104 protein-coding genes and 1 riboswitch (1 of these 105 cut by a window edge) are annotated in these 113804 nt (G+C 72.2%); of the genes, 40 read left to right on the forward strand and 64 right to left on the reverse strand.

Annotated elements, in window-relative coordinates; translation table 11 throughout:
* Window positions 1–698 precede the first annotated feature (698 nt).
* A complete protein-coding gene (locus tag ACGFZ2_RS14385; protein ID WP_393453408.1) occupies window positions 699–2054 on the forward strand; it encodes a hypothetical protein in 1356 nt (451 codons plus the stop codon).
* Between the two features lie 280 nt (window positions 2055–2334).
* On the opposite strand, the gene ACGFZ2_RS14390 is transcribed toward ACGFZ2_RS14385, so the two are convergent.
* A complete protein-coding gene (locus ACGFZ2_RS14390; RefSeq protein ID WP_393453411.1) occupies window positions 2335–3192 on the reverse strand; it encodes a hypothetical protein in 858 nt (285 codons plus the stop codon).
* Window positions 3193–3363: 171 nt separating this feature from the next.
* Between ACGFZ2_RS14390 and ACGFZ2_RS14395 the strand changes: the two genes are divergently transcribed.
* Window positions 3364–3981 carry a hypothetical protein gene (locus ACGFZ2_RS14395; RefSeq protein WP_393453414.1) on the forward strand — a complete coding sequence of 206 codons (618 nt, stop codon included), beginning with the start codon at window positions 3364–3366 and terminating at the stop codon, window positions 3979–3981.
* Between the two features lie 124 nt (window positions 3982–4105).
* On the opposite strand, the gene ACGFZ2_RS14400 is transcribed toward ACGFZ2_RS14395, so the two are convergent.
* Window positions 4106–4573: an NUDIX domain-containing protein gene (locus tag ACGFZ2_RS14400; RefSeq protein ID WP_393453417.1), complete on the reverse strand. Its 468-nt coding sequence runs from the start codon at window positions 4571–4573 to the stop codon at window positions 4106–4108.
* A 24-nt stretch (window positions 4574–4597) separates the two neighbouring features.
* Window positions 4598–5821 carry a helix-turn-helix domain-containing protein gene (locus ACGFZ2_RS14405; protein ID WP_393453420.1) on the reverse strand — a complete coding sequence of 408 codons (1224 nt, stop codon included), beginning with the start codon at window positions 5819–5821 and terminating at the stop codon, window positions 4598–4600.
* 362 nt (window positions 5822–6183) lie between these two features.
* On the opposite strand from ACGFZ2_RS14405, the gene ACGFZ2_RS14410 reads away from it, so the two are divergent.
* The 3 genes from ACGFZ2_RS14410 (at window position 6184) to ACGFZ2_RS14420 (ending at window position 7771) form a co-directional block, all read left to right on the forward strand.
* Window positions 6184–6462 carry a hypothetical protein gene (locus tag ACGFZ2_RS14410; protein ID WP_393453423.1) on the forward strand — a complete coding sequence of 93 codons (279 nt, stop codon included), beginning with the start codon at window positions 6184–6186 and terminating at the stop codon, window positions 6460–6462.
* Window positions 6455–6697 carry a hypothetical protein gene (locus tag ACGFZ2_RS14415; RefSeq protein ID WP_393453426.1) on the forward strand — a complete coding sequence of 81 codons (243 nt, stop codon included), beginning with the start codon at window positions 6455–6457 and terminating at the stop codon, window positions 6695–6697. Before ACGFZ2_RS14410 ends, ACGFZ2_RS14415 begins: the two co-directional genes overlap by 8 nt.
* Window positions 6698–7045: 348 nt before the next feature.
* The gene (locus ACGFZ2_RS14420; protein WP_393453429.1) at window positions 7046–7771 is read left to right on the forward strand and encodes a GntR family transcriptional regulator; all 726 of its coding nucleotides are present in this window, start codon (window positions 7046–7048) and stop codon (window positions 7769–7771) included.
* A gap of 26 nt (window positions 7772–7797) precedes the next feature.
* Here ACGFZ2_RS14420 and ACGFZ2_RS14425 read toward each other — a convergent pair whose 3' ends face one another.
* Window positions 7798–7977 carry a hypothetical protein gene (locus ACGFZ2_RS14425; protein WP_393453432.1) on the reverse strand — a complete coding sequence of 60 codons (180 nt, stop codon included), beginning with the start codon at window positions 7975–7977 and terminating at the stop codon, window positions 7798–7800.
* 162 nt (window positions 7978–8139) lie between these two features.
* Here ACGFZ2_RS14425 and ACGFZ2_RS14430 point away from each other — a divergent pair, with 162 nt between their 5' ends.
* The 8 genes from ACGFZ2_RS14430 to ACGFZ2_RS14465 all read left to right on the forward strand — a co-directional run bounded on the left by ACGFZ2_RS14430 (window position 8140) and on the right by ACGFZ2_RS14465 (window position 15537).
* Window positions 8140–8568, forward strand: a complete 429-nt coding sequence (locus tag ACGFZ2_RS14430) for a hypothetical protein (RefSeq protein WP_350683664.1) — start codon at window positions 8140–8142, stop codon at window positions 8566–8568.
* A 165-nt stretch (window positions 8569–8733) separates the two neighbouring features.
* On the forward strand, window positions 8734–8961 hold the full coding sequence (locus ACGFZ2_RS14435) for a hypothetical protein (RefSeq protein ID WP_393453435.1): 228 nt from the start codon (window positions 8734–8736) through the stop codon (window positions 8959–8961).
* A complete protein-coding gene (locus tag ACGFZ2_RS14440) occupies window positions 8952–10379 on the forward strand; it encodes an FtsK/SpoIIIE domain-containing protein (protein ID WP_393453438.1) in 1428 nt (475 codons plus the stop codon). Before ACGFZ2_RS14435 ends, ACGFZ2_RS14440 begins: the two co-directional genes overlap by 10 nt.
* A complete protein-coding gene (locus tag ACGFZ2_RS14445; protein WP_393453441.1) occupies window positions 10376–11038 on the forward strand; it encodes a DUF2637 domain-containing protein in 663 nt (220 codons plus the stop codon). The genes ACGFZ2_RS14440 and ACGFZ2_RS14445 overlap by 4 nt, the downstream gene beginning before the upstream one ends.
* Before the next feature lie 65 nt (window positions 11039–11103).
* Window positions 11104–12816 carry a replication initiator gene (locus ACGFZ2_RS14450; RefSeq protein ID WP_393453444.1) on the forward strand — a complete coding sequence of 571 codons (1713 nt, stop codon included), beginning with the start codon at window positions 11104–11106 and terminating at the stop codon, window positions 12814–12816.
* A gap of 18 nt (window positions 12817–12834) precedes the next feature.
* Window positions 12835–13128 (forward strand): helix-turn-helix domain-containing protein, encoded by a 294-nt coding sequence (locus ACGFZ2_RS14455; protein ID WP_393453447.1) that lies wholly within the window; start codon window positions 12835–12837, stop codon window positions 13126–13128.
* Window positions 13129–13139: 11 nt separating this feature from the next.
* Window positions 13140–14624, forward strand: a complete 1485-nt coding sequence (locus ACGFZ2_RS14460; RefSeq protein ID WP_393453450.1) for a tyrosine-type recombinase/integrase — start codon at window positions 13140–13142, stop codon at window positions 14622–14624.
* A gap of 97 nt (window positions 14625–14721) precedes the next feature.
* Entirely contained in the window at window positions 14722–15537 is an 816-nt protein-coding gene (locus ACGFZ2_RS14465; protein WP_357452503.1) for an HAD-IB family hydrolase, read from the forward strand.
* A gap of 169 nt (window positions 15538–15706) precedes the next feature.
* Here ACGFZ2_RS14465 and ACGFZ2_RS14470 read toward each other — a convergent pair whose 3' ends face one another.
* The gene (locus ACGFZ2_RS14470; protein WP_393257537.1) at window positions 15707–16453 is read right to left on the reverse strand and encodes an oxidoreductase; all 747 of its coding nucleotides are present in this window, start codon (window positions 16451–16453) and stop codon (window positions 15707–15709) included.
* Window positions 16454–16716: 263 nt separating this feature from the next.
* On the opposite strand from ACGFZ2_RS14470, the gene acs reads away from it, so the two are divergent.
* The 5 genes from acs to ACGFZ2_RS14495 all read left to right on the forward strand — a co-directional run bounded on the left by acs (window position 16717) and on the right by ACGFZ2_RS14495 (window position 28304).
* A complete protein-coding gene (gene acs, locus ACGFZ2_RS14475; protein ID WP_393453453.1) occupies window positions 16717–18681 on the forward strand; it encodes an acetate--CoA ligase in 1965 nt (654 codons plus the stop codon).
* A gap of 269 nt (window positions 18682–18950) precedes the next feature.
* Window positions 18951–21743 (forward strand): immune inhibitor A domain-containing protein, encoded by a 2793-nt coding sequence (locus tag ACGFZ2_RS14480; RefSeq protein ID WP_393453456.1) that lies wholly within the window; start codon window positions 18951–18953, stop codon window positions 21741–21743.
* Between the two features lie 381 nt (window positions 21744–22124).
* Entirely contained in the window at window positions 22125–24431 is a 2307-nt protein-coding gene (locus ACGFZ2_RS14485) for an immune inhibitor A domain-containing protein (protein ID WP_393453459.1), read from the forward strand.
* Between the two features lie 323 nt (window positions 24432–24754).
* Complete coding sequence (locus tag ACGFZ2_RS14490) at window positions 24755–27151, forward strand: immune inhibitor A domain-containing protein (protein ID WP_393453700.1); 2397 nt, start codon at window positions 24755–24757, stop codon at window positions 27149–27151.
* Between the two features lie 220 nt (window positions 27152–27371).
* Complete coding sequence (locus tag ACGFZ2_RS14495) at window positions 27372–28304, forward strand: alpha/beta hydrolase (RefSeq protein ID WP_357699030.1); 933 nt, start codon at window positions 27372–27374, stop codon at window positions 28302–28304.
* A 25-nt stretch (window positions 28305–28329) separates the two neighbouring features.
* Here ACGFZ2_RS14495 and ACGFZ2_RS14500 read toward each other — a convergent pair whose 3' ends face one another.
* Together ACGFZ2_RS14500 and ACGFZ2_RS14505 are read right to left on the reverse strand one after the other, a co-directional pair.
* The gene (locus ACGFZ2_RS14500; protein ID WP_393257528.1) at window positions 28330–28695 is read right to left on the reverse strand and encodes a hypothetical protein; all 366 of its coding nucleotides are present in this window, start codon (window positions 28693–28695) and stop codon (window positions 28330–28332) included.
* Window positions 28692–31604, reverse strand: coding sequence for an SseB family protein (locus tag ACGFZ2_RS14505; protein WP_393453462.1), 2913 nt, complete (start codon window positions 31602–31604; stop codon window positions 28692–28694). Before ACGFZ2_RS14505 ends, ACGFZ2_RS14500 begins: the two co-directional genes overlap by 4 nt.
* 152 nt (window positions 31605–31756) lie before the next feature.
* On the opposite strand from ACGFZ2_RS14505, the gene mycP reads away from it, so the two are divergent.
* Window positions 31757–33037 carry a type VII secretion-associated serine protease mycosin gene (mycP, locus tag ACGFZ2_RS14510; protein WP_393453465.1) on the forward strand — a complete coding sequence of 427 codons (1281 nt, stop codon included), beginning with the start codon at window positions 31757–31759 and terminating at the stop codon, window positions 33035–33037.
* A 107-nt stretch (window positions 33038–33144) separates the two neighbouring features.
* On the opposite strand, the gene ACGFZ2_RS14515 is transcribed toward mycP, so the two are convergent.
* Window positions 33145–33438 (reverse strand): WXG100 family type VII secretion target, encoded by a 294-nt coding sequence (locus ACGFZ2_RS14515; protein ID WP_350701842.1) that lies wholly within the window; start codon window positions 33436–33438, stop codon window positions 33145–33147.
* A 27-nt stretch (window positions 33439–33465) separates the two neighbouring features.
* Window positions 33466–33786: a WXG100 family type VII secretion target gene (locus ACGFZ2_RS14520; RefSeq protein WP_393257522.1), complete on the reverse strand. Its 321-nt coding sequence runs from the start codon at window positions 33784–33786 to the stop codon at window positions 33466–33468.
* A 225-nt stretch (window positions 33787–34011) separates the two neighbouring features.
* Here ACGFZ2_RS14520 and eccE point away from each other — a divergent pair, with 225 nt between their 5' ends.
* From eccE to rarD, 4 genes are all read left to right on the forward strand, one after another.
* A complete protein-coding gene (eccE, locus tag ACGFZ2_RS14525; protein WP_393453468.1) occupies window positions 34012–35937 on the forward strand; it encodes a type VII secretion protein EccE in 1926 nt (641 codons plus the stop codon).
* A gap of 149 nt (window positions 35938–36086) precedes the next feature.
* Window positions 36087–36473 (forward strand): phage holin family protein, encoded by a 387-nt coding sequence (locus ACGFZ2_RS14530; RefSeq protein WP_393257518.1) that lies wholly within the window; start codon window positions 36087–36089, stop codon window positions 36471–36473.
* A gap of 70 nt (window positions 36474–36543) precedes the next feature.
* Window positions 36544–37044: a GNAT family N-acetyltransferase gene (locus tag ACGFZ2_RS14535; protein ID WP_393257516.1), complete on the forward strand. Its 501-nt coding sequence runs from the start codon at window positions 36544–36546 to the stop codon at window positions 37042–37044.
* The gene (rarD, locus tag ACGFZ2_RS14540; RefSeq protein ID WP_393453471.1) at window positions 37041–37973 is read left to right on the forward strand and encodes an EamA family transporter RarD; all 933 of its coding nucleotides are present in this window, start codon (window positions 37041–37043) and stop codon (window positions 37971–37973) included. Before ACGFZ2_RS14535 ends, rarD begins: the two co-directional genes overlap by 4 nt.
* Window positions 37974–37983: 10 nt before the next feature.
* Here rarD and ACGFZ2_RS14545 read toward each other — a convergent pair whose 3' ends face one another.
* The gene (locus tag ACGFZ2_RS14545; RefSeq protein ID WP_393453474.1) at window positions 37984–38676 is read right to left on the reverse strand and encodes an anti-sigma factor family protein; all 693 of its coding nucleotides are present in this window, start codon (window positions 38674–38676) and stop codon (window positions 37984–37986) included.
* Window positions 38673–39167: a sigma-70 family RNA polymerase sigma factor gene (locus tag ACGFZ2_RS14550; protein ID WP_350702681.1), complete on the reverse strand. Its 495-nt coding sequence runs from the start codon at window positions 39165–39167 to the stop codon at window positions 38673–38675. The genes ACGFZ2_RS14545 and ACGFZ2_RS14550 overlap by 4 nt, the downstream gene beginning before the upstream one ends.
* Before the next feature lie 250 nt (window positions 39168–39417).
* On the opposite strand from ACGFZ2_RS14550, the gene ACGFZ2_RS14555 reads away from it, so the two are divergent.
* The gene (locus ACGFZ2_RS14555; RefSeq protein WP_393453477.1) at window positions 39418–41544 is read left to right on the forward strand and encodes a PhoX family protein; all 2127 of its coding nucleotides are present in this window, start codon (window positions 39418–39420) and stop codon (window positions 41542–41544) included.
* A 146-nt stretch (window positions 41545–41690) separates the two neighbouring features.
* Here the strand turns inward: ACGFZ2_RS14555 and ACGFZ2_RS14560 are convergent, their stop codons facing one another.
* The gene (locus ACGFZ2_RS14560) at window positions 41691–42473 is read right to left on the reverse strand and encodes an IclR family transcriptional regulator (RefSeq protein WP_393453480.1); all 783 of its coding nucleotides are present in this window, start codon (window positions 42471–42473) and stop codon (window positions 41691–41693) included.
* Between the two features lie 154 nt (window positions 42474–42627).
* On the opposite strand from ACGFZ2_RS14560, the gene ACGFZ2_RS14565 reads away from it, so the two are divergent.
* The 3 genes from ACGFZ2_RS14565 to ACGFZ2_RS14575 are packed head-to-tail and all read left to right on the forward strand — an operon-like array spanning window position 42628 to window position 44685.
* A complete protein-coding gene (locus tag ACGFZ2_RS14565; protein ID WP_393453483.1) occupies window positions 42628–43809 on the forward strand; it encodes an MFS transporter in 1182 nt (393 codons plus the stop codon).
* A gap of 43 nt (window positions 43810–43852) precedes the next feature.
* Window positions 43853–44212, forward strand: a complete 360-nt coding sequence (locus tag ACGFZ2_RS14570) for a DUF6915 family protein (protein WP_393453486.1) — start codon at window positions 43853–43855, stop codon at window positions 44210–44212.
* Window positions 44209–44685 (forward strand): hypothetical protein, encoded by a 477-nt coding sequence (locus tag ACGFZ2_RS14575; RefSeq protein ID WP_393453489.1) that lies wholly within the window; start codon window positions 44209–44211, stop codon window positions 44683–44685. The genes ACGFZ2_RS14570 and ACGFZ2_RS14575 overlap by 4 nt, the downstream gene beginning before the upstream one ends.
* A gap of 46 nt (window positions 44686–44731) precedes the next feature.
* Here ACGFZ2_RS14575 and ACGFZ2_RS14580 read toward each other — a convergent pair whose 3' ends face one another.
* The 27 genes from ACGFZ2_RS14580 to paaA form a co-directional block, all read right to left on the reverse strand.
* Window positions 44732–45817: a polyprenyl synthetase family protein gene (locus ACGFZ2_RS14580; RefSeq protein WP_393453492.1), complete on the reverse strand. Its 1086-nt coding sequence runs from the start codon at window positions 45815–45817 to the stop codon at window positions 44732–44734.
* Between the two features lie 90 nt (window positions 45818–45907).
* Window positions 45908–47461, reverse strand: coding sequence for an NADH-quinone oxidoreductase subunit NuoN (gene nuoN, locus ACGFZ2_RS14585; protein ID WP_393257500.1), 1554 nt, complete (start codon window positions 47459–47461; stop codon window positions 45908–45910).
* Entirely contained in the window at window positions 47458–48993 is a 1536-nt protein-coding gene (locus ACGFZ2_RS14590) for an NADH-quinone oxidoreductase subunit M (RefSeq protein WP_357702044.1), read from the reverse strand. The genes nuoN and ACGFZ2_RS14590 overlap by 4 nt, the downstream gene beginning before the upstream one ends.
* A 64-nt stretch (window positions 48994–49057) precedes the next feature.
* Window positions 49058–51016 (reverse strand): NADH-quinone oxidoreductase subunit L, encoded by a 1959-nt coding sequence (gene nuoL, locus ACGFZ2_RS14595; protein ID WP_393257497.1) that lies wholly within the window; start codon window positions 51014–51016, stop codon window positions 49058–49060.
* 11 nt (window positions 51017–51027) lie between these two features.
* Complete coding sequence (gene nuoK / locus ACGFZ2_RS14600; protein WP_393257495.1) at window positions 51028–51327, reverse strand: NADH-quinone oxidoreductase subunit NuoK; 300 nt, start codon at window positions 51325–51327, stop codon at window positions 51028–51030.
* Window positions 51328–51382: 55 nt separating this feature from the next.
* Entirely contained in the window at window positions 51383–52153 is a 771-nt protein-coding gene (locus ACGFZ2_RS14605) for an NADH-quinone oxidoreductase subunit J (protein WP_393257493.1), read from the reverse strand.
* Window positions 52150–52791 carry an NADH-quinone oxidoreductase subunit NuoI gene (gene nuoI, locus ACGFZ2_RS14610; RefSeq protein WP_393257491.1) on the reverse strand — a complete coding sequence of 214 codons (642 nt, stop codon included), beginning with the start codon at window positions 52789–52791 and terminating at the stop codon, window positions 52150–52152. Before nuoI ends, ACGFZ2_RS14605 begins: the two co-directional genes overlap by 4 nt.
* 1 nt (window position 52792) lies before the next feature.
* Entirely contained in the window at window positions 52793–54148 is a 1356-nt protein-coding gene (nuoH, locus tag ACGFZ2_RS14615) for an NADH-quinone oxidoreductase subunit NuoH (protein ID WP_393257489.1), read from the reverse strand.
* Window positions 54145–56655 carry an NADH-quinone oxidoreductase subunit G gene (locus ACGFZ2_RS14620; RefSeq protein ID WP_393257486.1) on the reverse strand — a complete coding sequence of 837 codons (2511 nt, stop codon included), beginning with the start codon at window positions 56653–56655 and terminating at the stop codon, window positions 54145–54147. Before ACGFZ2_RS14620 ends, nuoH begins: the two co-directional genes overlap by 4 nt.
* Window positions 56655–57971, reverse strand: a complete 1317-nt coding sequence (nuoF, locus tag ACGFZ2_RS14625; protein WP_393453495.1) for an NADH-quinone oxidoreductase subunit NuoF — start codon at window positions 57969–57971, stop codon at window positions 56655–56657. Before nuoF ends, ACGFZ2_RS14620 begins: the two co-directional genes overlap by 1 nt.
* Complete coding sequence (nuoE, locus tag ACGFZ2_RS14630) at window positions 57968–58981, reverse strand: NADH-quinone oxidoreductase subunit NuoE (protein WP_393257482.1); 1014 nt, start codon at window positions 58979–58981, stop codon at window positions 57968–57970. Before nuoE ends, nuoF begins: the two co-directional genes overlap by 4 nt.
* A 52-nt stretch (window positions 58982–59033) precedes the next feature.
* On the reverse strand, window positions 59034–60359 hold the full coding sequence (locus ACGFZ2_RS14635; protein WP_393257480.1) for an NADH-quinone oxidoreductase subunit D: 1326 nt from the start codon (window positions 60357–60359) through the stop codon (window positions 59034–59036).
* Window positions 60356–61093: an NADH-quinone oxidoreductase subunit C gene (locus ACGFZ2_RS14640; RefSeq protein ID WP_350701878.1), complete on the reverse strand. Its 738-nt coding sequence runs from the start codon at window positions 61091–61093 to the stop codon at window positions 60356–60358. Before ACGFZ2_RS14640 ends, ACGFZ2_RS14635 begins: the two co-directional genes overlap by 4 nt.
* Complete coding sequence (locus tag ACGFZ2_RS14645) at window positions 61090–61764, reverse strand: NADH-quinone oxidoreductase subunit B family protein (protein WP_350701880.1); 675 nt, start codon at window positions 61762–61764, stop codon at window positions 61090–61092. Before ACGFZ2_RS14645 ends, ACGFZ2_RS14640 begins: the two co-directional genes overlap by 4 nt.
* A gap of 14 nt (window positions 61765–61778) precedes the next feature.
* The gene (locus ACGFZ2_RS14650; protein ID WP_393257474.1) at window positions 61779–62144 is read right to left on the reverse strand and encodes an NADH-quinone oxidoreductase subunit A; all 366 of its coding nucleotides are present in this window, start codon (window positions 62142–62144) and stop codon (window positions 61779–61781) included.
* A gap of 190 nt (window positions 62145–62334) precedes the next feature.
* The gene (locus tag ACGFZ2_RS14655) at window positions 62335–63612 is read right to left on the reverse strand and encodes a geranylgeranyl reductase family protein (RefSeq protein WP_357452418.1); all 1278 of its coding nucleotides are present in this window, start codon (window positions 63610–63612) and stop codon (window positions 62335–62337) included.
* Window positions 63613–63792: 180 nt separating this feature from the next.
* Complete coding sequence (locus ACGFZ2_RS14660; RefSeq protein WP_393257472.1) at window positions 63793–64023, reverse strand: hypothetical protein; 231 nt, start codon at window positions 64021–64023, stop codon at window positions 63793–63795.
* A gap of 178 nt (window positions 64024–64201) precedes the next feature.
* Window positions 64202–64912 (reverse strand): demethylmenaquinone methyltransferase, encoded by a 711-nt coding sequence (locus ACGFZ2_RS14665; protein ID WP_357702014.1) that lies wholly within the window; start codon window positions 64910–64912, stop codon window positions 64202–64204.
* A 91-nt stretch (window positions 64913–65003) separates the two neighbouring features.
* The gene (locus ACGFZ2_RS14670; RefSeq protein WP_393453500.1) at window positions 65004–66257 is read right to left on the reverse strand and encodes a cell wall anchor protein; all 1254 of its coding nucleotides are present in this window, start codon (window positions 66255–66257) and stop codon (window positions 65004–65006) included.
* 206 nt (window positions 66258–66463) lie between these two features.
* Window positions 66464–67705: an LPXTG cell wall anchor domain-containing protein gene (locus ACGFZ2_RS14675; RefSeq protein WP_393453503.1), complete on the reverse strand. Its 1242-nt coding sequence runs from the start codon at window positions 67703–67705 to the stop codon at window positions 66464–66466.
* Between the two features lie 225 nt (window positions 67706–67930).
* Complete coding sequence (locus ACGFZ2_RS14680) at window positions 67931–69103, reverse strand: LPXTG cell wall anchor domain-containing protein (RefSeq protein ID WP_393257465.1); 1173 nt, start codon at window positions 69101–69103, stop codon at window positions 67931–67933.
* Between the two features lie 342 nt (window positions 69104–69445).
* Complete coding sequence (gene mqnC, locus ACGFZ2_RS14685; protein WP_350701893.1) at window positions 69446–70636, reverse strand: cyclic dehypoxanthinyl futalosine synthase; 1191 nt, start codon at window positions 70634–70636, stop codon at window positions 69446–69448.
* A 145-nt stretch (window positions 70637–70781) separates the two neighbouring features.
* Window positions 70782–71891 (reverse strand): 1,2-phenylacetyl-CoA epoxidase subunit PaaE, encoded by a 1110-nt coding sequence (gene paaE / locus ACGFZ2_RS14690; protein WP_393453506.1) that lies wholly within the window; start codon window positions 71889–71891, stop codon window positions 70782–70784.
* Window positions 71888–72364, reverse strand: coding sequence for a 1,2-phenylacetyl-CoA epoxidase subunit PaaD (gene paaD / locus ACGFZ2_RS14695; protein WP_393453509.1), 477 nt, complete (start codon window positions 72362–72364; stop codon window positions 71888–71890). Before paaD ends, paaE begins: the two co-directional genes overlap by 4 nt.
* A 10-nt stretch (window positions 72365–72374) precedes the next feature.
* Window positions 72375–73100, reverse strand: a complete 726-nt coding sequence (gene paaC, locus ACGFZ2_RS14700) for a 1,2-phenylacetyl-CoA epoxidase subunit PaaC (protein WP_393257454.1) — start codon at window positions 73098–73100, stop codon at window positions 72375–72377.
* A 76-nt stretch (window positions 73101–73176) separates the two neighbouring features.
* Complete coding sequence (gene paaB, locus ACGFZ2_RS14705) at window positions 73177–73497, reverse strand: 1,2-phenylacetyl-CoA epoxidase subunit PaaB (RefSeq protein ID WP_350701900.1); 321 nt, start codon at window positions 73495–73497, stop codon at window positions 73177–73179.
* The gene (gene paaA / locus ACGFZ2_RS14710) at window positions 73494–74561 is read right to left on the reverse strand and encodes a 1,2-phenylacetyl-CoA epoxidase subunit PaaA (protein ID WP_393453512.1); all 1068 of its coding nucleotides are present in this window, start codon (window positions 74559–74561) and stop codon (window positions 73494–73496) included. Before paaA ends, paaB begins: the two co-directional genes overlap by 4 nt.
* A 360-nt stretch (window positions 74562–74921) precedes the next feature.
* Between paaA and ACGFZ2_RS14715 the strand changes: the two genes are divergently transcribed.
* A complete protein-coding gene (locus ACGFZ2_RS14715; RefSeq protein WP_393257449.1) occupies window positions 74922–75878 on the forward strand; it encodes a hypothetical protein in 957 nt (318 codons plus the stop codon).
* Window positions 75878–76831 (forward strand): hypothetical protein, encoded by a 954-nt coding sequence (locus ACGFZ2_RS14720; RefSeq protein ID WP_393257447.1) that lies wholly within the window; start codon window positions 75878–75880, stop codon window positions 76829–76831. The genes ACGFZ2_RS14715 and ACGFZ2_RS14720 overlap by 1 nt, the downstream gene beginning before the upstream one ends.
* A gap of 39 nt (window positions 76832–76870) precedes the next feature.
* On the opposite strand, the gene ACGFZ2_RS14725 is transcribed toward ACGFZ2_RS14720, so the two are convergent.
* The 3 genes from ACGFZ2_RS14725 to ACGFZ2_RS14735 are packed head-to-tail and all read right to left on the reverse strand — an operon-like array spanning window position 76871 to window position 79736.
* Complete coding sequence (locus tag ACGFZ2_RS14725; protein WP_350701906.1) at window positions 76871–77722, reverse strand: menaquinone biosynthesis protein; 852 nt, start codon at window positions 77720–77722, stop codon at window positions 76871–76873.
* Window positions 77723–77755: 33 nt separating this feature from the next.
* Complete coding sequence (locus tag ACGFZ2_RS14730; RefSeq protein ID WP_393453515.1) at window positions 77756–79111, reverse strand: MFS transporter; 1356 nt, start codon at window positions 79109–79111, stop codon at window positions 77756–77758.
* 43 nt (window positions 79112–79154) lie between these two features.
* Window positions 79155–79736 carry an ArsR/SmtB family transcription factor gene (locus ACGFZ2_RS14735; RefSeq protein ID WP_393257441.1) on the reverse strand — a complete coding sequence of 194 codons (582 nt, stop codon included), beginning with the start codon at window positions 79734–79736 and terminating at the stop codon, window positions 79155–79157.
* 256 nt (window positions 79737–79992) lie between these two features.
* On the opposite strand from ACGFZ2_RS14735, the gene ACGFZ2_RS14740 reads away from it, so the two are divergent.
* Window positions 79993–82230, forward strand: coding sequence for a HelD family protein (locus tag ACGFZ2_RS14740; RefSeq protein ID WP_393453518.1), 2238 nt, complete (start codon window positions 79993–79995; stop codon window positions 82228–82230).
* Between the two features lie 132 nt (window positions 82231–82362).
* Here ACGFZ2_RS14740 and ACGFZ2_RS14745 read toward each other — a convergent pair whose 3' ends face one another.
* Together ACGFZ2_RS14745 and ACGFZ2_RS14750 are read right to left on the reverse strand one after the other, a co-directional pair.
* Entirely contained in the window at window positions 82363–83088 is a 726-nt protein-coding gene (locus ACGFZ2_RS14745) for a hypothetical protein (protein ID WP_393453521.1), read from the reverse strand.
* Window positions 83081–83563 (reverse strand): sigma-70 family RNA polymerase sigma factor, encoded by a 483-nt coding sequence (locus ACGFZ2_RS14750; RefSeq protein WP_393453523.1) that lies wholly within the window; start codon window positions 83561–83563, stop codon window positions 83081–83083. Before ACGFZ2_RS14750 ends, ACGFZ2_RS14745 begins: the two co-directional genes overlap by 8 nt.
* Before the next feature lie 338 nt (window positions 83564–83901).
* On the opposite strand from ACGFZ2_RS14750, the gene ACGFZ2_RS14755 reads away from it, so the two are divergent.
* Entirely contained in the window at window positions 83902–84663 is a 762-nt protein-coding gene (locus tag ACGFZ2_RS14755) for a VOC family protein (RefSeq protein WP_357699207.1), read from the forward strand.
* A gap of 135 nt (window positions 84664–84798) precedes the next feature.
* Here the strand turns inward: ACGFZ2_RS14755 and ACGFZ2_RS14760 are convergent, their stop codons facing one another.
* From ACGFZ2_RS14760 to ACGFZ2_RS14775, 4 genes are all read right to left on the reverse strand, one after another.
* Complete coding sequence (locus ACGFZ2_RS14760; RefSeq protein WP_393453526.1) at window positions 84799–85767, reverse strand: ATP-binding cassette domain-containing protein; 969 nt, start codon at window positions 85765–85767, stop codon at window positions 84799–84801.
* Entirely contained in the window at window positions 85764–86867 is a 1104-nt protein-coding gene (locus ACGFZ2_RS14765) for a FecCD family ABC transporter permease (protein ID WP_393257432.1), read from the reverse strand. Before ACGFZ2_RS14765 ends, ACGFZ2_RS14760 begins: the two co-directional genes overlap by 4 nt.
* Window positions 86868–86880: 13 nt before the next feature.
* Window positions 86881–87816, reverse strand: a complete 936-nt coding sequence (locus ACGFZ2_RS14770; RefSeq protein ID WP_393453529.1) for an ABC transporter substrate-binding protein — start codon at window positions 87814–87816, stop codon at window positions 86881–86883.
* A gap of 110 nt (window positions 87817–87926) precedes the next feature.
* A riboswitch (cobalamin riboswitch) is annotated at window positions 87927–88009 on the reverse strand.
* A gap of 166 nt (window positions 88010–88175) precedes the next feature.
* Window positions 88176–90053 carry a M14 family metallopeptidase gene (locus ACGFZ2_RS14775; protein ID WP_393453532.1) on the reverse strand — a complete coding sequence of 626 codons (1878 nt, stop codon included), beginning with the start codon at window positions 90051–90053 and terminating at the stop codon, window positions 88176–88178.
* Window positions 90054–90265: 212 nt separating this feature from the next.
* On the opposite strand from ACGFZ2_RS14775, the gene ACGFZ2_RS14780 reads away from it, so the two are divergent.
* On the forward strand, window positions 90266–91621 hold the full coding sequence (locus ACGFZ2_RS14780; RefSeq protein ID WP_393453535.1) for a C39 family peptidase: 1356 nt from the start codon (window positions 90266–90268) through the stop codon (window positions 91619–91621).
* Window positions 91622–91691: 70 nt separating this feature from the next.
* Here ACGFZ2_RS14780 and ACGFZ2_RS14785 read toward each other — a convergent pair whose 3' ends face one another.
* From ACGFZ2_RS14785 to mqnE, 3 genes are read right to left on the reverse strand one after another with little or no spacing between them, the layout of a single operon-like run.
* Complete coding sequence (locus ACGFZ2_RS14785; protein ID WP_393259160.1) at window positions 91692–91967, reverse strand: DUF4229 domain-containing protein; 276 nt, start codon at window positions 91965–91967, stop codon at window positions 91692–91694.
* Between the two features lie 46 nt (window positions 91968–92013).
* Window positions 92014–92436, reverse strand: a complete 423-nt coding sequence (locus ACGFZ2_RS14790) for a hypothetical protein (RefSeq protein WP_393257424.1) — start codon at window positions 92434–92436, stop codon at window positions 92014–92016.
* Window positions 92437–92459: 23 nt separating this feature from the next.
* The gene (gene mqnE / locus ACGFZ2_RS14795; protein WP_393257422.1) at window positions 92460–93629 is read right to left on the reverse strand and encodes an aminofutalosine synthase MqnE; all 1170 of its coding nucleotides are present in this window, start codon (window positions 93627–93629) and stop codon (window positions 92460–92462) included.
* A 243-nt stretch (window positions 93630–93872) separates the two neighbouring features.
* Between mqnE and ACGFZ2_RS14800 the strand changes: the two genes are divergently transcribed.
* From ACGFZ2_RS14800 to ACGFZ2_RS14815, 4 genes are all read left to right on the forward strand, one after another.
* Entirely contained in the window at window positions 93873–95432 is a 1560-nt protein-coding gene (locus tag ACGFZ2_RS14800) for a C40 family peptidase (protein WP_393453538.1), read from the forward strand.
* 166 nt (window positions 95433–95598) lie between these two features.
* Entirely contained in the window at window positions 95599–97041 is a 1443-nt protein-coding gene (locus ACGFZ2_RS14805; protein ID WP_393453541.1) for a hypothetical protein, read from the forward strand.
* A 199-nt stretch (window positions 97042–97240) separates the two neighbouring features.
* A complete protein-coding gene (locus ACGFZ2_RS14810; RefSeq protein ID WP_393453544.1) occupies window positions 97241–99184 on the forward strand; it encodes a DEAD/DEAH box helicase in 1944 nt (647 codons plus the stop codon).
* Window positions 99185–99292: 108 nt separating this feature from the next.
* A complete protein-coding gene (locus ACGFZ2_RS14815; RefSeq protein ID WP_393453704.1) occupies window positions 99293–99913 on the forward strand; it encodes a putative glycolipid-binding domain-containing protein in 621 nt (206 codons plus the stop codon).
* A 48-nt stretch (window positions 99914–99961) separates the two neighbouring features.
* Here the strand turns inward: ACGFZ2_RS14815 and ACGFZ2_RS14820 are convergent, their stop codons facing one another.
* The 3 genes from ACGFZ2_RS14820 to ACGFZ2_RS14830 form a co-directional block, all read right to left on the reverse strand.
* Window positions 99962–101053, reverse strand: coding sequence for a PLP-dependent cysteine synthase family protein (locus tag ACGFZ2_RS14820; RefSeq protein ID WP_393257414.1), 1092 nt, complete (start codon window positions 101051–101053; stop codon window positions 99962–99964).
* Between the two features lie 22 nt (window positions 101054–101075).
* Window positions 101076–101903 (reverse strand): SDR family oxidoreductase, encoded by an 828-nt coding sequence (locus ACGFZ2_RS14825; RefSeq protein WP_393257412.1) that lies wholly within the window; start codon window positions 101901–101903, stop codon window positions 101076–101078.
* 84 nt (window positions 101904–101987) lie between these two features.
* Window positions 101988–102446 (reverse strand): Lrp/AsnC family transcriptional regulator, encoded by a 459-nt coding sequence (locus ACGFZ2_RS14830; protein WP_393257410.1) that lies wholly within the window; start codon window positions 102444–102446, stop codon window positions 101988–101990.
* Between the two features lie 269 nt (window positions 102447–102715).
* Between ACGFZ2_RS14830 and ACGFZ2_RS14835 the strand changes: the two genes are divergently transcribed.
* Window positions 102716–102982 (forward strand): BldC family transcriptional regulator, encoded by a 267-nt coding sequence (locus tag ACGFZ2_RS14835; protein WP_089002465.1) that lies wholly within the window; start codon window positions 102716–102718, stop codon window positions 102980–102982.
* Between the two features lie 66 nt (window positions 102983–103048).
* On the opposite strand, the gene ACGFZ2_RS14840 is transcribed toward ACGFZ2_RS14835, so the two are convergent.
* The gene (locus ACGFZ2_RS14840) at window positions 103049–103678 is read right to left on the reverse strand and encodes a UbiX family flavin prenyltransferase (RefSeq protein ID WP_393257408.1); all 630 of its coding nucleotides are present in this window, start codon (window positions 103676–103678) and stop codon (window positions 103049–103051) included.
* Between the two features lie 194 nt (window positions 103679–103872).
* Between ACGFZ2_RS14840 and ACGFZ2_RS14845 the strand changes: the two genes are divergently transcribed.
* Window positions 103873–104856 carry a terpene synthase gene (locus ACGFZ2_RS14845; protein WP_393453547.1) on the forward strand — a complete coding sequence of 328 codons (984 nt, stop codon included), beginning with the start codon at window positions 103873–103875 and terminating at the stop codon, window positions 104854–104856.
* Between the two features lie 67 nt (window positions 104857–104923).
* Here the strand turns inward: ACGFZ2_RS14845 and mqnP are convergent, their stop codons facing one another.
* From mqnP to ACGFZ2_RS14860, 3 genes are all read right to left on the reverse strand, one after another.
* Window positions 104924–105838 (reverse strand): menaquinone biosynthesis prenyltransferase MqnP, encoded by a 915-nt coding sequence (gene mqnP / locus ACGFZ2_RS14850; protein ID WP_393453550.1) that lies wholly within the window; start codon window positions 105836–105838, stop codon window positions 104924–104926.
* Window positions 105838–107298 carry a menaquinone biosynthesis decarboxylase gene (locus ACGFZ2_RS14855; protein ID WP_393453553.1) on the reverse strand — a complete coding sequence of 487 codons (1461 nt, stop codon included), beginning with the start codon at window positions 107296–107298 and terminating at the stop codon, window positions 105838–105840. Before ACGFZ2_RS14855 ends, mqnP begins: the two co-directional genes overlap by 1 nt.
* A gap of 154 nt (window positions 107299–107452) precedes the next feature.
* Window positions 107453–108007 carry a carboxymuconolactone decarboxylase family protein gene (locus tag ACGFZ2_RS14860; RefSeq protein WP_393453556.1) on the reverse strand — a complete coding sequence of 185 codons (555 nt, stop codon included), beginning with the start codon at window positions 108005–108007 and terminating at the stop codon, window positions 107453–107455.
* Window positions 108008–108124: 117 nt separating this feature from the next.
* Between ACGFZ2_RS14860 and ACGFZ2_RS14865 the strand changes: the two genes are divergently transcribed.
* The gene (locus tag ACGFZ2_RS14865; RefSeq protein ID WP_393453559.1) at window positions 108125–108598 is read left to right on the forward strand and encodes a MarR family winged helix-turn-helix transcriptional regulator; all 474 of its coding nucleotides are present in this window, start codon (window positions 108125–108127) and stop codon (window positions 108596–108598) included.
* A 71-nt stretch (window positions 108599–108669) separates the two neighbouring features.
* Complete coding sequence (locus ACGFZ2_RS14870) at window positions 108670–108894, forward strand: hypothetical protein (RefSeq protein WP_393453562.1); 225 nt, start codon at window positions 108670–108672, stop codon at window positions 108892–108894.
* Between the two features lie 86 nt (window positions 108895–108980).
* Here the strand turns inward: ACGFZ2_RS14870 and ccsB are convergent, their stop codons facing one another.
* The 6 genes from ccsB to hemL all read right to left on the reverse strand — a co-directional run.
* Window positions 108981–109955 (reverse strand): c-type cytochrome biogenesis protein CcsB, encoded by a 975-nt coding sequence (gene ccsB, locus ACGFZ2_RS14875; protein WP_393453565.1) that lies wholly within the window; start codon window positions 109953–109955, stop codon window positions 108981–108983.
* Complete coding sequence (locus tag ACGFZ2_RS14880) at window positions 109955–111595, reverse strand: cytochrome c biogenesis protein ResB (RefSeq protein WP_393453568.1); 1641 nt, start codon at window positions 111593–111595, stop codon at window positions 109955–109957. The genes ccsB and ACGFZ2_RS14880 overlap by 1 nt, the downstream gene beginning before the upstream one ends.
* Entirely contained in the window at window positions 111595–112452 is an 858-nt protein-coding gene (locus ACGFZ2_RS14885; protein WP_393453570.1) for a cytochrome c biogenesis CcdA family protein, read from the reverse strand. Before ACGFZ2_RS14885 ends, ACGFZ2_RS14880 begins: the two co-directional genes overlap by 1 nt.
* Window positions 112452–113030, reverse strand: coding sequence for a TlpA family protein disulfide reductase (locus tag ACGFZ2_RS14890; RefSeq protein WP_393453573.1), 579 nt, complete (start codon window positions 113028–113030; stop codon window positions 112452–112454). Before ACGFZ2_RS14890 ends, ACGFZ2_RS14885 begins: the two co-directional genes overlap by 1 nt.
* The gene (locus ACGFZ2_RS14895; protein WP_393257388.1) at window positions 113030–113677 is read right to left on the reverse strand and encodes a histidine phosphatase family protein; all 648 of its coding nucleotides are present in this window, start codon (window positions 113675–113677) and stop codon (window positions 113030–113032) included. Before ACGFZ2_RS14895 ends, ACGFZ2_RS14890 begins: the two co-directional genes overlap by 1 nt.
* Window positions 113678–113801: 124 nt before the next feature.
* On the reverse strand, window positions 113802–113804 hold the end of the coding sequence (gene hemL / locus ACGFZ2_RS14900; protein ID WP_393257386.1) for a glutamate-1-semialdehyde 2,1-aminomutase. The gene runs 1335 nt beyond the window's last position; the window shows 3 of its 1338 coding nt (coding positions 1336–1338); the start codon falls outside the window, past its right edge; its stop codon occupies window positions 113802–113804.

Below are 113804 nucleotides of genomic sequence, written 5' to 3' on the forward strand. Positions count from 1 at the left end.
CTGTTAGAGGCAACCCTGGCCGCGCGTGAGCAGGTCCTGGGCGAGGAGCACCCGGACACGCTGATGTCGCGGAAAAATCTCGCCGCCGCCCGCCACCTTGGAGACGAGAATCGGTAGCGCTGCGGGCGCCCGAGGACGGCCGAAGGCCGCCCGCAGGGCAGTCGCAGCGCGCCGCGCTCGCGCGGCGCCTTGATCCATAAGAGAGTGTTTCGGCAGTGGTGGAGCTGAAGCGGATCCTCGACCGGCTCCCGCGCGACCTGTGGCGACTTGGTCGACACGCTGGTCGCGCCCCCTTTGGGATGCCGTCAATGCTGGCTGGTTGCCGACGCTCCACGCTGTTCTGTAAGCGAATCCAGGGGAGCCTAGCGGCCATGCGGAGGGATAGCTGTATCCGGGCGCGCGGAGCCAGTCGTCCGTCGCCCACCAGTCAGCCGTTCTCACCTGGCGGCGCCGGCCTGGTGTTTCTTCGGGCGCTGCTGATCATCGTTGACTGCCGCTGGCCGGGGCTTGCCAGCGCGACGGCGACCCGGACGGCCCAAACCGGCCTCTCGCCTGTAAACTCTGCCCACCCATCCACGCTCGGCTAACGTTAGGTTCCGCCAGCGGGGATGTGTGCAGGTAAGGCACAGGGTGCAGCCGTAAGGCAGGGGCGGGCCGTGGGACAATCAGTCTTGGAACCGGGAGACAAGCGGACTGGCGTGTTCATCCATGCCGAGAATGAGGACGCGCCGTGCGTTGTTGGCGTGCTCTGGATTGATCCCAAGCTCGGCGTCCTTGCCGAGATCCCTTATATCGGCTTCGGCACCGATCAGTTCGCTGTCCCATCCCAGTGGTTCCGTCAGGAACAAGCACCGAAAAACCTACTGTTCAGATCGGAAGACCTTCAGGTTTCACTATTTGGGTGCAGGATCACCAGAAGCGTCCAGGGCGCTTACATCGACATCGGTCGACTGCGGGTCCAAGAGGCTGTGTTCGCGGAACGATCCGGCAGCATCGATGACGAGCTGCGAGTAACGACGCTCGTTTCTCACCTAGATGGCTTAGCTAAATGGTCCGGGCTGTCGTCGGTCAGATGGGACAGCGAGCCTATCGGGATCCCTTCGCAACGTCGTGGGCATCGAATTAAATACACTGTCCAGTCGAGCCATGGCTTCGACTGGATGCAGGGTGCTGCCCGAATGAGGCTAAAGACGCACTGGAGACACGATGGCAAGACCTCTCCAGGAATCCACTTGACGGATGACACGGTTCTTGAAAGCCGGTTCCGAGAACCGCGCTCGGTGTCCGATCACCTCGTGGAGCATCGCAAGTTCCGCGACCTGATGTCGCTGGTTCTAGGAACTGGAGCACGGTTTCTCGGTCATTCGATTCGCGACCGACGGTTCGGCATGCGAACCCTCGACGGGAAAACCCATGGTGCGGATTATGAGCGACTGGTAACTGCCCGCACGGCGGTTGATCACTACAGGAAAGAATCAGTTCCGGGAGCGGCGGACTGGCCGATCCTCGCCCCTAAGGATCTTTCGCCAGGAGATTTGGCATGGTGGGCCCGGCAGTACGAAGACTCGCGGCGGTTCGTCTTACCTACCGCCTCAACGCTACAGAGATCAAATATATTTGCCGAGGATAACGTGGTCAACGCCTCAATGAGCATCGAGGCCCTGGGAGCCGCATTGGGCCCAGTTGTGGGCGAGGATCCCACCCTGGCTGGCACGAAGAAGACCACATCGACCTACTTTTACCGCATTATCGAGACCGTTGGCATCGAATCTTCGTCGATTGCAGCTGGCAGCGTCGAACTCGCTAGGGCGCTAGCAAACACATACAACACGATTAAACACGCCGACCGCGGCGATTTCCCAGACGGACTCCACACAATCTATGCCGGCCGCCTATCACTTATTCTGATCAGAATGGCGATCATCCAGAGGCTGCCTGGCGCCCGAGCAGCAGTGGCGAGATACGCTGAAAGTTGGCCGGTTCGACGGATAATCGAAGGCATGAAGGCTGACGGGGTCACGGTGGATTCGGGACGGTTCTGCACATCGCCGTAAGGTCGCCATCGCCTTGCCTGCCGGTCCATAGGCCGGCCAGAAACAATGACATTCGGCGGGTGCTTTCCTCCTTCGTCGCGCCAACTGGCCACCCGTTCCGAGTGCCGGAGATGAAAGCGGAACTTAGTCTTCTCTTGCCTGGCTTGTGGGAGCCTGCTCGGCGTGCTGGTCACGGCCGGTTCTAAGCTTTACATCATTGGTGGCCGCTTGTCGATGTTTCACGCTGTCTTGTGCCTCGGCTCGCGCCCCCGCATCTCCCACCGTCGCGTGCCTTTATGGCCTAAGAACCGATAGCGGGGCCAGCGTTCGGCGATGCGGCCTGAGTGCCGCCATCATACGGGCCCTCGGGTACAACTCCGGAGGATGCAGCACTAGGCGCAGGCAGTTGACGATCATCGGTTCCGCCCGACTGGGCGGGCGACAGGCGGGAGCGCATAGCCACTAGGCGGCTCTTTTGCTCTTGACGGGTTCTCTTAGTACGCCGGTCTTTTTCGTGGCCGCTACGGACGAAGACCGACAAGCCACCGCTGCGACCCTCAGCCCAACTCTTAAAAACGTCTCTCATATCGCGCAGCGCTTTGGCCGTGTCATGAGCGCCGTACACCTGAACCCAAAGCCGGCTTTTATACACTCCCCAGTCAAGGACTGCCTTTGTGTCGTCCAGCTTATTGCCTCGCGAATCTTTGTACGAGACCGTCACCTCGTACTCGTCGGGAAGATGAGTGTCTTTCCGACTGAGGCCAGAGTCCCAGAATATGCGCCACTCTTGCTGAGGGACAAGGACAGGCAGGCAATCGAAAAGCTTTACGTTCTCGACTTCGCCACTACTGCCACCACTTCTCATCAGGCCGGGGCTCGCCTGGATTCTGACGTCGGTAGCGGCCGTTGTGCCGAAATTCTTAACAACCAAATCAATGATCTGCTGATCAGCCTGGCTTGGCTCCATATAAGCGACCACGTAAGGCTGCGCTTGTTCCTGGCGGAGCCTTTTAGCTTCCTTCACTTGATGATAGGCAATGAAACCGGCCACTGTTGCGATGCCTGCCGTTGTCCATCCCGCAACAGCTGCCCATGCATCCGGGTTCGACCGCAATAGCCAATCCCAGAGGCGTACAAGCTGGTTCCACAAGTCCCACATGAGGCCATTCCCCGATCAATAGGTGAACACCCGATGCTAGCCGATCACAATCTGACAGGGGCCTGAGCACCAGCAGCCTTGGCTTCAGGCGATAGTCGCTCATCCGACAGTTCGACTACCCTCCGCTTATGTGTCGTTACACTAAGCCCCCCTCGACCAAAAGGATGCGCAATGCCGGCATTGATGCTTAAGCGTGATGCAGCCCTCCTGCTGCTCATCATTGAGGCTGCGGCAATCGTTGGGGTGGTCTATTTTTTAGTCATTTTAGACTTCATGAGCCTTGCCTGGTCGCTGTCTTTGGCGATAGCCATACCGGCATGGGTCTTGGCAGTCAAAGCGCCGACGGTCTGTGGGGTTACGACACAAAAGGGTGGAAAGTGCAGCAGAAACGTCAACGGCGTCATCTTCGGCTGCGGCACATCAAATCATACGTGGGCGAAATTTTTCTCGCGCTTTGGTTGGCGGCGCCAACCAGACCCAAACTCCATTCCCTCGAAAGCAGGTGCATCGACTCGAGTTCGGAGGCCAGGAAGCAGCGCTTCCAATGACGGCGTTGAGGTCATGACCGTGAAAATCGCCGAGGACACCAAAAGTAAGGTGGCCTTCTGGCTGGCGCTGACTGCTACGACCTGCGCCCTCGTGAGTGCTACTGTCGATGCAACAAACTTCGTCAAAGCACAGAAGCAACCAGCTAAGGCGTCGGCCGTCAGCATCGATATCGCGTCAACCGTTGATTTGTTAATGGAAGATCGGTCCGCCGCCCTTCCGCAGCCCACCTTGCCGCAGTAGCGACTACGGCACATTCCGGCCGTCTACCCACCGGCCGCCACCTCCTACCGTGAACGATGAAACAGCCTGCCCAGAGAGCCCTCAGCGTCGACGGATTACACGATCAAGCTTCAAAGACGAGGCACTATATGACGCTGCCGTGTTCGGCGTACGCGGAGATGCCATTACTATGCGCTGCAATCGCCGAACGGATCCTGCGGGCGAGCCGGGCCGGGCCGTACTGGTCCAAGGACTCTGCGCCCACGTAGCGCCATTCGGTAATTTCACCGTCAGCGAAGCGGATGTCACGCTCTTGCTTGGCGCCGAGTGAACCGCCGTCGAAGATGAACAGGAGCTTGTCGCCCTCGTGTTCGGCGGGCGCCCAGTCAACGACCAGCATCGGTCCGAGCGCGGGCGTGATGCCAAGTTCCTCTTCGACTTCACGTGCGCACGCGGCGCGGGGCGACTCGCCGGGTTCGACGTAGCCGCCGGGGATGTCCCAGTGTTTCTTGTAGCTGGGGCGTACGAGGAGCACGCGGCCTTCGTCGTCGAAGAAGAGGGCGCCTGCGGCGACGCGTGGGGTTGCCATGGGTGGCATCTCGTTGGCCGTCACCAGGGCAGCCTAGATGGGCTGGGTTCAGTCGAGCACCTTGAGCCGCCGGGCCAGTCCGACCAGTTGAGGCGAGGGCTTACCGCGCTGCCGGCGCACCCAGGTCAGGGCGAGTTGGCGGCTGAGGAAGTGGTGTCGAACTTGTTCGGGCGCCATCTGTTCCGCGTCGAGCAGGACAGCTTGGGCGTCGTCGATGCGGTTCCAGGAGCTGTAGGCGCGGGCGACTTCGAGGGAGTGCCGTACGCGGCGTTCCATCGGCAGGCCGGCGGTGTCTACGCGAGGCCCAAGGTCGATGGCGACTTGCAGGTCGCCCAGCTCGGCGGCGGTGGCAACGCGGTGGATCGCGACGTTAGTCGGGCCGAACGCGGTCCAGAGGTGGTTGGCGTCGGCTCCGAGCTGGCCGGCGGCGCGGTCGGCCGCGGCGAGAAAGGCGCGGGTGGTGCCGCTGTCGTTGGAGCGGGCGGCGGCCATCGAGCCGGACAGGAACAGGGTTCCATAGACGGAGAGCAGTGCTGGTGTGGCGTGCTTGAGGTGGGGCTCAAGGTAGCCGGCTGCGTCCTCGGTGAGGCGTACTGCTTCGGCGTAGCGGCCGGTGGCGTGCAGGGCGTGGCCGACGGAGCGGAACAGGGAGCCGGTGATGAGGAGGTCGCCCGTGGGGCGGACGGCGGCCAGTCCGCGGTCGGCGGCGATCCAGGCGAGGTCGCTTTCCGCGAGCTTGGTGAGCTGGGTAGCTGCGAGCTGGTACGCCAGACCGAGCAGGCGGCGGGCCTGGTCCTGGTCGTCGCCGTCGTGGTGGTCGGCGGCGGCCTGGGCGCGGTGGAGCAGGTCGGGCAGGCGGCCGGTGACGTATCCGAATCGGGAGTCCTGGTAGGCGTCCCAGAGGGCGCCTACCTCCTTCTTGAGCACGGCGACGCTCGACGGCTCCGCGTCCGTGCCGCCGCCGAACGGGGCGATGGCGCGGTAGTTCATCAGGGCGGCGCGCAAGGCGGGCACGGTTTCGGTGCCGCTATCCCCGGTCCAGTCGAGCAGCGAGGGTTCGCCGAGCAGGTCGCCTAGAGAGATGTCCAGGACTTCGGCGAGGGACTTGATGACGGAGAGCCGGTCCAGTTCGATCCGGTTGTTCTCGATCTTGCCCAGCCAGTCGGCGGTACGGCCGATGAGCCCGGCTAGGACCTCTTGGGACAGGCCGCGTCGCCGGCGGTACCAGGCGACGCGCTCGCCGATGGTCAGGGTGTTGGTCGTCCCGCGCACCGGTTCACTGTCTCCCCTCGGTCGGCTGCGACCCCGGAAGGATTTTCCGGGTCGCTGGGCGGTTTGTGCCACAACCTGTCTGCATGACGGGGCTGAACGTATCGAGCAACTGCCAATCCTGCTCGGGTGCGGGCTGGAAGTACACCCTCGCCCGCACCGCCATCCGGGGGATGGGGCGTGGGTCGGAGCGGACTCGTTCCCTGGCCCGGCGATCCTGCCTGGACTGCGCGGGTTCCGGTCGCTCGGCGACCTGCTGAGGCTGGCCCGGGGTGGGTGCTGGTGTGGGGCCGCGACCCGAACGACGGCCCGTGAATGGCCCGCCCACCCCGGCGCCTCGCAAACCAGCGTCGCCCCGGCCGGGCGTGCCGGCGCCGGGCGACCTGCTGCTGATCGACGGCCGTGCGTCGGTGCAGTTCGGCGGCGACCGAGCGCTGTGGCTGCGGGTTACCTCGGTCTGCGACAAACCGACGTACCACGGCTGGGTGTGGCTCACCGGCTACTCCGTCGACCCGGCGAGCGGCGAGGCGCTGGCGCGGCGCGAGGTCTTCGTACAGATCGCCGGTCTTCAGATCCGGCCACGCACGACCGACAGCGCGCCGCCCCGCAACGTGGCGCCGTTGATGAGGAGGCGCGGTGTTTGACGTTCGGGTACGACTCGGCGCGGTGCTGCGGATCGACGCTGCCGACCGCTACCGGCCCCCGGACGGGCCGGTGACGCTGTGGGTGACCGGGGTCCGGTTGGTGGTCAACCGCCCAGCGCATGAGCCGTGGATCTGGGTCGAGGGGATGAGGCTGAGCCCGTCCGGCGGCCGGGGGCCGCAGGCGCAGATTTTGGTACGCGCCAGCGTGCTACCGCCGAATGGACCGGCCCGGTGACCACGTACCTGTCCGGTGCCGTGCGCGACCAGCTCCGTGCGGCACAGGCGCAGCTCGACCGGCACACGCCATCGAGCGCGGACGGGCGCTGCTCTGGCTGCGGAGAGGAAGGCCCGTGCGCACAACGGCGGGCGGCGCTGCGGGTATTCGGCCGGTACGGGTGCCTGCCGCGCCGGTGGCCGGGCGCGTCCCGGCCGGAACTGGTGGACGCGCCGTCGTCCTGGTCGGGGTGGCTCGTCCAAGCGGTGGAGCGTACGAGGCCGGATCGCTGAGTCGGCTTGTTCTGTCATGCAAACAACTCATAAGCTGCTGAGATTCATGCAGCGTTCCTAGGTGGGGTGGCCCGCGATGGCGTACGAGATTCCGACGCCGAAATACCTGCGCGTGTTGAACACGCTGCGGAAGCGCATCGAGGACGGCGACTACGCCCCCGGTGCGGCACTGCCGTCGGAAAGCCAGCTCTGCACGGAGTTCGGGGTGTCCCGCCCCACGGTGCTCAAGGCGCTCGGCATCCTCAAGCAGGACGGCTGGATCGAGTCGCAGCAGGGCAAGGGCAGCTTCGTCCGTGGCCGGCCCGCTGCCGGCCGCACCTCGCCTGAGTACGCCCGTGACGCAGTCGAGCTGGACGAGACCGGGGAAGCGGAGATCCTGCACGTCGGTCCCGTGCTCGCCTCACCGCGGATCGCGGCCGAGCTGAAGATCCCGGAGGGCACGCCGGTCTACGAGCGGCGCCGCCGGACCGTCTCGGAGGCGGGGCCGGTGGACCTGGTCGCCACATTCGTGCCGGTGGACATCGCGGCCGGTACCGACATCACCAAGCCGAGCCCGATCCCGGGCGGCCTGCTCGACCTCATCGCGCGTCAGAAGGGCCTACGGGCCGACTACGCCACCGAGCGGATGACGGCGCGCCGGGTGGGCGAGGTCGAGGCTGAGGCGTTGGACGTGCCGGCCGACGAGTCGGTGATGAGCGTCGTCATCACCGTGCATCAGGCATCCGGCGACCCGATCATGACTTCCGTGCTGGTGATGCCGGGAAGTCGACACGAGATCGAAGACACCTACGCGCTGTCCTGACTGCTCGGCGTGTCAGCAGACGATGCTCAACGGCACATCCAGCCAGCGGCCCGGGTGATTCGGCCGTCTCCCCGATCGATGCACAGCTCGCTGGTCTTGCGATCGATCCAGTAGGACTGTCCACGTTCGATCAGCACCGGCCGATCCAGATGGAACCATCGGTCAACGACAGTCACCAGCGTTAGGCGCTCGGCTGTCTCTCGCACTCGTGCTCCTCGTCCTCTGGGTGCCATACATGGCTGGGCTCCACATTGTGCAAGAGACTCACCTTCGGCCTTGCTTGTGTTTACAAGCTGACGTAGCTTGTTAGCTCAACCGGTTGTCAGCTAGACGACTGGTAAGGCTAGGAGGCTGTCCACGTGGTTCCGATGACGTTGAAGGTGCCGGTCCCGTCCGAGTACGTGTTCCCCGCCGGGGCGTTGTGCCTTGGTGTGTCGCCGCAGATCGATTTTGAGCGGCGGGGTGAGGCGGACAACCAGGCGCGGGACAAGGAGACCGGGGAGCGGGTCTGGGTGGTGCGGGTGATGGACCTGGACCCGGAGGCCGGGAAGTTCGGTCGGTCGACCGAGGTGAAGGTCAAGGTCGTGGCGGCGCAGCAGCCGGTGCCGCCGCCGTCGACGGTGCCGGGTTACCCGCCAGCGGTGGAGTTCGAGGGCCTGACCCTGACCCCGTATGTGGATTCGCAGCGGTGCAAGCCGGGCCGCTCGTCGGGTGACTGCCGTTCCCGCATGGCGTACTCGCTGCGCGCCACCGCGATCCGCCCGGCGTCGGCGGTGCCCGGTTCGGTGGCGGCCTGACCGGTTGTCGTTTGGCGCGCGGGGCGGGTCGTTTCCCCGCCAAGAGTCCCGGCCCGTCCCGCGCTTCTTCCATCCCTCACGTGTGAAGGAGGGCGTGATGCCCACCGTAGTTCCCCCTGCCCCGAACTGCTCTGAGGGCCGCTGCTCGTCGGGGTGGTGGTCCTGATGTCCCGTACCCGTCTGGTCGGCCTTCGGCACGCCTACCGGGAGGTGGAGGCGGCCCTCCGGTCGGCGCTGCGGTTGCCGCCGGCATCGGCGCGAGTGTGCGCGATCCGCTGCCCCCGCTGCGAGGCGTGGGTGAAGCCGCGCCGGTTCGACCTGCGCCGTATGTCGTGCCGCTCGTGCATCGCCACCCTGGCCCGCCCGAATCGGGGTGGTGACCTGTGCCTCTGATCAACATCATTCCGGGGGAAAAGATCCCCGTGGCGCCGATGAACGTGCGCCTTCCGGCGTGGCGAGTTCCGGGCTGGCTGCTGGTGTTCTGGTGGCTGGCCCGAGGCCTGTTCCGCCTCACCATGCTGGCGGTGCGGTACTGGTGGCTCACCACCCCCGCCCTGCTCGGCCTGTGGGTGCGCGCGGAGTACGGCGGTCTGGTCCTGGTCGGCGTCGTCCTGGCCGTGGTCACCGGGTGTGTGGGGTGGTGGCGGTGGCACCGGTCGTCATGGCTGCGGTTCGGCTGGTACCCGATCGTCAATCGCGTCCGGGCTCTGACGGTGTATCGGCGTCGGTGGGCGTCGGTTATGGCGACGTGTGGGCTGGCGACGACCTTCGCCGGTGACCGGTACGTGCCGCAACTGCTGCGGGTGCGCTGTGACCGGTACGGCGATGAGGTGACGGTGCGAATGCTGCCCGGTCAGATCCCGGACGATTGGGGGCAGGCAGCGGAACGCCTCGCCTACGCCTTCCGCCTTCGCCAGGGTCAGGCCCGGTCGACGGACAGGGCGGATCAGGTCGTGCTGCGGTTCATCCGTCGTGACCCTCTCGCCGCTGTCGTTGGTCCGCTGCCGGTGCCGGTGGTGCCGGACCTGGCCGGGCTGCCGCTCGGTATGCGGGAGGACGGACAGCCATATGAGCTGCGCTTGGCCGGCTCGCATGTGCTGATCGCGGGGGCGACGGGGTCGGGCAAGGGGTCGGTGCTGTGGTCGCTGATCCGCTCCCTCGCCAGCGGTGTCCGGTCGGGGCTGGTGGAGCTGTGGGCGTTCGATCCCAAGGGCGGCATGGAGCTGGCGGCCGGCGTGCCACTGTTCGCCCGGTTCTCCTACGACGACCCCGACGGCATGGCCGGCGTCCTCGAAGAAGCCGTCAAGCGCATGCGGCTGCGAGCGGCCCGCCTGCGCGGCGTCGCCCGCCAGCACGTCCCAACGGTCGACGAGCCGCTGATCGTCCTGGTGGTCGACGAGCTGGCCGCGCTGACGGCGTACATCACCGATCGGAAAGTCCGCGACCGGATCAAGGAAGCCCTCGGCCTCCTCCTCAGCCAGGGGCGGGCGGTCGGGGTGCACGTGGTCGCCGCACTTCAAGATCCGCGTAAGGACGTGCTGCCGTTTAGGGACCTGTTCCCCACCCGGATCGGGCTGCGGCTGACCGAGCCGGAGCAGGTGGACATGGTCCTCGGGGACGGCGCTCGGGACCGGGGAGCGCTGTGCGACCGCATCCCCGAGTCGGCACCCGGTGTGGGGTTCGTCGTGCTCGACGGCGTCCGCGAACCCGTCCGGGTCCGCTTCGCCTACCTCACCGACGACGACATCCGCCAACTCGGCCGCACCTACCGGCGGCTGGACGACACCGACGAGCAGGAGGTGACCAAGTGAAGGCCAACGCGAGCGCAGACCGGGTGGAGGGCGTGGTCCTGGTCCTCATCGTCCTGACCGTCGGCGGGCTGGCCGGGGCGGCGTCGTTCACCCACGTACACGACTGGACCATGGCCAACTCCCCGGCCGGTACGGGTGACTGGTTCGGCTGGGCCAACGCGGCGATCTCCGAACTGCTGCCCTTGGCGGCGCTGCTGACCATCCGGCGGCGCCGCCGCACCGGCGGCCCGATCGGGTACCCGATGTTCCTGCTCGTCTGTGCCGTCGCGCTGTCGCTGTCGGCGCAGCTCGCCGTGGCCAAGCCGGGCGTGTCCGGGTGGCTGCTGTCGGCCGTGCCGGCGCTGGCTTTCCTCGGCCTGTCCAAGCTCGTCTTCTCCACCACCCCAACGGCGACGGCACCCGTCGACAAGCAGGCAGACGACGGCTGGGGCAACGTGCCGCCCGGGGCCGAGCCCGTTGGCGACCAGGCGTCGGCGGACATCGACCAGGACCAGGCGGTGACCGTCCCACTGGAGGCCACCAACGAGCAGCCTCGGCCGGCAGCCCTCCGCCCGGTTCCCTCGATGCCGGTGGAGCGGCGGCCGGGACTGGTGCCCGTACCGGCGGCGGCGTTCGCACCCCGCAACGGCAGCGTCTTCGGCGGGGAGCGTGACCGGTGAGCCAACTCGAACTCATCCCCACGACTCCCGTCGAGCAGCCCCGGCCGGGGTCACGGGCTGACCGGATGCGCAAGCCCCTGGCCAAGGACGCGCTCAAGCAACTCGCCGAACAGAACGGCGTCTGCGTCCGCCCTCTCGCCCTGCGCCGCACCGACACCGCCACCGGCCTGACCGAGGTGGTGGAGGTTCCCTGCGGGGCGACGCTGGCGGCGAAGTGCAAGCCGTGCGCGGAGCGGGGCCGGCGGCTACGTATCCAGCAAATCCGCGAGGGCTGGCACCTGGCCGACGAACCCGCCGTCCGCCCCGACAAGCCCGGTGAGGACGTGCTCGCCCTGGTCCGGGTCCGGGCACACTTGGAGTTCGAACGGGAAGCGCTGCACTACCAGCCAATGACCCCGGACGAGCGGGCCGCGCAGATCGCCGACGTGGACGCCGCGATCGCGGAGCTGGACGAAGCGCTCGCCGAAACCAGCCTGCGCGGGCACCTCACCCCAAAGGAACGCGACGAGCGACCCCGACGCAAACGGTCGACCCGGCGGCGGCAGGACACCCCCGACCTGCCACGCCTGCCCGTCGACCCGCGCACGGTCGGCCGCGCCTACGCCGGTAAGGCAGGCAAGACGCACCGGCCGTCGATGCTCGTCACGCTCACCCTGGGCTCGCACGGGCCGGTGCACTCCCACCTACGGCGCGGCGCGTATATCGCCCCCTGCGAGTGCGGCCAGCGGCACGGCCCCAACGATGACGTGCTCGGCACCCCCGTCGACCCCACGACATACGACTACCGGCGGGCCGCACTCGATGCGATCCACTTCGCCCGGGTCCTCGACCGGTGGTGGCAGAACGTCCGCCGCGCCGCCGGCTGGAACGTCCAATACGCCGGAGCCGTCGAGCTGCAACGCCGACTCGCCCCACACGCCCACTTCGCCATCCGCGGCACGCTTCCGCGTCGGCTGCTCAAGCAGATCGCGGCAGCCACCTACCACCAGGTGTGGTGGCCGCCCTTCGACGAGCTGGCCTACCCGGTCGACAAGCCGCCGGTCTGGGACGTCGACCAACAGGCGTATGTCGACCCGAAGACCCGCGAGTCGCTGCCCACCTGGGGCGAAGCCCTCGACGCCCTGGAGGAGCCCGACAGCCGGCCCGCGTACGTCGCCCGGCTCGGCCGGATCGACGCGCGGGGCATCGAGCAGGGCACCAAGGATGCCGAGCGCTCCATCCGGTACGTGACCAAGTACGTCACCAAGGACCTGACCGACCAGGCCAAGCCGCGCTCCGACGCGCAGAAGGCGCACTTCGACCGGCTCCACGCCGAACTGTCCGTCCTGCCGTGCTCGCCAACCTGCGCGAACTGGCTGCTCTATGGCGTCCAGCCGGACGGGGTCAAGGCGGGCTTGACGCCCGGCCGCTGCACCGGGAAGGTCCACCAGCGCTCCACCCTCGGCTTCACCGGCCGGCGCGTGCTCGTCTCCCGGCAGTGGTCCGGCAAGACACTTGCCGACCACCGCGCCGACAACCGGGCCTGGGTCCGCGCCATCCTCGCTGGCGGCATGGCCGACACCGAGGAGCACGACCAGGCGGCCGACGAGGCGGACGGGTCGAAGCGGTACCGGTTCGAACTCGCCCGGCCAGAAGACCCGGACGTGCCGCCGCTGGAACACCGGCTCCTGCGATCGATATCCGCCCGCATCCGTTGGCGCGCTGACCTCGACACCGCACGACTACGAACAGCCGCCGCCGTTTCGGCAACCGATCAACCCGCCGCACTCGCGGCCTGAACCTCTGGGGAGGAAATCTTGTCCATCGTCGTACCGTTCGCGCCTCGGCAGGCCGGGCCTCGTGCTGGCGAAGTGGCCCCCGGCGACTACCCGCCCCGGCCGGTCCGGGCCGTCTACACGGTCAAGGAAGTGGCCGCGCTGCTGTCCCTGTCGGTCAGCTCGACCTACGCCCTGGTCCGGGCCGGGCAGATCCCCGCCGAGCGGCTGGGGCGGCGCTGGGTGGTGCCGCGTAGCCGTTTCCACGCATGGCTGGACGGTGCCTCCGGTCAGCTTTCGGCAACGGGCACCGACGCGCCGCGCGGGGGCTGGTGATCGTGGGCTTCGTGAGCAAGACGCCGGCCGGGACGTACCGGGCGAACTGGCGGGACTCGGCCGACCGGCAGAAGGCGAAGACGTTCCGCACCAAGAAGGAGGCGAACGCGTTCCTGGCCGAGGTGGAGGGCGCGCTCAACCGGGGCACGTACGTCGACCCGCACGCGGGGCGGATGCGGTTCGGGGAGTTCGTGACGCGGTGGCTCGCCGGGCGGTCGGTGGAGGCGCGGACGGCCGAACGGACGCAGTCGATGCTGCGGGCTCACCTGCTGCCGCAGTGGGCGGACTGGCCGTTGGCAAAGATCGACTACCTGGCGGTACAGGAGTGGGTGACCAACCTTGGCCGGACTCTGGCGCCGTCGACAACGGCGAAGCACCTCGGGCTGCTGTCGATGATCATGCAGACGGCGATCCGGGCGCGGCTGATCGCCGTGAACCCGTGCGAGGGGGTGCGGCTGCCGCGGAATCGGGCGCGCGAGGCTCGCGCTGGCACGATCAGCCGGGAGGCGTTCTTCGGGCGACTGCTGCCGGCCGTGCCGGCGGAGCATCGGGCGATCGTGTGCGCCGCCGCCGGGGCGGGGCTGCGCTGGGGCGAGTGCGCGGGGCTGCCGTGGGAGGCGGTCGACCTCGATCGGGGGTTGTTGTCCGTCGCCCAGGTGGCGGTGGAGACCCACGGCGGGGTGCTGCTGCGGGCGTACCCGAAGACTCGGGCCGGGGTGCGGACGGTGCCGATGCCGCCGTTCCTCGTCGACGAGCTGCGTCGGCGGCGCGGGGCCGCGGTGCCGGACGGGCGGGCGTTGGTCTTCGCCGACCGGGACGGTGGGCCGCAGCGGCGGTCGAACTTCCGGCGGCGGGTGTGGCTGCCGTCGCTGGTGCGGGCCGGGTTGCTCGGGCGGGTGGCCGAGGTGGCGCCGGGCCGGTGGGTGGCGTCGTGGCCGGACCGGGACGGCCGGGAGCAGCGGGCAGAGTTCGCCGACGAGTCGGCGGCGGTGGCGCACGTGGTGGCTTCGGCGTTCGGCGGGCTGCGGTTCCACGACCTGCGGCACTCGTACATCACGTGGCTGGTGACGGACGGGGTGCCGGTCAACATCGTGCGGCGGGTGGTGGGGCACGAGAAGGCGTCAACGACGCTCAATCGTTATACGCACACCCCGGACGACTACGCCGATCGGGTGCGGCTGACGTTCGCTGACGATTCGCTGACTTTCCGCCCGGCGCCCCGTCTGACGGACCCGGGAAACACGGCTCTACCTGGGCCGGAGGCGAACCGGGAAAGGGACGACCCCCGTCGGGGGGAGACGGGGGTCGTCGGGAGGTTCGGCTCCGGGGGGGTCGAGCCGAACCCACTCAGCGGTCACGGGGGGTGCAACCGCCGAGGGCCTGTGTGTTGTGCGAGATATGAACGCTCGTCGTGCCGACCAGTCTGCCTGAGCGGACCTGTATACGTCGAGTGGTGTCACCTCCACTCCCTGCAAATTAAACTTCGCAGAGTGTGACGGACGTCACGATGAGCGATGGTGATGCGGTCTGCCCGCAAGTCCGAGGGGTCATCGGACCCCGGGCACCCGCCGACCATAGACCATCCGGCTAGACTTGCGCGCCGTGGGCCGAAGTGCCGCTTTCTTCGATCTGGACAAGACCGTCATCGCCAAGTCGAGCGCCCTGGCGTTCGGTCGGCCGTTCTACCGGGATGGCCTGATCACCCGGCGTGACGTGGTCAAGTCGGCGTACGCGCAGCTGATGTTCCGGCTGGGCGGCACCGACGAGCAGACCATGGCCAAGACCCGGGACTATCTCGCCACGCTCTGCAAGGGCTGGCAGGTGGAGCAGGTCCGCCAGATCGTCGCGGAGACGCTGCACGAGCTGATCAATCCCTACGTGTACGCCGAGGCCGCCGCCCTGATCGAGGAGCACCAGGCGGCCGGCCGGGACGTCGTGCTGGTCTCCGCCTCCGGCGAGGAGATGGTCCGGCCGATCGGCGCGCTGCTCGGGGTCACCGACGTGATCGCCACCCGGATGGGCGTGGTGGACGGCCGCTACAGCGGCGAGGTGGAGTTCTACGCGGCCGGCCCGAGCAAGGTCGAGGCGGTCAGCGAGTTGGCCGCCCGGCGCGGGTACGACCTGGCCGACTCGTACGCCTACTCCGACTCGTACAGCGACCGCCCACTGCTGGAGTGCGTCGGTCACCCCTCGGTGGTCAACCCGGACCGGCAGCTGCGCAGGCTCGCGGTCGAGAACTCCTGGCCGGTGCTGGAGTTCCGGCACCCGATCCCGCTGGGCCGGCGGCTGCGGGAGCGCCCGGCCGTCCCGGTCGCCGCAGCGGCGCTGGGCGTGGGCGTCGGCGTGGCCATCGGCATCGCCTGGTACGGCCGTCACCGCCGCACCCGCGCCACCCCCGCTCCCGCCTGACCGGATCCGGGCCGAAGCGACCGGACCGAAGCGACCCGGACCGAAGCGACCCTAACTGAAACGACCCAGGCCGAAGCGACCCGGACCGAAGCGACCCGAACCGAAACGACCCAGGCCGAAGCGACCCGGACCGAAGCGATCCAGGCCGAAGCGATCCGGACAGAGCGGGTCAGGCGGCGGCGAGGATCTCGTCGCCGATCGTGGTGAGCTGGTCGGCGCCGACCTCCACGGCCGACATGTAGTGCCGCAGCCAGGAGCGCAGACCGTCCGGGGTGCCGGTGGCGAACGCGCCGGCCGCGCCGACGTACTCGGGCTCGCGCTCGCGGTGGCCGACGTCGACGGCGAGCAGGCCGCGCGGGTCGAGCCCGCTGGACAGCAGCACCAGCCGGGCGGCGCCGCGGGCCACCACCCCGGACGGCCCAGCGAATGGGCGCAGGTTCAGCAGCTCGCCGTGCACGACGGCGGCCAGCACCAGCGGGGAGACCTTCGTGCCGCCGGCGACGAGCCCGGCCAGCCCGTCCAGCCGCGCGGCGACCACCGGGTCGGCCACGGGCCGGCCCAGCTCGGCCTCGGTTACCACGTCCCGGGCGGCGAGCACGTGCAGCTTGGCCAGCGCCTGCCGGGGCGCCTTCGGCCAGAGTTCGCTCAACCCGGGCAGCGCCCCGGCGACCCGCAGCGCGCCCTGGACCACCGGCTCGGTCACGGTTCCGGCGCGGACGGCCTCGCGCTCGTGGGCGTACCCCTCTAGGGCGGCGCTGGCGACCGCGGACCGGAGGCTGACCTCGGCCGCGACCTGGCCGCCGTGGCGGCGCAGCGCGCGGTGCCCGAGCGCCTGGTCGAACCGCTCGCGGGCCCGCTCGACGGCGGGAGCGATGTCGGCGAGCGCGAGCAGCGGGGCGAGCGGGTCAGCGGTCACCCCGTCACGCTATCGACTGCGCGACGCGACCCGCCGACGAGCCGCCGGGGAGCGACCGCCGCCACCCCGCGATTGTGGTGGCAAGGGGCCCTTCCTCGACGGAAGGCGCCGGCAAGGTGCCCCTTTTGGCATCCGGGTGGCCGTCCGGCGCGCGGCGGGGGCCGCTCGGCGCGAGTTGGCCGGACCGGCAGTCGGACGACGGGGTGTCCCGACTAACCTCGTGCGGGAGACGCAGGTCACCCCGAACGACGAGGGAGCACGGCATGAGCGAGGCATTGGCCAATCTGCTGAACGAGACACGCCAGTTCCCCCCGCCGGCCGAACTCGCCGCGAACGCCAACGTCACCGCAGACGCGTACGCGGAGGCCGACGCCGACCGGCTGGCGTTCTGGGAGCGGCAGGCCGGGCGGCTGACGTGGGCGCGGCAGTGGGACCAGGTGCTCGACTGGTCGAAGCCGCCATTCGCGAAGTGGTTCGTCGGCGGGCAGCTCAACGTGGCGTACAACTGCCTGGACCGGCACGTCGAGGCCGGCCTGGGCGACAGGGTCGCCATCCACTGGGAGGGCGAGCCGGGCGACACCCGCACCATCACCTACGCGGAACTGCACAGGCTGACCTGCCAGGCGGCGAACGCGCTGACCGATCTGGGCGTCACCGCGGGCGACCGGGTGGCGATCTACCTGCCGATGATCCCGGAGGCGGCGGTCGCGATGCTGGCCTGCGCCCGCATCGGCGCGACGCACAGCGTGGTCTTCGGCGGCTTCTCCGCCGACGCGCTGACCAACCGGATCCAGGACGCCAGCGCCAAGGTGGTGATCACCGCCGACGGCGGCTTCCGCCGGGGCAAGCCGTCCGCGCTGAAGCCGACCGTGGACGAGGCGGTGGCCAACTGCCCGTCGATCGAGCACGTGCTGGTCGTGCGGCGCACCGGCGAGGAGGTCGCCTGGTCGGCCAAGGACCACTGGTGGCACGAGACGGTGGAGACCGCCCCGGCCGAGCACGCCGCGCAGCCGTTCGACGCCGAGCACCCGCTGTTCATCCTCTACACCAGCGGCACCACGGCCCGCCCGAAGGGCATCCTGCACACCACCGGCGGCTACCTCACCCAGACGGCGTACACGACGCACGCGGTCTTCGACCTCAAGCCGGAGACCGACGTCTACTGGTGCACCGCCGACATCGGCTGGGTCACCGGGCACTCCTACATCGTCTACGGCCCGCTCTCCAACGGCGCCACGCAGGTGATGTACGAGGGCACCCCGGACACCCCGCACAAGGGCCGGTTCTGGGAGATCGTCGACAAGTACAAGGTCAGCATCCTCTACACCGCCCCGACGCTGATCCGCACGATGATGAAGTGGGGCGAGGACATCCCCGCCGGCTACGATCTCTCCTCGCTGCGGCTGCTCGGCAGCGTGGGCGAGCCGATCAACCCCGAGGCGTGGATGTGGTACAGGCAGCACGTCGGCCGCGGTGAGCTGCCCATCGTGGACACCTGGTGGCAGACCGAGACCGGGTCCGTCATGATCTCGCCGCTGCCGGGCGTGACGGAGACCAAGCCCGGCTCCGCGATGACGCCGCTGCCGGGGATCAGCGCCGACGTGGTGGACGACCAGGGCCAGTCGGTGCCGAACGGCGGCGGCGGCTACCTGGTGCTGCGCGAGCCGTGGCCGTCGATGCTGCGCACGATCTGGGGCGACGACAACCGGTTCATCGAGACGTACTGGTCGCGGTTCGAGGGCATGTACTTCGCCGGGGACGGCGCGAAGCGGGACGACGACGGCCACATCTGGCTGCTCGGCCGGGTCGACGACGTGATGCTGGTGTCCGGGCACAACATCTCCACCACCGAGGTCGAGTCGGCGCTGGTCTCGCACCCGTCGGTGGCCGAGGCGGCGGTGGTCGGCGCGACTGACCCGACCACCGGGCAGGCCATCGTCGCGTTCGCCATCCCGCGCGGTGCCACGGAGACCTCCGGCGAGGCGGGCGAGAAGCTCATCGCCGACCTGCGCAACCACGTGGCGAAGACCCTCGGCCCGATCGCCAAGCCGCGGCAGATCATGCTGGTGCCCGAACTGCCGAAGACCCGCTCCGGCAAGATCATGCGCCGCCTGCTGCGGGACGTGGCCGAGAACCGGTCGCTCGGCGACGTCACCACGCTCCAGGACTCGTCCGTGATGGACCTGATCTCGTCCGGCATCGGCGGTGGCAAGTCCGACGAGGACTGACGGCAGGCGTACGACCCGATGGGTGGCGGTCCCGCGCGGACCGTCACCCATCGTCATTTCTTACGGGTACACGACGGACCGGAGGTGCCCTGTCACATCAGTCGGTCGGGGGAACCGGGAGAAGCTGAACGGACACAGGCGGGTGTGGACCCCTGTCCTTCGCCTGATTTCTGATTTAGGTTCACGCAGGCCGAGTCGGTTCGATGGACGTCACATCGATCAGAAACCGTCCGGCTCCCTCCCTCCCCATGCCCGAGAAATGGAGCGGCATGAACAGAAATCCGCAACCTGGGTCGCGTCGACGCCTACTCGTCGCGCTGCCCGCCATCGCCCTGGCGGCCACGTCACTGACCGTGACTGGCAGCTCGGCGGCGGCAGAGTCCGGCCCCGCCCGAGCCGTCATCGGGGCGGACGAGTACTACATCAACTACTCCGAGCCGGCCGTCCAGCCGGACAGCACCGGCCGCGAGGTCAAGGGCAAGGGTGGTGTCTACGCCCCGGCTGTCGAACAGGCGCGGGCCTACGACCGCAAGTTCGCCCGCGGCAACCCGGTCACGGCGCGGGAACTCGCCAGGACCGAGGCCGAGGCGATCAAGACGGGCAAGAGCCCGCGGCAGATCAAGCAGGCCGAGGGCACCCAGACGGCGAAGCTGCTCACCCTGCTGGTGGAGTTCAACGACCAGGCCAACGACGACTTCACCGACGTCATGGTCCCCAAGACGGTTTTCGAGGACCGGAGCTGTGTCCCCGGCACCGTCCAGAACGGACCCCTGCACAACAACATCCCCAACCCGGCGTCCCTGCCGCGCGAGGACAACAACTCGATGTGGGTGCCGGACTTCTCGCCCACGCACTACGACAAGATGCTCTACACCAAGGAGGGCATCACCGAGCGGGTCCGCCCGGACCTGACCGGGCCGGACGGCAAGCCGGGCATCAACCTGGCCGGCCGGACCATGCACAACATGTACCTGGAGATGTCCAAGGGCGCGTACACGGTTGACGGGCAGGCCAGCCCGTGGATCAAGGTGCCGCACTCCGAGGGCTGGTACGCGGCCTCCCGCTGCTTCCAGGACGAGAACGGCAACTGGGTCGCCGGCCGCGAGCAGGCGATGAACGGGCACCCGGACAACCCGCAGGGCGCGGGCCGGCTGGCCACCGACGCGATCGCCACCCTCGCGCAGATGGACCCGAACTTCCCGTGGGCCGACTACGACATCGAGGACCAGGGCGACCGCGACGGTGACGGCAACGTCTTCGAGCCGGACGGCGTGATCGACCACCTGGTGCTGGTGCACGCCGGCCAGGGCAAGTCCCGCGGCGGCGGCGCCGAGGGCATCTACGCCGTCTGGGCGCACTCGTCGTCGATCGCCGGCGGCTACACCATCCCCGGCACCAACCTGCAGGTGTCGAACTACATCGTGCAGCCGGAGGACGCCGGCGTCGGTGTGTTCGCCCACGAGTTCGGTCACGACCTGGGCCTGCCGGACCTCTACGACACCTCGGGCAACGCCGACTCGGACGTCGACTTCTGGGACCTGATGGCCTCGGGCTCGCACTCGGGTGAGATCTTCCAGGCGCTGCCGACGCACATGGGCCTGTGGGACAAGTGGGTGCTCGGCTGGGCCGACCCGCTGACCCTCGCGCCCGGCGCCGACCCGCGCTCCGTGCAGCTGGGTCAGACCTCGCGGACCCCGGTCGGCACCAAGGACGGCATCAAGATCAACCTGCCGAACAAGGTGATCACCCTGGCCACGCCGCACAGCGGCGAGAAGATGTGGTACACCGGCGCCGACCAGGACTGGGCGGATGTCAAGATCGCCCGCCAGGTGGCCGTGCCCGCGGCGGCCGACGCGAAGTTCTGGATGTGGAACAACTTCGTCATCGAGGCCGACTGGGACTACGGCTTCCTCGAGGTCTCGACCGACGGCGGCGCCACCTGGGCCGAGCAGAAGGTCTACGACTCGACCGGCAAGCTCGTCACCACCAACGACGGCTACGCCGACCCGAACGGCCGGATGGTGGACTTCGGCAACAAGAAGTACGGCCTCACCGGCAGCACCAACGGCTGGCGGCACGACTACGTCGACCTGTCGGCGTTCGCCGGGCAGACCGTGCAGGTCCGGCTCCGCTACGCCACCGACGAGGCGTTCGCGGAGCGCGGCTGGTTCGCCGACGACTTCTCGGTGACCGGCGGCGGCGCCACCACCTGGAGCGACGACGTCGAGAGCGGCACCAACGGCTGGACCGCGACCGGCGGCACCTTCGTCGACACCACCGGCCCGGGCTGGCGCATCGACAGCGGCACCTCGACCCAGGCGCACTACTACCTGGCGGAGTGGCGCAACTTCGACGGCTTCGACAACGGCCTGAAGTACACCTACGACACGGTGTACTCGCACGAGGCGTGGAAGGTCGACAAGGTCTCCTACAACGCCCCGGGCATGCTGGTCTGGTACCGGGACACCGCGCTCGGCGACGTCAACCACGTCACCGGACAGCTGACCTCGCTGCCGAGCTACGGCGCCAAGGGTGGTCTGCTGATCGTCGACTCGCACTTCGACCCGTTCCGCCGCAAGGGTGAGGCGGCCGTCAAGGACCCGTCGGTGCTGGACAACCTGCCCAGCCGGCCGCAGTCCGCCAACGCGGCCTTCTCGCTCAACCCCACGTACCCCTTCCGGGAGTGCCTGGAGGCGGAGGACGAGCCGTACAGCGAGTACTGCACGAACTTCCCCGCGCAGCCGGCGGTGCCGGCCTTCACGGACGCCAAGGGCTGGTACCCGGGCATCGAGATCCGTGACGGCTCGGCGTACGCCCGGGACAGCGACGCCTCGGTCGTCATCCCGTCGAGGGGCAACGCGCCGTACACGACCCGGGTCACCAACCCGGACGGCACGCCGGCGCCGGCGTACTACGGGGCCGTCCTGGGCGGCGGCGCCATCGTGCTGGGCACCGGCAACCCCGGTGACCAGGGCGTGTCCTACGGCGTCACCATCACCATCAAGCACACCGCGAAGGACAACTCGTACGCCACGGTGTACGTCACCCCGGCGACGAACTGACCTCAGGGTCGGCCGACGGGACACACGGCGGGGCCCGTCCGGAGCACACTGCTCCGGGCGGGCCCCGCTCGTCGTGTGGTCCACGATTTACGCCGACCGGCCTCTGTGACGATTTCCGGCCCTCGGGCGCTCCCCGAAGGGGACTTCATAACTCCGGTCACTCAAGGTGATCGTGGCCAAAACGTAACGTGAAACGATGTCGGTTCAACGCGCCATTTGGTCGGCATTTATGCGTATATGCAGGTCGGCGGCCGCGTTCCCACCAGGTATTTGACCCGTGACAAGCGCACGCCCCCTCTGCCAGGGTGAGTGGCGCATCACATGACAGCCGTGGCTTCGGCCGCGCTCGTCATGTAACAGATCCACAAAGGAGGAGGACCTTTGAGGAGACGAGTCACAGCCGGCCTGGCCTCGGCCGCGGCCGCGCTGCTGGCGGCGGGAGTCGTGTCGGCGCCGGCCTCCGGCGCACCGGCCGCGGACCCGGCCCCCGGTTCCGACAAGGCGAAGCACGGCAGGGACAACCTCCCCGATCCGAAGTCGGATCAGCAGCGGGAGCTCCGGAAGAAGGCCATCGCCGACCTGCTCTCCGGCAAGGCCAAGCTTCAGACGCGCAACGGCTCGAAGGTCATCCAGGTCAAGGACGACCTGTTCGTCGAGTACCAGCAGGCGCCGAAGACCGACCCCATCTTCACGATGCTGGTCGAGTTCGGTGACCAGACCGACCCCCGGACCGGTGGGACCGCTGGTCCGCTGCGCAACCAGATCGCCGAGCCCGACCGCAACTGGGACGGCGGCTCGAGCGACGACAACAGCACGCTGTGGCGGCCGGACTTCAACCGGGCGCACTACCAGGACATGATGTTCGGTCCGGGTGAGTCGATGCGGGACTTCTACCTGAAGCAGTCCGGCGGGCGCTACACCGTCAACGGCGACGTCACCGACTGGGTGCAGGTTCCGTACAACGAGGCCCGGTACGGCAGCAACGCCATCTCCGAGGCCGACGGGTACTGGAACTTCGTCAAGGACACCGCGACGGCCTGGTACGAGTCCCAGGTCGCGGCCGGCAAGACGCCGGAGCAGATCAAGCAGTACCTGGCCCAGTTCGACATCTGGGACCGGTACGACTTCGACGGCGACGGCGACTTCAACGAGCCCGACGGCTACATCGACCACTTCCAGGCGGTGCACGCGGGCGAGGGCGAGGAGGCCGGCGGCGGCGCCCAGGGCGAGGACGCCATCTGGTCGCACCGCTGGGCGGCGTTCCCGAACCTGGCCGGCAGCGCCGGCCCGGGCGAGAACAAGGCCGGTGGTGTCCAGATCGGCGACACCGGCATGTGGATCCGGGACTACACCACGGAGCCGGAGAACGGCGGTCTGGGCGTGTTCGCCCACGAGTACGGCCACGACCTCGGTCTGCCGGACCTCTACGACACCGCCGGCGGCGACAACGGCGTGGGCTTCTGGAGCCTGATGTCCTCCGGTTCGTGGCTGAGCCACGGCACGGACGACATCGGGTCGACCCCGGGCTACATGGACCCGTGGTCGAAGCTGTTCCTGGGCTGGCTGAACTACTCGGTGGTCGAGGAGAACAGCGGCACCACCCGGGTCACGCTCGGCCCGGCCGGCGACAGCGACGGGCCGAAGGCCCAGGCCGTCGTCGTCAACCTGCCGGCGCAGACCCAGACCACCAGCTACAACACGCCGTTCGGCGGGTCGTACGAGTGGTGGGGCGGCAGCGCGGACGACCTGAACACCACGCTGACCCGCCAGCTCGACCTGACCGGTGCGACGTCCGCGTCGATCACCGCGAAGGCCTGGTACGACATCGAAGAGGACTACGACTACCTCTACGCCGAGGTGTCGACCAACGGTGGCGCCACCTGGACCCCGCTGGGCAACTCGTCGATCGACGCCGGTGAGACCGGGGTCGACGGCTCGACCAGCGGCGCCTGGGTGGACCTGGCCTACGACCTGTCCGCGTACGCCGGGCAGACCGTGCAGTTCCGCTACCGCTACCAGACCGACGGCGGCGTGCACCTCGCCGGCGCGTTCCTGGACAACGTGTCGCTGGTCAAGGGCGGCGCCGTCGCCTGGACCGACGACGCCGAGACGCTGGCCGCCGAGTGGACCGCCAAGGGCTTCACCCGGATGGGCGGCTCGGTGACCGACACGTACCCCCGCTTCTACATCGCGGAGAACCGGTCCTACTTCGGTTACGACGACACCCTGCGGACCGGCGGGTACAACTACGGGTTCAACAACACCCGCCCGAACTGGGTGGAGCGGTTCTCGGTCCAGCCCGGCATGCTGGTCTGGTACGTGAACTACGCGTACGGCGACAACAACACCTCGGAGCACCCGGGCTACGGCCTGAACCTCCCGGTGGACGTCCGGCCGAACAAGATCAACGTCGGTGGTCAGGGCACCATCACCAACCGCCGCAACGGCTTCGACGCCACGTTCAGCCTGTACGCCAAGCCGGCGCAGACCTTCCACCTCAACGGTGTCCCGGTCACGCTCCCGGCGCTCGACCCGAACCCGGTGTTCTTCGACAGCGGGGCGAACAAGTACTGGACGTCCGGCAACCCGTGGAACTCGGTGAAGCTGGCCGGTTCCGGCACCCGGATCGAGATCCTGCAGCAGGGCACCAACCCGACCGACGACATGGTCGTGAAGGTCAGCAACTGACGATCGGGTTACCCGTGGGGCCGGTGGCGGTGACGCCACCGGCCCCACTTTTCGCGTACGTGACCCGGTCCGATCGAGAACGATCTCTTCCGCCCCATCGGGGACCCTATGCCCTGCTCATGACGGTTGATGAACGGCTGGGATGTGACGGTGAAAAGCATTCCCAACAAAACTTTGCAACAAATAGACGTGCGCATCTTCCCAGGGGTCACACGAGTGTCTATGTTCACCATTGGTCCCACTAGTGGGATCGATCTCCACCGGCCCGTACCCCCGTTGGGCCGGTTCCCTCACACCGGAGGTACCACGTGCGCAAAGTCGCAGTGGGTCTGCTCGGGCTTTCGCTGACGGCGACGGGACTGGCGGTCGGCACATCCGCCAGCGCCGCGCCGCAGCCGAAGTTGCCGACGGCCGCTCCGTCGGTCACCGAGCCAGCCCATGTCGACCACGACCTGCCGAACCCGCTCGAGGACAAGCGTCGCGCCCTGCGCCAGGAGGGCCTGAGCGACGTCCTCTCCGGCCGGGCCAAGGCGCAGAAGATCAACGGCAGCACGGTCGTCAAGGTCGGCAAGACCCAGGCCGAGGGGGCCACCGCCCGCTCGACCCGGGCCGGCGCCGCCAGCCAGATGGAGGACCAGTACGTCGAGCTCGCCCGCGAGCAGACCGACCGGATCTTCGTCATCCTCGCCGAGTTCGGCAACGAGCGGCACCCGAGCTACCCGGACCAGGACACCGACCCGACCACGGCGGGTCCGACCCGGTTCGACGGGCCGCTGCACAACGAGATCCCCGCCCCCAACCGGGCGGTGGACAACTCCACCGTGTGGCAGGCGGACTACAACGCCGACCACTACCGCAAGCTCTACTTCGGCACCAACCCCGGTGACGAGTCGCTGAAGCAGTACTACGAGGCGCAGTCCTCGGGCCGCTACAGCGTCGACGGCACGGTCACCGACTGGGTGAAGGTTCGGTACAACGAGGCCCGCTACGGCCGCTCCGGCGGCTTCCCGTGCGAGGACAACACCTGCACCAACACGTGGGAACTGGTCCGGGACGCCGCCAACCAGTGGGTCGCCGACCAGAAGGCCGCCGGCCGCACCGACGCCCAGATCGCCGCGGACGTCAAGGCGATGGACCAGTGGGACCGGTACGACCACGACTCGGACGGCAACTTCAACGAGTCGGACGGCTACATCGACCACTTCCAGATCGTCCACTCCGGCGGCGACGAGGCCGACGGCGACCCGTACCAGGGCGAGGACGCCATCTGGAGCCACCGCTGGTACGCCTTCGCGTCCGACCAGGGTTCGACCGGCCCGGTCAACTTCCCGGCCGGCGGCACCCAGATCGGCAACACCGGCATCTGGATCGGTGACTACACCATCCAGCCGGAGAACGGCGGCCGGAGCGTCTTCTACCACGAGTACGGCCACGACCTCGGTCTGCCGGACGACTACAACGTCGTCAACGGTGGGGACAACAACAACGAGCACTGGACCCTGATGGCCCAGAGCCGGCTCGGCGCCAAGGACGACGCCGGCATCGGCGACCGCGGCGGCGACCTGGGCGCGTGGAACAAGCTCCAGCTCGGCTGGCTCGACTACGAGGTGGTCGTCGCGGGGCAGCAGCGCACCCTGAAGCTCGGCCCGCAGGAATACAACACCGACGAGGCCCAGGGCGTCGTGGTGGTGCTCCCGAAGCGGGAGTACAGCTTCGACAACGGCAAGCCGTTCGAGGGCACCAAGCAGTTCTTCTCGGGCAACGAGGACGACCTCAACAGCACGATGACCCGGACCCTGGACTTCACCGGGAAGTCGTCGGCGTCGCTGTCGATGAAGGGCCGCTACGACATCGAGGCCGGGTACGACTACCTGTTCTTCGAGGCGTCGCTCGACGGCGGCCAGACCTGGACGGCGCTGCCGGGCACGGTCAACGGCCAGCCCCTCCCGGAGATCTCGCCCGGACGTCCGGCCCTGGACGGCAGCAGCAACGGCGAGTGGGCCGACATCAATATCCCCATGGACGCGGCGGCGGGCAAGGTCGCGCAGTTCCGGCTGCGCTACCAGACCGACGGCGGTGTCTCCGAGGGCGGCTTCTACGGTGACGCCGTCACCGTGACCGCCGACGGCCAGACCGTCCTCTCCGACGGTGCCGAGTCCGGCGCCGCCGGTTGGACGCTCGCCGGTGGCTTCGAGGTCGCCGAGGAGACCTACACCCGGGAGTTCGACAACTACTACATCGCGGGCACCCGGCAGTACACCTCGTACGACAAGTACCTGAAGACCGGCCCGTACTTCTTCGGCTACGCGAACACCCGCCCGGACTACGTGGACCACTACGCGTACCAGGAGGGTCTGCTGATCTCCTACTGGAACACCCGGTGGGCGGACAACGACACGTTCGAGCACCCGGGTGAGGGGCGCAACCTGATCATCGACGCGCACCCGCGGCCGATCTACAACCTGACCGGGCAGCCCTGGCGGGCCCGCGTCCAGGTCTACGACGCGCCGTTCAGCCTGAAGAAGGCCGACTCGTTCACGCTGCACCTCAACAGCCAGCCGCAGTACATCCGTGGCCAGGCCGCGCAGCCGCTGTTCGACGACACCAAGCAGTACTGGTACCCGGAGCTGCCGAACCACGGCGTCAAGCTCCCGGCCACCGGCACCAAGATCAAGGTCCTGGAGAAGGACGGCCTCTACACCAAGATCCGCATCTCCTGATCGCCTGATCACGCACCACCCGCACCACGCGATGCCCGGGCAGGCCACCTGCCCGGGCATCGCCCGTTCCGCAGGCAGCGAGGTGCGATCGGCGGGGGAACCCGCGTGGCACGTCCGACCGGTCGTGCGGTCCGCCACCCGCGCGATCGCCAGCGACCCCGGCCACCCGGCCGGGGTCGGCGGCGGAGCCGGCCGGCACCGGGGTCATAGGCTGTCTGCCATGACCGAGCAGCGTGGCGGGCCCGTCGACGAGTCCTGCGTCCTCAGCGAGGGGCCGTGGACGCACCGGTTCGTCGGCGCGAACGGCAGCCGGTTCCACGTCGTCGAGTCGGGCACCGGCCCGATGGTGCTCTTCCTGCACGGCTTCCCCGAGCACTGGTGGGCCTGGCACGAGATGCTGCCGGCGGTCGCCGACGCCGGGTTCCGCGCCGTCGCGGTCGACCTGCGCGGCTACGGCGCCAGCGACAAGCCGCCCCGGGGGTACGACGGCTACACGCTGGCCGCCGACATCGCCGGGCTGATCCGGGCCCTCGGCGAGCGCTCCGCGACCGTGGTGGGCACCGGCATCGGCGGCATGATCGGGTGGACCGTGGCGTCGTTCCACCCGGCGCTGGTCCGCCGGCTGGTGGTGCTCGGCGCCCCGCACCCGCTGCGGCTCCGGGCGGCCATCTTCGCCGACCCGCGCGGGCAGTTCGCCGCCTCCACGCCCACCCTGAAGTTCCAGCTGCCCCGCTACGAACACGTGCTCACCCGGGACGGCGCGGCGGCGGTGGAGGAGATGCTGCGCCGCTGGGGCGGGCCGCGCTGGGTCCACGGGCCGGACTTCGAGGCGTACGCCCGGCGGTGCCGGGAGGCGATGCGGATCCCGCAGGCGGCGTTCTGCGCCCTGGAGGGCTACCGCTGGGCTTTCCGCTCGGTGCTCCGCCTGCACGGCTACCGCTTCGTCCGGCTGATGCAGAAGCCGCTGGTCACCCCGACGCTCCAACTCCACGGCGCGCTCGACCAGGCGTCCCTGCCGCGCACCGCCCAGGGCTCCGGCCGGTACGTGGTGGCGCCCTACGAGTGGCGGCTCCTGGACGGCGTGGGGCACTTCCCGCACATGGAGGCCCGCGAGGTGGTGCTCGGCGAGATCCTGCGCTGGGCGAAGTCCTGACTCCGACCCGCTGCCCGCGCGGGCCTCAGACCCGCTGCTCGCGCAGGTCGGCGACCTCGGCGGCGGGCGCCCAGCCCTGGTAGACGCCGAAGTCGAAGACCTCCAGCCCCATCGCCCGGGCGACGGGCCAGCGCCCGCCGGTGTACTCCACCCGCAGCCAGCCGTCGTGCTCGCCGAGGACGATGAACGGCTGCCCCTGCCAGGTGCAGGTCGTCCGCACGTACGCCAGGTCGTCGACCTCGGTGGCCGGGACCACCCGCACGTACCGGCCGGGGCGTACCTCCTCGAAGCCCTCGCCCGACTCGGGCTGGTAGAGCCGGACGTCGTCGCCGTCCGGGCTCGCCTGGTACTCCCGGCCGCGCCAGCGGGCCACGTAGCCGTCCCGGGTCACTGCGCACCGACCTGTCGCCACAGCAGCGCGTCGGTGTCGAGGATGGCGACCACCCGCTCCGTGCCGTCCGCGCCGATCCGCCAGAGCTGCGCGCCGTGCGGCAGCCGGGCGCTGTCCACCTTGAACTCCGCCACCACGTCGCTGCTCTCGCCCGGGGCGAAGCCGTTACCCCGGAACGGCGGGCGCTCGATGACCCAGCCCTCCATGGCCCGCATGGCGGCCTCGCTCTGCCCGCCGTACGGGATCCGGTAGAGGCTGGGTCGGTGCGCCGGCCAGCGCAGCACGTAGATCTCCTCGGCGTCCCGCGCGAACGGCGAGTCGGGGTGACCGAGGCCGAGCGCGTCGTGCAGCTGCGCCGGGGTGTTCAGGTGGGCCAGTTCGTTGGCCCGGTGCACGAAACCGGAGACCCGGTCGTAGCCCCGCTCCAGGTAGTACGCGAGCTGGCTGGGGGCGACCGCCTTCTGCATCACGATCGGCCGGGCCGGGTCAGGTGCCGCATAGCGGGGGCGGCTGGCCGGCTCCTCGACGGGGGCCGCCGCCTCGCCCTCGGTCCCGGCGTCGTCGCCGAGCCCCACCTCCGCCGCCCAGTTGGCCAGCGCGAGGATCTGCTCACCGGGCAGCTTCGCCCCGACCGGGCTACCCGGGTTGACCGCGAACGACCAGGAGGCGTCCGGCCACCGCCGGATCAGCTGGACGAACTTGACCTCGATGGTCTCGGCCGCCGCGTCGGCGTACTCCGCGAGCCGCTCCGGTGAGGTGTGCACCACCACGAACGTGTCGCCGTCCAGCTCCTCCGTACGCCAGACGAAGCCGGGCTCACCGGGCCGGCTGCCCGGCGCGGAGTCGGCGGCCACCGGCAGCAGCACACGGGCCAGCAGCAGCGTGGACAGGAACGTGTCGGTGCTGCCGCTCCCGGCGGCGTCGAGCAGGTTCTCCTCGACCTCGTTGGCCGGCTGGAAGTCGACCGGCACGGGCTCGAAGCGGGCCGGCGCGTGGTCCTCCGCCCCGGCCACCACCGATCCGCCCGCCGGGGCATCGCCCCACCCGGACCCCGCCGGCACGGCGCCCTCCCCGACCGCCTCGCCGGGCGTCGGCGCGGCCGTACCCGCGACGCCGCCGGTAGCGGGCGGGGCGGGACGCCGCGACGCGGCAGCCGGCTCGGGCGCGGTGTCGGGCGGCTCGGGCGCGGTGTCGAACAGGCCGGGCGCGGCGGCGACCGGCCGGGACGGGGTGTCGAACAGGCCGGGCGCGGTCTCCACCGGTGCGGCTGCGGTCTCCACCGAACCGGGTGCGTCGACCCCGCCGGGTCCGGTGGCAACGCCGGGTCCGGTGGCAACGCCGGGTCCGGTGGCAACTCCGGGTCCGGTGGCAACGGGGTCGGCGGGGCCGACCGCACCGGCTGCCGTGACGGTCGGGCCGGTCGGTGCCGTGACGGTCGGGCCGGCGGATGCCGGGCCGGCGGGGGCGGTCGGGGCGGGCCGGTCGGACCGCCGCACCGGCTCGAACAGCGAGACGGGCTCCGCAGGGGCAGCGTCGGGCGACCCGGTGAGGTCCCGCGACTCGATGATCGTGCCCTCGATGACGATCGGCGTGAACCCGCGCCGGGGCGCGGGCGGCCCGGAGACCAGCTCCGCGGCCGAGGCCGGCTCCTGCTCCGCGCCGGGCTCCGGCGTGGGCCGGGGGCGCGGCAGGGCCTGCGTCACGTCACCGTCGGGGTCCGGCCGGCGGGCGGCGAACGCCAGTGTGGGGTCGGGGGCGGAAACGCGAAGGTCGCGGGTGACGTCCTCGGCGGACGGGTCCGCCCGGCGCGGCGGCAGCACCTGGGTGCTCTCCCCGTCCGGCACCGCGAAGGCCCGGGTCGGCTCGCCGTCGGCCGGGGCGATCGGGATTGGGCGGGTCGGGCCCTCCGGCACCGGCTCGGCGAGCGGTCGACGCCGGGGGAACGGCTGGCCGCCGCGTGCGAGGCGGGACGGCGGTACGGCCCGTTCGCCGGAGCGCAGCGCCTCCTGCCGCTGAGCGGACGCGCGGCCGGACGCCGGCTCGAAGAAGGACCGGTGGTTGGGCCGCTCCGGAGCCTCGCCGGCGGGACGACCGTTCGTCGGCGAGGACGGCGCGGGGGGCGGGACCGGCCGGCCCTCCGCGCGATCGCCGAGCGGCACGAACCGGGACGGCGCCGGCCGGTCGACAGCCGCCACGGCGTCGCCGGCCGTCGGGTCACCCTGCTGCGGGCCCGGCCGGTTCGACGGGTACCCGGGCGGGACGGCGGCGCGGGGCGGCTCCGGCGGCCCGGGTCGGGCGGGCGCCGGCACCCGGCCGGCCGTCGACGCCGCCGGGTGCTCGGGCCGGGCCGCCGGGGCGCCGTTGGCCGGGGCGGCACCGGCCAGGGCGGTCCGCCCCGGGTCACCGGTGGTCGGCCGGGTCTCCGGCCCGTCGGCCGTGTCGCGACCGGTGGTTTGGGCCCGCACCCGGGCGACGGTCTCCGCCCGTTCCAGGCGGGCCCGCGCACCGAGGGTGCGGCCGGGCAGCCGGACGTCGCCGCGGGAGAGCTGGGAGACGAACCAGGCCGGCAGGTAGCCCTCGACGGGCAGGCCGGGGTTCACCGCCAGCCACCACTCGTGGTTGGGCCAGCCGGCAGCCAGGTCGGCGTACGAGGTGCGGCGGCCGGAGCCCGCGTTCTCCCCGAGGCAGGCCCGCATGGCCGCGGCGGAGGTGAACGCCAGCACGTGGGTGCGACCGCCGGTCGTCCAGGTGCCCCAGCCCAGCGGCGCCTTCCCGGCGAGCGCCTCGGCCGAGACCGGCAGCAGCAGCTCGGTCTGGGCCAGGACGCGGAAGTAGAGCTGCTGGTCGTTGGCGCGCAACGCGTCCCGCATCGCCGCTTCGGCGTCGGTGGCCGGCTCCCAGTCGGTCACGGCCACCCCTCCTCCCGCGAACAGGCCATAGGCATCGCGTACAACCTACAAGGTAGAAACAAGATCACAATGGCTGGCCGGCGGCGGTCCGCGCCGTCGCGCCGGAGGCGCTAACATCCCGTCCCGGAGTCGACACGATACGGAGGCGGTCGATGTCCCGGTCCCCCGCGCGCCCGCTCCTGGCAGCCCTGACGACGGCGCTGCTGGCCGCCGTCCCGGCCGCCCCGGCGGCCGCCGCCCGGCCGGCCCGGGCCGCCACGGAACCGGTCACCGTCGGCCGTTCCGGGCCCGCCGCGCTCACCGCGCGGGCGGCCCCCGGCTGCCCGTCCCCGCTCGCCCCGGTCCGGCCGGTGTCCGCGCCGCCCTGGCCCCACCAGCGGTACGCCCCGGAGCGGCTCGCGCCGTTGGCCACCGGGGCCGGGGTGACGGTGGCGGTCGTCGACTCCGGGGTGGACCGCCGCCACCCGCAGCTGGCCGGGCGGGTCCTCGACGGCACCGACCTGCTCGACCCGGGCGGCGACGGCGGCCGGGACTGCGCCGGTCACGGCACCGGCGTGGCGAGCATCATCGCCGCCAGCCCCCGCGACGGGGTGGCGTTCCACGGGCTGGCCCCGGGCGCCCGGATCCTGCCGGTACGGGTCAGCGAGCAGCAGGTCGTCGAGGGGCGGGAGTCGGGGCGCACGGTCAGCGCCGAGGACTTCGCCCGGGCCATCCGCTGGGCGGTCGACCACGACGCCGACGTGCTCAACCTCTCCGTCGTGCTGTACGCGGACAACCCGGCGGTGCGGGCCGCGGTCGGCTACGCGGTCGAGCGGGACGTGGTCGTGGTGGCCGCCGCCGGAAACCTGCACGACAGCGGCGACCCCCGGCCCTACCCGGCCGCGTACGACGGGGTGCTCGGGGTGGGCGCGATCGGGGCGGACGGGGCCCGCTCCCCGTTCTCCCAGACCGGCCCGTACGTCGACCTGGTCGCCCCGGGCAGCGACGTGCTGATGGCCGCCCCCGGCCAGGGGCACCACCGGGCCGAGGGGACCAGCTACGCGGCGCCCTTCGTGGCGGCCACGGCCGCGCTGCTGCGGCAGTACCGGCCGGAGCTGAGCGCGGCGCAGGTGGCGCAGCGGATCGTGGCGAGCGCCGATCCGGCGCCGGGTGGCGGCGGGGGCGGCGGGTACGGCGCGGGGGTGCTGAATCCGTACCGGGCGGTCACCGAGACCGGCGGCGGGGCGCCGGAACGGCCGCGCCCGGCCACCGCGCTCGCCGACGACCGCGACGATCCGGCGCTGGTGGCGCAGCAGGCCCGCCGGGCGACGGCCCGGGACCGGGCGCTGCTGGTGGCCGGGATCAGCGGAGCGGCGGTCGCGGTGGCGGCGCTGCTGGCGCTGGTCGTGCCGCGCGGCGCCCGCCGCCGCTGGCAGCCCGCCGGCCCGGCCTGACGGCGGGCTGCCGCGGAGCCAGCCCTCCGCCCGGTCGCCCAGCCACGAGCTGGAACGACGGTGGTGGCGTCGACCGGGTCAGGGTCGGCGCCACCACCGGGCGCGGCTCACTGGAACAGGCCGACGTTCTTCTTCTCCGTGTCGAGGTAGTCGGCCGCGGAGTCGTCGACCGCGAGCTTGATGTCGCGCAGCATGGCCTGCAGGTCCTGCGAGGCGGAGCGCCAACGGCCCTGCCGCTGCTCGTACGCCTGCCGGGCCTCGCCGGACCAGCTCGCCACGAGCGGGGCGGCGTCGCGTTCGAGCTGCCCGAGTTGCGAGTCGAGCGTGTTCAGCGCTCGTTGGATGTCCGCGCTGGCCTGCTGCAACGCGGCGAAGTTGACGACCAGCACACCGTGGTCCATCGGATGTCTCCTCCCCCGAAGTCCGGGTCAGAGCGGCAGCTGGATGCCGCCGCGGTTGGTGGTGGACACGCGGCTGGCGGCCTCGCTGTCCGAGACGTCGTACTGCTGACCGGCCGTGCGGATGGCGCCCGCGGTCTCCCGCAGCGCCCGCTGCAGCGTCGCCTGGTCCTGCGCCCACTGCTGTTTGACCTGCTCGAACGAGCGCCCGCCGGCGCCGCGCCAGGCCTGCTGCAACACCTCCAGCTGGGCCATCAGGCTGCTCAGCATGGAGTGCAGGGACTGGTCCACCTGCTCGAACTTCGCGGCAGTCTGCTGCATCACCGCTGCTTCTGCCTGGGTCTGGGACACCCCGGACGTCACCTCGTCTCATCGGTCGTGGCTGGCCGTCGGCGCGCCCGCTCACTCGGGCGCCCCGCTCGCGCCGCCCGGGCGTCGAGCGCGGCGGGCGCGGGGTCAGCGGAACTCGTCGCTGACGGTAGCCGCCCCCTCGCGGTTCTGCTACCCCATCGCCATCCCCTGTGGACAACCGCGCTCCCCGCTCCCTCGGGCCGGCCCTTACGATGGGCGGCATCGATGTCGCGGCGAGTGACCGGTCGAGGAGGCACGGTGACGGTGACCACCAGCACGGGCCCGGCCCGGCCGGCCGCGCAGCCGGCCACCGCCGTCCCCGAGCCGGTCCCACCCACGCCGGCCGGGCCCGCGCCGGGCGCGTCGGGGCCCCGCGCCGTCCTGCCGCCACAGTGGATTCCGGCCGCCCGTCGGCGGACCATCGGCGTCCGGGCCGGTCAGGTCGTCGCCGCGCAGGTCGCGGTGGCCGCCCTGGTCGCGGCCGCCGGCCGGGGCGCGCTCGCGGCGCTGGCCGCCGTGGCGCTGGCCGCGACGCTGCTGCCCCTGGCGTGGGTGCGGCTGCGGGGGCGCTGGCTCTTCGAGTGGCTCGCCACCGGCCTGGGCTATGCGACCCGCCGCCGCGCCCTGCCGCCGGCCGCGGGCCCGGCGGCCCTGCTGGACCTGGTCGACCCGGGTGCGGTGGTCCGCCCCGTGGAGCTGGCCGGCACGCCGGCCGCCGTGCTCGACGACGCCGCCGGCATGGTGGCCCTGGTGGAGGTCGGCGACCCGGCCGACCTGCTCGGCGACGGTCCCCGCGCGCTGCCGCTCCCGGCGTCCCTGCTGTCGGCGGCCGCGCCGGACGGGCCGCCGGTCCGGCTCCAGCTCCTGCTGACAGGCGCGCCCGCGCCGACGGTCGGGGCGGGCCGCGGCACGGTCGCCACGTCCTACCGGCAGCTCACCGACGGGCGGCTCGCCGGCCTGGAACAGGCCGTCCTCGCCGTGCGGGTGCTCCGCGCCGAGGGCTGGACCGGCGAGGAGCTGCGGCAGGCGCTCTCCGGCACCGTACGCCGGATCGTGCGCCGGCTCGGGGCGGTCACCGCCCGCCCGCTGGGCGAGCACGCGACGCTGCGCGTGCTGGCGGAGTCGGCCCACCACGACGACCATCCGGCCCGGGAGTCCTGGCAGGCGGTGCGGGCGGGCGACCTGCTCCAGACCACGTTCCGGCTGCGCCGCTGGCCCGACGCGCGCACCGATGCCGGCCGGCGGCTGGTGCCCCGGCTGCTCGCGCTGCCCGCGACGGCGACCACGGTGTCGCTCTGCGCCGGGCCGCAGGCCGGCGCCGACCCCGCGTCGGCGCCGACCGAGGTGGCCGTACGGCTGGCCGCCGCCACCCCGGCGGAGCTCTCGGTCGCGGCCCAGGCGCTGCGCCGGCTGGTGACCGAGGCGGGCGGCGAGGCGCACCGGCTCGACGGCGCGCAGCTCGACGGGCTGGCCACCACGCTGCCGCTCGCGGCGGCGGGGGCGCCGGGGCCGGGGCCGGCCCCCGACGCGTTGGAGCTGACCGTCGGCGAGGCGGGGCTGATGGTCGGCACGAACCGGCACGGCGGCGCGGTGACCGTCCGGCTGTTCCGGCCCGAGAGCACCCGGGTGATGCTCGTCGGCGGGATAGGCGCGGCACAGCTCGTCGCGCTGCGGGCCATGGCGCTCGGCGCCCGGGTGGTGGTGCAGACGGCGCGCCCCCGCAGCTGGGAGCCGTTCGTGCGGGGCGTCGGCACGCCGGGCGCGATGATCCCGCTGGTTCCGCCGGGCCGCCCGGTGGGCGGCGGACCGGGCTCACCGCTGTGCCCGCTGCTGGTGGTCGTCGACGCCGGCCCAACTCCGGCAGACCCGGAACCGGGCCCCGCGTGGCGGGCCACGCTACTGGTCCGCGACGAGCTGACCCCGGCCGACGCCGACGCGCTGGGCCGGGCCGACCTGGCCGTGCTGCAACCCCTCGACCCGGCCGAGGCAGCCCTGGCCGGCGCCGCGTTGGGCCTCGGCGGGTCGGCGGAGTGGCTGACCCGGATCCGGGACGACATGGTCGCGGTGGTCAACCGGCGCGCGCTGCGCTGGGCGCTGCTCTCGCCCACCCCGATCGAGTCACAGCTCATCGGCCGCCCCTCCCGCCGCTGACCGGCGCGCCACTCGCCACTGGCCGGCATCCCTTCCGCCGCTGACCGGCGCACCGCTCGCCTGGCGGCCGGCCGCGGATCCGGCTTCCCGAGGCGGTCCGGCGATCTCGCGGGTTCCGCACGTGGCGCGTCCGTGGCACGATCCCCGCCATGGGATTCCTCAAGGGGCTGCTGATCCGGCTGGCCAGCACGGCACTGGCCTTCTGGCTGGCCACGCTGCTCATCCCGGGCATCACGCTGGAAACGGAGTCCGCCACCGACGCGGTCACCACGCTCGTCCTCGTCGCGGCGATCTTCGGCGTGGTCAACGCGGTGCTCCAGCCGGTCATCAAGACCGTCGGCTGCGGCTTCTACCTGCTGACCCTCGGGCTGATCGCGCTGGTGGTCAACGGGCTGCTGTTCCTGCTGACGAGCTGGATCGCCGACCAGGCCGGGTTGCCCTTCCACGTCGACAGCTTCTGGCCGGAGGCCGTGCTCGGCGCGCTCTTCGTCGGGATCGTCACCTGGATCCTCGGCGCCGTCCTCGATCGGGACTGAGCCGCACCGCCGACCAGATGCCGGGAACTGGCTGCTCAGCGGCCCGGGTCGCCGGGTTAGTGTCACCAGGGTGACCACCTTGACCCGCCACGACGGCTACCTGCTCAGCACCGACCCGGACCGGATCGACCTGGACCGCGTGCACCACTGGCTCTCCACCGACGCGTACTGGGCGATCGGTCGGGACCGGGAGACGGTGGCGCGGGCGTTCGCCGGGTCGGTGGTGTTCGGCGTCTACCGCCCCGGCGACGGGCGGCAGGTGGCGGTCGCCCGGGCGGTCACCGACGGGGCCACCTTCGCCTGGCTCTGCGACGTCTACGTCGACCCGGGTGAGCGCGGCCGGGGGCTGGGCACCTGGCTGGCCGGCGCGGTCCGCGACCACCTCGCCGGCCTGGGCGTACGCCGGATCCTGCTGGCCACCTTCGACGCCCACGAGGTGTACGCGAAGGTGGGCTTCGCAACGATCACCGATCCGCACCGCTGGATGCAGCTCGACCAGCGGGATCAGCCGGTGAGCCCGGTCACCGGCAAGGATCCCGGGGGCCGTCCGCCCCTTACTGTGGAGGCGTGACGCCACTCCGCCTCGGCTACCTCTACGGCTTCGGCGCGTACCTCCTCTGGGGATTCTTCCCGCTCTACTTCAAGCTGCTGCGTCCGGCCGGGCCGCTGGAGATCCTGGCCCACCGCGTCGTCTGGTCGGTGGCGTTCGTCGCCCTGCTGCTTGGCGCGATGCGCAACGTCGGGTTCCTGCGGGCGCTGGTGCGCCGGCCCCGCGCGCTGGCCGGCATCGGCGCGGCCGCCGCGCTGATCGCGGTGAACTGGGGCGCCTACATCTACGGCGTCAGCTCCGAGCGGGTGGTGGAGACCGCCCTCGGCTACTTCATCAACCCGCTGGTGGTGGTGCTGCTGGGCGTCACCGTGCTGCGCGAACGGCTGCGCCCCGCGCAGTGGGCGGCGCTCGGCATCGGCGGGCTGGCCGTGGCGGTGCTGACCGTCGACTACGGCCGGCTGCCCTACCTGGCGCTGGTCCTGGCGCTCAGCTTCGCCGGCTACGGCCTGGTCAAGAAGCGGCTCGGGCTGCCCGCCGCGGAGGGGCTCTTCGTCGAGTCGGCGGTGCTGGCGCTGCCCGCGCTGGCGTACCTGGGCTGGCTCACCGCCAGCGGCGACGCCACCTTCGGGCACGTCTCGGTCGGGCACACCGCGCTGCTGGTGTCGGCCGGCGCGGCGACCGCGATCCCGCTGCTGCTCTTCGCCGGGGCGGCGAACCGGCTCCCGTTCACCGGTCTCGGCATGCTCCAGTACCTCGCCCCGATCCTCCAGCTCGGCTGCGGGGTGCTGATCTTCCACGAGCCGATGCCGCCGGCCCGGCTGGCCGGCTTCGCCCTGGTGTGGGCTGCGCTGGTCGTCTTCACCGTCGACGCCCTGCGCCAATCCCGCCGCACCCGCGCCGCGACCCGCGCCGCGACCCGCACCGCCCCCGCCCCGGCCACGATCCCCTGACCCTCGCGGGTCAGCGGACGTCGTAGGCGAGGACGGGGGTGCCGTCGGCGCGGAGCAGCTCCAGACGGACCAGTTCGGCGTCGGTGAAGCGGGTTGCGCCGGTGATCCGCAGGTCGTCGCCGGGGCCGGCGAGCCAGGATCCGACCTGCTCCGTCGCGCCGTCCGGGCCGTGCGCCACCAGCCGGAAGGTGTACGCCTTGGCGTAGCCCGTCCTGGCGACGTACCCGCAGCGCATCCGCACCTCGGTGCCCCAGCCGGTGCTGGTCAGGGCGACCTCGGCGTACACCGGCACGGTGCCGGCCACCGGCTCCATGGCGACCATCCGCACGTCGGCGGGCGGCGGGGTGGCCGCCTCGCGGGGCAGCACCACGGCGGTGCCGACGCCGACGACCAGGGCCAGCGCGGCGGCGGCGAGGGCGGTGAGGGCGTACCGGCGGCGGGCGGCCGACCGCTCGCGGCGCCGGCGCTCGCGCGCGGCGGTGAGCAGCTCGGGCACCCGCGGGTTCTCCGGCGACGGCGGGAGCTGCTCCAGCCCGGCCGGATCGAGCCGGCCCAGCAGGCCGGGCAGGACGGCGATCTCGGCGACCGCCTGGCGGCACGCGGCACACCCGGCGAGGTGCCGCTCGTAGGCCGCCCGTTCGGCGGGGGCCAGCGCACCCAGCACGTACGCGCCGTCGTCGTGCGCGAAGTCGCACCGGGTCATGCGGTCACCCCCATCTCGGCCAGGACCAACCGTAGTGAGCGCAGGGCGTAGTGGGTCCGGGACTTCACGGTGCCCGGCGGCACGCCCAGCCGGGAGGCCGCCTCGGCCACCGACCGCCCCTGGTAGAAGCACTCCACCAGCACCTCCCGGTGGGTGGGGCTGAGCCGGTTCAGCGCCTCGGCGACGGTCCACGCCTCCACCGCGCGTTCCGCCTCGTCCACCGTCTCCGGGGGCTCGGGCAGCTCGTCGGTGAAGACCTCGCCGACCCGGGTGGAGCGGCGCCGCCAGGCGTCGATGGCCAGGTTGCGGGCGGTGGTGAAGAGCCAGGCCCGGACCGAGCCGCGCTCCGGGTCGAGGGACTCCGGGTGCCGCCAGGCCCGCAGCAGCGTCTCCTGCACCAGGTCCTCGGCCCGCTGCCGGTCGCCGTTGACGAGGCGCAGGGCGTGCGCGTAGAGCGCCTCCGCGTGCTCGTCGTGCAGCGCGCGGAGCAGTTGGGCGTCGTGGTCGCTGATGGCGGTCTCCTCGCTCTCGGCGCGAGTCCGACGGTGGCGTTCGCACGGGAACACGTGCCGTCACCCGGATCGGTTCAGCCGCAGGTCATCGTGGCAGTCCCGGCGGAGGTGTTCACGCCCGGTTCACGCTGCCGCCGACGCCCGCTCACCGGGTCCTCCTACCGTCCGGCGGGTACGCACGCCAGCGGCTGTCCGGCGTGCACCGACCCCCCTCCAGGAGGCTCCTTCCATGAGCGACCGTCCCCGGCTGCTCCCGTTGCTGGGCGCCACCCGCCACGGCAGCCGCGACGCCATGACCTGTCTGTACCGGTGCGGCAACGCCTGCGACCACCCGGTGCCGAACACCTCCGACAACGCGTACTTCGGTGACGTGGTGGGCGCGGAGGTCTCCCGGCGCGGCGTGGTCCGGGCCGGCGCGGTCGGCGCGCTGGTCCTCGGCTTCGGCGGCGCGGCGGCCGGCGCGCTGGCCGGCGCCGCCCCCGCCGCGGCGGCCCCCGCCACCCCCGTGGTGCCCGAGGCCGCCGGCTTCGGCCGCCCCTCCGGCGGCGTCGGCAGCGGCGCGCTGACCTTCAAGCCGGTCCCGCCGAACACCCTGGACACCTTCGTCGTCCCCAACGGGTACGACCACGCGGTCGTCATCCGCTGGGGCGACCCGGTCGTCCCGGGCGCGCCCGAGTTCGACCTGCACGGCCAGACCGCCGCCGCGCAGGCCAAGCAGTTCGGCTACAACAACGACTTCGTCGGGGTGCTGCCGCTGGACGGGCGCGGGCAGCGGGCGCTGCTCGTGGTCAACCACGAATACACCAACGAGGACCTGATGTTCCCCGGCTTCACCGGGCAGGACGCGCTGACCGTGGAGCAGCTCCGGGTCGCGATGGCCGCGCACGGCATGTCCGTGGTGGAGCTGGAGCGGGTCGGGGGCACCGGGCAGTGGCGGCCGGTCACCAAGGGCCGCCGGCCGTACAACCGGCGGATCACGGCGCTGGCCACGAAGTTCGAGCTGACCGGGCCGGCCGCCGGTTCGGCCCCCCTGAGGACCGCCGCCGACCCGAAGGGCCGCACGGTCGTCGGCACCCTCAACAACTGCGCCGGCGGGGTGACCCCGTGGGGCACGGTGCTCTCCGGCGAGGAGAACTTCAACCAGTACTTCGTCGGCGGCGACGGCGCGCCGGAGGCGGACAAGCCGAAGCTGGCCCGCTACGGCATCACCACCACCGCCCGTTACCCGAGCGGCAGCCGCAAGTGGGAGCGCGCCGACGAGCGGTTCGACCTGGCCAAGCACCCGAACGAGGCCAACCGGCACGGCTGGATCGTGGAGATCGACCCGTTCGACCCGGAGAGCCGCCCGCGTAAGCACACCGCGCTGGGCCGGTTCAAGCACGAGGGCGCGAACGTCATCGTCGCCGCCAGCGGGCACGTGGTCGCGTACATGGGTGACGACGAGCGGTTCGACTACCTCTACAAGTTCGTCTCCGACAAGAAGTTCATGAAGGGCAACTCCTGGGTCGCCCGCAGGCACAACCTGACCCTGCTGGAGTCCGGCACCCTCTACGTCGCCCAGCTGGAGCAGACCAGCGCCGGCGAGATCGACGGTTCCGGCAAGCTCCCCGCCGACGGCGCGTTCAACGGCCGGGGTCGCTGGATCAAGCTGGTCAGCGGCAACCGCTCGTACGTCGACGGGATGACCGCCGCCGACGTGCTGACCTTCACCCGGCTCGCCGGCGACAAGGTCGGGGCGACCAAGATGGACCGCCCGGAGGACGTCGAGCCGAGCCTGCTCACCGGCAAGGTGTACGTGGCGCTGACCAACAACACCGACCGGGGCAAGGCCGGCAAGCCGGCCGCCGACGAGGCCAACCCGCGCAACCTGAACAAGCACGGTCAGGTGCTGGAGCTGGTCGAGGACCGTGGCGACAACTCCGCCGAGACGTTCGCCTGGTCGCTGCCGATCGTCTGCGGTGACCCGGCCGACCCGTCGACGTACTTCGGCGGGTACGACAAGGCGGCGGTCTCCCCGATCTCCTGCCCGGACAATGTGGCGTTCGACGCCACCGGGAACCTCTGGATCTCCACCGACGGCAACGCGCTGGGCAGCAACGACGGCCTCTTCGCGACCGCCGTCGAGGGACCGGAGCGGGGCCACCTGAAGCAGTTCCTGACCGTGCCGGTGGGCGCGGAGGCCTGCGGCCCGTTCATCACCGGGGACAACCGCTCGGTCTTCGTGGCCGTGCAGCACCCGGGCGAGATCAGCGGCGCGTCGGTGGAGAAGCCGGCCTCGAACTGGCCGGACGGCGACTACGCCAAGCCCGGCGTGGTGGTGACCTGGCGTCTCGACGGCGGGCCGGTCGGCAGCTGACTCCTCCTCGGGCGGTCCGCGCTGGACCGCCACCGTGGGCCCTCTCCCAGCCGGGGTGAGGGCCCACGGCCGTTACCGGGCACGGCGCGCCCGTCGCGGCGGGGCCGGGTCGGGAACGGCCGCTGCGGCGGTGCCCGCCCGGCCGGTCAGCTCTCCGACGTCAGGCCGTCGGCGATGGCCCGGGCGGCGGTGAGCAGCTTCGCCCGGACCACCCGGGCGGAGGTCATCATCTCGCTGGCCGGCAGGGCGCAGGCGAGCACCACCCGGCGTTCCATGTCCTTGTCGGGGCTGACCAGCACCGCGGCGCACGCCACCCCCTGCCGGAACTGCCCCAGCTCCAACTGCATGCCGCGCCGGTCGCCGGCGGCCAGGTCGGCCTCAAACGCCTCGGTGCTGGTCAGGGTGGCGGAGGTGAACGGGCGCATGCCGTACTCGCGCAGGTAACGGAAGCGCTGCTCGGCGGTCAGCGTGGCGAGCAGGGCCTTGCCCAGGGCGGTCGCGTGCGCCCCCTCGTCGAACCCGGGCACCAGGTCCTCCAGGTAGGGCGAGCGGGGGCCCTCGGCGACCGCCGTAACGGCCACCTGACCGCCCACGAACCGGCCCAGGTAGTGGCTGTAGCCCGTGTCCACGGCGGCCCGGCGCAGGCTCTCCCCGACCGCCGGCGGCCCCCGGAACGCCGTCACCAGCTCGCGGTAACGGTCGGCCACCTCCAGGCCCACGATGTACGTGCCGTCCTCGCGCCGGATCACGTAGCCCTCGTAGGCCAGGGTGCGGACCAGGTGGTAGGTCGTCGCCACGGTCAGCTCACACCGCCGGGCGATCTGCTTGACGGTCAGCCCCTTCGGGGCGCGACCGACCGACTCGAGCACTCGTAGCGCGCGGGACACGCTCCGGATGAGATCCGAAGGTTCCGCCAAGGGGTCGCGCACAACCACCTCCGCCGCCGGGGACTTACACCATATGAAATACAGGCCCGGTGCGAAATGCCTGTTCGGGTGGAGGATGCCAGATCGTCGCGAACAGCACGTACCCGCACCGGCACAGTGCGTGACCCGAGGCGGCCTCGCGTAGGTTTGCCGCACCATGACCCGCCCCGCGCTCCACCCCGCCCCGGACGTCGCACCGCCCCGCCCCGCCAGGGCCGCCGCCGGTGCCGTCGCCGTCACCATCGCCTCCGTCCTGCCGGTCTTCCTGGTCGGCGGGCTCGCCGTGCAGTTGGGCGACGACCTCGGCTTCTCCCCCGCCGGGCTGGGCCTGGCCGTCTCCGTCTACTTCGGGGTCGGCGCGCTGGCGTCGGTGCCCTCCGGGAGGCTCGTCGACCGGTACGGGCCGGCCGTGGTGGCCCGCTGCGCCATCCTGCTCTCCGCCGGGGCGATGCTCGCCGTCGCCGCCCTCGCCCGGTCGTACGCCGTGCTGGTGGGGCTGCTGGCGCTCAGCGCCGCCGCCAACGCCCTCGGCCAGCTCGCCAGCAACGCCGCGCTGGCCCGGCACGTGCCGGCGCGGCGGCAGGGGCTGTCGTTCGGGGTGAAGCAGGCCGCCATCCCCGTCTCCACCCTGCTGGCCGGCGCGGCGGTGCCGACGGTCGCGCTGACCGCCGGCTGGCGGTGGGCGTTCGTGGTGGCCGCCGGGGCGGCCCTGGCGGCGCTGCCCGCCGTACCCGCGCGGGAGCCGCGCCCGGGCCGGACGGCCGCGCCCGCCCGCGCCGGCCGCGCCACGGCGGCCCTGCTGGTGGTCGGGGCCGCCGCGATGCTCGCCGCGGCGGCCGCGAACGCGCTGGGTACCTTCGTGGTGGACTCCGCCGTCGACCGGGGGCTCACCCCCGGGCTGGCCGGGCTGACCCTGACCCTCGGCAGCGCGGTCTGCGTCACCGCGCGGGTCTGCGCGGGCTGGCTGGCGGACCGGCGCCCCGCCGGGCACGTGGCCGTCATCGCCGGCATGCTCGTGGTCGGCGCGGCCGGGCTGGGCCTGCTCGCCGTCGCCGGCCCGGCGCCGCTGGTCCTCGGCGTGGTGCTCGGCTTCGGCCTGGGCTGGTCGTGGCCGGGGCTGATGACGTTCGCGGTGGTCCGGCTGCACCCGCAGGCCCCGGCCGCCGCCACCTCGATCACCCAGACCGGGGTGTACGCGGGCGGCTGCCTCGGCCCGCTGGGCCTCGGCGCGATGGCCGCCCACGCCGGCTACCCCGCGATGTGGCTCACCGCCGGGGCGGCCATGCTGGCCGCCGCCGCCCTGATGCTCACCGGCAGCCGGTTGCTCACCCGCCACTGACCGGGCCGACGATCCTGTCGGTGCCGAGGGCTAGTTGTCGATCATGAATTCGTGGCACCACGCGCAGTCGGCGGCGCGCAAGTGGGGCGGCACCCCGGAGGACTACCTGCCGATCGAGGAGTTCATCGACTCCTCCAAACAGATCATCGGGGACGTCCGGCACCGCGCGATGTACCACCACACCGCCGGCATCTACCTCTGCCAGCGGATCTTCGGCGACACCCTGCAGGTCGGCCGCAAGCGCGTCCCGGTCCGCCTGATCGCCGAACGACATGTGCTGGAGGACCTGGGCTGGCTGCCCAGCCCCGCCGACTATCTCGAGGGGATGCCGATCCGCCCCTGGATGTCCGGCGCCCAACGCAAGGACCTGCCCCTCTCCACCCTGCTCGGAGGCGACCAGTGAGTCACGTCAGTTTCCTCGGCATCCCGGTCGAGGGTGAGATCACCCAGGGCCACCGGGTCCCGCAGCGGCCCCTGGAGGAGCTGCGACCGCTCCTGCGCGCCCTGCTCGACGACGAGGCCGTCACGGAGTTCGGCTGGCGGCAGTACACGCCCTACTTCAACGACGGGGAGCCGTGCGTCTTCGGCGTCCAGGACGTGTGGGTACGCACCACCGCCGACGGGCCGCAGGCCGACCCGGACGACCTCTGCGTGGGCGAGTACGCCGACCGGCACCCCAGCCTTGGCGGTTGGGCGTCCTCGAGGCGGGAAACGTACCGAGGGCACGACGAGGCCCGCTACCTGCGGGCGGACGCCTTCGCCGAGGCCCTCGAGGCGGGCGGCTTCGACGACGTGCTCCTGGAGACGTTCGGCGACCACGCCGACGTGATCGTCCGCCGGGAGGGGATCCAGGTCCAGTACTACGAGCACGACTGACCGGCCGAACCGGGCCGCCCCTGCTCCGGGGCGGCCGGGACGGGCGTCAGCTCGTGCGGTCGGCGATGTAGTCGCAGAGGGATTCCAGGGCGCGGCGGGCCGGGCCCTCCGGGAGCGGCGCGAGCTGCTCCCGGGCCTCCTCGGCGTAGCTGCGGACCGTCTCCCGGGCCCGCTTGAGCGCCGGGCTCTCGCGGAGCAGGCCGAGCGCCTCGGAATGCAGGTCGTCGTCGGTCAGCGGGCCGGTGGCCAGGATCTCCCGCAGCCGCACCGAGGCGGCGTCGGCGTCGTCCGAGGCGAGCGCGTAGAGCACCGGCAGGGTCGGCACGCCCTCACGCAGGTCGGTGCCGGGCGTCTTGCCCGACTCCACCGACTCCGAGGCGATGTCGAGCAGGTCGTCGGAGAGCTGGAAGGCCACCCCGATGGTCTCGCCGTAGCCGGCCAGCGCCTCGGTGTGCTCCGGGGCGGCGCCGCCGAACATGCCGCCGAAGCGGGCCGAGGTGGCGATCAGCGAGCCGGTCTTCCCCGCGATCACGTCCAGGTAGTGGGCCACCGGGTCGTCGCCGGGGCGGGGGCCGACGGTCTCGGCGATCTGGCCGTGCACCAGCCGGGCGAAGGTGCGCGCCTGGAGGCGTACGGCCTCGATGCCCAGGTCGGCCGCGATGTCGGCAGCGCGGGCGAAGAGGTAGTCGCCGACGAGGATGGCGACCGAGTTGGTCCACCGGGAGTTGGCGCTGGGCGCGCCCCGGCGCACGGCGGCCTCGTCCATCACGTCGTCGTGGTAGAGCGTCGCCAGGTGGGTGAGCTCCATCACCACCGCGGCCGGCACGACCTGGGCGCTGGTCGGGTCGCCGAACTGCGCGCCCAACGCCACCAGCAGCGGGCGGAACCGCTTGCCGCCGGCCTCCACGAGGTGCCGGGCGGCCTCGGTGACGAACGGGTCGGCACTGGCCACACTGGCGCGCAACTCGACCTCGACGCCCTCCAGCAGGCCCAGCACGGACGCCTCGACGCGGGGATCGGCGAGATAGAGGCCGAGCGCGCCGAACTGACTCGTGCTCACCCTGGTCCGACGGCCGCCGGACCCGATGGCACTTGAACGCTCGCCAGCCGGATTCACCACGCCTTCAACCATGCCACACCCCTCCGACCTGCCCTGGACGGGGGATACGGCGCGGGGGCCGGCACGCCGTGGCGTACCGGCCCCCGCGGGCCCGAGCGTCGGTCATCTGACAAATTCGGCGGCGCCGGTGGCCAGGTCGAGCAGCGGCGCCGGGGCCACGCCGAGGACCAGGGTGGCGATCACGCCGATCATCAGCGCGGCCGAGGTCAGCCCGCCCGGCACGGCGACGGTCGGCGTCGACTCGCCCGGCTCGGAGAGCCACATCATCACCACGACCCGCAGGTACGGGAACGCCAGCACCATGCTGGTCAGCACGCCGGCGATCACCAGCCACGCCTGCCCGCCGTCGAGCGCCGGCCCGAAGACCGCGAACTTGCTCGTGAAGCCGCTGGTCAGCGGGATGCCGGCGAAGGCGAGCAGGATGAAGGTGAAGACGCCGGCGTAGAACGGCGAACGCCGCCCCAGCCCGGCCCAGCGGGACAGGTGGGTGGCCTCGCCGTCGGCGTCGCGCACCAGGGTCACCACGGCGAACGCGGCGAGCACCGAGAAGCCGTACGCGACCAGGTAGAACATCGTCCCGGAGACCCCGTCGGCGCTCGGCGCCAGCACGCCCACCAGCAGGTAGCCGGCGTTGGCGATCGAGGAGTATGCCAGCAGCCGCTTGATGTCGGTCTGGGTGACCGCCAGCACCGCGCCGATCAGCATGGTCAGCACCGCCACCGCGCCGAGGACCGGGGTGAAGTTCCACCGGGCGCCGTCGAAGGCGACGTGGAACACCCGCAGCAGGGCGCCGAACGCGGCGACCTTGGTGCAGGCGGCCATGAAGCCGGTGATCGGGGTCGGCGCGCCCTGGTAGACGTCCGGCGTCCAGACGTGGAACGGGGCGGCCGCGGCCTTGAAGAGCAGACCGATGGCGAGCAGCGCCATGCCGGCGAAGAGCAGCACCGGGCTGGCCGGGGAGTTCGCCACGGCCGCGTGGACGGTGGCGAAGTCGACGCCCGCCTGCCGGCCCGGGACGCCCGCGGTGAAGCCGTACACCAGGGCCACGCCGAACAGGAAGAAGGCCGAGGCGTACGCGCCGAGCATGAAGTACTTCAGCGCGGCCTCCTGGCTCAGCAGCCGCCGGCGGCGGGCCAGCGCGCAGAGCAGGTACAGCGGCAGCGAGAAGACCTCGAGCGCGATGAACATGGTCAGCAGGTCGTTCGCCGCCACGAAGATCAGCATGCCGCCGATCGCGAACGTGGTCAGCGGGTAGACCTCGGTGAGGCCGTTCTTGCCCTCGGCCTGCCGCCGGTCGTCGGCGGACTCGGCGGTGACCGCGGCCTGGGCGACGAACGCCCCGCCCCGCTCCACCGAGCGCTCGCCGATGAGCAGCAGCGCCATCGCGGCGAGGACGAGGATCGCGCCCTGGAGGAAGAGCGTCGGCCCGTCGACCGCGATCGCCCCGCCGATGGTGATCGACCGCTCGTCCGCCGCCAGCACCACCATGGTCAGCGCGGCGAGCACCGCCAGCAGGGCCAACGAGAGCTGCACCACGTGCCGGAGCCGGCGGGGTACGAACGCCTCGACCAGCACGCCGAGTAGCGCGGCACCCAGCATGATCAGGGTCGGCGCGAGCGCCGCGTAGTCGATCGACGGCAGTTTCAGCTCATTCACTTTGCCGCCTCCTGGACGGTGCCGCCCGAGGTCGGGGCGGGGTCGGTCCTGCCGATGTCCTGCATGGTCGCCTGCACGGCCGGGTTGATCACGTCGGTCACCGGCTTCGGGTAGAAGCCGAGCAGCACGATCAGCACGATCAGCGGGGCGACCACGAACTTCTCGCGCAGGTTGAGGTCCCGCCGCATGCCGTCGACCTCGGTCAGCGCCGGATTGAGCGTGCCCTGCGTGGTGCGCTGCACCATCCACAGCACGTACGCGGCGGCCAGGATGATGCCGAGCGTCGCGATGACCGCGACCGGCTTGTTCACCGTGAACGTGCCGATCAGCACCAGGAACTCGGAGACGAACGGCGCGGTGCCGGGCAGCGCGAGCGAGGCCAGACCGGCGAAGAAGAGCACCCCGGCCAGGATCGGCACCAGCTTGCCGGCGCCGCCGAAGTCGCTGATCAGCGCCGAGCCGCGCCGGGCGATGAGCATGCCCACCACCAGGAAGAGCAGGCCGGTGGCCAGCCCGTGGTTGACCATGTAGAGCACCGCGCCGGTGCCCGCCTGGGTGGTGAAGGCGAAGATGCCCACCCCGATGAAACCGAAGTGCGCGATCGACGTGTACGACACCAGCCGCTTGAGGTCGTTCTGGCCCACCGCCAGCAGCGCGGCGTAGATGATGCCGATCAGGCCCAGCGCCAGCGCCCACGGGGCGAACCACTTGGCCGCGTCCGGGAACAGCGGCAGGCAGTAGCGCAGGATGCCGAACGTGCCGACCTTGTCGAGCACGCCGACGAGCAGCGCCGCCGCGCCGGCCGGGGCCGCGCCACCGGCGTCCGGCAGCCAGGTGTGGAACGGGAAGAACGGCGCCTTGATAGCGAACGCGAGGAAGAAGCCGAGGAACAGCCAGCGCTCCGTGCCGGTGGAGATGTCCACCTGGGACAGCGCCTGCCAGTCGAAGGTCTTCCCGCCGACCACCCAGAGGCCGATCACCGCGGCGAGCATGAACAGACCGCCGACGAGCGAGTAGAGGAAGAACTTCACCGCCGCGTACTGCCGCTGGTGGCCGCCGTAGCTGCCGATGAGGAAGTACATCGGCACCAGCATGACCTCGAAGAACACGTAGAACAGGAAGACGTCGGCGGCGGCGAAGACGCCGATCATCGTGCACTCGAGGACGAGCAGCAGCGCGAAGTAGACCGGCACCGACCGCTTCGACGACTCGGCGTCGTGCCAGGACGCCAGGATCACCAGCGGCACCAGCACCGCGATCAGCATCAGCATCACCAGCGCGATGCCGTCGGCGGCGAAGGTGAAGCTGACGCCCCAGTTCGGGATCCACGGGTACGACTCGCGGAACTGGAAACGGTCACCACCGACCTGGAAGGTCACCCACATGACCACCGACAGCGCCAGCACCAGCAGCGACCAGCCGAGCGCCACCTGCTTGGCCAGTTCCGGCCGGCTGCGCGGCAGGAAGGCCACCACCAGGGCACCGACCAGCGGCGCCACGGTGAGCACCGAGAGGAACGGGAAGTCGGACATTATGCGGCCTTACCTCCGTCGTCACTGCGCGGTCCGCCGACGACGGCCGCCTGGAAGAGGTCGATCACGCCAGCCACCCCGCCTCGACGGCCAGGAACGCCGCCACCACCAGCAGCGCGCCGGCCAGGATCGAGGTGGCGTACGACCGGACGAAGCCCGTCTGGAGCCGCCGGAGCCGGCCCGAGCCGCCACCGATCCCCGCCGCGAGGCCGTTGACCAGCCCGTCGACGCCCCGGTTGTCCAGGTAGACCAGCGCCCGGGTGAGGAAGATGCCCGGCTTCTCGAAGACCGCCTCGTTGAACGCGTCGGTGTAGAGGTTGCGCCGGGCGGCGGTGACCAGCACCCCGGCCGGCTGCGGCGCGGTGGCCGTGCCGCCCCGGAACAGGAACCAGGCGAGCCCGGCACCGAGCACGGTGACCAGGATCGACAGGATCGTGACCACGGCGTGCGAGAGCACCGGGTGGTGCTCGGCCTCCTGGCCGCCCAGCCCGGCGGTGGCGGTCAGCCAGTCCGGTACCGAGGTGGAGAGCAGGTAGCCGGCCCCGACGGAGCCGATCGCCAGCAGGACCAGCGGGACGGTCATCAGCTTCGGCGACTCGTGCGGGTGCTCGATGTCCTCCGTCCAGCGCTTCGGGCCGTGGAAGGTGAGCACGAAGAGCCGGGTCATGTAGAACGCGGTCAGCCCGGCGCCGAGCAGGGCCGCGCCGCCGAAGAGCCAGGCGGTCCAGTCCTCCCGCTCGAACGCGGCCACGATGATCGGCTCCTTCGAGAAGTAGCCGGACAGCGGCGGGATGCCGATGATGGCGAGCCAGCCCATCATGAACGTCAGCCAGGTGACCTTCATGTGCTTCGACAGCGCCCCGAACCGCCGGATGTCCACCTGGTCGTTCATGCCGTGCATGACCGAACCGGCGCCGAGGAACATGTTGGCCTTGAAGAAGCCGTGCGCCAGCAGGTGGATGATGGCCAGCGCGTAGGCGCCCCCACCGAGGCCGACACCGACGAACATGTAGCCGATCTGGCTCACCGTCGACCAGGCCAGCACCCGCTTGATGTCGTCCTTGGCCGCGCCGATGACGCAGCCGATCAGCAGGGTCAGCGCGCCGACGCTCACCACCACGAGCTGGAGGGTGGAGTTGGCCGAGAAGATCGGGTTGGAGCGGGCGATCAGGTAGACGCCGGCCGTGACCATGGTGGCGGCGTGGATGAGCGCCGACACCGGGGTCGGACCCTCCATCGCGTCCGGCAGCCATGCCTGGAGCGGGAACTGACCGGACTTGCCGGTCGCGCCGAGCAGCAGCAGCAGGCCGAGCACCAGCACCGTGGTCGCGGTCAGCGAGCCGACGCCGTTGAAGACCTCGTCGTACTGGGTGGTGCCGAGGGTGGCGAACATGATGAAGATGCCGATCGCCAGGCCGGCGTCGCCGACCCGGTTCATCAGGAACGCCTTCTTGCCGGCCGTGGCGGCGCTCGGCCGCTCGTACCAGAAGGAGATCAGCAGGTACGACGCCAGACCGACGCCCTCCCAGCCGAAGTAGAGCATCACGTAGTTGTTGCCGAGCACCAGCAGGAGCATGGCGGCGACGAACAGGTTGAAGTACCCGAAGAACCGCCGGCGCCCCGCGTCGTGCGCCATGTACTCGACCGCGTAGAGGTGGATCAGGAAACCCACCCCGGTGATCAGCAGCACGAAGACGGCGGCCAGCGGGTCGAAGAGCAGGCCGAAGTCCACCCGCAGGTCGCCGACGGTGATGAAGTCCCACAGGCTCAGCTCGACCGACTTGTTCTCCAGGCCACGCAGCTGGAAGAAGTAGGTCAGGCCCAGCACGAACGCGGCGCCGATGGCGGCCACCCCGAGCCAGTGCCCCCAGCGGTCCGCCCGCCGGCCGAGCAGCAGCAGGATCGCCGCGCTGACCAGCGGGATCGCCACCAGCAGCCAGACGCTGCCCAGCAGCCCGTCCGCCGTCGCGTACGCGACGGTGCCCGCCGGCTCAGCCGGGGCGTTCGTCAGAATCGTTCCCACCGCAGGACCCCTCAGTACTTCAGCAGGTTGGCGTCGTCGACGCTCGCGGAGCGCCGGGTCCGGAAGATCGCCATGATGATGGCGAGCCCGATCACGACCTCGGCCGCCGCCACCACCATCACGAAGAACGCCATGATCTGGCCGTTGAGGTCACCGTTGATCCGGCTGAAGGTGACCAGCGTCAGGTTGGCCGCGTTGAGCATCAGCTCGACGCACATGAACAGCACGATCGCGTTGCGCCGGATGAGCACACCGACCGCGCCGATGGTGAACAGCACCGCGGCCAGCACCAGGTAGTAGTCGGGTGTCATCGCTGCGTCAGCCTTTCGTTCGCGACTGCGGGGCTCGCAAGCTCACTCCTCGCGCTCACCGGTCCGTCCCCTTCAGCGAGGTCTCCCGGTCGGTGAGCTCGCGCACCGGCAGGATGTCGGGGGTGCTCACCTCGGTCAGCCGGCCGTCCGGCAGGCGGGCCGGGGTGGCCACCGAGGACGAGGTCGCGTAGACGCCCGGGCCGGGCTTCGGACCCGGGTAGTTGCCCGGCGCGAAGCGTGCCCGCATGGTCGTCGGCTGGTCGACCTTGTCCTGCTTGCGCCGCTCGATGTGCGCCAGCACCATCGCGCCGACCGCGGCGGTGATGAGCAGCGCCGAGGTGAGCTCGAAGGCGAAGACGTACTTGGTGAACAGCAGCCGGGCGATGCCCTGCACGTTGCCCTCGGCGTTGGCCTGCTCCAGTCCGACGGCCGTGGTGCCCTCCAGGGCGCGCCAGAGCCCGCCGCCGACGAGGCCGGCGAAGCCGAGCCCGAGCACCACCGCCGCGACCCGCTGGCCGCGGAGCGTCTCGATCAGCGAGTCCGAGGCGTCCCGGCCCACCAGCATCAGCACGAACAGGAAGAGCATCATGATCGCGCCGGTGTAGACGATGATCTGCACCATGCCGATGAAGGGCCCAGCCTGGAGCACGTAGAACACGCCCAGGCAGAGCATGGTCAGCACCAGCCAGAGCGCCGAGTGCACGGCGTTGCGCGCCGCGACCATGCCGATCGCGCCGATCAGCGCCAGCGGGGCCAGGATCCAGAACGTGACCTGTTCCCCGCCGGAGACCCCGCCCGCCGCGGCGAGCACCGTCTGCGTGGTCATGCTCCGTCCCCCTTGCCGGCCGCGGCCCGCTGGGCGTGCTGCTCGGCGCCGGGGAAGGTCACACCGGGGTGCTCCTCCACCTGGTACCGGCCCGGGTTGTTGGCCGAGTGCTCCGCGCCGGCCGAGGTGCCCGGGTTGGTCAGCGCGCCGACGTAGTAGTCCTTCTCGCTGTCGCCCAGCCGCATCGGGTGCGGCGGCTGCTCCATGCCCGGCAGCAGCGGCGCGAGCAACTGCTCCTTCGTGAAGATCAGGTCCTGCCGGCTGTCCCGGGCCAGCTCGTACTCGTTGCTCATCGTCAGCGAACGGGTCGGGCAGGCCTCGATGCAGAGCCCGCAGAAGATGCACCGGGCGTAGTTGATCTGGTAGACGCTGGCGTACCGCTCACCCGGCGAGAAGCGCTGCTCGTCGGTGTTGTCGCCACCCTCGACGTAGATCGCGTCCGCCGGGCAGGCCCAGGCGCACAGCTCGCACCCGATGCACTTCTCCAGCCCGTCCGGGTGCCGGTTCAGGATGTGCCGCCCGTGGTAGCGCGGCGCCGAGACCGGCGGCTTGAACGGGTAGTCGGTCGTGACGACCTTCTTGAACATGTGCGAGAAGGTGACACCGAAGCCCTTGAACGTTCCGGTGATCGCGCCCACGTCACACCTCCCTGGAGTCCGAGCCGGCGGCGATGTTGGCCGGCTCCCGCTCGGCGACCACGCGCCTGGTGCGCGGGCTCGGTGGTACCTGCAGGTCCATCGGGGGCAGCGGGAAGCTCCCGTGCGGCCGGTTGTCGACCTGTTCCTGGACGGTCGGCTTCGGCTGCGGCTTCCGGCTCGGCCACAGCAGCGTGGCGAGCAGCAGGATGCCAGCGGGGATGCCGACCGCGATCAGCTTGCTGCGCGAGTCCCAGTCCTCGATCGAGCGCAGGCCGGCCAGGACCAGGATCCAGACCAGGTTGATCGGGAGCAGCACCTTCCAGCCGAAGCGCATGAACTGGTCGTAGCGCAGCCGGGGCAGCGTGCCCCGCAGCCAGACGAAGACGAAGACCAGCAGGACGACCTTGGCGAAGAACCAGAGCATCGGCCACCAGCCGGAGTTGGCGCCGGCCCAGATGGTGGTGATCGGCGCCGGGGCCCGCCAGCCGCCCAGGAAGAGCGTCGTGGTGACCGCGGACATGGTGACCATCGAGACGTACTCGCTGAGCATGAAGAGCGCGAACTTCAGCGAGCTGTATTCCGTCATGAAGCCCGCGACCAGCTCGGACTCCGCCTCGGGCAGGTCGAACGGCGCGCGGTTGGTCTCGCCGACCGTGGCGATGAAGAAGATGATGAAGCTGGGCAGCAGCAGGATCGCGTACCAGCCGGGGGCCGGGACCTCGACGCCCGCGATGCTCAGCCGGGTGCCGTCCGCCTGGGCGGCGACGATCCCGCTGGTGGACATCGTGCCGGCGGTCATGAACACCGCCACGATGCTCAGGCCCATCGCGACCTCGTACGAGATCATCTGGGCGGTGGAGCGCAGGCCGCCCAGCAGCGGGTAGGTCGAGCCGGAGGCCCAGCCGCCGAGCACGATGCCGTAGATGCCCATCGACGAGCAGGCCAGCAGCACCAGCACCGCCACCGGCACGTCGGTGACCTGCAGCGGCGTCCAGTGGCCGAAGATGCTCACCATCGGGCCGAACGGCACCACCGACAGCGCGGTGACCGCGCAGATCACCGAGATGGTCGGGGCGAAGAAGTAGACGACCTTGTCGGCCGCCTTCGGCAGGATGTCCTCCTTGAAGGCCATCTTCAGGCCGTCGGCGAGGGTCTGCAGCAGGCCGAACGGGCCGACCTGGTTGGGGCCGGGCCGCACGGCCATGCGGCCCACGACCCGCCGCTCGAACCAGACGCCGAGCAGGGTGGCGAGCAGACCGAAGACGAAGGCGAAGACGACCTTGCCGAGGACCAGCCACCAGGGGTCCCGGCCGAAGTCGGCCAGCGTCGGATCCTGGGCCAGGTAGACCGCGTTCACTGGATTGCACCCCCTGCGTTGAGGAGCGGGCCCGGACGGCCGGCCGCGTCCGCGGCGACCTCTCCGGCCTCCGGCGCCGACCCGGTCGGGGCGGGAGCGGAGATCCGGACGACCGCGCCGGACGTCGCGCCGAGGCTGCGCCGCACGGTCGAGCCGGGCGAGTTGGTCGGCAGCCAGACGACGCCGTCCGGCATCTCGGTGATCGCCGCCGGCAGGGTCAGCGCCCCCCGGTCGGTGCCCACCGTCACCGGGTCACCGTCGGCGACGCCGAGCGCCTCCGCGGTGCCCTTGCCCAGCCGGACCACCGGCGGGCGGGCGGTGCCCGCGAGGTACTCGTCGCCGTCGGTGAGGCTGCCCAGGTCGACCAGCTGGTGCCAGGTGGCGAGCACGGCCTCGCCGGCGCCCGGCTGCGGCACCGCGGCCGGCTCCACCGCCGGGGCGGCGGGCCGGCCGGTGCGGGTGCGCGGCAGCGCGCCCAGCTCGCGGCGGACGCTGAGCACGTCGCCGGTGCCGAGCTGCACGTCGAGCTGCGCGGCGAGCGCGTCCAGCACCCGGCCGTCGGTCATCGCGGCGGTCCGCAGCACCGCCTCGAAGGTGCGCAGCCGGCCCTCCCAGTCCAGGAAGCTGCCGGCCTTCTCGGCCACCGGGGCCACCGGGAGGACCACGTCGGCCCGGCGGGCCACCGCGCTCATCCGCTGCTCCAGGCTGACCAGGAACGGCACCGCGTCGAGGGCCGCCTCGGCCAGCCGCGGGTCGGCCAGGTCGGCCGGGTCGACCCCGGCCACCACCAGCGCGCCGAGCTGGCCGCCGGCGGCGGCGGCGAGGATGCCGTCGGTGTCCCGGCCGGCCTGGCTCGGGATCACCCCGGCCGCGATGTCCCACGCCTCGCCCAGCTCGGCCCGGGCGGCGGGCTCGGTGACCAGGCGGCCGCCGGGGAGCAGGTTGGGCAGGCAGCCCGTGTCGACCGCGCCGCGGTCACCCGCGCGCCGCGGCACCCAGGCCAGCTTCGCGCCGGTACGCCGGGCGACGTCGGCCGCCGCGGAGAGGCCCCCCGGCACGCTCGCCAGCCGCTCGCCGACGATCAGGATCGCGCCCTCGGCGCTCAGCGCCTCGGCGACCGTGGCGTGCTCGGCGAGCACGGTCGCCTCCTCGCCCGGCACCACCCGGGCCAGCTTGGCGCCGAGCTTCTCCAGGCCGCGGGTGGCGAACGGCGCGATCGCGTACACCGTCAGCTTCTTCTTGAGGTACGCCTTGCGCAGCCGCAGGAAGAGGATCGGGCACTCCTCCTCCGGCTCCAGCCCGACCAGCACCACGGCCGGTGCGTTCTCCACGTCGGCGTACGTGACGTCCGTGACCCCGGCGACCGAGCTGGCCAGGAAGTCGGTCTCCTCGCGGGAGACCGGCCGGGCCCGGAAGTCGATGTCGTTGGTGTTCAGGGCGACCCGGGCGAACTTCGCGTACGCGTAGGCGTCCTCGACGGTCAGCCGGCCGCCGGTCAGCACCGCCGTGCCCTGGCCGTCCCGCGCCGCGCGCAGCCCCTCGGCGGCGACGGCCAGCGCCTCGCTCCACGACGCCTCGCGCAGCTCGCCGGTGCGCTCGTCGCGGACCAGCGGGGTGGTGAGCCGGTCGAAGGCGCGGGTGTACTGGAAGCCCCACCGCCCCTTGTCGCAGTTCCACTCCTCGTTGACCTGCGGGTCGTCGCCGGCCAGCCGGCGCAGCACCTTGCCCCGCCGCCAGTCGGTGCGCTGGGCGCAGCCGGCCGAGCAGTGCTCGCAGACGCTCGGGGTGGAGACCAGGTCGAACGGGCGGGCCCGGAACCGGTACTGCGTGCCGGTCAGCGCGCCGACCGGGCAGATCTGCACCGTGTTACCGGAGAAGTACGAGTTGAAGGGCACGTCACCGGCGTCGCCCTCCTCGCCGTACTCCTCGTCCCGGTAGATGTTGATCTCCTCGGCGGACGACCGGCCCATCAGGTCGATGAACTTGTCGCCGGCGATCTCCTCCGAGAACCGGGTGCAGCGCTGGCAGAGCACGCAGCGCTCGCGGTCGAGCAGCACCTGGGTGCTGATCGGCAGCGGCTTCGGGTACTCCCGCTTGTGCTCGTGGAACCGCGAGTCGGCGCGGCCGGTCGACATCGCCTGGTTCTGCAGCGGGCACTCGCCGCCCTTGTCGCACATGGGGCAGTCGAGCGGGTGGTTGAGCAGCAGCAGCTCCATGACCCCCTCCTGCGCCTTCTTGGCGACCGGGGAGGTGAGCTGCGTGCGTACCACCATGCCGTCGGCGACGGTCTGGGTGCAGGAGGCGACCGGCTTGCGCTGCCCCTCCACCTCGACCAGGCACTGCCGGCACGCGCCGGCCGGGGCCAGCAGCGGGTGGTCGCAGAACCGGGGGATCTCGGTGCCCAACTGCTCGGCGACCCGGATCAGCAGCGCCCCCTTCGGGGCGGTGACCTCGACGCCGTCGATGGTGAGGGTGACGGTCTCGGTCTGCTTGACGACGTCAGTCATTAGTGCGCTCCCACCAGCTGCTTGTCCGACAGCTTCGGCGCGGTACGTCCCTCGATGTAGTCGAGGTAGTCCTGCTTGAAGTACTTCAGCGACGAGGTCACCGAGCTGGTCGCACCGTCACCCAGGCCGCAGAACGAGCGGCCGAGGATGTTGTCGCAGGTGTCGAGCAGGGTGCCCAGGTCCTCGTGGGTGCCCTGGCCGGCGAGGATCCGCCGGTAGACCCGGACCATCCAGTAGTTGCCCTCGCGGCACGGGGTGCACTTGCCGCACGACTCGTGGTGGTAGAACTCCAGCCACCGGTAGGTCGCGTAGACCGGGCAGTCCTGGTCGGAGAAGATCTGGGTGGCCGTGGTGCCGAGGATCGAACCGGCCGCCGCCACCCCCTCGAAGTCCAGCGGCACGTCCAGGTGCTCGGCGGTGAGCAGCGGCGTCGACGAGCCGCCCGGCGTCCAGAACCTCAGGTTGTGGCCGGGCTGCATGCCGCCGGCCAGCTCGATCAGTTCCCGGAGGGTGACGCCCATGGTGCACTCGAACTGGCCGGGGTTGGCGATCCGGCCGGAGAGCGAGTAGATCATCGGGCCGGAGGACTTCTCCGTGCCCATGGTCTTCCACCAGTCCGCGCCGCCCAGCACGATGTACGGCACGCTCGCGATGGTGCCGACGTTGTTGACGACGGTCGGGCTCGCGTACAGGCCGTGGGTCGCCGGGAACGGCGGGCGCAGCCGGGGCTGGCCCCGGAAGCCCTCCAGCGAGTCCAGCAGCGCGGTCTCCTCGCCGCAGATGTACGCCCCGGCGCCCGAGTGCACCACCAGGTCCAGGTCGAAGCCGCTGCCCTGGATGTTCCGGCCGAGGTAGCCCCGGGCGTACGCCTCCTGCACGGCGTTGCGCAGCCGGCGCGCGGCGTGCACCGCCTCGCCGCGGATGTAGATGTAGGCGCGGTTGGCCCGGATCGCGTACGACGCGATGATCACGCCCTCGACGAGCGAGTGCGGGTCGTGCGTCATCAGCGGCAGGTCCTTGCAGGTGCCCGGCTCGCCCTCGTCGGCGTTGACCACGAGGTAGTGCGGCTTGCCGTCGCCCTGCGGGATGAACCCCCACTTGAGACCGGTCGGGAAGCCGGCGCCGCCGCGACCGCGCAGCCCGGAGTCCTTGACCAGCTGGATGAGGTCGTCCGGGTGGGCCTTGAGCGCCTTGCGCAGGGCCGCGTAGCCGTCGAGCTTCTCGTAGGTGCCGATCCGCCACGCGTCCGGCGACAGCCAGCGCTTGCTGAGCACCGGCGTCAGCTTGGCCAGGGTCTCCGGCCGGGGAGTGGTCACTTCTGGACCCCCGTCTCGCTCGCGCGGGCGGAGCCCGCGCCACCGGCGCCGGCCCCCGCCTCGGCTTCCTTGAGGTTGCGCTCCTGCGCCCCGGCCTCGTCGCCGGCGGGCTTGCGGTCGCCGGCCGGCGCGTTGGCCGCGGCCCCGGCGGCCTCCGCCGCCTGGGCGTCGCGGGGCGCCGGCGGCACGCTGTCGGCGGGGACCCTGGTGCCGGGGGCTGGCTCGCCGGCGGGCCCGGCGCCGTTGCCACTCGCGGCCTGGGCGGGAGCCGGCTTCGCGGTGGCCTCGCTCCTGGCCTTCGCCTCGGCGGCGGCCTTGTCGGCCTCGGCCTTGCTGCGGATCGGGGTGTTCGGGTCGAAGCCCGGCACCGAGATGCCGTGCTGCTGCGCCAGCCGCAGCCCGCGCAGGGTGGGCTCTCCCGGCCCGCCGTCGGCCACCGCGCCCTCGCGCTCGTCGGCGAAGCCGGCGAGCTGCACCGCCATCTCCTTGAGCGTGCAGAGCCGGGCGCCCCGGGTCGGCATCGGCCGGCCCCCGGCGCGCAGCTCGTCGACCACGCCGAGCGCGGTCTGCGGGTCCACTCCGTCGAAGAAGTCGTAGTTGACGGTCATCACCGGCCCGTAGTCGCAGGCCGCCAGGCACTCGGCGTGCTCCAGGGTGATCTTCCCGTCGGTGGTGGTCTCGTCGTGCCCCACGCCGAGGTGCTCGGCGAGGGTGTCGTAGACCTCCTGGCCGCCGAGCACGTTGCACATGGTGTTGGTGCAGACGCTCACCAGGTAGTCGCCGGTCGGCCGGCGCTTGTACATGGTGTAGAAGGTGGCCACCGCGCCGACCTGGGCCTTGTTCAGGCCCAGCACCTCGGCGCAGAACTCCACGCCGGCCGGCGAGACGTAACCCTCCTCGGCCTGCACCAGGTGCAGCAGCGGCAGCAGCGCCGACCGGGACCGGTCGGCCGGGTACCGGGCGATGATCTCCCGGGCCCGTTCGCGGGTCTCGTCACTGAAAGTCGTCATCAGAGTCGCCTTCCGTTCGCGACTGCGGGGCTCGCAAGCTCACTCCTCGCGCTCACCTGTCACACCCACCCATCACGGGGTCCAGCGAGGCGCCGCCGGCGATCACGTCGGCGATCAGGCCGCCCTCGGCCATCGCCGGGAGGGCCTGGAGGTTGACGAAGCTCGGTTCGCGGTAGTGCACCCGGTACGGCCGGGTGCCGCCGTCGGAGACGGCGTGTACGCCCAACTCGCCGCGCGGCGACTCGATGCCGACGTAGACCTGGCCCGGCGGCACCCGGAAACCCTCGGTGACGAGCTTGAAGTGGTGGATCAGCGACTCCATCGACTGACCCATGATCTTCGCGACGTGCTCCAGCGAGTTGCCCATGCCGTCGACGCCGATGGCGAGCTGTGCCGGCCAGGCGATCTTCTTGTCGGCCACCATCACCGGGCCCGGCCTGAGGCGGTCCAGTGCCTGCTCGACGAGCTTGAGCGACTCCCGGATCTCGGCGAGCCGGACCAGGTAGCGGCCCCACACGTCGCCGTCGGTGTGCGTCGGCACGTCGAACTCGTACGTCTCGTAGCCGCAGTACGGCATCGTCTTCCGCAGGTCCCAGGCGAGGCCGGCGGAGCGCAGCACCGGGCCGGTCACGCCGAGCGCGAGGCAGCCGGTCACGTCGAGCACCGCGACGTTCTTCGTCCGCTCGAGCCAGATCGGCTGCCCGGAGAGGAGGTCCTCGTACTCCTTGAGCCGCTTCGGCAGCAGCTTCAGGAACTCGCGGATCTTCACGATCGCCTCGTCCGGCACGTCCTGGGCCACGCCGCCCGGCCGGACGTACGCGTGGTTCATCCGCAGGCCGGTGATGATCTCGAAGATCTCCAGGATGTACTCACGCTCGCGGAAGCCGTAGAGCATCATGTTGATCGCGCCCAGTTCCATGGCGGTGGTGGCCACCCAGACCAGGTGCGAGGAGATCCGGTTCAGCTCCATCATGAGGACCCGGATGGTGGTCGCCCGCTCGGTGACCTGCTCCTCGATCCCGAGCAGCTTCTCCACCGCCAGCGCGTACGCCGTCTCGTTGAACAGCGGGGAGAGGTAGTCCATCCGGGTCACGAAGGTGCTGCCCTGGACCCAGTTGCGGTATTCGAGGTTCTTCTCGATGCCGGTGTGCAGGTAGCCGACGACCGAGCGGGCCTCGCGGACCGTCTCGCCCTCCAGCTCCAGGATCAGCCGGAGCACGCCGTGCGTCGACGGGTGCTGCGGGCCCATGTTGACGACGATCCGCTCGTCGTTGATGGGGTCGGTGCCCGACACGACGCTGTCCCAGTCGCCACCGGTGACGGTGAAGACCTTGCCCTCGGTGGTGTCGCGCTCGGTGGCGTAGTTCGACGTGGTCACTGGTACGACCTCCGCTGGTCCGGCGGTGGAATTTCAGCGCCCTTGTACTCGACGGGCACGCCGCCGAGCGGGTAGTCCTTGCGCTGCGGGAAGCCCTCCCAGTCGTCCGGCATGAGGATCCGGGTCAGGCTGGGGTGGCCGTCGAAGACGACGCCGAACATGTCGTACGTCTCGCGCTCCTGCCAGTCCGCCGTCGGGTAGACCGAGGTGACGCTCGGCAGGTGCGGGTCCTCGGCGGAGACCGCGGCCTCCAGCCGCACGCGGCGGCGGTAGGTCATCGAGGTGAGCTGGTAGACGACGTGCAGCCGGCGCGAGTCGGCGCCCAGGTAGTCCACACCGGACACCGAGGAACACAGCTCGAAGCGGAGCGCCAGGTCGTCCCGCATCACCTGGCAGACCTCGGCGATCCGCTCGGGGCGTACGTGCAGGGTCAACTCGCCCCGGTCGACCACGACCTTTTCGATGGCGTCGCCGAAGGCCGGGTACGCCTCCTCCAGCGCGTCGCGGACCTCGTCGAAGTAGCTCCCGTACGGCCGGGGGGCGTCCTCGATGGTCCGGCGCTGCCGGACCAGGCCGCCGAAGCCGGAGACGTCGCCGGAGCCCTGGTTGCCGAACATGCCCCGGCCCGCCGGGCTGGCCGGCGGGTGCTCGGCCGGGGCCCCGCTGGTGGCGCCGGCCGGCGTCACCGGCACCGGCACGCCGCCGTCGTTCGCCTTGTGGTTAGGTGCGGTCACTTGACGCCCCCGTGCTGCAGGTGGTTCTGGGCCTTCATCCAGTTCTCGATCCGCAGCTGCTCCTCGCGGCCCTCGCGGACCGCCTTGGTCCACTCGGCCCGCCGGGCCTTGTCGCTGCGGTACGACGACGGCATCGAGCCGTACGGGACGACCGGGACGTCACCGCGCTCCTTGCGCGCCTCGAGCATCTTGCGGCCGTTCGGGCCGAGCGGCTCGTGCATGATCTTCTCGCGCAGCTTGAGGACCGCGTCGATGAGCATCTCGGGCCGGGGCGGGCAGCCGGGGAGGTACATGTCCACCGGGACGACGTGGTCGACGCCCTGCACGATGGCGTAGTTGTTGAACATGCCGCCGCTGCTGGCGCAGACGCCCATCGAGATGACCCAGCGGGGCTCCGCCATCTGGTCGTAGATCTGGCGCAGCACCGGGGCCATCTTCTGGCTCACCCGGCCGGCCACGATCATCAGGTCGGCCTGGCGGGGCGAGGCCCGGAAGACCTCCATGCCCCAGCGACCCATGTCGTAGTGCGGGCCACCGGCGGCCATCATCTCGATCGCGCAGCAGGCCAGGCCGAAGGTGGCGCCCCAGACCGACGACTTCCGCGACCAGTTGACGAGCTTCTCCACCGAGGTGAGCAGGACACCTGCGGGGAGCTTCTCCTCGATACCCATCTGAGGTTCCTCCCTCAGTCCCAGTCCAGGCCGCCACGCCGCCAGACATAGGCGTACGCGACGAAGACCGCGACGATGAACAGGACCATCTCCACGAAGCCGAAGATCGGCAGGACGTCGAACGAGACCGCCCAGGGGTAGAGGAAGATGATCTCGATGTCGAAGACGATGAAGAGCATCGCCGTCAGGTAGAACTTGATCGGGAACCGGCCGCCACCGACCGGCTGCGGGCTGGGCTCGATGCCGCACTCGTACGCCTCGAGCTTGGCTTTGTTGTAACGCCGGGGACCGGCGAAGCGGGCGGCGCCCACGGAGAACAGCGCGAACCCCGCGGCGAGGGCGAACAGCCCGATGATCGGTGCGTAAGGCGAGAGCGACATCGTTTTCTCCTGCTCGTCCTTCCCTGCCCCTGGTCCTTGACGAAAATCACACTATTCACGTCCCCCGCGACGGCTGTCGCCGGGGGGTCGATCTCTGTCCGCGCCGCGGTCGTCGCCGGCCGCGGGCCCGGCCGTCACACGAGCCCGCCGTCGTTCGGCGGCTGCGGGGCTCGCAAGCTCACTCGTCGCGCTACACGGCTGGTGCCACCTTCGTCATCGCGTTGATGACCCGGTCCATCGCGTCCCCGCCACGGGGGTCGGTCAGGTTGGCCAGCAGCTTGAGCACGAAGCGCATCAACATCGGGTGCGGCATGCCGTGCTTCGTGGCCATCCGCATGATCTCGGGACGGCCGATGAGCTTCACGAAGACGCCGCCGAGCCGGTAGTAGCCGCCGAAACGGGCCTTCAGTTCCGCCGGGTAGGCCGTCAGGGCGCGCTCGCGCTCGGCGCCGGCCGGGCGCGCGAGGGCCTGCACGGCGATCTCCGCGGCCATCTCACCGGACTCCATCGCGTACGCGATGCCCTCGCCGTTGAACGGGTTGACCATGCCGCCGGAGTCGCCGACCAGCATCACGCCGCGGGTGTAGTGCGGCACCCGGTTGAAGCCCATGGGCAGCGCGGCGCCGAGGATCGGCCCCTCCGCGTTCGCCTCGTCGGTCATGCCCCAGTCCGCCGGGGTGTTGGCCAGCCAGTCGGTGAGCAGCCGGCGGTAGTTCGTCTTGCCGAACGCGGACGAGGAGTTGAGCACGCCGAGGCCGACGTTGACCCGGCCGTCGCCGAGCCCGAAGATCCAGCCGTACCCGGGCAGCAGGTTGTCGCCGCTGTCCTTGCTGCGCAGTTCCAGCCAGGACTCCAGGTAGTTGTCGTCGTGCTTGGCGGGCGAGCGGTAGTAGCGCCGGACGGCGACCCCGATCGGCCGGTCCTCCCGCTTGGCCAGCCCGAGGGCGAGCGGGAAACGGCCGGACACTCCGTCGGCCGCGACCACCAGCGGGGCGTGGAAGGTGGCCGGCTCCTTGTCCGGGCCGACCTCCGCCTCGACGCCGACGACCCGGCCGTCCGGGTCGAGCACCGGGCCGGTGACGTTCACGCTGGTGCGCAGCTTGGCGCCGGCGGCGACGGCCCGCTGGGCGAGCAGGTCGTCGAAGTCCAGCCGGGTGCGCACCAGGCCGTAGTTGGGGAAGCTCGCCAGGTCGGGCCAGTCCAGCTCCAGCCGGACGCCGCCGCCGATCACCCGCAGGCCCTTGTTCTGCAGCCAGCCCGCCTCGGGCGAGGTGTCCACGCCCATCCGGATCAGCTGTCGCACGGCACGCGGGGTCAACCCGTCGCCGCAGACCTTCTCGCGGGGGAACTCCGTCTTCTCCAGCAGCAGCACCCGTACGCCGTGCCGAGCCAGGTGGTACGCGGTAGCCGACCCACCGGGACCGGCGCCCACGACGATCACGTCGGCGTCATGCTCCACCGCGGTCATCTCGCGCCTCCTCCCGCATGCTCGTGAAATCCTTCACAAGCCAGACGGAGGGAGTCTATGACCGGTGTCATAACCACGCCTGATCAGGGGTACCTAACTTGCCGGAAACCCACCCGTCGGGGTCGGGACCGGGCGGCGGGCGGGTCAGGACCGGATGCCGGCGGCGGTCGGCGCCGGGCGTCAGTGCCGGGCGGGAGCGGCCGCGCCCAGGCCGGCGTCGAGCCGGATCGTCTCGGGCAGGTGCTCGCGCAGCGCGCCGCCGGCGGCGCGGTCCAGCGCGGCCAGCACCTCGGCCACCACCTGCCGGACGTCGGCGGGATCCGCGCCGGCCAGCTCCCTGAGCTGCGCGATGAGTTCCGCGGCGTCGTCGTCGGTGGCCTCCACACCGGTCGGCTGCTCTGGTCCCGTCATGGGGGCGAGCTTAACGGCGCAAAGTGGACTAAAAACGGATATTCACAAAACAGCCGCTTTCCCAGCGGGTACGGCGCGCCGATCGGCCTCCCGTCGACACCGGCCGCCGCCCCGGAAGCGGGCCGTCCGGCGCCGCGCCGCCGCTCATGGCGCGCGACCTGCCGGCGCCGTGCCCCGCCTAGTCGCGGACCGCCCGGTGCAGTGCCGCCAGGCCGCCGGTCAGGTTCCGCCAGGCCACCGAGCCCCAGCCCGCCGCCTGGATCCGCTGCGCCAGCGCGGCCTGGTCCGGCCACGCCCGGATCGACTCGATCAGGTAGACGTACGCGTCGGGGTTGCTGGAGACCACCCGCGCCGCCGTCGGCAGCCACCGCATCAGGTACGACAGGTAGGCGGTGCGGAAGACGGCGTTGGTGGGGTGGCTAAGCTCACAGATCACCAGCCGGCCGCCGGGCCGGGTGACCCGCGCGAACTCCCGCAGCGCGGCCTCGGTGTCGACGACGTTGCGCAGCGCGAACGAGATGGTCACCGCGTCGAAGACGCCGTCGGCGAAGGGCAGCCGCAGCGCGTCGCCGGCCAGCAGCGGCACCGCCGGACGGGTGCGCTTGCCGGCGTGCAGCATGCCCAGCGACAGGTCGGCGCCGACCGCGTACGCCCCGGAACGGGCCAGTTCCTCGGTGGAGACACCGGTGCCCGCGCCCACGTCGAGCACCCGCTCGCCCGGGCGCAACCCGAGCGCCTCCCGGGTGGCCCGGCGCCACGCCCGGTCCCGGCCGGCCGTCATCACCGTGTTGGTCAGGTCGTAACGAGCCGCCACGCCGTCGAACATCGCGGCGACCTCGTGCGGCTGCTTGTCCAGGCCGGCGCGCTGGCCCGGCGGGGTACGGCTCACCCCTCCACTCTGCCAGCCCGGCTCCGGCCGACGCCCGGCGGGTGCGTGACAGGGGCGGGGAGGCCGCCCACCCCGCCCCTGCGCGCGTACGTCAGTCGGTGGACTTCTCGTCGCCGGGGTTGACCAGGACGATGTCGCGCCGCCGGGAGATCAGCAGCAGCGCGCCGCCGGCCAGCAGCACGGCGGCGCCGATGCCGCCGATCAGGCCGGCCTGCACGCCGGTCACCGGCAGCCCGCCGCCGTCACCGTCACCGTCACCGTCGCCGCCGCCCGTGCCGCCGCCCGGGGTCGTGGTCGTGGTCGGGGTCGGCTCGCCGCTCGGGGTCGGCGTCGGGGTCGGGTTCGGCGTCGGCTGCGCCGACAGGTCCACGAACGCCTCGAAGGTCGCGTGGTTGTCCATCGGCTCGGCCTCGGTGAAGCTCTTCCGCTGCGCCGGGCTGGCAACCTGCGCCTCCGCCTCCGGCTCGCCCTCGGCGGCGTCCAGCCCGTACGCGAAGAGGTCGCCCTCCCGGAGCACCGGCTCGGTGACGTCGTCGCCGACCTTCACCGTCACGTCGGCGGTGTAGTACTGCCCCCGGCGGATGATCGCGCCGGCGTCCTCGCACAGCGCCCGCGCCCTGCCGAGGAACTCGTCCTCGACGCAGCTCTCCGGCAGCGTCACGAAGCTCACACCCGACGGGAGCATGAGGCCGTAGAAGAGACCGGTCGCGGGGCGGCTGCCGTCGTTGTAGACCGCCCAGTCCAGCGGGACCGTCTCGCCCCGGCGTACGGGCTTCAGGTCGGGCTCGTCGGTCACCGCCCCGTCGACCACGACGTTGGCCTGGACGTCCTGCACCCAGGCGGTGAGGTCGTAGCCCGGCTTCGTCACGGTCACCGGCACTTCGATGTCCTTGTTGTTCTCCAGGTCCGGGTCGCCGGTGGCCGAGCTGACCGTCACCCTCAGCACGCCGCCGTCGCCCCTGCCGCCGGTGCTGAACAACGGGATGCCGAAGTCCTCGCTGGTGCCACCCCGCAGGCCGCCGAGGAGGCAGGTGAAGGTCCTGCCGGTCACCTCGCAGCCGTCCGGCACGACGTAGCCGACCCGCTTGGCCTTGAGGCCGCTGGGGTCGACCTCCACCGTGACGTCCTTGGCGTCGACGCCGTCGGTGAGGTTCTGGACGGTGAACTTGAACGGCTTGGCCTTCGCCGCCTTGACGCCCTTGGCCAACTGGTAGCTGGTCGGCTTCAGGGCGAGGTCCGCCTGGTCGGCGGCGTACGCCGGAACGGCGACGGTGGCCAGGCCGCCCGCCGCGAGGAGCGCCACGGCTCCGGCGCGGGCCAGGGCCGAGCGGTGGAACAGGGTCATCGGTCCCCCGGGGGTTAGGGAAGAAACGGATGGTTGCGGAACCGAGCGGACCGTATCGAAGCATGACGTGGTGCGCCAGCAGGGCGGATCATCTTTCATCCGTCCGTCCGGTTCGGTCGAACGGACGGACGGGGCGGGACGGTCGCCCGTCCCGCCCCGTCTCCAGGGTCGTGCGCCCGGCCGGTGCGGGCCGACGGGGCCGGCCGTCAGGCCGTCGGCTTCTCGTCGCCCGGGGTCACCAGGACGACCCGACGCCGCCGCGCCACCAGGAACATCGCCGCGCCGGCGACCAGCACCGCGCCGCCGACGCCGACGATGAGGCCGGTCTGCGCGCCGGTCACCGGCAGCGGACCCTCGTCGTCGTCGCCGCCACCCTCGCCGCCGCCGTCGCCGCCACCGGTTCCGGCGGCGGTCACCACGACGGCGAAGTCGTCGCGGTTGTCGGTCGGATCGACGTCGCCGGCCTGCGCGGCGCGGGAGCCGCCCGGCCGGTGCAGGAACGACGGCAGGGCCGAGCGCTTGCGGGCCAGGTTCGCCTCGGTCGCCGGAAGCTCACCGCGCGCGCTGACCGTGACCTCGCCGCCGGCCAGGCTGACCGGCGCCTCGACGCCGGCGGCGACCTTCACCGGGAAGGCACCGAGGACGCCCTCGCGCGGGGCCAGCTGGAGCAGCCCGGCCCGGCAGTCGGCGGACCGCAGGTCGGCGGCGTACTCGCACTCCTTGACCTGGATGCTGTCGTCGAAGGTCACGCCTTTGGGCAGGGCGATCTTGAGGTCGAGGCCGTCGGCGATCCGGTCGCCCTGGTTCTCGACGAACGCGAGGACCGTGGTCGCGTCGCCGGGGTTCAGCGGCCCGGTCGGCGGGTCCTCCTTCAGCACGTCGTCGAAGGCGAGTTGCTCCTTGACGTCGGGCACCACGACGCCGAGGTCGACGCCGCTCTCCTTGCTGATCTCGATCTGGACGGTCGCGGAGTTGTTGTCGGGGTTGGTGTCGTCCGGCGACTCGACGGTCAGCGTGACCGGGGCGGAGTACGGCTCGTCCACGTCGGGGACCCGCTTGATCATGACGATCGGCAGCTCGACGGTCTCCCCGGGCCCGGGGATCTGCTCCTCGGGCACGACGCAGGTCCACAGCACCGGCTTCTCCGCGCCCTCGCCCGAACAGCCCTTGGTGGCCGGGAAGAAGGCCACCTCGCCGTAGTGGTCCACCTTGGAGGTGTCGGCCTTGACGACGAGCGAGGACGGCGTGCCGGGGCCGTTGTTCGTGACCTTGGCGTACGCCGTCTTGATCCGGGTCCCCTCGGCCACCTTGGTGCCGACGACGGCGGTGACGGAGAGGTCGGCGGCGCTCCCGGCGGCGTGGGCCGGCGTGCCGACGGCGGTGAACGCGCCGGAGGCGAGCAGCGCGGCGGCGCCGAGCCGCGCCAGCGGTCGGTTGGGCAGTTTCATCTCGAGTCCCCCGTGAGGTGTGGCTGCTGGTCCGGACCGCACACTAACGGCCGGTGATGCCGTGTGCCGCCCCGGACGCGCCCGAAAGCTGAGCGTCCCTCCAGGAATGTCCGGTCGGTGGCGGCCGGCGCACGGAACGGACAGTGGGGGCGGGATGGTCACCCATCCCGCCCCCACTGCCGTGCGTTATGTGAACGACCCTCGCGGGTCGATGGAGGACGACCGTCAGGCCGTCGGCTTCTCGTCGCCCGGGGTCACCAGGACGACCCGACGCCGCCGCGCGATCACGAACATCGCCGCGCCCGCGACCAGCACCGCGCCGCCGATCCCGCCGATCAGCCCGGTCTGCGGACCGGTCAGCGGCAGGCCCGGCTCCTCGCCGCCGCCACCCGCGCCGCCCTTGGCGGTCACGACGACAGCGTACGCGTCGGTGTTGTCGGTGGCGTCCACCTCGGTGGCCGCCACGGCCTCGGCGTTGGCCGGGAGGGCGCTCTTGCCCGCGGCGCGGACGGTGGTCGCCTGGCTGCCGAGCGCCTCGACGGTGACCTGGCCACCGGTCAGGCTGCCGGCCTTGACGTCCTTGCCGACCGAGAGCAGGTGGTAGAACCGGCCACCCGAGATCAGGTCGTCGCCGTCCTTGTCCTGCGACGCCGGGATCAGGTCGGCGTCGCGGTAGGTGCAGACGAGCGAGGTCTTGCCGGAGTTGTACTCGCAGCCGTCCTCGACCTCGGCGAAGGTCACGCCCTTGGGCAGCTTGACGCTGATCTTCAGCCCGGCGGCGGTGGCGTCGCCCTGGTTGAAGGCGGAGTAGATGAGCTGGGCGGTGTCGCCGGCACGCAGGTCGCCCGCGACCTTGATCTTGTCGCCCTCCACCGTGACGGCCTTGGTCACGTCGCCCGCGACCACGGTCAGGTCCGGGCCGGTGCCCTCGACCTTGACCTTGACGGTCACCTCGTTGTTGGACTCGTCGGGGTCGGTGCCCTCGTGCAGGATGATGGCGCTGATCTGACCGGCGTCACCCGTCGCCTCGCCCTTGCGGGTCAGCGGGAAGCCCCAGTCGATGTCGCGGCCGGCGGGCAGGACGCCGCCCTCGATCCCGCACAGGATCAGGCCGTCCTCGCGCGGGCTGCAGCCGCTCTCGTCGATGTCGACCTTGGTGGTGTCCAGCTTGCTGATGTCGAGGCCGACCAGGACGGCGGTCGCGTCCACCTTGCTCTTGTTGAGCAGGGAGACGGTCGAAATCTTGCCGGGCGCACCGACCGCGATGGTGGTGCCGGTGGCCTCGATGGCCAGGTCGGCCGAGGTGTCGGCCAGGGCCGGGGCGGCGAAGAGGCCCGCGGCCAGGATCCCGGCGGCGCCGGCGCCGGCAACAGCCAGCGCACGGTTACGGAAGATCATGGAGAGTTCCCCCCGTTGGGGTGCAGGAAAGGTACGGCCGGGGACGTTAGCGGTCCGCGGTCACCCTCGCCACCCCTCGCAGTCGGCCGGGTTGACCAGTGCCGCTAAGAATCGCTTAAGGATTGCCCGAATTGATATGTCTTACTGTTCGCTGACCCCCGGCCGCTCGGCTGGAACGGCAACGAGATTGACATCAACGGCTGGCAACCACTCATCCGATCGGGCGGGCGGCGGAAGCACCGCCGGCCACGCTCGGTCAACTCCGTGTTCACCGACCGGTCGACGAACCGCAGACACCCCACCGTCCGTCGACGGTGGGGTGTCGGGTGGTGCGGCGGTAGCTCAGCGGGCGTCGACCAGCGGAAGGGCCTTCCCGGCGCCGCCGCCCGGCAGCGCGATCGAGGAGAAGTGCGACACGACCCGCTCGTCGGTCGGGTCGTCGGCCGGCGTCCGGTGCACGGCCAAGCGGTTGTAGAGGGTGTCCCGCTGGGCGGGGATCCGGTCCGCCGAGCGGATCATGCCGATCAGCTCGTGCAGGTTGGAGCGGTGCCGTGCGCCGGCGGAGGAGATGACGTTCTCCTCCAGCATGATCGAGCCGAGGTCGTCCACGCCCATGTGCAGGGCGAGCTGCCCGACGTCCTTGCCGGTGGTCAGCCAGGACGCCTGCAGGTGCGGCACCGTCTCGAAGAAGAGCCGGGCCACCGCGACCAGCCGCAGGTATTCCAGCGTGGTGGCCTGGGTCCGGCCCTTGAGGTGGTTGTTCTCCGGCTGGTACGTCCACGGGATGAACGCCCGGAAGCCCCGGGTGCGGTCCTGCACGTCGCGGATCATCCGCAGGTGCTCGATCCGCTCGGCAGCGGTCTCGCCGGTGCCCATCATCATCGTGGCGGTCGACTCGACGCCCTGCCGGTGCGCCAGCTCCATGACCTCCAGCCAGCGCTCGCCCGACTCCTTCAGCGGCGCGATCGCCGTGCGGGGACGCGCGGGCAGCATCTCCGCACCGGCACCGGCGATCGAGTCCAGCCCGGCCGCCTTGATCCGCGCGATGGCCTCGTCCAGGCTGACGCCGGAGACCTTGGCCATGTGCAGGATCTCGCTCGGGCCGATGGAGTGGATGGCGAGCTGCGGGTACGCCTTCTTGACCGAGGAGAACAGCTCCTCGTAGTACTCCACGCCGTAGTCCGGGTGGTGCCCGCCCTGGAGCATGACCTGGGTCGCGCCCAGCTCGACCGCCTCGCCGCAACGGCGCAGGATCTCCTCGGTCGGGTGGGTCCAGCCCTCCTTGTGCTTGGGGGCCCGGAAGAACGCGCAGAACTTGCACGCCGTCACGCAGACGTTGGTGTAGTTGATGTTGCGGTCGATCAGGTACGTGACAATGTTGTCCGGATAGCGCCGCCGGCGTACGGCGTCGGCCGCCTCGCCCAGGGCGTGGAAGGGCGCCTCGGTGTACAGCAGCAGGGCCTCCTCGGGCGTGATCCGCCCGCCGTCCGCGCCGCGCTGCAGGATGTCGTCGATCTCCCGGCTCACCGTCACACCTCCGAGCGTACGTCGCCCCGGCCGGCCCGACCGCCTCGGCCCGACAGGCTGCGGCTCACCCCACACCTTGCTGGTGTGCTGGTTCAGCTCTCGAATGGCGATCTGCTCCGCCGAACGGATGTAGAGCGAATTGCCATACGGATCACGCGTCGTAGTCGACCGTGAGCCTGTCGGTGGTCGGGCTGGACTGGCACGTGAGGACGTAGCCGGCGGCCACCTCGTCCGGCTCCAGGGCGTAGTTGCGGGCCATCGTGACCGCGCCGTCGACGACCTTGGCCTTGCAGGTCGAGCAGACCCCGCCCTTGCAGGCGTACGGCAGCTCGCCGCGGACCTTCAGCGCCGCGTCCAGCACCCGCTCGTCGCGGCCCATCGTGAAACTCGACGAGCGGCCGTCCAGCACGATGGTCACCTCGGCGCCGGCCCCCGGCTCGTCGGCCGGACGTCGCGGCGGGGCCGGGGCCTCGTCGACGTGGAACAGCTCCGTGTGAACCGCCGACTCCGGCACCCCACGCCCGGTGAGCACCTCCCGGGCGTCCACCACCATGCCGTACGGGCCGCAGAGGAACCACTCCTCGATGACGTCGCCGGGGACGATGGTGGCCAGCAGCCGGCCCAGCCGGTCGGCGTCGATCCGGCCGGAGAGCAGCGGAGACTCGCCCTGCTCGCGGGAGAGCACGTGCACCAGGTGCAGGCGGGTCGGATAGCGGTCCTTCAGGTCGGCGAGCTCCTCGGCGAACATCACCGTGTTGGCCGTGCGGTTGCCGTACACCAGGGTGAAGGTGCTGGCCGGCTCGACGGCGAGCGCCGTCGCGACCAGCGCGAGCACCGGGGTGATCCCCGAACCGGCGACCACCGCGCCGTAGTGGCGGGCCCGGTCCGGCGCGAAGGCCGTAGTGAAGTTCCCGAGCGGCGGCAGCACCTCGACCGTGTCGCCGCCCCGCAGGGCGCCGCAGGCGAACGCCGAGAACGCGCCGCCCGGGATCTCCCGCACGCCGATCCGCAGCCGGCCGTGCCGCGCCAGGTCCTCCGGAGTGGAGCAGATGGAGTACGACCGCCGCACGTCCTCCCCCGCGTCGGTGCCGCGCCGGACGGTGAGGTGCTGACCGGCGGAGAACGCGAAGGTCTCCCGCAGCTCCGGCGGCACCGCGAAGGTGATCGCCACGGCGTCGTCGGTGAGCCGGTCGACGGCGGCGACGGAGAGCGGGTGGAAGACCGGCCGGCGGCGGACCGGGCGGGTGATGGTGACAGTCACAGCGCCTTCAGGTGGTCGAAGGGTTCACGGCAGGAACGGCAGCGCCAGAGCGCCTTGCACGCGGTGGAGCCGAAGCGGCTGACCTGCTCGGTCTCCGGCGAGCCGCAGCGCGGGCAGCGGACGGCGAGGGTCAGCGGCACCACGCCGCTGGCGCGGACGGGGGCCGGCGGGGCGATGCCGGCGGCGGCGAGCTTGGCCCGGCCGGCGGCGGAGATCCAGTCGGTGCTCCACGCCGGGCTGTAGACGGTGCGCACCTCGGCGTCGGGATGGCCGGCGGCGGCCAGGGCCCGGCGGATGTCCGCGCGGATCACGTCCATCGCCGGGCAGCCCGTGTAGGTGGGGGTGATGGTCACGACGACCCGGCCGGTCGCCGGGTCCTCGTCGACCGCCCGCAGGATGCCGAGGTCGGCGATGGTGACGACCCGGATCTCCGGGTCCACCACCGCCGACGCGGCCTCCCTCGGGTCGGTCACCGGTGCTCCCTCACCAGCGCGCCCCGGGGTGGGCGCGGTGCAGCACCTGCATCTCGGCGAGCAGGTAGGACAGGTGCTCGGTGTGCACCCCGTCCCGCCCGCCGGCCGGCGCCCAACCGCCCTCCGGCCGGGTCAGCGTGGCCTCGTCGAGCACGGCGGAGACGGTGGCGTCGAAGTCGGCCCGCAGGGTGGCCGGGTCGACCGGTGCCGCCGGGTCCGCCGCGAACAGCTCGTGCGCGTACGGCCAGACCTGCTCGACGGCCGCCTGCATGCGCCGGTGCGACTCCTCGGTGCCGTCACCCAGCCGCCTCACCCACAGCGAGGCGTGGTCGAGGTGGTAGGCCGACTCCTTGCGGGCCTTGGCCCCGATCGCGGCCAGCCGCTCGTCGGCGCAGCCGGCCAGCGCGGTGTAGAGCGGGAGCTGGTACGCCGAGAGGAAGAGCAGCTTCGCCATGGTGACCGCGAAGTCGCCGTTCGGCAGCTCCACGAGGAGGCAGTTGCGGAACTCCCGGTCGTCGCGGAGGAACGCCAGCGCGTCCTCGTCCCGGCCGGCGCCCTCCAGCTCGCCCGCGTACGACAGCAGGAGCCGGGCCGCGCCGAGCTGGTCGAGGGCGATGTTCGCCAGCGCGATGTCCTCCTCCATCTCCGGCGCGCGGGTGGTCCACTCGGCCAGCCGCTGCGCCGCGATCAGCGCGTCGTCGCCGAGGGCGAGGGTGAAGTCGAAGGGGCCGGTCACGCCGCCACCTCGCTCCGCTCGGCGGCGGCGCGACGCGCCCCGGTGCTGAGCCGAATGGTTCGCTCGCTGCGCTCGCTCACAGGTGGGCCACCCCGTCCGGCACCTCGTAGAAGGTGGGGTGGCGGTAGACCTTGTCGGCCGCCGGGTCGAAGAAGGCGTCCTTCTCGTCGGGGCTGGACGCGGTGATCGCGCCCGCCGGCACCACCCAGATGGAGACGCCCTCCTGGCGGCGGGTGTAGAGGTCCCGCGCGTTACGCAGGGCCAGCTCGGCGTCGGGGGCGTGCAGGCTGCCGACGTGGGTGTGCGACAACCCGCGCCGCGCCCGCACGAAGACCTCCCACAACGGCGAAGGATCGCTCACGCCGCGCTGATCCGTTCGCTCGCTACGCTCGCTCACGCCGCCACCTTCTCCTTCTTCTCCGCCCGCTTGGCGGCGTACGCCGCGGCGGCCTCACGCACCCAGGCTCCGTCGGTGTGGGCACGGCGACGGTGCTCCGCCCGCTGCCGGTTGCACGGCCCGTCCCCCTTGATCACCCGCATCAGCTCGTCGTAGTCCGGCTGGGTGAAGTCGTACGACTGCCGGGACTCGTTCCAGCGCAGACCCGGGTCGGGGATGGTCAGGCCGAGGATCTCGGCCTGCTGCACGCACATGTCCACGAAGCGCTGGCGCAGCTCGTCGTTGGAGAACCGCTTGATCTTCCAGGCCATGGACTGCGCCGAGTGGGTGGAGTCGGTGTCCGGCGGGCCGAACATCGCCAGCGACGGGTACCACCAGCGGTCGACGGCGTCCTGCGCCATCGCCTTCTGGGCGGGCGTGCCGTGCGCCAGGGTGTGCAGGATCTCGTAGCCCTGCCGCTGGTGGAACGACTCCTCCTTGCAGACCCGGATCATCGCGCGGGCGTACGGCCCGTAGGAGCAGCGGCAGAGCGGCACCTGGTTGACGATCGCGGCGCCGTCCACCAGCCAGCCGATCGCGCCGACGTCCGCCCAGGTCAGCGTGGGGTAGTTGAAGATCGAGCTGTACTTCTGCCGGCCGCTGAGCAGCAGCTCGACCAGCTCGTCCCGGCTGATCCCGAGGGTCTCGGCGGCGGCGTAGAGGTAGAGGCCGTGGCCGGCCTCGTCCTGGACCTTGGCCAGCAGGATGGCCTTGCGCTTGAGCGAGGGGGCTCGGCTGATCCAGTTCCCCTCCGGCTGCATGCCGATGATCTCGGAGTGCGCGTGCTGGGCGATCTGCCGGATCAGCGTCCTGCGGTACGCCTCGGGCATCCAGTCGCGCGGCTCGATCTTCTGGTCGGCGTCGATGACCTCGGCAAAGTAAGCCGCGAGGTCCTCGTCGGGGCCGGGGGCACCGGCGCGCCGCCCCCGCTCGGCGGCCTCCCGCAGCGCCGCCTCCGCCGCCTCGACCTCGCCGAGCAGGCCACCGCCGGGTGCGTCCTCGGCGGAGAAGTCGTTGCCATACATGGGGCCAAGTGTTACAGCTCGCAACTCGCCGCACCAGAGGTGTGTAACAGGTTTCCGAGGACAGTTCGGGACGGATGACGAGCCTCGGCCGGGCGACCAAACTATGACTTGGGTCACGCGGCGAAGACGAATTCCCCCAATAGCCGCATAGCGGTCCGATATCCCGCCTTCATGGCAAGTTGCCAGGTGTCATGTTCTGGCGTGCCGCCGATCCGCACGTAGACTTCCCCCGGTCACACCGATCGGCTGCCGACGATCGCCCCCAGGAACACGGAGGCCGCCCCCGGCCTCGGCGAGCCGCCGATCCGTCCGGACAACAAGCCGGTCCCCCCGGCCCTGACATCTGGAGCTCATCCACTCATGCGATCCCGCGTGACCCTGGTGCTCGCCGTCGTGGCGGTCCTCCTCGGTGGCGGCCTGCTCGTGCCCGCCGCGTACGCCCGACTCGCCGGCGACGACGCCGCGAGCGGCGGAAGCGGCGGCGGCAGCGTCGCGGCACCGGCGCCCACCCCACCCGCGCCGCCGACCCTGGCCGCCGGCCCGGTGTCGGTGAGCTTCAAGGGCGAGTTCTTCTCGTGGGCCCTGATGGACCGGGAGACCGGCGAGATCTCCGGCGCCAAGAACATGGCCTCGACCAGCTCCACCGAGTCGATGATCAAGGCCTGGTTCGCGGCCGACTACCTCCGCCAGCTCGGCGACAAGCCCGTGCCGGCCGAGCGGAAGAAGCAGATCTCCGCCGCCATCCGCAACAGCGACGACGACGCCGCGAACGCCCTCTACAACGCGGTGGGCCGCGCCGCGACGATCAAGCGGATGACCAGTACCTGCGAGCTGACCGACACCAAGCCGGGCAACGTGCCGGGCTACGTGGGCTGGTGGAGCTTCACCCGGATGTCCCCCCGCGACGCCGTCCGGCTCGGCGACTGCATCGGCGACGGCACGGCCGCCGGCCCGAAGTGGACCGACTACCTGCTGGACGAGATGAGCAAGGTCAAGGGCACCACCGCCGCCAAGGACCAGAAGGCCCGTTCGGGCGGCGGCCGTTGGGGCATCATCGACGGGCTCCCCCAGTCGATCCTCAGCCAGGGCCCGGTCAGCATCAAGAACGGCTGGACCCCGCTGAACTACGACGGCAACTGGCACGTCAACTGCCTCGCGGTCACCGACAAGTGGAGCCTCGCGGTGATGCTGCGCTACCCGCAGAAGAGCGGGCTGGACTACGGCGCGCAGACCTGCGCCTCGGTCGCCAGCCAGCTGGTGACCCCGCAGCCGGGCGCCGCCCTCAAGGTGCCGCAGCAGCCGGTCGGGAAGCTCTGATGGCCGGGCAGCGCCGGGACGACCGGCGCGGCGACGCCTCCCCCGTCAAGCTGATCGCCGTCGCGGTGGTCCTGGTCTGCCTGGTGCTCGTGTCCCTGCGGCTGCTGCCGGGCTCGCCGTTCGAGTCCACCGCCGCCGCCCGCTGGGGTGACCCCGCCGTGCCGACCGACCGCGGCGCGAGCACGCCGGGCGACCGCAGCTCGCGGCAGTCGCCGTCGCCGTCACCGTCGCCCAGCGCGACGCCGGAGCCGCTGCCGTTCGAGGCGAGGGACCTCGACCTGGACATCGAGGGCTGGTACTCCTGGAGCGTCCTCGACCGCCGGACCGGCGAGATCATCGGTTCGGACAACATGGACGAGACCAGCACCACCGCCTCGCTGATCAAGGCCTGGATCGTGGCCGACTACCTGCGCCGCGCCGCCGATGCCGGCCAGACCCCGAGCGACGCCAAGCTCGCCGACGCCACGAAGATCATCCGGGACAGCGACAACACCCGGGCCGAGCAGTTCTACAACACCGTCGGCCGGTCCGCCTCGATCAAGCGGCTGATCTCGCTCTGCGAGCTGACCGACAGCAAGGTCGCCCCCGACGGCGGATGGAGCCGCACGGCGCTCTCCCCCCGCGACACCGCCCGGATGGGGGCCTGCATCGCCGACGGCCGGGCCGCCGGGCCGAAGTGGACGACGTGGCTGATCAAGGAAATGCGGCTGGTCCGGGGGGCGGGCGACTTCGGCATCCGTAAGGCGTTCCCGGCCGCGGAGCGCAAGACCATCGCCATCAAGAACGGTTGGATCGACCGGACCAGGGAGCAGGAGATGCACATCAACTGCCTGGCCATCGGCGACACCTGGACGATGGGCGTGATGGTCCGCTACCCGATCGGCAAGGGCTACGAGTACGGCATGAAGAACTGCCAGAAGATCACGGAAGCCCTCCTCCGCGACCCCGTCTGACCCCTCGCCGCCGATCGAGGCGGTCGCGGGCGGGCGGGGTCAGCCCGTGAAGAAGTCGGGGCCCGTGTCGGGAAGGGACGGGGCGGCGCCGAGGGCGGCGGCGCGGCGCGCGAACTCGCGCAGGCCGGCCACCTGGCGGTCGCCGAGCGAGAAGTCCAGCGCCCGGAAGTACGTCGCCAGGGTCTCCGCGTCGAACGGCTCCCAGCGCGCGCCGGCCTCGGCGACCTGGTCCAGCTCCGAGAGGCAGAGGTCCCGGGAACGCAGGAACGCGTCGTGCACCTCCTTGACCAGACCCGGGTGGGCGGCGGCGAAGTCCCGGCGTACGGCCCACACGGCGAAAACCATCGGCAGGCCGGTCCACTCCCGCCACGCCTGCCCGAGGTCGGTGACCTCCAGCCCGCGCTTCGGCGCCTCGTAGAGCGCGCGCAGCGCCACGTCGCCGATCAGCACCCCGGCGTCGGCCTCCAGCAGCATCTGGGTCAGGTCCGGCGGGCAGCGGAAGTACTCGGGGTTCACCCCGTACCGCTCGCCGAGCAGGAGCTGGGCCAGGAGGACCCCGGTCCGCGAGGTCGAGCCCAGCGCCACCTTTCCGTGGTCGAGCTCGGCCAGCGGGCGGGTGGAGACGATGTTGACCGACAGCACCGGGCCGTCGCTGCCGACCGCCAGGTCGGGCAGGAGCAGCAGTTCGTCGGCGTGGCGCAGGTACTCCACGTGCGAGATCGGGCCGATGTCCAGGTCACCGGCGACCAGCGCGGCGCTCAGGCGGTCCGGCGAGTCCTTGTGCAGGTCGACGTCGATCAGGGCGCCGGAGCGCATCAGCCCCCAGTAGATCGGCAGGCAGTTCAGGAACTGGATGTGCCCGACCCGGGGGCGTGCGACGTGCTCAGCCATGCCCCGACCGTATCCCCGCCACTCGCCCGGGGCTCACCGGGTCGGCGTCGGAGTGGCCAACCCCGCATCCACCGCGGCGTCGGAGGCCGGGGCCGTGCCGGCCGGGACGGCGTCCGCGACCGGCGGACCGGCGGGCGTCGGCGCGGGGGCAGCGGGGGCCGCTTGGGCCGCGGGGGCCGCTTGGGCCGCGGGGGCCGCTTGGGCCGCGCGGCGGAGGGGGACCGAGACGGCGGCGACCGCCAGCAGGCCGGCCAGCCCGCACCCGGCGACCAGCGGCCGGGGATCGGCCGCCTCCAGCAGGAGGCCGCCGGCCAGGAAGCCGACCATCGCGGCGCCCTGGACCGCCGCGCCGAAGGAGGCGAAGGCGCGGCCCCGCGCCGCCTCCGGCACCCGGCGGGCCAGCAGCACGTTGTTGAAGACGTTGCTGCCGCCGTTGAAGATGCCGCCGGTCAACCAGATCGGCACCAGCAGCAGGGCCGTCGGCACGGCCGCCGAGGCCAGCACCATCGCGCAGCACCCGCCGAGCAGCGCCAGGCTGGCCCGGACCAGCCCGGCATCGCGGTCGAGCCGCCGGACCACCCGCGCGAAGAGCCACGCGCCGGCCAGGGCGCCGAGCGTCCAGGCGCCGGTCACCAGCCCGTACATCGTGGTCGAGCTGCCCAGCGTCTCCCGGATGAAGAACACCTCGATCACGTTGATCGCCCCGACGGCGCCGAACACCCCGGCGACGCTGGCGACCATCGCCACCAACAGCGGGTCGTGTCGCAGCCGCCAGGCCGGGGGCACCGCCGCGTCGCCGGCCGCCGCCGGCCCACGGCTTCCCCTGCGGGTACGGATCAGCAGCCCGGCCGCCACCAGCGCCAGATAGCTGCCGGCGCCCACGAGCAGCGGCAGGCGCGTGCCGAACTCGCCCACCAGCAGCCCGGCCAGCGCCGGGCCGGCGAGCGAGCCCAGGGTGCCGGCCGACTGGTTGAGCGCGCTGGCCCGGGGCAGGTCCTCGGCCCGCACCATCGCCGGCACCAGCGCCGAGAGCACCGGCTGGGTGACGGCGAGGCCGGTGGCGAGCAGCGCCACCAGCGCGATGACCAGAACCGGGTGCCCGGCGTACGCGAGCGTGAGGCAGATGCCGGCCTGGGCCAGCCCCGCGGTCACCAGCAGGATTCGGCTGTCCACCCGGTCCGCGAGGCGGCCGGTCAGCGGCGCGAACGCCACCAGCGGCAGGGTCGCGGCGAGCAGCAGGCCGGACACGGCGAGCCCGCCCGCGCCGGCCGACTGCAACGCCAACGTGAGCGTGCTGGCGGCGAGGAAGTCACCGCAGGTGGCCACGCCCCGGGCGGTGGTGGCGAGCCAGACGTCCGGCCAGCGCGACGGACCAGATGCGAAGGACATACTTCGAAAATAATCCTTCACATCTGTCGGGTGCAATCCCCTTTCAGTCGACCGGCAACGCCTTGTAGTGCACCGAGACGGTGCGCGCCCCGGCCGGCGGGTCCACCCGCGACCGTTTGCGGTACGGCTCGAACAGGCGGTCCACCGCCTCGTTCAGCTCGCTCAGCTCCGCTGCGGTGAGCAGCAGTTGCGAGTCGGCGAGCCGGCTCGCCTCGTACCACTCGGCCGGCTCGTCGGGCGCGCGCCGCAACCAGTCGCGGCTGCGCTCCAGGTCGCGGGCCAGCCACGCCTCCACCAGCGCACGCTCGGCTGCCTGGGCCTCCGGCGCCGTCCCGCGCCCGGCGTCGACGGTCCAGCTCGGGCTGACCACCCGCCAGACGCGCTCCCGCGCGTCGCCGCGGTTCGGCGCCTGCTCCACCAGGCCCGCCTTCGCCAACTCCCGCAGGTGGTAGCTGGTGGCGCTCGGCGACAGGCCGACGATCTCCGCGCACTCCGTGGCGGTCGCGCCGGCCTCGATCGAGCTGAGGTGTTCCGTGATCGCGAGTCGGGCCGGGTGGGCCAGCGCCCGCATCACCTGCGGATCGCTGATGGTCACCCGGGGTCGCTCGGCAGGCGGCTCGGTCATCCCCCCATGATCCCGGCCGCCGGTCGTCGACCACCACCGGCAACGGCAGGACGGTGCGCCGGAGCCGGCAGCGCCGACCGGTCAGCACACCGGCGCATGGGCGCCGGGCCCGGAGGGCGGTGAATTCGGTGGAGCGGGAGCCGGTGTACGCGTAGGCTGGCAGGTCGCTTGACGGCCGAGGTGAGGTGAGCACCGCATCGGACGTCCCGCGCCGGGGGCCGGCCATCCGCCCGCCGGACACGCGAGCGATCAGCAGATGACCTCGATGGGATTCAGCGTGACCGCAGTCGACCTCCACCTCGACACCGACCTCGCCGCCGAGCGCGAGCACCTCGCCACCTCCCGGGCCGCCCTGGCCCGGATGCGGGAACGCGCCCAGGCCCTCTTCGCCACCGGCGACCAGGTGGCCGGCGACGCCTACGCCGCCGAGACGCTCGGGCGCACCCTGGCCCGCCGGGTCGCCGAACTCGCCGACGACCCGACCACGCCCCTCTTCTTCGGCCGCCTCGACTTCGGCCCGGCCACCGACGCGGCACCCGCCGCCGGCTCGGCCGCCGACGGCCGGACCGCCAACCCGTCCACCGCCGGCACACCCGCCGATGGCACGCCCGGTGGCAGCGACGACGGGGTGGATCCCGGGCACCCCGACCACGCCGGTCGGCGCTACCACGTGGGGCGACGGCACGTCACCGACGAGCGGGGCGAGCCGCTGGTGCTGGACTGGCGGGCACCCGTCTCCCGGTCGTTCTACCGGGCCAGCGCCCGCGACCCGCAGGGCGTGGCGGTACGACGCCGCTTCGGGTTCAGCAGCGGAACGCTCACCAGCTTCGAGGACGAGCACCTCGACCGGGGCGAGGAACTTGGCACGGCCAGCCGGATCCTGACCGCGGAGATCGAGCGGCCCCGCGTCGGGCCGATGCGCGACATCGTCGCCACCATCCAGCCGGAGCAGGACGAGTTGGTCCGGGCCGACCTGGCCGACTCGATCTGCGTGCAGGGCGCGCCGGGCACCGGAAAGACGGCGGTCGGCCTGCACCGGGCCGCTTACCTGCTCTACCTGCACCGGGAGCGGCTGCGCCGCGCGGGTGTGCTGATCGTCGGGCCGAACCGGGCCTTCCTGTCGTACATCGCGGCGGTGCTGCCGGCACTCGGCGAGGTCGAGGTCGAGCAGGCCACGGTGGAGGACCTGGCCGCCCGGGTGCCGGTGCGGGCGGTCGACGACCCCGCGGCGGCGGCCGTCAAGCACGACGTGCGGATGGCCGAGGTGCTGCGCCGGGCGATCGACGCGCACATCGGCGAGCCGACCGAGCCGATCATGGTCTCGGACGGCTCCTACCGCTGGCGGATCGGGCTGGACCCGCTGCACCGGCTGGTCGAGGAGACCCGCCGGGAGCGGTTGCCGTACGCCACCGGGCGGGAACGCGTCCGGGCCCGGGTGGTGGCTCTGCTCCAGCGGCAGGCCGAGGCGCGGCGGGCCGAGTCGCCGAGCGACGCCTGGCTGCGCCGGATGGGCAGGTGCGCGCCGGTCGCCGCCTTCCTCGACGCGGTCTGGCCGGCGCTCACCCCGGAAGGGCTGGTCCACCGGCTGCTCACCGACGCCGAGCTGCTGGCCGCCAGCGCCGACGGGTTGCTGACCGCCGACGAGCAGGCGCTGCTGCGCGGGACGCCCGACCTGGTGGCGGCAGGCGGCGCGGATGCCCCGCGTCCGGCGCGTCGCGCCGCGGCAGCCGGGACGAAGCTCGGACGCACCCCGAAGGCCACGAAGTGGACGGCGGCGGACGCCGTGCTGATCGACGAGGCGGCCGGGCTGGTCGAGCGGCCGGCCGGCTTCGGCCACGTGGTGGTCGACGAGGCGCAGGACCTGTCGCCCATGCAGTGCCGGGTGATCGCCCGACGCAGCGAGCACGGGTCGATAACGCTCCTCGGCGACCTGGCCCAGGGCACCGCACCGTGGGCCGCCGCCGACTGGCGGGAGTCCCTGCGCCACCTGGGCAAGCCGGACGCGGTGGTGGTCCCGCTGACGGTCGGCTTCCGGGTGCCCGCCGCCGTGGTCGCGTTCGCCAACCGGCTGCTGCCGGCGCTCGCCGTCGACGTGCCGCCGGCGGAGTCGCTGCGCCGCGACGGCGCGCTCGACGTGCGTACCGTCGCCGACCTGACCGCCGCGACGGTGGCCGAGGTGCGCGCGGCGCTGGCGTTCGACGGCTCGGTCGCGGTGATCGCCGCCGACGACGCGGTCGACGGGCTGCGGGCCGCCCTCGCCGCCGCCGGGCTCGAGACCGCGACCGTCGACGACCCGGCCGCCGCGGCGCGCGTCACGGTGGTGCCCGCGACCCTGGTCAAGGGCCTGGAGTACGACCACGTCATCGTCGTCGAGCCGGCGGCGATCGTGGCGGCCGAGCCGCGCGGCCTGCACCGGCTCTACGTGGTGCTCACCCGGGCCGTCTCCCGCCTCGCCGTGCTGCACGCCGCGCCACTGCCCGCACCGCTCGGCTGACCGGCCCTCTGTCGACGTGGTCGACGGTGAGCGCGGCGGTCGCCCGGGCGGTGTGCGGGCGCGAGGGCACACCGCCCCGGATCTCGGTGAGTCGCCGCTCCGTGCTCGTCACGACAGGCCACGATGGTCGCGTCAGTGCACCGGCACCCGCATCAGCACCGCGTCGTCGGCGCCGAGCACGGTGATCTCCGTGAACTCGACCTCGCTGGTGGTCCAGCTGTCGGCCCGGACGATGTACGTCCCGTTGACCACCGGCGCCTCGACGCTGTACCCGCGGTCGGTCCGCACCCGGACGCGCGTCGCGCCCTCGGGCGCGAGCCCCTCCATCACGCTCGCGTAACCCAGGGGGAGATCGCTCAGGGTGAGCACGGTTACGCCGCCGGCAACAGCGCAGGTACGCGGCGGGCAGTACAGCGGGTCCTGCCCCGGGTCCATCCGGCTGCTGCTCGAAATCCTGAGGTCGCCCCCGGGACGGGCCAGGCAGTAGGCGCTTCCGGTGCCGTTGACGACGATGGCGGCTCGGCGTCCGTCGGGCCACTCGACGGCGTTGACCAGTCGGTCGCCCGGACCGTCCACCCGGCACTGGGTCAGCACATCGGCGCGTTCCGGCTCCGCCATCGCGGTCAGCGGCCGGCCCGGCCCGGCGTCGCCGAGCAGTCGCGGCCCGACCTGCCACAACCCGACCCCGACGACCAGCACGAACGCGGTGGCCAGCGCGGTGGCCAGGATGCCCGGCCAGCCGCGTCGCGCGGGGTCCTCGGCCCGCTGGACGATCTCGCCCAGCGGGGTGACCGGCAGCCGCTCGTCGGCGAGCAACCGGTCGAAAGCGTCACGGACCTGCTGCGTCGGGTCAGTCATCGAGGTGCTCCCTGAGGGCGACGAGTCCACGGTGCAGGAGGGTCTTGACGGTGCCGGCGGGGCAGCCGAGCGTCTCGGCGATCTCCCGCTCCGGCAGGTCGAGGTAGTAGCGGAGGAACAACGCGGCGCGCTGCCGGGGCCGGACCCGGCGCAGCGCCGCCCGTACCGACGCGGACTCGTGCGGCGCCGTGACCGGGTGCGTCGGGTCGGCGAAGGCGTGCCGCCGTTCGAGGATGCGCCGTCGTACCCAGGAGGTGCAGCGGCTGGCCACCGCCCGCCGCAGCCAGCGCTCCGGTTCCCGCACCTGGGCCCGGCGGCGGTACAGGTCGATGAACGCCTCCTGCACGATGTCCTCCGCCGCGGCAGCGCTACCCGTGGTCAGGTACGCGAACGCCACCATCCCGCGGAAGTGCCGCTCGTACGTCGTCCCGAAGACGTCGTCCGCGACGTCCGCGAGCGTTGTCCGGCCTGTCATGCCCACTCCGCTCCCGCCCGCCGTCGAAGCGGGCGACACCGTACAGGCGCACGACGGCCGGCGACGGTTTCAGCCATCGGCGGCCCCACGGGGGTGGATTGGTTCACAGGTAGCCGGGCCAGCGGCCGGCGACGCCCCGCTGTCCGCCGAACCGCTGTCGATGGGCATGCTCGTGGTCCGGGTGGCGCTGCTGACGGCGCTGGCGCGTGGGCGTGCCGGCGCGACGAGGGTCGACGGTTCAGCTGACGTTTCGTCCGATCCGCCCCGTGGCGCGGCGGGTCGGTGCCACGATGCCGGCAGGGGCGCGTCGTGGTCGCCCCCCGCCGAGAGGGGTCGACGTGAGCACCGTCCCGCCGGGCACGCCCTGCTGGGCCGACCTCGCCACCCCCGGTCTCGCCGACGCGCGACGGTTCTACCCGGAGCTGTTCGGGTGGACGGGCCGGATAGACCCGGAGCCCGAGGCGGGCGGCTACACGGTCTTCCTGCTCGGCGGACGGGCGGTGGCGGGCGCGGGACCGCCGGCCATCCCCGACCAGGTGCCAATCTGGTCGACGTACCTGGCGACGGACGACGCGGACCTCGTGGCCGGCCGGGTCGAGCGGGCCGGCGGGCAGGTGGTGGTGCCGCCGTTCGAGGTCTTCGACCGGGGGCGGATGGCGGTCTTCACCGACCCGGCCGGGGCCGCCTTCAGCGTCTGGCAGCCGATGGCGATGCCGGGGGCCGAGGTGTTCGACACCCCGGGCGCGCTGACCTGGACCGAACTGGTCACCCCCGACCCGGACGGCGCCAAGGTCTTCTATGAGCTGGTCTTCGGCTGGCACCCGGACGACCAGCCGGCAGGCCCGATCACCTACACCGGCTGGCGGCTCGGCACCCGGATCGTGGCCGGCATGGTGCCGCCGCTGGGCGACGGGTTCCCGGCGGACACGCCCGCGTACTGGTCGGTGTACTTCGCGGTGGCCGACGCCGACGCGGCCGCCGCCCGCGCCGCCGAGCTGGGCGGCACGATCCTGGTCCCGCCCCAGGACGCCCCGGCGGGCCGCTTCGCCGCCCTCCGAGACCCCCACGGCGCCCTCTTCAACATCCTCACCCGCCCCTAACCCACCCACCCCCACCCCGCCCACTCACGTTGATCATGAGGTTGTTGCGGCGACACGCCGGGCGGGGCGACAACAACTTCATGATCAACGGCAGGAGCGGGGGCGGGAAGGGCGGGAGGGGGTCAGGGGAGGGGGTCAGGGGCGGGGGTGGGGCCGGACGGGGACTACCAGGGGGCCGTGGTCGCCGTCGATGACGCGGACGGTGGCGCGGTACCAGGTGGCGAGGAGCTGTTCGGTCAGCACCTCGCGCGGGGTGCCGGCGGCGACCACCCTGCCGTCGGCGAGGAGCACCATGCGGTCGGCGTACTCGCCGGCTATCGAAAGGTCGTGCATGGTGGCGAGCACGGTCAGGCCGTGCTCGCGGCGGAGCCGGTCGACCAGCTCCAGCACCTCCTGCTGATGGCCGATGTCCAGGGCGCTGGTCGGCTCGTCCAGCAGCAGCAGGGTCGCGCCCTGGGCCAGCGCCCGGGCCAGGAAGACCCGCTGCCGCTCGCCCCCGGAAAGGGTGGCCAGCTCCCGGTCCTGGAACCCGGTCAGGTCCAGCCCGTCGAGCACGTCGTACGCGGCGGCCAGGTCGGCGGCCGACTCCCGGCCCAGCGGCGGGATGTACGGGGTGCGGCCCAGCAGCACGTAGTCGAGCACCGACATGCCGGCCGGCACGACCGGGGACTGCGCCACGGTCGCCACCACCCGGGCCCGGTCGCGGCGGCGCAGCGCCTCGCTCGGCGTACCGAAGAGGGAGATGGCGCCCGGCGCGGGCAGCAGGCCGCCGACGGCGCGCAGCAGGGTCGACTTCCCGGCGCCGTTCGGGCCGATCACGGTGACCCACTCGCCCGGGGCGACGGTCAGGTCGACGCCGCCGAGGATCGGCGTGCCGTCGAGGCGGACGTGCAGGTCGCGGACCTCGACGGCGGGGACGGCGGGCCCGGTCGTCCGGTCACCGCCGGCCGCTGGCCGCGGCGCGGGCCCGGTCGTCCGGTCACCGCCGGCCGCCGGCCGCGGCGCGGGCCCGGCCGTCCGGTCACCGCCGGCCGCCGGCTGCAGGGCGGGCCCGCGCGCCCCGCCGTCCGCGGGCCGCGGCACCGGCGCACGTCGCGCGCTCATCCGAGCACCCGCCGGGAGGTACGCAGGACCAGGACGAAGAACGGGCCGCCGAGCAGCGCGGTGACCACGCCGATCGGCACCTCCGCCGGGGCGGCGACGGTGCGCGCGACCACGTCCGTCAGCGCCAGGAAGGCGCCGCCGAAGAGCAGCGAGAGCGGCAGGATCACCCGGTAGCTCGACCCGGCCAGCAGCCGTACGGTGTGCGGCACGATGATCCCGACGAAGCCGATCAGCCCGGAGGCGGAGACCGCGGCGGCGGTGCCGAGCGAGGCGGCGGCGATCAGCAGGTAGCGGGACCGCTGCGGGTGCAGCCCGAGGCCGGTCGCCTCGTCGTCGCCGACGGAGAGCACGTCCAGCTCCCGCCGGTGCAGCAGCACCACCAGGGCGGTGAGGAGGAAGTACGGCAGCACCAGCCGGACGTCGTGCCAGCCGGCGGTGGCGAGCCGCCCGAGCAGCCAGGAGTAGACCTGCTGGATGCTGTCGGAGTTGCGTTGCAGCAGGTAGGTCTGCCCGGCGGAGAGGAACGCGGAGACGGCCACCCCGGCCAGGATCAGCGTCGCCGTGGAGCGGGCGCGCCCGCCGGACGCCCCGAGCAGGTAGGTCATCGCCACCGCGCCGAGTGCGCCGACGAAGGCGGCCAGCGGGATGGTGAGCGGCAGCCCGGTGAGCGCGCCGCCCGCCCCCACCCCGAGGGTGATCACGGCGGTGACCGCCAGCCCGGCCCCGGCCGCCACCCCGAGCAGGTACGGGTCGGCCAGCGGGTTGCGGAACACGCCCTGGTAGCAGCCGCCGGCCAGGGCGAGCAGCCCACCGACCAGCAGGCCGAGCACCACCCGGGGCAGCCGCAGCTCGGTGACGATGGCGATCTCCCGCTCGGTCAGCCCGCTGTCGATGCGTACCCCGGGGACGAGGTTGAGCAGCTCGGCCGCGACGCTGCCCGGCGGCAGGCTGACCGGGCCGAGCGACACCCCGGCGACCAGGGCGACCAGCACGGCGGCGACGCCGGCCACGAGCCAGCGCGGCCGCAGCCCGGCGGGCCGGGACGCGGGGAGCGTCCCGGCCCGCCGGGTGGGTCGTGCCGTGTCGAGGGCCTTGGTCATCGACGGGCGCGGCTCACGCGGGCACCTTGGCGACCGCGTCGATGATGGCCCGGAGCAGGTCCACGACGCGGGGGCCCCAGCGCGAGGCGACGTCGTCGTCGAGCGCGACGACCTGGTTGCCCTTGACCGCGGTGATGCCCGCCCAGCCGGCGCGCGCCTTGACCGTCTCCGCGCTCTGCTGGCAGCACTTGGTGTCGGCGAGGAAGACGAAGTCCGGGTCCGCCTTGACGATGACCTCCTGCGACAGCTGCGGGTAGCCGCCGTTCTTGCCGTCGGCGTCGGCCGGGTCGGCGATGTTCTCCAGGCCGGCCATGGCGTAGAGCGAGCCGATGAAGGTCTTGCTGGTGGCGGTGTACAGCTCCGGGCCGAGCTCGTGGTAGTAGGTCAGCTTCTCGGCGCGCTGCGGCAGGCCGGCGACCAGCTTGGCGATGTCGTCCTTCATCCGCTTGGTGACGTCGGCCGCCTCGCCCGCGTGGCCGGTGAGCGCGCCCAGCTCGGTGATCTGCCGGTACGAGTCGTCCAGGGTGGTCGCGGCCGGGGTGAGGTAGACCGGGATCTTCAGCGTCGTGAGCTGCTCGACGATCTTGTTGCGGTCGTCCGAGAGCACCACCAGGTCGGGGCTCTTGCCGGCGATCGCCTCGGCGTTCGGGGAGAAGCCGGAGAGATCGGTCTTGGGCGCGTCCGCCGGGTAGTTCGAGTTGTCGTCGACGGCGGTCACCTGCTTGCCGGCGCCGATGGCGAAGAGCATCTCGGTGGCCGACGGCGACAGCGACACGATCTTCTCGGGCCGCTTGTCGAGGGTGAGCTTGCCGACGGTGACCGGGTAGGCGGCCGCCGCGGAGCTGCCGCCGGCGGCGGGTGTGTCGGTGGTCTTCTCGGCGCAGGCCCCGAGGGCCAGCGCGGCCACCGCGAGGGTCGCGGCGAAGAACCGGGGGGTACGTCTGAGCATCTGTCCTCCTGTCGGTCGAGGAGCGTGGTGCTTCGCCGACAGGGACCCGTGCGCCCGTCCGCGAGGCGCCCTTCCTCGAGAGCGCGAGTCGCGACCACTGACGCAGGCGACCTGGCTCGTCCCCGCCGCGCCCGGCCTCGGCCGGGAGTGGTGGGGCATCACAGTTGCGGGACAGCGCCGGTTTCGCACCGGCTTCGCTGCTAGTGGTCGGTAGAACCGTAGCGCACGCCCCGGACGTGCCTCGTCGATCCAGGCCGCATCGGCGCTTGTTGATCTACAACAGCAGCGATATGCCCTGGATCGACGCGTGCTGGGGGGTGGTGGGGCCCCGCCGGGGGCGGGACGGGGCCCCACCGGGCTCAGGAACTCGTGATGGTGACGTTGTCCACAGCCGCCTCGACCAGGCTCGCGCCCGAGGCGTCCGCCGCCTCGACCAGGATCCGCACCGACTGGCCGGCGTACGGGGTGAGGTTGACGTTCGCCACCGCCCAGGCGCCGTCGCGGTTGGTGGCCGCCCCGGACTGCGTGAACAGGGCCGTGGTGCCGCCGTTGTGCACCACGCTGACCCGGAAGTAGTCGGCCGACGAGGCGTTCGACCCGTGCGCCAGGTACCAGGCCAGCGAGAGCGTCAGCGTGCCAGCGGACGGCAGGGTCACCGCCGGCGACCGGGCGCTGGTCACGCCGCCGTCGACGTCGTAGTCGCCCGCCCCGGTGCCCGCCAGCCGGCCGGTGACCAGGTCGTTGCTCCCGCCGTACGGGGTGAGCTGCTTGGCGCCGCTGGAGGTGGTCGCCTGGGCGGCGCCCCGCTCCCACGCCCCGAGGGTCGCGGTGTCGGTGCCGTTCGGGTTGGTGGTCCACCCGGTGGCCGTCTCGAAGGTGTCCGACCAGACCGTGGTGCCGCCGCCACCGCCGCAGTACTGCGCCTCCTTGCCGATGACCCGGTACGGGCAGTCGGCGTACTCGCTGAGCAGCAGCACCGCCTCCCGGTTGCGCGAGGTCTGGGCGGGGATCACCTCGTCGGGCGGGTAGAAGCCGCCGCCGAGGGACGAGCCCGGGTACATCTCGAAGGTGTACGCCCAGATGCCGTGCTGCCCCCACATCCAGTCGATGCTGTCGCCGTCGGTGATGTAGAGGTCGCTGGACTGCTGCGGGGTGTAGCCGTTGGTGTTCGCCATCTGCTGACCGAGGGTGGCGAAGGTGCTGTACTGGTCGGCGCTCATGCCGGGAGCGGTGTTGTTGTACGTGTAGCCGAACGGCCAGAGCACCAGCTCCGAGTACGTGTGGAAGTCGATGTTGGCCTTGATCTGCTGCGTGCCGCCGACCACCCGGCTGTTGACGAAGTTGCGCAGCGCCTGGGTCTCCGGGGCGGAGAACGCCGACGGGCCCCGGTAGGTCTCCGACGAGGTCGAGCCGGACGAGCCGCCGCAGCAGCCCCACTGGTAGGACCAGTTGCGGTTCAGGTCGGTGCCCACGTACGACGAGCCGCTGTTCGGCTGCCGGTTCTTGCGCCAGGAGCGGTAGGAGCCGGTGGCGATGTCGTACTCGCTGCCGTCCGGGTTGACCGTCGGCACGATCCAGATCTCCCGGCCGTTGACGATGTTGGTGATCCGGGAGTCGGTGCCGTAGCTGTCGGTGAAGAGGTTGAGCAGGTAGATCGCCATCTCGACGGTCAGGTGCTCGCGGGCGTGCTGCTGCGAGTTGAACAGGATCTCCGGCTCGGCCTCGTCGGTGCCGACGTTGTCGGAGATCTTCACCGCCATCAGGTCGCGCCCCTCGTACGAGGAGCCGATGCTGATCTTCCGGGCGATCGAGGGATGGTCCGCGACCACCTGGTTGACCACGGCGGTCAGCTCCGCGTAGTCGTGGTAGTTGGAGTCGGCGGGCGGGAAGGCGGTCGTGCCGACGTCCCCCTCGGCGTGGCTGTGGCCGTCGGTCGACGGGGCCGGGACCGCCTCCAGCCGGAAGCCGAGCCGGGTGATCGCCGCCGCCTCGGCGGGGGTGGCCGAGACGTTCAGCACGCCGTGCTCGACGTAGTCGATGGCGGCGCCGGTGCCGGCGACCGCGGTGCGGTCGGCCACCGTACGCGGACCGAGCACCCGGTAGGACGCCGCCGGGGAGTCGGCGGCGGGCTCGGGTGCGGGCCGGGCGGTGGCCGGCGCGGCGGCGACGGTGAGCAGGCCGAACCCGGCGGCGACAGCGAGCGCCAGGCGGCGGAGGGCGGGCTTGCGGAAGGCCATGGACAACCTCCTCGGGGGGCGGGAGAAGATCCCGCTCGGTGGAGGACACTCCACCACCGCCCACATGGTCATATCAACATTCATCGCTGCCTTGTTGCATGCCATCCTGATCCTCACACCGGCAAGGATTTTCCAACCGTCGACCTCTGGCGAAAGTTCCTTCCAAGCGGGACACTGACCGGCAACGATCCGCCTGTCTCTGCGGAGGACCCATGTCCAGACCACGCCTGCGCGCGGCCACCCTCGCGGCCGCCACCGCGCTCACCCTTCTCGGCACCGCGGCACCCGCCGTCGCCGCGCCCGTCGCCGCCTCGGCGACCACCCGACCGGTGGTCCACGACGAGCAGATCACCTTCCAGGACTGGACCCGCTACCCCGACTGGCGTCAGGGCAGCCACGCCGGCACGCGGGCCGTCCCCGGCCTCCGGCCGGGCGTCACCCTGGCCACGCCGCTCGGCACCACCGACTACACCGACCCGCACACCGGCGTCACCAAGAGCTGGGAGTACGCGACCTGGACCTCCCCGGTCACCCAGGTCGGGTTCGACGCCACCGAGCTGATCGCCTCGTGGAACGCGGACACCCCGGCCGGCACCTGGATCCAGGTGGAGATGCAGGGCACCTACAACACCGGCGTCCAGACCAAGTGGTACGTGATGGGGCGGTGGGCCTCCGGCGACGCCGACATCAAGCGCACCAGCGTCAACCGGCAGGGCGACCCCTGGTCGACCATCTGGACCGACACCTTCAGCATCGACGACGCCTCCGTCGGGGTGCTGCTGCGGGCGTACCAGCTGCGGCTGACCCTCTACCGGGCGCCGGGACAGCACGCCGCCCCGGTGGTGCACACGCTGGGCGCGATGAGCTCGAACGTGCCCGACCGGTTCACCGTCGAGCCGAGCGCCGGCGGCATCGCCTGGGGCCGGGAACTCGCCGTCCCCCGCTACTCGCAGAACATCCACACCGGCCACTACCCCGAGTACGACGGCGGCGGCCAGGCCTGGTGCTCCCCCACCTCCACCACGATGGTGATCGAGTACTGGGGCCGGAAGGCGTCCGAGGAGGACACCGCCTGGGTCGACCCGACCTACCCGGACCCGACGGTCAACCACGCCGCCCGGATGGTCTACGACTACCAGTACGACGGCGCCGGCAACTGGCCGTTCAACACCGCGTACGCGGCCAGCTTCCCCGGCCTGGAGGCGCGGGTCACCCGGCTGCACTCGCTGGACGAGGTGGAGCGCTTCATCGCCGCCGGCATCCCGGTGGTGACCAGCCAGTCCTTCCTGGCCAGCGAGCTGGACGGCGCGGGCTACGGCACCTCGGGGCACCTGTTCGTGATCGTCGGCTTCACCGCCGAGGGCGACGTGATCGTGAACGACCCCGCCTCGTCCAGCAACGAGGCGGTGCGCAACGTCTACCCGCGCGAGCAGTTCGAGCAGATCTGGCTGCGGACCAAGCGGATCAACGCCAGCGGCGGGGTCTCCGGCGGCTCCGGCGGCGTCGTCTACCTGATCAAGCCCGAGCGGATGCCGTGGCCGACGGTCGAAGGCTCCACCAACTGGTGATCTGACGGGCCCGACGGCACGGTCGAGGGGTTCGCGTCACCCGGGTCCACCCCGGGGCGCGAGCCCCTCGTCACTTCTCGGCGGCGGGGCCGTCCGGGCCCTGGTCGTCGCCGGCGAGGGCGGAGCGGAGGCGCTCCTTCTCGGTGCGGCGCCGCTCGGCGGCCTCGGCCATCTCCACCGCCATCTCGTCCCGCCAGCCCTTGAGCAGGAAGAACGAGGCGGCGGCCGAGAAGGCCAGCGCCAGCATCAGCTTGACGAAGAGGTTCATGTCGACCAGCCAGAGGGCCGCCAGCACGGCGACGAACAGCCCGATCCGGCCCAGCGTGTACTTGACCGCCGCGCTCACGTTGCGCACTCCGTTCTCCGCCGCCGGGGTGGCCCCGGCGGAAGGTTCAGCCCGTCCGGCGGGCCAGCCAGTGGACGCCGTGGAACCAGACGACCGCGTACCCGAGGGTGAACGCCGCCGCACCCAGCCCGCCGGAGACCAGCGGGGCGAGCCCGGCGGCCAGGCCGGCCACCACCAGCCCGGCGACCAGCCCCACCGCGCCCGCCACGAGCGCCGCCACCACCCGGGCCGCCCCGAACTCCCAGGCCCGGAAGTCGTCCCAGAACAGCCAGGCCGGCAGGATGACCGCCAGCCAGCCGTTGGCCCGGCCGAAGTCACCGCTGCCGATCAGCGCGAACGCCCAGTCGAACAGCACCACCGCCAGCACGCCGATGACCAGCCCGGCCAGGCTCACCCCGAGCAGGTCGCCCAGGGTGAGGATGCGCCCCTCGGCGTCACGCCGGGGGAACCCGCTCCGCTGCTCGGTCATGGCCTACGAGATTACGTGCCGGCTCAGGCCCAGACCTGCTGCGGCTCGGCGCGGCGCTCGGCCAGGGACGGGGCGGCATCGTACTCGCGGACCACCTCGTAGCGGGTGTTCCGCTCGACGGGGCGGAAGCCGGCGTCCCAGATCAGGTGCAGCAGGTCGTCCCGGTGCATGGTGTTCGGCGTGCCGTACGAGTCGGCATCGTGGGTGATCTTGTATTCGACGACCGAGCCGTCCAGGTCGTCCACGCCGAAGTTGAGCGAGAGCTGGGCCACCGAGAGGCCGTGCATCACCCAGAAGCACTTCACGTGCGGGACGTTGTCGAAGAGCAGCCGGGAGACCGCGAAAGTCTTCAGCGACTCGGCCGGCGAGGCCATCGTCGTCCGCGCCTGGATCCGGTTACGGATCTTGCCGTCCGCCGAGTCGACGAAGTCGTGCTGGTAACGCAGCGGGATGAAGACCATGAAGCCGCCGGTCTCGTCCTGCAACTCGCGCAGCCGCAGCACGTGGTCCACCCGGTGCCGGGGCTCCTCGATGTGGCCGTAGAGCATGGTCGACGGCGTCTTCATGCCCTTGCCGTGCGCCAGGCGGTGGATCCGCGACCAGTCCTCCCAGTGGCAGGCGTGGTCGACGATGTGCTGGCGGACCTCCCAGTCGAAGATCTCCGCGCCGCCGCCGGTCAGCGACTCCAGGCCGGCGTCCATCAGCTCGTCGAGGATCTCGTCGGCGCTCAGGCCGCTGATCTTCTCGAACCACTGCACCTCGGTCGCGGTGAACGCCTTGAGCTTGACGTTCGGCAGCGCCGCCTTCAGCTCGCGCAGGACCTTCGGGTAGTAGCGCCAGGGCAGGGTCGGGTGCAGGCCGTTGACGATGTGCAGCTCGGTGAGCTGCTCGTCCTCCATCTCCTTGGCCTTGCGGACCGCCTCGTCGATACGCATCGTGTAGGCGTCCTTCTCGCCCGGCTTGCGCTGGAACGAGCAGTACGCGCACGAGGCGGAGCAGACGTTGGTGAGGTTGAGGTGCCGGTTGACGTTGAACATCACCCGGTCGCCGTTGAGCTCCGTACGCCTGTGGTGGGCCAGCCGCCCCAGCCACGTCAGGTCGTCGCTGTCGTAGAGGGCGATGCCGTCCTCGCGGGTCAGCCGCTCGCCGGCGTACACCTTCGCTTCGAGCTCACGCTTGAGTCCGGCGTCCATCGAAAGCCACGTCCCTTCCACCTGCGGTAGGAATCGAGCCTACGTCCACCTGCCGACGCCGCCGCAGCACGGTCGGCCCCCGTGGGCCGGTTCACCGAACTCTCAGCCTCCCGTTACCTCTCGACGCATCGACATGGCTGCGTGGGTGAGGTAAGACAGGATGGGACGTTCGCCACACACTGGTAGCGTCCTCACGGCCGCGTCCACCCTGACGCGGCGACACCACGCCGGACGGGGAGCGGAATGGTCGACAGCGGGCGCGGGCGACGGCAGCGACGACGGAGCCCGGTGGTCTCGCCGGTACTGCGTCCGGCGCTCTGGTCCGCCCTGCTCGGAGCCGTCGCCGCCACGGTCCTCGCCAACCCGGTCCACGCCGACCCGGCGCTGCCCACCAGCGTCCCCGACACCGGCCTCCGGCCGGCCGTCACCGGTCAGCTCCAGCTCCCCGGCGGCGCGCCCGTCACCGGGGCGCCGGGCCTCGGCGGGGTGCCGGGCGTGCCGGCCGGCAACCTGATCGACGGCCCGCTCGCCACCCAGATCTACGCCGCCGAGGCCCAGGTCGGGCAGCTCCGCGACCAACTGCTCGTGCTGCTGCAGAAGCGCACCGAGGCCGAGGGCCAGCGGGCCACCGCCGAACGCGACCTCGCACTCGCCCGGGACGCGCTGGCCCGCGCCCAGGAGGGCGCCGACGCCGCCGCCGCGGGCGCGTTCAAGGCCGCCGCCGCCCTCCCGCCCGGCGAGTTCGCCAACGACCTGCACGAGCTGAGCCGGCTCTCCCGGATCATCCGCGGCGAGAAGGCCGAGGGCGGCACCACCGCCGCCGAGGGCGAGCTGTCCCGGGCCCGCACTGGCGAGCAGGTGGCCGGCCAGGCACTGGTCTCGGCCGAGTCCCGACTCAAGGGCGCCCAGACGGAATACGCCGCCGGCGAGAAGGCCCTGCGCGACGCCGAAGCGAAGCTGGCCAAGCTGCGCCGGGACAACGCCGCGCAGCTCATCGAGCTGGAGCGCCAGCAGGAGGCCCTCGACCAGCAGCTCGGCGCCGGCTACGTCGGCAACGAGACCGCCAACGGCCTGGCCGCCCACCCCACGGCTCTGAAGGCCCTGGCGTACGCCAAGGCGCAGCTCGGCGACCCCTACCTGTGGGCCGCCGAGGGGCCGGACCGGTTCGACTGCTCCGGCCTGATCTACGCCGCCTACCGGTCGGCGGGCTACTACGGGCTGCCCCGGGTCTCCCGGGACCAGTACTACGCCACCCGGTCCCGCACCGTGTCCCGCAGCGCGCTGCTCCCCGGTGACCTGCTCTTCTTCGCCTCCGGCACGAGCTGGACGACGATCCACCACATGGGCATGTACGTCGGCGGCGGCAAGATGATCCACGCGCCGACCACCGGCGACGTCGTCAAGATCTCCACGGTGCGCTGGTCCCGGCTCTACGCCGCCACCCGGGTGATCGGGGCGGTGCCCGCGCCGACGAGCACCCCGTCGCCGTCGCCGTCGCAGACCAAGCCGCCCTCGCCGAAGCCGACGGAAAGCCCCAAGCCGACCCCGAAGCCCACCTCCCCGTCGCCGTCCCCGTCGACCTCGCCCTCGGCGACCCCCACCGGTTCGCCGTCGCCCACGACGTCGCCCAGCGCGTCGACCTCGCCGTCGCCGTCGCCGACCGGGTCGTCGCCGGCGGCGAGCCGCTCGGCCTCGTCGGAGCCGAGCGCCACGTCCGGCAGCGTGGCGCCGACCACGGCGGCGAGCAGCACCGACCCGGAGGGCAGCACGTCAGCCACCGCCTCGGCCAGCACGGGTAGCTGACCGGGACGCGCCGGCTCCGCCCGGCGCGCCGACGCCGGTCGCCACGGGCCAGGGGCCCGGAACGCACTCCGGCTGTGCCGCCGGGCCGGAATATGGCACGGTGACAGTCAGGCACGCCCGGTCCGACGTCGCGGATCCGGGCGCGAGCGCGGCGCGGAGGGCGAGCATGGCCGAGCAAGAGGTTCCGGCGGAGCCGGTCGACCACGGATCCACGCCCGACCGGAGCCGCGCCGACGCCCCGGCGCCCACCGGCGGGTCCATCGCGACCTCGGCCGACGGCAGCCCGGCGTCGGGCACCGGCTCCGCGGGCACGTCGGGGCCGTCGACGGAGCCGCCCGCCGACGACGTACGCCGACAGCCCGCCCGGGGCCGGGTGAGCGTGGCCACCGCGGCCGCGCCCGGCAGGGGCGACGCGGCACCGCCGGCCCGCCCGACCGCCGGCACCACCTACCGGGCCACCGGTGCGGCCGCTCCGGCCGGCACGCCGGTCCCCGAGCAGCGGGCCGCGGCGGCCCGGGCCAGCGCCGCCGTGCCCGGGATGCGACGGGTCTCCGCCGACGAGGCCTCGGCCATCCGGTCGACCACGGGCGAGGCGAGGGTCTACCGGGCGGCGCCGGTCAACCCGGAGCCGCCGGAGCCCGCCCAGCCGCCGGAACCGGCACAGCCGCCCAAGCCGCCGGTGCCGGAGCCCGAGCCGGCGCCGGCCCCCGTGCCGCCGGTGCCCGGCCCGAACCCGCCGTCCCCGGCCCCGCCGGTCCCGACCCCGACCCCACCGGTCCCGACCCCGCCGATCCCCGTCCCGACGCCGCCCCGGCCGGGGCCCACCCCACCGGGCCCGGTGCCGCCCGTGCCGGGTCCGCCGACGCCGCCGCCCGGGCCGCCGGTGCCCGCCCCGCCGCCACCGCCCGGCCCGATGCCGGCGCCGCCGTTCCCGCCGCCGCCCGCCACGGCCACCGCGCCCGTCCCGGCCCCGCCGGCAGCGCCCGCGAGCCCGCCGGCGTCCCCGGTCCCGTCTGTCTCCGCCCCGCCGGCGTCCGCGCCGTCGTTCACCACGCCGTCGTTCACCACGCCGTCGGCCTCCCCGCCGCTGCTCTCCGCCCCGCCAGCGTCCGCGCCGCCGGTCTCCGCGGGGCCCGTACCCGCTCCCGCGCTGCCGACCTGGCCGGCGCCGACCAGCCCCGGTGACGGCCGGCCGGGCGGCACCGAGCCGGCCACGGCCCCCGGGGAGGCACGCCGGCTGACCGATCGCCCCGCCGACGCGGGTCGTGGCGGAGGCCCGGCGGCGCCGGGCGGGCGGCCCGACGCCGCCCCCGCCGGGCGCTTCGACGGCGGGACCGACCTGGGCACGATCTACGGTGCCGGCTCGGAAGGCCCGGGCTTCGCCACCGTCTCCTTCCCGACCAACCCGCAGGAGAACTCCGGCTCGTTGACCGGGCACATCCTGGCCCAGGGCTGGACGGAGACCCCCACCGAGGAGCGGTCCAGCACGGCCAGGGTCATGATCGTCCTGGCCGCCTCGCTGGGTCTGCTCGTGGCGATCAGCGTGCTGGTCGTCCTGCTGGCCACCGACACCGTGGGCGGTCTGGTGGGCGGCGTCCTGACCAAGTGAGCCGCCCGGCGACGACCATGGTGAGCCCGCCCACTACCGATCCGTGGTGCGGTGGCGGGTTCGCCGCTCCGCCGTACACTGGTGGAGATCACTGACCCGGCGCGCGTCGTGCGCGCCCATGGGCGATCTTGCGGGCGATTCGGCGGCGTTCAGCTGCGGCAGGCCGACGCGAAGATGCGCCCCGCTCGAAAGGCATTTCTTGACCGCGTTTGCTGAACCCAGCACGTTTCCGCCCGCCCTCGACACCGCCGACGCGCAGGCCCTCGTCGAGCGGGACGCCACCCCGCAGGACTCCGCCGCACCGGTGACGGCCGAGGCCACCGACTTCGCCGCGCTGGGGCTGCCCCAGCCGCTGGTCCGCGCGCTCGCCCGGCAGGGCATCACCGCCCCGTTCGAGATCCAGCGCGCCACCATGCCGGACGCGCTCGCCGGCCGGGACGTCCTCGGTCGGGGCCAGACCGGCTCCGGCAAGACCCTGGCCTTCGGCCTGCCGCTGCTGGCCCGGGTGGCCGACGGCGAGCGGGCCCGGCCGCTGCACCCGCGGGCCCTGGTCCTGGTGCCGACCCGCGAGCTCGCCATGCAGGTCAACGACGCGCTGCTGCCGCTCGGCAAGGCCGTCGGCGTGTTCCTGAAGACCGCCGTCGGCGGCGTGCCGTACGACCGGCAGATCGACGCCCTGCGGCGCGGCGTGGAGATCGTCGTGGCCACCCCGGGCCGGCTGGGCGACCTGATCGCCCGGGGCGTGTGCCACCTGGACGACGTGGAGATCACGGTCCTCGACGAGGCCGACCAGATGGCCGACATGGGCTTCCTGCCCGAGGTCACCGAGCTGCTGGCGAAGACGCCGGCGGGCACCCAGCGGCTGCTCTTCTCGGCCACTCTGGACGGTGACGTCGACGCGCTGGTCAAGCGGTTCATGACCGATCCGGTGACCCACTCGACCGCCCCGTCCACCGCATCGGTGTCCACCATGGACCACCACATGCTGCTGATCCCGCCGCACGACAAGTTCCCGGTGGCGGCGTCCATCGCGGCCCGGGACGGGCGGACCATGGTCTTCGCCCGCACCCAGCTCGGCGTCGACCGGCTGGTCGAGCAGCTCGCCGCCGTGGGCGTACGCGCGGGTGGCCTGCACGGCGGCAAGACGCAGCGGATGCGTACCCGCACGCTGGCCGAGTTCCGTGAGGGTCGGATGAACGTCCTGGTCGCCACGGACGTGGCGGCCCGGGGCATCCACGTGGACGGCGTCTCGCTGGTGCTGCACGTCGACCCGCCGAAGGACCCGAAGGACTACCTGCACCGCGCGGGGCGTACCGCTCGGGCCGGGGAGTCGGGCGCGGTCGCCACGCTGGTGCTGCCGAAGCAGCGCCGGACGACCCTCGCCATGCTGGAGAAGGCCGGCGTGGCGCCGGCCGAGACCCGGGTGCGCGCCGGCGACCCGGCGCTCGCCGAGCTGACCGGCGCCCGCGAGCCGAGCGGCGTCCCGGTCCGCAACGAGCCCGAGGAGCCGCGCCGGCACGGCGACCGGCCGGGCGGCCCGCGCCGCTTCGGTGACCGCGACGCCCGGGGCGAGCGCCGCTACGGCGACCGGCCCCAGGGCGAGCGGCGCTACGGCGACCGGCCCCAGGGCGAGCGCCGCTACGGCGATCGGCCCACCGAGGGACGCGGCTACGGCGAGCGGGGCTTCGCGGACCGGGGCGAGCGCCGCTACGGCGACCGGCCGCACGGCGAGCGCGGCTACGGCGACCGCCCCCAGGGCGAGCGCCGCTACGGCGACCGGCCCACCGAGGGACGCGGCTACAGCGACCGGGACGGGCGCGGCGAGCGCCGCTACGGCGACCGGCCGCAGGGCGACCGCCGCGGCTACGGCGACCGCCCCCAGGGCGAGCGCCGCTACGGCGACCGGCCCACGGAGGGGCGCGGCTACGGCGACCGGCCCACCGACAGCCGGGGCTACGGCGATCGACCGCAGGGCGAGCGCCGCTACGGCGACCGGCCCACCGAGGGACGCGGCTACGGCGAGCGCGGCGAGCGGCGCTTCGGCGACCGGGGCGGCTTCCGGCCCGAGGGCCGGGGTCGCGACGACCGGCCGCGCGACGAGCGGCGGGGCTTCGGCGGGCGACCGCCGTCGCGTACCCACTGATCACGAGCACCGACCGGAACGCCGTCGCGGAGCCCACGCTCCACGGCGGCGTTTCCGCATCCGCTGCCGGTGTCGGTCGCGTCGCGTAACGTCCGGCTCATGCCGACCATGCCGAAGTCGCTCTTCTGGACCCGGGCGGACACCGCCGGCACGGAGCACGCGCTGTTCGACGACGGCCGGGGGCTGACCGCTCGGGGCACGCTCACGGCTGTCGACCCGGTCCCCTACACCTGTCGCTACCAGCTCACCACCGACCCGCAGTGGGTGACCGCCCGGGCCGAGGTCGAGGTGGAGGGCTCCGGGTGGCTGCGGAGCGTACGCCTGGAACGGGCCGGCGACCGGTGGCGGGTGACCACCGGCGAGCAGGGCGACCTGGACGCGGCGCTGCGGGCCGCCGGCCATCCACCCGCCGGGCTGCCCGGCACGGACGACCCGGACCGGCTGGCCGAGGCGCTGGACGTCGACCTCGGCGGTTCGCCGCTGTTCAACGCCCTGCCGGTGCACCGTCTCGGGTTGCCCCGCGCGCCGGCCGACACGCCGCACCGGGTCGCCGTCGCCTGGGTGCTGGTGCCCAGCCTGATGGTGGTGCCCGCCGAGCAGGTCTACACGCCGCTCGGCCCCGGCCGGGTCCGCTTCACCAGCGACACGTTCACCGCCGACATCGACCTCGACGCCGACGGCTACGTGGTGCGCTACCCGGGGTTGGCCGAGCGCGTCGACCCGCGCTGACTACCTGGCCCCGTGCCGGAGTCGGCCAGCCGGGCGTGCCGCCGCGGGTCAGGCCGGCCAGGCGCCGTCGGCGAGGAAGCGCTCGATCGTCGCCAGGTGCGGGCCCAGGTCGAGCCCCTGGGCGGCCACCCAGTCGTCGGCGTAGTAGGTGTCGGCGTAGCGGTCGCCGGCGTCGCAGATCAGGGTGACCACCGAGCCGGTGCGGCCCTCGGCGAGCATCTCCGCGATCAGCCCGAAGGCGCCCCACAGGTTCGTGCCGGTCGAGCCACCCACCCGGCGGCCGAGCACGGCCGAGCCGGCCCGCATGGCGGCCAGCGAGGCGGCGTCGGGCACCTGGACCATCCGGTCCACCACCGAGGGCAGGAACGACGCCTCGACGGTCGGCCGGCCGATCCCCTCGATCCGCGAGCCGCGCCCGGTGCGGACCGACCAGTCGGCCGCCTGCCAGGCGGGATAGAACGCGGAGTTCTCCGGGTCGACCACGCAGAGCTTGGTGGGCAGCCGCCGGTAGCGGGCGTACCGGCCGATGGTGGCGCTGGTGCCGCCGGTGCCGGCGCCCACCACGATCCACGCCGGCACGGGGTGCCGCTCCAGGGCGAGCTGCGCGTAGATCGACTCGGCGATGTTGTTGTTGCCCCGCCAGTCGGTGGCCCGCTCGGCGAAGGTGAACTGGTCCATGAAGCGCCCGCCGGAGTCCTCCGCCAGCCAGCGGGCCTCGACGACCACCTTGGCCGGGTCGTCGACGAGGTGGCAGCGGCCGCCCTGGAACTCGATCTGGGCGATCTTCTCCGGCGAGGTGGAGGCCGGCATCACGGCGATGAACGGCAGCCCCAGCATCCGCGCGAAGTACGCCTCCGAGACCGCCGTCGAGCCGGAGGACGCCTCGACGATCGTGGTGCCCGGACCGATCCAGCCGTTGCACAGCCCGTAGAGGAAGAGCGAGCGGGCCAGCCGGTGCTTGAGGGAGCCGGTGGGGTGCACCGACTCGTCCTTCAGGTAGAGGTCGATCCCCCACGCCCGGGGCAGCGGGAACGGCAGCAGGTGGGTGTCGGCGGACCGGTTGGCGTCCGCCTCGACGGTGGCGATCGCATCGGTCACCCAGCGCCGGCTGGCCTCGTCGCACCGGTCGAGATGAGTCACGTCCGAAACCTAGCAAGCCCGCTCAGCGCGGCTCGGCTCCGGCCCGGCGGCGCTGGCGGCGCTGACCCGCCCGGCCGGCCGCGAGGATCAGCGGGGCGAGCCGCACGGCCGGGCCGGGCAGCGCGTCGAGCAGCCGGACCTGCGCGCCGCGCCAGCGCGGCACGCTGACCACCGGGCGGGGCCGGCGGGCCAGGCGCGCGGCCCGGCGGGCCACCCGCTCGGGGTGCAGCAGCGTCCCGGTGAAGGAGGCCGCGGCGCCCGGGTCGTCGAGCCGGTCGTGCAGCATCGGCGTCCAGATCCCGTCCGGGCAGAGGCACGACACGTGTACGCCCCGGTGCCCGGCCAGCCGCAGGTCGGCGAGGGTGCCGATGCTGAAGGCCACCAGGGCGTGCTTGCTGGCCGCGTAGACGGTCTCGCCGGGGGCGGCCACCAGCCCGGCCAGCGAGACGACGTTGACCACGTGCCCGTGCCCCTGCGCCCGCATGACGGCCAGAGCGGCGAGGGTGCCGTTCATCGCGCCGAGTGTGTTCACCTCGACCACCCGGCGGCGGGTCGCCGCGTCGTGCTCCCAGGAGGGGCCGGTGACGAGGATGCCGGCGTTGTTCACCCAGAGGCCGAGCCCGCCCCGGCCGGCCGCCTCGGCGGCGACGGCGGCGCAGGCGGCCTCGTCGCGGACGTCCAGCGGGCGGGACCAGCCGCCGAGCGGCGCGGCGGCGTCGGCCACCGCCCCGGCGTCGAGGTCGGTGAGGAGCACCGGCCAGCCGTCGGCGTGCAGGGCGGCGGCGATGGCCCGGCCGAGGCCGCCGGCGGCGCCGGTGACCACGGCCGCCCCGGGGACGGGCTTCGTCATCGGCGCACGCTATCGCCGCCGGCTGCGGGACGCCAGGGCCGGCGGGACGACCCGGCGGGCCAGGCGGGCCCCGTGCCGCGGCGGTCAGGTGGTGGGCGCCACCGGGGGCTGCGGGCGGTTCTCCCACTTGGTGGAGAGGGCGATGCCGGTCCGGGTGGAGGCGACGCCGGGGGTCCGGTTCAGCCGCACGATCAGCCGCTCCAGCTCCGCGATGGTGCCGACCCTGGCCTTGAGCAGGAACGACTCGACGCCGGCCATGAAGTAGCAGGACTCGATCTCGGGCATCTGCCGGAACGCCTCGAGCACGTCGTCGGTGTCGGCGCCCGAGTCCTGGATGATCCCGATGAGCGCGGTGACGGCGAGGCCGATCGACTCGGGCTCCACCTCCGCCCGGTACGCCCGGATCACGCCGCCGGACTCCAGCTTGCCGACCCGTTCGTGCACGGCCGGCGCGGAGAGGCCCACCTGCCGGGCCAGCTCGGCGTAGGACAGGCGGGCGTTGCCGCGCAGCAGTTCCACGAGGCTCAGGTCGATGGCGTCCACGGACTGTAGACCCTAGCGGTCCGGGCGTAACGTCGGGCATTCGGAGCGCGTTGAACATGACAGGGTGTAGTCGTTCGCAAACTCACAGTCAAGGGAGTCGTCCGCAGGTAATATTTCCTAACTTCCCACTCAGTGCGTTTTTCGCGTTTGGCGGACAGGCCAGGTCGCTGGTGCTGTAATTGCCATACGTCCCTCATGACGGCTCTGGGCTCGCACCGGCCGGGGGCAGTGTGTTCAGCCGGGGGCTTCGTCGACGCGAGGAGGGGGCTGTGGACACTGGAGATCGCCTGCTGACACCGGGTGAAGTTGCCGCACTGTTTCGGGTTGACCCGAAGACTGTGACGCGATGGGCGGCGGCGGGCCGGATAGGCAGCATCCGGACTCCAGGCGGGCACCGCCGGTTTCGGGAATCCGAGGTGCGGGCCCTGCTTGAGGGTGAGGGCATGTTGGACGAGGCGGAGGACGTCGGCAAGCCGCGCAACGCGGGGCCGGCCGCCTCGACCGGCCCGGGCCCGGCCAACGCGGGAATGTACTGACCGGTGCGGATCGGCGCGCGGACCGGACACCGACTCCGGTCCGCGGCCCTGTGAACCCGGCCGGGCTCAGTCCCGCGCCGCGCCCAACTCACCAGACCAGCGGCGGAACAGGTCGTGCGGTACGCCGAGGGCGTCCAGCACCTTGCCGGCGACGAAGTCGACGAGCTGCTGGGCGGAGGCCGCCGCCCCCGCGCCGTAGAAGCCGGGGCTGGCCGGCAGCACCACCGCCCCGGCGTCGTGCAGGGCGATCAGGTGCTCCAGGTGGCTGCGGGTCACCGGCGTCTCCCGGGGCACCACCACCACCGGCCGGCGCTCCTTGAGGTTCACCTCGGCGGCGCGCTGGAGCAGGTCCTTGGAGAGCCCGATGGCGATGCCGGCGCAGGCCGCCGTACTCGCCGGGACCACCGCCATCCCGCGTACCCGGTAGGAGCCGCTGCTCGGGCCGGCCGCCAGGTCGCCGGCGGGCCAGTGTCGCACGTCGGCGCCCGCGAGATCCCGGCCCAGCCAGGTGGCCAGGTCCTCCGCCCAGTGCGCGTCCCGGAACGGGCGGCCGGTCTCGTCCAGAACCGTCAGCCGGGCGGCCCGGGAGACGATCAGGTCCACCGGCTCCCCGGCGTCGATCAGCGCCCGCACGACGGCCGCCGCGTACGGCGTCCCGGACGCCCCGGAGACCCCGACCACCCATGGTTCCCGCATGCCACCAGCCTGCCTGGTCGCTCGCCGGCGCCGTCGGGCACCCCCCGGACCGGCGCCCGCCCGGGATACCCGCCTCCGGGGTGGTTTGTCCCCGACGAGCGCGATGTCGGCCGGGATCGCGGGCATCCCGGCGACCTGACATGCTGCCGGGACGATTCGCACCGGACGCAGATCGCACGCGGGAGGAATCGGTGATGACCGACGAGATCCTCTGGTCGCTACGGTCGGAGTGCCCCATCCCGCCCCGGCTCTCGCCGCACGCCGACCGGGTGCAGGGCTGGCTGACCGACGACCTGCTGCCGGGCCTCGGCCTGCCGGCCGACGACGGGACGCCGCAACGGCTGGCCCGCGCCGGCGTCGCCCGGTACGCCGGCCGCCTCTACCCGGGCGCCACGGAGTCCGACCTGCGTGTGCTGGCCGCGCTGTTCACCTGGTTCTTCCTGGTCGACGACGCGTGCGACGGGCCGGGCCGGCTCGGCACGGACGAGATCCGGGCGCTGCGCGCCGGCGCGCTGACCCTGCTGCGTGAGGGCCCCCGGATCCGGCACGCCGGACTCACCGGGCCGCTGCGGCGGCTGCTGGTGCGCGCGTGGCGGGAGCCGCGCCGCCGGATGCCGGCCCGCTGGCGGCTGCGCTTCGCCGAGGCGGTCGCCGACCACCTCGACGGCACGTGGCGGGAGGCGGTCAACAAGTCGGCCGGACGCCATCCCGACGTCGCCGAGTACGTCGAGCTGCGGCGCGCCACCTCCGCCACGTACGTGTCGTACCCGCTGGTGGAGTTCGTCACCGGGCGTCCGCTGCCCGACGCGGTGCACCACCACCCGCTGCTGCGCCGGGTCGCCACCACCGGGAACGACCTGGTCTCCTGGTACAACGACCTGGCCTCGCTGGAGCGCGACCGGGCCACCTCGGGTGGGCACAACCTGGTGCTGGCGACCGCCGCCGAGCACGGGGTGCCGGTGGAGACCGCGGTCGCGCTGACCGCCGAGCGCTGGCGGGCGTCGATGCGGCGCTTCGTCGAGCTGCGGGCGGCGGTGCCGTCGTTCGGGCCGGCGCTGGACGAGGCGGTCACCGACCGCCTCGACGGGGTGGCGAACGCCGTCCGGGCGACCGTCGACTGGACGCTGGAGAGCGACCGCTACCCGGGCTCCCGCCCCGAGCCCGCCGCCCTCCGCTGACCCTCGCCGCCCACACCCCGGCCCTCCGACGAGCCCGCCCACGGAGGGGCGCTGCGGCCGGGCGCGGTCAGGGGCGCAGGTCGAGGCGGATCACCAGGTCGATCAGGGCGAAGACGAACAGCGCGATGCCGACGAAGCCGTTGGCGGTGAAGAAGGCCCGGTTGACCTTGCTCAGGTCGGTCGGGGTGACGACCACGTGCTGGTAGCCGAACGCAAGCGCGGTCAGCGCCAGCCCGATCCACCAGGGCCAGCCGAAGCCGACCAGCGCGCCGAACCAGATGAAGAGCGCGAAGGTCACCACGTGCGCCACGGTCGAGGCGTGCAGGGCGAAGCGTCGGCCGTACCGGGCGGGCACGCTGTGCACCCCGATCTCCCGGTCGATCTCCGAGTCCTGGCAGGCGTAGATGAGGTCGAAGCCGCCGATCCAGAGCCCGACGGCCGCGCCGAGCAGCCAGGCGGGCCACGAGCCGTCGAGGGTGCCGGTGACTCCCAGCCACGCGCCGACCGGGCCCACCGCCTGGGCGACCCCCAGGATGGCGTGCGGCCAGTTTGTAAACCGCTTGCCGTACGGGTAGACCACCAGCGGCACCACGGCGAGCGGCGCGAGCACCAGGCAGAGCGGGTTGAGCAGGGCGGCGGCGGCGAGGAAGACCACGAGCGCGACCGCCGCGCCGGTCCAGGCCGTCCGCACGCTGACCGCCCCGGTGACCAGCTCCCGGGAGGCGGTACGCGGGTTCCGCGCGTCGATCCGCCGGTCCAGGATCCGGTTGGCCGCCATGGCGAACGTCCGCGCGCCCACCATCGCCACGGTGATCAGCAGCAGGTCCCCCCACCGCACCCGCCCCCCGTGAACCTGCATGGCGGTCAACGCCGACAGGTACGCGAACGGCAACGCGAACACGGAGTGCTCGATCGCCACGAGCTTGAGGAAGGACTTGACCCGGCCGGGACGCTCCACCGGCTCGGCGACGGCGGTGGCCATCAGATGCCGTACTCCTTCCAGCGCTTGTCCACCAGGGAGACGACCTCGGGGGCCATCCGCATCTCCTCCGGCCAGCCCCGGGTGTAGCCCTCCTCGGGCAGCTTGCGGGTCGCGTCGACGCCCGCCTTGCCGCCCCAGAACTGCTGGTAGGACGCGTGGTCCAGGTGGTCCACCGGGCCCTCGGTGAGCAGCAGGTCGCGGGCGTAGTCGACGTTGCCGAAGGCGCGGAAGGCGACCTCGTTGTAGTCGTGGACGTCGCAGTCCTCGTCGACGATCACGATCAGCTTGGTCAGCGACATCATGTGCGCGCCCCAGATCGCGTTCATGACCTTCTGGGCGTGCTTCGGGTAGCGCTTGCGGATCGACACGATCGCGCAGTTGTGGAAGACGCCGGCGGCTGGCAGGTCGTAGTCGACGATGTCCGGGATCAGGAAGCGCAGCAGCGGCGCGAAGATCCGCTCGGTGGCCTTGCCGAGGCCGTGGTCCTCCTGCGGCGGCTGCGACGTGACGATCGAGTGGTAGACCGGGTCGCGCTGCATGGTCAAGCACTCGATGTGCATCACCGGGAACGACTCGACCGGCGTGTAGAAGCCGGTGTGGTCGCCGAACGGGCCCTCCGGCAGCCGCTCGCCCGGCTCGAGGTAGCCCTCCAGGACGACCTGCGCGTGCGCCGGCACCTGGAGCGGGACCGTCAGGCAGTCCACCATTTCGACCCGCTCGCCGCGCAGGTACCCGGCGAACAGGTATTCGTCGATGTCGGCGGGGAGCGGCGCGCTGGCCGCGTAGGCGACCGCAGGATCGGCGCCGATGGCGATCGCCACCGGCAGGCGCTGCCCCAGCCGCTCGGCGACCGCGTGGTGCGCCGTGGAGTTCTTGTGGATCTGCCAGTGCATGCCGATGGTGTTCCGGGAGTGCTGCTGCAACCGGTACAGCCCCAGGTTGCGCTTGCCGGTCTCGGGGTGCTTGGTGTGGGTCAGCCCGAAGTTGTGGAAGATCCCGCCGTCGCCCGGCCAGACCTGGAGGCCGGGCAGCCGGTTCAGGTCGACGTCGTCGCCCCGGTAGACCACCTGCTGGCAGGGAGCGGTCTTGACCTTCTTCGGCGGCATCGACTTGAGCTGCATGACCTTGCCGAGGCCGTCCATCATCCCGGAGAGGCCCATCGGCAGCTCCGGCTTGAGCATGTTGCCGATCCGCTCGCCGACCTCGTCCAGCGACTCGACGCCGAGCGCCATCGCCATCCGCTTCTCGGTGCCGAAGAGGTTGATCGCCACCGGCATCTCGCCCCGGGTCGGCCGCTCGAAGAGCAACGCGGGGCCGCCCGCGCGGACCGTCCGGGTGACGACCTCGCTGATCTCCAGGGTGGGATCGACGGGGACGCTCACCCGCCGCAGCTCGCCCGCGCGCTCCAGCGCAGCGAGGAAGTCCTTCAGATCGTTGTACGGGAAGCCACGAGCCGCCATGCCTGCCAGTCTCCCGCACCGGCACCCCGGCCACCCCAGCCGGGTCGGGTGATGTCGACTGCGCCATGTGCGTTCCGCCACACCGACCACCGGCGGCGAACGTGTGGGTGCCCGGCGACAGCATGCGTGGGCTGACCGGTGGTCGGTCCTGCCGTCACCCGGCGGGCTGCCAGGCGTACGCGGCCACGGGTGGGTCGAGCGGCGCGCCGGTGAGCCGGTTGGCGAAGGTGGAGATGGTGTACGTCCCCACGCCGAGCACCACGTCCAGGGCGTGTCGGGGCTGGTAGCCGGCCGCCAGGAAGGCGCGGGTCCCCTCCTCGGGCACCGCGCCCCGGTGGTCGAGCACCGCGACGGTGAAGCGCCGCAGCGCCTCCAGCCGGTCGTCGGGCAGCGGCGTGCCGGCGCGCAGCGCCTCGATCAGCTCGGGCGCGGCGCCGTGCCGGGTCAGCGTGGCGGTGTGCATGGCCACGCAGAGGTGGCACTCGTTGCGGGTGGCGACGGTCAGCACGACCACCTCCCGCTCGACCGGGCCGAGCGCGCAGCCCTCGAAGATGCCGTTGACGGTGAGGAACCCCTTGAGCAGTTCCGGGGACTCGGCCATGAGGCCGACCGCGGCGGGCAGGTGGCCGAGCGTGCGGCGTACGCCTTCGATGGTCGGGCGCGCGGCGGCGGGGGCGGTCTCGGGGGTGTGGGGCGTGAAGACGGGCACGGGGTGACCTTTCGTCGGGAGCAACTGGCGTCGCCGGGCGCGGCAGGGCGGAACGGCGCCGGCGGTGACGTACGATCGTCAACGTGGTTGTCCAAATGGTAAACGTGGTTGTCGAACATGGCAACTGACCCCGATCGACCCGGCTTCCTGCTGCCCCTGCTGCTGCTCGCCGGCTTCCGTACGCTCATCGACGACCTGCACGCGGAGCTGGCCCGGCAGGGGCACCCGGAGCTGCGGCCACTGCACGGCTTCGTGCTCCAGGCGGTCGGCGCCGACGGCACCACCGCGACCGAGCTGGGCCAACGGTTGGGAATCTCCAAGCAGGCGGCCGGCAAGACGGTGGACCGCCTGGTCGCCCTCGGCTACCTCGAACGGGCCGACGACCCCCGCGACGCCCGGCGCAAACTGGTCCGGATGACCCCGCACGGTCTCGACGGACTGCGCCGCTCGGCGGTGGTCTTCGAACAGCTCCGGCAGCGGTGGGCCGACACCCTCGGCCCGGAACGGGTCGCCGCGATGGAAGACGACCTGCGGGCGGTCGCCCCGGCCAACCTGTTCCGCCTGGACGTGCCCGGCTGGTTCGGCGGCTGACCCGACCCGTCGCCAGCGACAAATGTCACCGGCGCTGGCCCGGCGTCGACCCGGCGGTGCACGGTGGACGCATGTCGGACGCGTACGTCGTGGGCGACCCGGACGGGCTGTCGCCGCTGCTGACCGAGGTGCGGGATGCGATCGCCCGCGAACTGCACGCCCAACTCGCGCTACGCGCGGAGCGGATCGAACTCGCCGACGTGCCGGAGATCGCCTACCAGGCCGCCCTGCGGGTGGACGAGACCCTCCAGTGCCGCCGGGTCGGCTCGTCGAGCGACCGCCAGTCGCCCGAGTAGAGCCGGGCCGGCTCGACCAGGATCGTCGGAAGCAATTCGTAGAACCACACTTCCTATAAGTGTGGTTCTACGAGATGCGGTAGCGGCTAGTCGAGGCCGCCGTAGGAGTGCAGGCCCTCGAAGAAGATGTTCACCCCGAACAGGTTCATCAGCATGGTGAGGAAGCCGACCACGGCCAGCCAGGTGGCCACGTTCCGCTTCACGCTCGGGGTGGCCCGGGCATGCAGGTAGCCGGCGTAGATCACCCAGGAGATGAACGACCAGGTCTCCTTCGGGTCCCAGCCCCACGGCCGGCCCCAGGCCGCCTCGGCCCAGATCGCCCCGGCGATCACCGCGAAGGTGAAGATCGGAAACGCGAAGGCGTGCAGCACGAAGGTCAGCCGCTCCAGGGCGGCCGCCGCCGGCACCCGCTTCGCCAGGGTGTACGGGAAGCTCCGCCTGCCCTGCTCGTAGCCGGAGCGCATCAGGAACGCCACCGCAGGAACCGCGCCGAGCAGCAGGATGCCGGAGGCGAAGATGACCGTCGAGACGTGGATGAGGAACCAGTACGAGTTGAGCGCCGGCACGAGCGGCACGATCGGCACGTAGAGCACCAGCTCGGCGGTCGCCAACAGCAGCACCATCACCAGCGACAGGAACAGCCCCAGGCGACGCAGCATCGGCAGCTTCCAGAGCACCACCAGCCAGGCGGCGGCGCCGATCCACGTGACCGTGAGCACGAACTCGTACATGTTGCCCCAGGGCATCCGGTCGGCGGCGACACCGCGGGCGACCAGTGCCCCGAGGTGCAGCAGCACGCCGAGCGCGGTGAGGCCCACCGCGATCCGGCCGGCCAGCCGGGCCCGATGCGCGGTGCGCTCGGCGGCGGTCGGGCCGCTCGCCACCGGCTCGGGCGAGACGCTGCCGCCGGCCGCGCCGACGCCGGCCCCGACCAGCTCGCGGGTGGGCGCCGCGACGCGGGCGCGGGCGTTGCCGAGCGCGTACTCGACGGCGTGGCTGATCATCGCGACCAGGTACGCCAGGATCGCGAACGACACCAGCTGGTCGGAGAGTGCGGACATCACTCGGCTCCTTCTCGCGATCCGGCCCGCCCGTCGCCGGCGCGACCACCCGGCCCCCCGTCGCCGCTGACCGCGGCGACGAGCTGCGCGAACTCGTCGGCGAACCCTGGATTGTCGGTGCGCGGCAGGCCACCGGCCTCGACCAACCTACTACCGCCCGTCGGAGATCCACCCGCGGGGTCTGTCGGCAACACCCGGAAGAAGACCCGGCGGCGCCGGCCGAACAGCGAGCCCATCAGCCCGACCAGCAGCACCCCGGAGCTGACCAGCAGCAGCGTGGAGCCCGGGTCGTACCGGACCGACAGGGTGATGTACGGCAGGCTGTCCAGGAACTCGACCTTGGTGCCGTCGTCCAGCGTCCAGGTCTCGCCCTTGCGGAGCAGCTTCGTGCCGACCTCCTTCACCTTGCCGGCCCGCACCTGCCGCTGGTCCAGCTCGTAGATCGAGCCGGGGATGCCCGCGTCCAGCCCCAGGTTGCCCCGGTAGGCGACGAGGTTCAGCGCCGGGTTGCGCTCGGTCGGGTACTCGGAGCGCGCGAACGGCGCCGAAGCCGGCGCGGTCGGCAGGTAGAGACCGGAGAAGGCCATCTGGAGGTCCGGGTCCCGGCTGCCGGTGGCCGGGTCGACGTTGGCGTCCGGGAAGGCCGCCAACCCCTCGCTGGTCAGCCCGATGTCGCCGGTGGTCAGGAACGGCACGGCGCTGGTCTGGCTGCGGCCGAACCGGTCGGTGTAGCGAATCACCGGGGCGTAGCCGTGGCCGAGCAGGTAGACGTTCGCGCCGTCGAGGCGCAGCGGGGAGTTGACCGAGAACTCCGCCTGCCGCTGCTCGCCGCCGTCCTCGTCGACGGTCACCTTGGCGTTGAAGAACTCCGGCTGGCCGGTCTCCAGGAACCGGGCCTCGAAGTCGTCGAGCTGGATGCAGAAGTCGGCCAGGTCCTCGCTGCCGACGCGGGGGCCGAGCTTGCTCTCGGCGTACTGCTGGCGGGTGTTGCAGAACGCGTTGTCCTTGCCGGCGACCAGCAGCTTGTTGCCGCTCCAGCCGTACCAGGAGCCGAGCGCGACCCCGACCAGCACGACCACCATCGAGGTGTGGAAGAGCAGGTTGCCGGTCTCCTTGAGGTAGCCCTTCTCGGCGGAGACCTCGTCGCCGCGGACCACCACGCGCCAGCGCCGTCGGCGCAGCGCCTCGGCGATCGCCGCCGTGCCGCCCTCGGGGGCGGGCAGCACCGCGTGCTGCGGCAGCCGGTCCAGCCGCTTCGGGGCGGCCGGCGGCTTCGACCGCAGCGCCCGGACGTGGTCACGCAGGCGGGGGGTGATGCAGCCGATCAGCGAGGTGAACAGCAGGAGGTAGATCGCGGAGAACCAGACCGAGCCGAACGCCTCGAAGGCACCGATCCGGTCCAGCACCCGGGCCATGTCGGGGTGCTCGGTGAAGTAGTCCCGCACGTCCTCCGGGTTGACCCCGCGCTGCGGCAGCACCGAGCCGGGGATGGCGGCGATCGCGAGCAGGAACAGCAGCACCAGCGCCGTACGCATGCTGGTGAGCTGCCGCCACGAGTTGCGCAGCAGGGCCAGCAGCCGGTTGGGGCGACGCCGGGGCGCCTCGGCCGGCGTCGCCGGCCGCTCGTCCACGACAGTCATCAGATGCTCACCTCGCCCACCCCGACGGTGGTCTGCAACCAGATCACGAAATTCGTCCACCCGCCGGTGACCAGCGCGAGGCCGATCAGGATCAGCAGGGCGCCGCCGACCCGGGTGATCCAACGGCTGTGGCGCCGAACGGCGCGGAAGACCCCGAGCAGGCGCTGGAAGCCCAACCCGAAGACGACGAAGGGTATCCCCAGCCCCAGGCAGTACGCCACGGCCAACACCACGGCGCGGTCGGTCTGCCCCTCGACGGCGGCCATGCCGAGCACCGCGCCCAGCGTCGGTCCGACGCAGGGCACCCAGCTGAGCGCGAAGACCGCGCCGAACACCGGGGCGCCGAGCAGCCCGGCGGCGGGCAGCCGGTGGATCCGGAACTCCCGCTGCAGCCCGGGGACCACCCCGACGTAGCCCAGGCCGAGCACGACGATCAGCGCGCCGATGACGATCTCCAGCGTGCGCTCGTACTCGAAGAAGACCCGGCCGACGCCGGCGAAGAGGATCGCGGTGGCGGTGAAGACGACGGTGAAGCCGGCGATGAACAGCAGCGTGCCGGCCAGCACCCGGCCCTTCACGGCGGCGGCCGGCGCGGTGCGCTCCCGCACCGCCACCCCGCCCCCGGTGTTAGGAAGGGCCCCTTCCTCTACCGAATCCGTTAACGGGGTGCCCTTCCTTACCCGAGGGCGCCGGCCCTCCAGGTCCGCCCCGGCGAGGCCGGTGACGTACGACAGGTAGCCCGGCACCAGCGGGAGCACGCACGGGGAGAGGAAGCTGACCAGGCCGGCGAGCGCGGCCGCGCCGATGGCGAGCAGCAGCGGACCGGACTGGGCGAGTTCCCGGAACGTCTCGCCCATCAGCGGGAACCGTTGGGGGCGGGCTGCTCGGCCGCGATCCGCTCGACGATGGGCTGGAGGCCCTCCTGCCTCACCGCCGCGCGGATGACGGCGGCGATCCGGCCGTCCCGGTCGAGCACGATGGTGGCCGGGATGGTGTTCGGCGGGATGTCCAGGGCGAGCGCGACCCGGCTGGGCGGATCGAACAGGCTCGGGTAGGTCACCCCGAACCGCTCCTCGAAGGCGATGGCCTTGTCCCGGCTGTCCTGGATGTTGACGCCCAGGAAGGCGACCCCGGAGCCCTTGGTCGCCTGGTAGGTGTTCTCCAGGTCGTCCGCCTCGGCCCGGCACGGGTTGCACCACGAGCCCCAGAAGTTGACCACGACGACCTGGCCGCGGTCCTTCGCCACGTCGTGGCTGCCGCCGGTGAGCAGCTCGCCGGAGATCTTCGGGGCCGCGGAACGCTCGTCGGGCGCGCACTCGATGACGCCCTCGGAGTTGGTGCCGCAGGCGTCCTCCCGACTCTGCGAGGAGCAGCCGGCCAACGCCACCGTCGTGACGGCGGCGAGCAGACCCGCGGTCCACCTCCGGGCGTTCATCAGGCCCCCTTGGCCGTCCGGGCGGTCGCCGACATCGCGATCAGGTGCGCGGCCGGCTCGGAGTAACCGATGCCGACCACCTTGGCGCCGTCGAAGTGGAAGGAGGTGAGGCTGGCCAGCCCGCACTGACGCCGACGCGGGTCGTGCCAGAGCCGCTTGCGCTCGACGTGGCGGCGCAGCGTCCAGATGGGGAGCTGGTGCGAGACGAGCACGGCCTCGCGCCCCTCGGCGGCCACGCGGGCGGCGTGCAGGGCGGCGAACATCCGCTCCGCGATCGCGCGGTAGGCCTCGCCCCAGGACGGGGTGACCGGGTCCCGCAGCACCCACCAGTTGCGCGGGTCGCGGAACGAGCCGTCGCCGGGCGAGACCTTCTTGCCCTCGAACCAGTTGGCGCTCTCGATGAGCCGCTCGTCCACGCCGACCGGCAGCCCGAACTGCCCGGCGATCGGCTCGGCCGTCTGCTGGGCGCGTTCCAGCGGGCTGGCCACCACGTGCACGACCTCCCGCTCGGCGAGCCCCTGCGCGGCGGCCTTGGCCATCTGCACGCCGAGCTCGGAGAGCCGGAAGCCGGGCAGCCGGCCGTAGAGGATGCCCTCCGGGTTGTGCACCTCGCCGTGCCGCAGCACGTGGACCACCGTCTTGCTCACCGCTGCGCCCCCTTCGTTCGCGACTGCGGGGCTCGCAGACCCGGCTCACTCCTCGCGCTCACCGCAACGCCCTTCGTTCGCGACTGCGGGGCTCGCAGACCCGGCTCACTCCTCGCGCTCACCGCTA

It is taken from the genome of Micromonospora sp. NPDC048063 (assembly GCF_043202855.1).
In the GTDB taxonomy this organism is placed as follows: domain Bacteria; phylum Actinomycetota; class Actinomycetes; order Mycobacteriales; family Micromonosporaceae; genus Micromonospora.

What these genes read in the sequence shown, in the direction of transcription:
- ACGFZ2_RS14590 (WP_357702044.1), bottom strand. Translation starts at nt 48,993, where the DNA reads ATGTCCGACTTCCCGTTCCTCTCGGTGCTCACCGTGGCGCCGCTGGTC.
- ACGFZ2_RS14580 (WP_393453492.1), bottom strand. Translation starts at nt 45,817, where the DNA reads ATGGTTGAAGGCGTGGTGAATCCGGCTGGCGAGCGTTCAAGTGCCATC.
- ACGFZ2_RS14645 (WP_350701880.1), bottom strand. Translation starts at nt 61,764, where the DNA reads ATGGGTATCGAGGAGAAGCTCCCCGCAGGTGTCCTGCTCACCTCGGTG.
- ACGFZ2_RS14720 (WP_393257447.1), top strand. Translation starts at nt 75,878, where the DNA reads ATGGCCGGGCAGCGCCGGGACGACCGGCGCGGCGACGCCTCCCCCGTC.
- ACGFZ2_RS14845 (WP_393453547.1), top strand. Translation starts at nt 103,873, where the DNA reads ATGACCGACGAGATCCTCTGGTCGCTACGGTCGGAGTGCCCCATCCCG.
- paaA (WP_393453512.1), bottom strand. Translation starts at nt 74,561, where the DNA reads ATGTATGGCAACGACTTCTCCGCCGAGGACGCACCCGGCGGTGGCCTG.
- ACGFZ2_RS14395 (WP_393453414.1), top strand. Translation starts at nt 3,364, where the DNA reads ATGCCGGCATTGATGCTTAAGCGTGATGCAGCCCTCCTGCTGCTCATC.
- ACGFZ2_RS14545 (WP_393453474.1), bottom strand. Translation starts at nt 38,676, where the DNA reads ATGACCCGGTGCGACTTCGCGCACGACGACGGCGCGTACGTGCTGGGT.
- nuoE (WP_393257482.1), bottom strand. Translation starts at nt 58,981, where the DNA reads ATGACGACTTTCAGTGACGAGACCCGCGAACGGGCCCGGGAGATCATC.
- ACGFZ2_RS14880 (WP_393453568.1), bottom strand. Translation starts at nt 111,595, where the DNA reads ATGACTGTCGTGGACGAGCGGCCGGCGACGCCGGCCGAGGCGCCCCGG.
- ACGFZ2_RS14420 (WP_393453429.1), top strand. Translation starts at nt 7,046, where the DNA reads ATGGCGTACGAGATTCCGACGCCGAAATACCTGCGCGTGTTGAACACG.
- ACGFZ2_RS14670 (WP_393453500.1), bottom strand. Translation starts at nt 66,257, where the DNA reads ATGACCCTGTTCCACCGCTCGGCCCTGGCCCGCGCCGGAGCCGTGGCG.
- ACGFZ2_RS14745 (WP_393453521.1), bottom strand. Translation starts at nt 83,088, where the DNA reads ATGACTGACCCGACGCAGCAGGTCCGTGACGCTTTCGACCGGTTGCTC.
- ACGFZ2_RS14565 (WP_393453483.1), top strand. Translation starts at nt 42,628, where the DNA reads ATGACCCGCCCCGCGCTCCACCCCGCCCCGGACGTCGCACCGCCCCGC.
- ACGFZ2_RS14770 (WP_393453529.1), bottom strand. Translation starts at nt 87,816, where the DNA reads ATGCTCAGACGTACCCCCCGGTTCTTCGCCGCGACCCTCGCGGTGGCC.
- ACGFZ2_RS14780 (WP_393453535.1), top strand. Translation starts at nt 90,266, where the DNA reads ATGTCCAGACCACGCCTGCGCGCGGCCACCCTCGCGGCCGCCACCGCG.
- ACGFZ2_RS14660 (WP_393257472.1), bottom strand. Translation starts at nt 64,023, where the DNA reads ATGACGGGACCAGAGCAGCCGACCGGTGTGGAGGCCACCGACGACGAC.
- ACGFZ2_RS14885 (WP_393453570.1), bottom strand. Translation starts at nt 112,452, where the DNA reads ATGGGCGAGACGTTCCGGGAACTCGCCCAGTCCGGTCCGCTGCTGCTC.
- ACGFZ2_RS14870 (WP_393453562.1), top strand. Translation starts at nt 108,670, where the DNA reads ATGTCGGACGCGTACGTCGTGGGCGACCCGGACGGGCTGTCGCCGCTG.
- ccsB (WP_393453565.1), bottom strand. Translation starts at nt 109,955, where the DNA reads ATGTCCGCACTCTCCGACCAGCTGGTGTCGTTCGCGATCCTGGCGTAC.
- ACGFZ2_RS14760 (WP_393453526.1), bottom strand. Translation starts at nt 85,767, where the DNA reads ATGAGCGCGCGACGTGCGCCGGTGCCGCGGCCCGCGGACGGCGGGGCG.
- ACGFZ2_RS14715 (WP_393257449.1), top strand. Translation starts at nt 74,922, where the DNA reads ATGCGATCCCGCGTGACCCTGGTGCTCGCCGTCGTGGCGGTCCTCCTC.
- ACGFZ2_RS14390 (WP_393453411.1), bottom strand. Translation starts at nt 3,192, where the DNA reads ATGTGGGACTTGTGGAACCAGCTTGTACGCCTCTGGGATTGGCTATTG.
- ACGFZ2_RS14495 (WP_357699030.1), top strand. Translation starts at nt 27,372, where the DNA reads ATGACCGAGCAGCGTGGCGGGCCCGTCGACGAGTCCTGCGTCCTCAGC.
- ACGFZ2_RS14570 (WP_393453486.1), top strand. Translation starts at nt 43,853, where the DNA reads ATGAATTCGTGGCACCACGCGCAGTCGGCGGCGCGCAAGTGGGGCGGC.
- ACGFZ2_RS14730 (WP_393453515.1), bottom strand. Translation starts at nt 79,111, where the DNA reads ATGTCCTTCGCATCTGGTCCGTCGCGCTGGCCGGACGTCTGGCTCGCC.
- ACGFZ2_RS14890 (WP_393453573.1), bottom strand. Translation starts at nt 113,030, where the DNA reads ATGAACGCCCGGAGGTGGACCGCGGGTCTGCTCGCCGCCGTCACGACG.
- ACGFZ2_RS14735 (WP_393257441.1), bottom strand. Translation starts at nt 79,736, where the DNA reads ATGACCGAGCCGCCTGCCGAGCGACCCCGGGTGACCATCAGCGATCCG.
- ACGFZ2_RS14725 (WP_350701906.1), bottom strand. Translation starts at nt 77,722, where the DNA reads ATGGCTGAGCACGTCGCACGCCCCCGGGTCGGGCACATCCAGTTCCTG.
- mqnP (WP_393453550.1), bottom strand. Translation starts at nt 105,838, where the DNA reads ATGGCCACCGCCGTCGCCGAGCCGGTGGAGCGTCCCGGCCGGGTCAAG.
- ACGFZ2_RS14530 (WP_393257518.1), top strand. Translation starts at nt 36,087, where the DNA reads ATGGGATTCCTCAAGGGGCTGCTGATCCGGCTGGCCAGCACGGCACTG.
- ACGFZ2_RS14775 (WP_393453532.1), bottom strand. Translation starts at nt 90,053, where the DNA reads ATGGCCTTCCGCAAGCCCGCCCTCCGCCGCCTGGCGCTCGCTGTCGCC.
- ACGFZ2_RS14450 (WP_393453444.1), top strand. Translation starts at nt 11,104, where the DNA reads ATGCGCAAGCCCCTGGCCAAGGACGCGCTCAAGCAACTCGCCGAACAG.
- ACGFZ2_RS14750 (WP_393453523.1), bottom strand. Translation starts at nt 83,563, where the DNA reads ATGACAGGCCGGACAACGCTCGCGGACGTCGCGGACGACGTCTTCGGG.
- ACGFZ2_RS14855 (WP_393453553.1), bottom strand. Translation starts at nt 107,298, where the DNA reads ATGGCGGCTCGTGGCTTCCCGTACAACGATCTGAAGGACTTCCTCGCT.
- ACGFZ2_RS14430 (WP_350683664.1), top strand. Translation starts at nt 8,140, where the DNA reads ATGACGTTGAAGGTGCCGGTCCCGTCCGAGTACGTGTTCCCCGCCGGG.
- ACGFZ2_RS14435 (WP_393453435.1), top strand. Translation starts at nt 8,734, where the DNA reads ATGTCCCGTACCCGTCTGGTCGGCCTTCGGCACGCCTACCGGGAGGTG.
- ACGFZ2_RS14740 (WP_393453518.1), top strand. Translation starts at nt 79,993, where the DNA reads ATGACCTCGATGGGATTCAGCGTGACCGCAGTCGACCTCCACCTCGAC.
- ACGFZ2_RS14555 (WP_393453477.1), top strand. Translation starts at nt 39,418, where the DNA reads ATGAGCGACCGTCCCCGGCTGCTCCCGTTGCTGGGCGCCACCCGCCAC.
- acs (WP_393453453.1), top strand. Translation starts at nt 16,717, where the DNA reads ATGAGCGAGGCATTGGCCAATCTGCTGAACGAGACACGCCAGTTCCCC.
- nuoK (WP_393257495.1), bottom strand. Translation starts at nt 51,327, where the DNA reads ATGACACCCGACTACTACCTGGTGCTGGCCGCGGTGCTGTTCACCATC.
- ACGFZ2_RS14805 (WP_393453541.1), top strand. Translation starts at nt 95,599, where the DNA reads ATGGCCGAGCAAGAGGTTCCGGCGGAGCCGGTCGACCACGGATCCACG.
- ACGFZ2_RS14765 (WP_393257432.1), bottom strand. Translation starts at nt 86,867, where the DNA reads ATGACCAAGGCCCTCGACACGGCACGACCCACCCGGCGGGCCGGGACG.
- ACGFZ2_RS14815 (WP_393453704.1), top strand. Translation starts at nt 99,293, where the DNA reads ATGCCGAAGTCGCTCTTCTGGACCCGGGCGGACACCGCCGGCACGGAG.
- ACGFZ2_RS14605 (WP_393257493.1), bottom strand. Translation starts at nt 52,153, where the DNA reads ATGACCACGCAGACGGTGCTCGCCGCGGCGGGCGGGGTCTCCGGCGGG.
- ACGFZ2_RS14620 (WP_393257486.1), bottom strand. Translation starts at nt 56,655, where the DNA reads ATGACTGACGTCGTCAAGCAGACCGAGACCGTCACCCTCACCATCGAC.
- ACGFZ2_RS14675 (WP_393453503.1), bottom strand. Translation starts at nt 67,705, where the DNA reads ATGAAACTGCCCAACCGACCGCTGGCGCGGCTCGGCGCCGCCGCGCTG.
- ACGFZ2_RS14790 (WP_393257424.1), bottom strand. Translation starts at nt 92,436, where the DNA reads ATGACCGAGCAGCGGAGCGGGTTCCCCCGGCGTGACGCCGAGGGGCGC.
- ACGFZ2_RS14480 (WP_393453456.1), top strand. Translation starts at nt 18,951, where the DNA reads ATGAACAGAAATCCGCAACCTGGGTCGCGTCGACGCCTACTCGTCGCG.
- ACGFZ2_RS14800 (WP_393453538.1), top strand. Translation starts at nt 93,873, where the DNA reads ATGGTCGACAGCGGGCGCGGGCGACGGCAGCGACGACGGAGCCCGGTG.
- eccE (WP_393453468.1), top strand. Translation starts at nt 34,012, where the DNA reads ATGTCGCGGCGAGTGACCGGTCGAGGAGGCACGGTGACGGTGACCACC.
- ACGFZ2_RS14680 (WP_393257465.1), bottom strand. Translation starts at nt 69,103, where the DNA reads ATGATCTTCCGTAACCGTGCGCTGGCTGTTGCCGGCGCCGGCGCCGCC.
- ACGFZ2_RS14825 (WP_393257412.1), bottom strand. Translation starts at nt 101,903, where the DNA reads ATGACGAAGCCCGTCCCCGGGGCGGCCGTGGTCACCGGCGCCGCCGGC.
- ACGFZ2_RS14655 (WP_357452418.1), bottom strand. Translation starts at nt 63,612, where the DNA reads ATGACCGCGGTGGAGCATGACGCCGACGTGATCGTCGTGGGCGCCGGT.
- mqnE (WP_393257422.1), bottom strand. Translation starts at nt 93,629, where the DNA reads ATGGACGCCGGACTCAAGCGTGAGCTCGAAGCGAAGGTGTACGCCGGC.
- mycP (WP_393453465.1), top strand. Translation starts at nt 31,757, where the DNA reads ATGTCCCGGTCCCCCGCGCGCCCGCTCCTGGCAGCCCTGACGACGGCG.
- ACGFZ2_RS14515 (WP_350701842.1), bottom strand. Translation starts at nt 33,438, where the DNA reads ATGGACCACGGTGTGCTGGTCGTCAACTTCGCCGCGTTGCAGCAGGCC.
- ACGFZ2_RS14840 (WP_393257408.1), bottom strand. Translation starts at nt 103,678, where the DNA reads ATGCGGGAACCATGGGTGGTCGGGGTCTCCGGGGCGTCCGGGACGCCG.
- ACGFZ2_RS14650 (WP_393257474.1), bottom strand. Translation starts at nt 62,144, where the DNA reads ATGTCGCTCTCGCCTTACGCACCGATCATCGGGCTGTTCGCCCTCGCC.
- ACGFZ2_RS14865 (WP_393453559.1), top strand. Translation starts at nt 108,125, where the DNA reads ATGGCAACTGACCCCGATCGACCCGGCTTCCTGCTGCCCCTGCTGCTG.